Consider the following 115,343-nt stretch of genomic DNA (forward strand, 5'->3'; position numbering starts at 1 on the left):
GGCCGACGTGTCCACCTTCGTGCGTGCGAGCTGGGGCAACACCGGCGCGCCAGTGCGTGCCGAAGACGTCGCGAAGGTCCGCAAGACCATCACCGTGAGCACGCCGGAGCTGCCGCCGGGCGCCTCGCTCAAACACTAACGCTAACGCCAACGGGGTAACTCGCTGGCGCTTTCAATCGCGCTTTCGTCCAGCGCCTGCCGCGGGCCGACTCGGCCGTTCCACTTATGTAACGGTCCATTGTTAATTGTCGAGATAGCACATGATGAAAAAGCATCTGATTTCTACACCAATTCTCTTGTCGCTAGCAGGAACAGCGGCGGCGCAAAGCTCCGTCGCGCTCTACGGCATCGTCGATGCAGGTATTACCTACCGCAGCAACGAACGCACCGGCAGCACCGGCGCGGGCCAGGGCCATTCAAATGCGGCAGTGACGAGCGGGAATCTCTCAGGCAGCCGCTGGGGACTCAGGGGCAAGGAAGAACTCGGCAACGGGCTCGCCGCGATCTTCGTGCTCGAAGACGGTTTCGACATCACCAACGGCACCGAGGGTCAGGGCGGCCGCCTGTTTGGCCGTCAGGCGTTCGTTGGCCTCGCCGACACGCAGTACGGCTCGCTCACGATGGGCCGCCAGTACACCTCGCTCGACGACTTCGTCGGGCCGGTCGCTCCGGTCAGCGCGATCGGTGGCTTCGGCGCGCATCCGGGCGATATCGACGATCTCGACCAGACCACGCGCGTCGACAATTCGATCAAGTACACGAGCAAGAAGTATGCGGGCTTCACGTTCGGCGCGCTGTACGGCTTCCGCGGCCAGGCCGGCAGCCTCAAGAGCCAGAACACATGGAGCGTGGGCGGCAGCTATGCGCACGGCCCTCTGCAAGTGGGCGTGGGTTACGAGCACTCGGATAACAGCAAGACTGGCCCCAAAGATCCGACATCCGGCAAGTGGCAAGGCACCTATGACGGAACATTCAATTCGTCGATCAACGAAGGCTTCGCGAGCGCGCAGTCGCAGCAAGTCGTGGCTGCTGGCGCGACCTGGGACTTCGGCCCGGCGATCGTGGGCGCGAACTACAGCAACGTGCAATACAAGGCCGGTGCGAACTCGCTCTATTCGGGAACTGCGACGTTCAATATTGCCGGCCTTTTCGGCATGTGGAAAGTGCAACCTCACATACATCTGTTCGCAGGCTATAGCTACACGCGCGGCGGCCATGTGGACGGCATCGAAGACGAGGCGCAATACCACAACGTCTCACTGGGCGCGCTGTATGACCTCTCGAAGCGCTCGACGGTGTATCTGCTAGCCGGCTACCAGCACGCTTCGGGCATGACGCTCGATGCACTCGGTAAACCAGTAGCGGCCACGGCTTCGGTCTCGGACAAGGGCAACGGCCACTCGGCGGCGACGCAGTCGCAGGCGATTGTGAGCTTTGGATTTCGTGAACGGTTCTAGGCGTTCGCATGTCCACCATGGGTGCCGGATGGACAATGAGTACGTTTGCGAAATCTCGCCGATTATCCCTAGCCGGCATCAGCGACGCAAGACGGCGGATTCAACCGGTCAACCCCACGCCTGGGATTGCCGCGATTGCCTTAGCTGTTTGATCGTTCTTCATCCACTCCCGAAGCCGCCGCTCGATCTGACCGATCTGCTTGTCGATCGCATCCAGACCTCTCCATTGCTCTCCCAGCGTGTCGATCAACATTGCGGGGAGGCGTCCTGACAACCTTTCCAGAATCTCGACTATTGCCTTGTCGAGCGCTACCCTACCGCATCCCATCACTTCGCCATACTTGCTCAACAGCCCGCGAAGACTGTTGATCTGCATCGTGCGGAATTTCACGAGTTGCTGACGCATACGATGCAGCGCAAGCACGGCCTGCTGGGCTTCGGTTTTTACGGCAACGGCCTTGCAGTCCACATGGGTGGCCATCCAGATCGCACGCGCGTCGGTATGCGCCATGACAGATCACCTTCGATTGGCCGAGTGAACCAGTATGATCAGCCTGAATCTCAGATCGATAGCTATTTGCTGCCAGCATCAAGCCGATCACGCGAGGCCTACGGCTAGGTGTGGGCGTTCATATCATTCAAATAGGCGAGCCGCTCTCAGATTGTCCCCGACCGTTCGCTTAGCCGGAACGCTTTCGCCTGCCGATGACACCGGCGACCACGGGTCCGCTATTGATGCCAATACGCAATTGGAGGCCCTAGCCATCATCTGGACTAATCTTTGGGCACACCCAAGTGGGACAAACCCGGAAAATTCACGCTAGATCTGGTCCGGGAAACGCAAGCGGATCACTTACTTGAGGGTGTACGTCAACGTGCCGTACCCAAGTTGGTCGAAGCCGCCGCTGGTCGAGCCGTAGTCGCCACCGCCGCCTTCCGGACGCACCCGCTGCGCGTGTTCGGCAACGCCCGGCGCCTTGAGTTTCTTCAACACCACGTAGTGGTTGTAGAGCAACTCCCAGATTGGCCGCGTATTGCCTCTCGATGCAGGCGAAATCACGAGCTGTGTCGCGAGACTGTCGGAATACAGGGTGTAAGGCACTTCATGTCCCAGGTTGTATTGGGCAGCGTATTCGGCTCCCTTCAGCAGACGATCGTGGTCGTATCCGAACAGATCGTCTCCCTGATTCCAGGCCATCTGACAGAACGCGCCCGCCAATGCGATGTCGAGCATGGTGTGTCCCTGGTCGCGGCCGCTTTCCTGAACCTGACCGAGCCCGTTCGGATACAACTTCCAGACGAGGTGTTCGATGGAACCGTTGCCTGCGCCGTGCTTGAAATACTCGACCGCTTCGGAATAGATGTCCCGACGGTCGGTGAGCACGCCGATCGCCAGCATCGATGTCATGTTGGCAAGATCCCAGTTCGCCCAGTAGTGATCGACCTTCGTGCCGTTGTGACGGGTCAGGAAGTCCTGGTTCATCGGATAGAACACAGTAATCATCATCGACTGGAAGCGACGAAAATCTGCCGCTTGCCATTGCGGCGACGTGCGCAGGATTTCCGCGGCGTTAGCCAGTTCGTAGCCGTAGATCCCGGAGGCGAGGAACTTGTCCGAACTCCCCTCGATCTTCCTCAGGCTATGCGACCAGGCATTCAGGATGGCGATGGCCTTGCCGGCATAGGCATCGTCGCCCGAGACTTTCCAGCGCAGCGCGAGCGCATAGGCCGCTGCTGCATCGTTGAACAAAGACGAATAATTCTGCGCATGCTCGGGATCCTCGCCGCGATAGATCGCATCCTGGGGACTTGCCTTCCAGTCCAGCGACGCGTGACGATTGGCAATCAAGCGCTGCCAACCTTGCAGCCATGGCTGCTTTCCCTGCGCCACGTTGACTCGCATGCGCTGAAAGTCCTGTTCACTGTGCAGCAGGCCCGGATGTGCGAACGGCTTCGCCTCGATACCAGTCGTTGTTTGCACGGCCACCACAGTGTGCTTCGCGTCTCCGCTAGCGTCGTGGTTAACCGGTTGAGAGACGCAGGCCGCGAGGATGTTCATGGCGCCGATTGATGCGATGAGTATCGATTTTCTGGACATCAGCAGAAGAAGCTCAAGTCTTGAATGAATGGCTACCCCCGCTTTGTTGCGAAGGCTGAACCCGTACTAAATCAACGAGAATTCGAGAAAAGCGTTGACACTGTCGGAACACGAAGCACAAACAAGCGAGGCGTCACGACGTCCGGCCGTCGGGCAATCGATAATCCACGGGGCCGCGTGGCACGGCCTTACTGCGTTTGGATGCGCTCCAAAACGTTTGTGTTTCGCACACTGGACTGAGGTCAGTCGACGCATCGTTCCCAAGGCCTGCATGAGGTTGGAATTACAGGCAGCATTGACGGTACAGCCAGAGTCCCTCCTCTCCGATCCACATCTGAATCAGCAGAGGTAAGAGAGGTCGGCTGACGCGGTAGCATGGGAAATCGCAAAGAACGCGGCAAGCACATGCGTAACGCTGGATCGGAAAGTCAAGCCTTTGAACATACCGTTCCCCCGTCGTACGCGCCTCACCGTTTGTCCACGGCATGTTCACTGTCCTCGATGAGCCTGATTTATTCCTTCTTATTCCTTCGCCGCGCCACGTTCTCCGGCGATTCTATTGCTGTGCCAGGTCGAATATCCGGCTCATCGCCATCCACTTCTGTCCGGACGGCGTCCACGGTGTGGGCGCCTGAAACTGCCACATCAACGTCTCCCACCGCTGGACCACGGGGTTATTTTGAGCAGCAGTCGCCATCCTGGCAGCGTCATATATTGCGTCGTCTGTTTCCATCACCATGAGCAATCGGGTTCCCAGACGGTAAATCTCCATGTCCAGAACGCCTTGGTCTCGTATGTGCCGGATCACTTCAGGCCAAACCTGGCGGTGAAGTTCTTCATAACGGGTAATAAGCTCAGGATCTTCTTTCAGGTCCAGGGCGAAGCAGTAACGCACGATCACTCCTGTTTTAAGTGCCGCAGTCATTCAGCTGGGATCACGCCTTGCGTGGCTTGCTGCCGCATGGCGTTCCATGCATGCCGTCAAATGAATCGCTAACCTCATCTCTCACAGTCGCATTGCTAAGCGCTGCGCTAGCGCCGAATCGCCGTAAGAGGTGAAGTCCATCTCCGCTCCCCGCATACCATACCCGGGCATCGCCCGTTACATGATCGCTCCCCGCAGCCAGGGAACGAACTCGCGATCACCGATTCCGTTTTCCTCGCTGCGCGTTCGCCTTCCCGATGCGACCTCCAGAATGAACTGGAACAGTTGCATCCCTGCTTCCTCGACGCTCAGACGAGCGTCGACGATGTCGCCGCTGTTGAAGTCCATGTCCGGGCGCATTCGCTCGAACAGATGCGTAGTGGTTGCGATCTTGATGGTGGGAGCCGGCCTGGAACCGAAGACCGAGCCGCGTCCAGTCGTAAAGCAGATCAGGTTGGCCCCTCCCGCTATCTGCCCCGTAGCCGACACCGGGTCGTAGCCCGGCGTGTCCATGAATACGAGGCCGCTTTCAGATACCGGCTCTGCGTAGTCGTAGACCGCGTTCAGTACGGTGCCGCCTGCTTTCGAGACTGCTCCCAGTGACTTTTCAAGAATCGTTGTGATGCCACCTGCCTTGTTGCCGGGCGACGGGTTGTTGTTCATTTCGCCGCCATTTTCTGCCGCGTAGCGTTCCCACCACCGCAATTTCGCGAGCAGACGCGCGGCGACGTCATCCGACGCTGCCCGTGCCGTCAGCAGATGTTCTGCCCCGTAAATCTCCGGCGTCTCCGACAGGATTGCGGTGCCGCCATTGCGTGCGATCAGGTCGACCGCCGCGCCGAGCGCGGGATTGGCGGTGATTCCCGAGTACCCGTCCGAACCGCCGCACTGCAGCCCGATTTTTAGCCGCGCCACAGGTACTGTTGTGCGCACGGCCCGATCTGCCACTTCGAGCAGTTCGTGTACGATCGCGGCTCCCCGCGTCACCGCCTCGCGGACACCGCCTGCGTCCTGGATGACGAGCGTTCTGATCGACCCGTCATGGCCCGCTCGCAACGATGCCGCGAGATCCTCGACCTGATTGACCTCACAACCCAGTCCGACAAACAGCACGGCCGCAAAATTGGGATTGCGCGCATAACCGGCCAGTGTCCGACGCAATATCGCGATTCCGTCACCGGAGGCCGACATCCCGCATCCGCTCTGGTGCGTAATCGCGACAACACCGTCCACGTTTCTGAAGGCTTCCATGGCTGCCCCCCGGAACGCATCCGCTATCGCATGACAAACACTGGCCGAGCAGTTGACGCTCGCGATAACGCCGATGTAATTGCGCGTTCCTACCTGACCGTCCGGCCGCACGAATCCCTGAAACGTGTCGGAGCGGTCGATCTCTGCAGCCCGAAGCGCCGTTTCGTGGCCCGACTGCCCACTCCCATGACGTTCAGGCATGGCGACGTTATGTACGTGAACGTGTTCGCCCGCAGCGATGTCGCATAGCGCAACGCCAATCGTCTGCTGATACTTTGTCACGGACGCGCCGCGGGCGATGTTCCGTATCGCCACCTTGTGACCGGCTGGCACGGGCGTCAAGACCTGAACCTGCTGCCCATTCGTATCGATCTGCGTGCCTGCATCCAGCGCGCGAAGCGCAACTGCAACGTTGTCTTCACGGTGAAGCACCAGAAACGTCTCCACGTTCATGATGCGTGCCCCCCTTCTATAGCGTCCAGGCGGTTCTGCGCGGCCAGCATGCTTCGCAAGCGCGGCTGTGTAGACGTAAGCGACAACGAATCCGCGAGTTCGATCAACGGCTTTATTCGCCGTCTGACCTTTTCTCCGTGATTGGTCGCAATGTCCGCGATACGATGAGCCAACCAGGGATTGAGCAGCCGGTCGCGCACATTTTCGATGTAGCGCGCCGCGGCACTGTGCAGGCCCAATGCGTCGAACACCGGCAAGACCTCCTCGTGCCAGACTCCCTCGATACCGTCCCGAAGTCGGGGATCGCTCATCGCCACCAGCACCGTTTCATTCGACGGGCGGCGCTCGTTGATCCACCGATCGGCGAGCCAGCTGTGGCCGAGATTGAGAAAGAAGAGCTTCAGACGCTCATGGGTACGCAGGTCGTCTGTCACGACAATCTGCTCGTGCACACATGGCAACTCCATGCCTGTACGCCGCTCGATGGCCCATAGCGCATACGGTTCCGCGATCGCGCCGACCGGGTCGATCGGCTCGGACACGATCCGGTCGACCAGTGAGTTTACCCAGACGCAGCTATGCTGCAGATACCCGATAAACGTCGCCGGCATTCCCCATCGCCGTGCCACGCCGAGCACGATATCGCGAAGCGTGTTGCCATTGTTCTCGACAAGTTCGCAGGGAAAGATCGACACACCATCATCGGGACGCACCTGCCAACGTGCATGCAGGAGAACCATCAGCTTCACCGGAAAGCTGTGCGGCACCTGTTCGTCGCCAACAAGCATGTCCGCCGAATCCCGGTCGTCAAGCCGGTAACCGGCATCGCCCGTGTTCGAGACAATGACCCGCACCTCCTCGATCATGACGCGACGAATGTCTGCCCAGTCAAGATCGGCGACCCACGCCTTCTGGACGGCGTGGCAATCGACGACGCGATCGACCGCCACACTGCCTTCCCTGCCCCGAATGCGGACGGGATAACTGCGTGTATGCGCAAGTGCGGCAACTCGCGCTCGGCTCGACGGATTGCCCGTGGTCTGCACAACGGCGATTGCGCCAATCGCGTCGCCGCGCTCAAGGGCCTGCGATACGAAAAAAGCGACATGGGCCAGCAGAAACCGGCTGGTGCCAAACTGAAGAATGGGTGTGCTCATGCTGCCTGTCCTGATTGTCTCGCAGTGCAATTCAACATTCGACCAACGCCTTGACAACGGTCTGCCCGGGTTCCAGCAATCGCGGAAATGCGTCGGGCACCTCGTCAAGGCGCATGCGGTGCGTATTCAACGCCTGGTCAGGAATGCGGCCCGCACGCATCGCCTCCAGCACGGTTTCGAAGTCGGTGGCGGTAGCGTTGCGGCTTGCAAGCAACGTGGTCTCGCGCTTATGAAATTCCGGGTCGGAGAATGTCACCTGGCCCGGCACGATCGAGATGAGGGTGTATTTCCCGCCATGCGCGACGAAGGCGAAGCCGCGGTTCATCGCGTCGATGTTGCCGGTCGCGTCAAAGACCACATCAAAAAACTCGCCATGCGTGAGCGATGCGAGTTGCGCCACGTCGTCCGGCCCCACCGCGACCGTTGCATCGACGCCCAGATGCGACCTGCAGAATTCAAGGCGGTCCGCGCGCGTGTCCAGACAAACGACCGTGGCACCGCGCAGCCTGGCAAAGATCATCGCCGCCATGCCAATCGGGCCAGCCCCGACCACCAGTACCCGTTGACCGGGCGACACATCGGCACGCCGCACGGCATGTGCGCCGATGGCAAGAAATTCGAGCATGGCCGCCTGATCGAGCGACACCCCTTGCGCCTTGTGCACGAACTGCGCAGGCACGCTGAGATACTCGGTCAGTGCGCCATCGCGATGCACACCCAGCACCTGGATGTTGACGCAGCAGTTCGTCTTGCCTTGACGGCATGCGACGCAGTGTCCACACGACAGATAGGGCATGACGTAGACGCCGTCGCCAGCCGCGAACCCCGAGTCAGGTTCCGCCTCGACGACCACTGCGGACAGCTCATGACCCATTACGCGCGGGTATTGGAGGTAGGGTTGACTGCCGGTAAAAATATGCAGATCGGTACCGCAAATCCCGACACGGCTGACCCGCATCAGTACTTCGCCGTCACCCCGCGCGGGCAGATCACGCTCCTCGGCGCGCAGTACCCCGGGTGATTCGCAGATCACGCTAAGCATGTTGATATCCTCACGATCAGGTCAGGTATGGTGGCTCGGTGTGCACCGATAGATCGCATCCAGGTCGCGTGGAGGCCAGTGGCCGGCACGTGCTTTGTGCGTCGACGCGCGGCGTCATTGACGACTCCCGGGAACCGGCGCATCTGGGACGATCAGCCCTTCCTGGCCAAGCGCGCCCCAGAAGTCCGCCGGCACGGGTTGTTCGAGCCACGTGATGTTCTGCTGCAGCTGCGAAACACTACGCGCACCGATCACGCAGGAAACGACAGCGTCATGCGCGAATGGAAACTGCAGCGCCGCCGCAGGAAGTGGAACATTGAAGCGCTCACATAGAGCGGAAAGGCGACGCACCTTCCCGACGACTTCGGCTGGCGCATCCGAATAGTTGAACTTGCCGTTGCCAGCGAGTACGCCGGAATTGAATACCCCGCCCACGACGACGCCTGTGCCAACGCGGGCGCAGCGATCGAGCAGCGGCTCCAGCGCGCCCTGTTCGAGCAGGGTGTACCGGCCGGCCAGCAGAATGACGTCGAGCGGCGCTTCGTTCAAAGCATCAACGGCGACTTCCCACTCGTTGACGCCAAGGCCGACTGCGCGGACTTCGCCGCCTGCGCGTAGCTCCTCGAGCGCGCGAAACCCACCGCCGGCCGTAAGTTGGCTCCAGTAGTGCGTATGTCGATCGCCGTGAGTCAGACTGCCGATGTCATGGACATACAGGATATCGATTTGCGCGAGGCCGAGGCGTTGCTGGCTGTCTTCGTACGAGCGCATGATGCCCTCGTAGCTGTAGTCAAACACGGGACGAAACGGCAGCGGTTCGGCCCAGCCATCGTCACCGGGCTCGACACCGCCATCGGGGCGCATCAAACGGCCCACTTTCGTGCTCAATGTGAAAGCGTTGCGCTGACGCGCCGCGAGTGCCTGCCCGACGCGCCGTTCGGAGAGTGTATAGCCGTAATACGGCGCGGTATCGAAGTAGCGCAGGCCTGCGGACCAGGCGGCGTCGACCAATGCGTAGGCATCGGTGGCCGACATGGCACGGTAGAGCCCGCCAAGCTGGGAGCAACCAAGGCCAAGCCTGGTCAGTTCGAGGCCGCTGCGCGGTAAGGCGCGTTTTTCGGAAGCGTTCATAAACCGGGGAGGCAGGTGTCAGGGGAATACCGTGAAGGCTCCCTGCGACGGGCCAAATGGCTTCGTCACAGATCGGCCACCATCAGTAGAGGACGTTCTTCGCTTCCTGAGAGTCGAGGTTCGGTTTGTCGACCATGACGACACCGGTATCGACCAGCTTCGCGACAGGCTTGTGTTCGATGACGCCGACCACCGTCTGGATTCCCTTGCTCCCCATCTGCCACGACCCCTGAACGGCAATCGCCTGGATGGTGCCGTCGCGAACGAAGCCTTGCAGATCCTCATTGCCATCGAAACCGACCGCCACCAGCTTGCCCGCCTTGCCTGCCTGCTTGAGCGCGCGTCCCATGCCGACCGCGGTCGGTTCGTTCGCGCCGAAGATGCCCTTCAGATCCGGATTCGCGGACAGCACATCGGTCGTCTGGTTCAGCGCTGTCGCCATCTGCGACTGCGAGTAGTAAGGTCCGACAATCTGCAGCTTCGAATGGGCCGCGATGTATCTACGGAAGCCGCCTACCCGGCCAACTTCCGATCCGGCGCCGGGCACGTACGACATGACTGCAATTTTGCCCGTCTGTCCTACGCGAGCGATCAATGCCTGGGCACATAGTTCGCCCGCCTTCTCGTTGTCGGTCGAGAGGAACGATTGGTAATACGGTTTGCCTGAGTCCGAGATTGCCGAGTCGATCAGCACCACCGGGATATGTGCTTCCCAGGCTTTCTTGATGGCAGGCACGAGAGCGTCAGGATCGGAAGGCGCCAGCACGATACCTGCCACGTGCCGGTTGACCGCGTTCTCGACCATGTTTACCTCGTCGGCGATGTCCGACTCGGCGGCCGGCCCCTGGAAGGTCATCGTATAGCCCTTCGTTTCGGCAAGCGCCGCGTTCGCACCCTTCTGCACGTTCTGCCAGTAGTTCGAGTTGACCGTCTTGACGATCACGGCGATCTCGCCGCCTGCAGCATATGCGCCGGTACTGAACGCTGCACACAACATCGCCGATACCGTCAGCAGGGAAAGCTTTCGCATGTCTCGCTCCTCTCTTGTGGTTGAACTTCGTATGGTGGTTGAACTACGTGTGATTACCGCTTGCGATTTCGCAACTGGTCGATCCAGACAGTGCCGAGAATGACGACGCCGATGATGATCTGCTGGATGAAACTCGATACGCCGTTCATGTTGAGTCCGTTGCGCAGGACACCGATGACGAACGACCCGATTGCCGTTCCCGAGATCGTCCCCACGCCGCCCATCAGCGAAGTGCCGCCGATGACCGAACTGGCAATCGCGTCGAGCTCATACATGACACCCTCGTTGGGTTGCCCGGTGACGAGTCGGGACATCAACACACAGCCCGTCACCCCAGCCATGGCGCCGGAGAGGACGTACGTGAAAAGCGTCACGCCTTGAACGTTCACGCCGGAAAGCCGCGCTGCTTCCGCGTTCGAGCCCACCGCGTATATGTGGCGGCCAAGCGAGGTCTTTGACAGCAACACCGAGACTGCGACGAACAGGACGATCATGATGACGACTGGATAAGGGATACCCGGAAACGTTGTGTCCGGAAATCCGTCCGCGCCAATATGGGAGACGCGAAACAGCGCCCCGTTTCCGAGTGCTCCAAACGCGTCGCCCAGATCTGAAACCGGGCGCGCGCCGGTGATCTGCAGCGCCAGACCCCGCGCGACGAGCATCATGCCCAGTGTCGCAATGAACGGCGGCAACCCCATACGTGTCACGCAGATTCCGTTGACGGTCCCGCACAGCGCGCCGACCAGTACCCCGCACAGCATCGCAACCGGCACGGGCGCGCCAGCCTTTGTCAGTAGTGCTGCGGAAACTCCCGCGAGCGCAAGAACGGAGCCGACCGAGAGGTCGATGCCGCCGGTGATGATGACACACGTAGCCGCAACGCCGAGGTAGGCGATGGACGTCACCTGCAGGCAGACGGTCATCAGATTGCCGACCGAGAAGAATGCCGAACTCGTTACAGAAAATGCCGCCAGGAGCACGATCAGGCTGCCCAATGCAGCAAACTTCTGGATAAGGTCGCGGCGCCGTTGCTGGGCGGTCTGCCTCGCGGCCTGGGTCGAGTCTGATGTCATTTCAAGCATGGGTGCGCCCCGAAGCGTAGTGCATGATTTCCTCCTGACTGGTATGTGCGGTATCGAGAACCGCAGTCATGCAGCCCTCATGGAAGACGGCAATCCGATCCGTCATGCCGAGCAGTTCGGGCAACTCGGAACTGATCAGCACGACCCCGACGCCCTCTGCGGCAAGCCGGTCCATCAACCCGTAAATGGCGAACTTCGCGCCAACGTCGATACCGCGTGTCGGCTCGTCGAAAAAGAGGATCTTTGAGCCACGATAGAGCCACTTGCCGATCACGACCTTTTGCTGGTTGCCGCCGGAAAGATTGCGCACGATCTGATTGACCGATGGTGTCCGGATCGCCAGTTCCTTGACGTATCGTTCGGCGACCCGGTGCTCCTCCCGAAAGCGCAGGAAGCCCGTGCGTGACGCAATGGCGCGCACATTTGCCAGCGTGATGTTCGCGGCAACCGGCATCATCAGGGCGAGGCCCTCCCTCTTCCGGTCTTCGGACAGATAGGCGAGCCCGTGCCGGATGGCCTCTCTCGGTGAGCGGATGCTCACCGGCTGACCATGAAGCGTGATCGTTCCACTATCCAGCCTGTCAGCGCCGAAGATTGCGCGCGCAACCTCGGTGCGGCCAGCGCCCATGAGGCCGGCAAATCCGAGAATCTCGCCTCTGCGCAGCTCGAAAGAAACAGGGCCGAACACACCGTTGCGGTGCAGATCCTTCACGCTCAGCAGCACCTCTTCGGCAGGAGAAGATTGTCTGGCCGGATAGGCGTCCTCGAGCGAGCGACCGACCATGCGCGCAACGATATCGTTGACGCTCAGCGCAGCGAAGTCATCGGTCGAGATGTGGCGGCCATCGCGCAGAACCGTGACGCGATCGACAATGTGCGCCATCTCGTCGAGCCGATGCGAGATGTAGAGAATCGCCACGCCTTCGGCGCGCAGTTCCTTGATGATCCGGAAAAGCTGGACTGTTTCCGATTCCGTGAGGGACGACGTGGGCTCGTCCATGATCAGTACCTGAGCGTTGAGCGAAAGCGCCTTGGCGATTTCGACCATCTGCTGCTGCGCGATCGAGAGCGTCCCGACCAGCGTCGTGGGCGCCACATCCAGCCCGATGCGTGCAAGACAACGCGTTGCATCCGCGTTGAGCCTGCGCGTGTCGACGAAGGGCCCGCGTTTAGGCTCCCGCGCCAGATAGAGGTTTTCCGCCACGCTCAGATGCGGCACCAGGTTCAGTTCCTGATGGATGATCGCGATGCCTGCGGTCTGCGCTTCGGAAGTCGAGAGGAACTGCACGGCCTCGCCGCGATAGCGGATCAGACCGACGTCCGGTCGGTATTGCCCGCTGATGATCTTCATCAACGTGGACTTGCCCGCCCCGTTTTCGCCGCAAATGGCGTGGACCTCTCCGCAGCGCAGATCGAGGTTGATGCCATCGAGCGCGATCACACCCGGGAAGCGCTTTCCGATCCCTTCGAGGCGAAGGATCTCCTCATTCGGTGGCTTATGGAGTTCTGCATCCAGGCTGGGCAGCCCGTTGGGCGCGCTCATCTCGTCTCCTTTGACACGGCCGACCTGGCTTCGCGCTGGTCAGTCCAATTGAGACGGATTAGACGGCAAACCAAGTTATTGGTCAAGCCAATATGATTTTTATTAACTGGCCTTACCCATAAGGAAAACCCTGGGACGGGCGCAAACGCTTGTCCCACGGTACTTCAGCCGAAATGCTAGACTCTATGAGCCGTTCAACTTGTCGGCAACTGGCAGGCACCGAACCTCATCGTGAAATCAACCGAACCCAAGCGGCTTTACCAATCCATTGCTACCCAGATCCTCACATTGATTCGTCAGGGTGAATTCCCGGCGGGCGAGCGCCTGCCGCCGGAGCGGGAACTCGCCATCAAGCTTGGCGTCTCGCGGCCCTCCCTACGTGAGGCGCTTATTGCGCTGGAGATCGGTGGCAAGGTCGAGATCCGTGTCGGATCCGGCGTCTACGTGCGTGAGACAGGTATCGATGATGAGAGCGCGGTGGGATCGCTCGGCGATAGCCCGTCCGAGTTGATGCAGGCGCGCGCTGCGATCGAAGGCAGCGTATCGGTGCTCGCCGCTGCGCGCATGACCGCCGCCACGCTCGATCGCCTGCGCCGCTCAATCGAGCGGATGCGCAGACTTGCAGCAGCGGGCAAATCCCCCGTTGAAGCGGACCGGCAATTCCACATGCTGATCGCGGAGGCGGCTGGTAACTCCGTACTGAGTCGTTTCGTCGGCGAACTCTTCGATAGCCGCCACGATCCGATCGCGGCCGCCATGCGCGGTCATACGGAAAGTCCTCAAACCTGGACCGAGGCAGTATGCGAGCACGAAGAAATCCTGAGGGCCCTGCAGGCCAGCGATCCCATCGCGGCGCAGACAGCGATGCGTGCTCATCTCAAGGCTTCCGGGGAGCGATGGATCAGCGGTGCGCTGAAAAAAGTTTCCGGTACAGGGCAAGCAAGTGAAAATGCATGACTGGGCTCGGTACCCGCCAATTCGCTCGACTGCTCGACTTCACGCTGAAGATCGTCTGCATTAAGGGGAACCTGCGCAATGCCGTCGGCACCTACGGTCTCGCCATGACGCATGGCGCTGTCGAATAGCGCGGAGGTCAATGACTCTTACGATCTGACGGGCAAATGTCGGTTCGTCAACCTCTGCCCAACCACCATCGAACGTTCCCTGAAGGCGGCGCAGCCCGGTATTCGAGTAATCCGCGACCGCGTTTGGCCATCGCCACGAAGGTGCGCAGAAGTTCGAGAGCCAGATTTTTCATTGCAGCGATGTCGCGCCAGACGCGCGCGTACGTGTGAGCGGAGGAAACGGTTCTTCACCGCACCAATGTCTCCAGCCCCTCGAACAGGATCCTGCGCCATGCCGAGCGGGCCGTGTCCTCGCGCCGGCGCGGACGCGGGCCGCCCACTTCAAAAATGCGGCTGGCAGGTCGTGTCCGTGCTCCACCGGCAGGCTCCAGCAAGACGATCCGATCGGCCAGATGCAGCGCCTCGTCGATATCGTGCGTGACGACGAGCGCGGCCGTTCGATGGGCATCCACGATGGCGAGCAGCAGGTCCTGAAGGCGCATACGCGTCATTGCGTCGACGGCGCTGAATGGTTCGTCGAGCAACAGCAGCTGCGGCTGCGTGAACAGGCCGCGTGCAATCGCCACGCGCTGGGCCATGCCTCCCGAGAGATGCTTCGGCCAGAGCGCGCCGTCTTCGGGACGCAAGCCGACCTCTTCGAGCAGCGACTGCGCGCGTGCGAGCGCGTCGCCGCGAGCGCGCTGCGGAAAGCACACGTTATCGGCCACGCGCAGCCATGGCAACAAGCGCGGCTCCTGAAAGATCACGCCCGCGAGCGGCGACGGCCCGCGTTGCACTTCGCCGTTGTACGAAACGGTGCCCGCGTAGTCGCGATCCAGCCCCGCCGCAATGCGCAGCAGCGTACTCTTGCCGCAGCCGCTCGGGCCGAGCAGCGCCACGATCTCGCCGGGCGCGAGCGTGAGCCGCAGGCTGTCGAGAATCGGCCGCTCGCCGTAGCGCTTCTGGCGGATGTCGATATCGACGAGGGGCGGATACGTCTCGCGCGCCGTGCGGGTCAACGAAGCCGCCATCATGTGCGCGCTCCCTCGACACTCGTGTCGCGCCAGGCCAGGACGTGTGCCTCGAGCGCCTTCATTGCGCTGTCGGTCAACTTGCCGAGCAATCCCAGCAGGAGGATGGCGCCAAACACGATATCGGGCCGGCCCGTCTCGCGCCCGTCGCTCAGGAGGTAGCCAAGCCCGCGCGTTGCGGCGATCAGCTCGGCCGCGACGACGAACATCCACGAGACCGCCAGCCCCGTGCGCAGCCCCGTGAAAATATGCGGCAACGCAGCGGGCAACAGGATTCGCACGAATAACCGCCACGAAGACAGCCGATACACCGCGCCCAGTTCGACGAGCTTGCGATCGACGTTTCGGACTCCAGAGAGCACGCTCAGATGCACCGGAAAGAATGCGCCAATCGCGACCAGCGTAATTTTTGGCGCCTCATCGATGCCCATCCAGAGCAGCAGCACGGGCACCCACGCAAGCGAAGGAATCGCGCGCAGCGCCTGAAAACTCGGATCGAGCAATGCGTCGAGCCGGCGGCTCAAGCCCATCGCCGCGCCGACGATTACCGCGAACAGCGCGCCGCACGCGAAGCCGGCCGCCACGCGCGCCGTGCTCTGCACGATGTGCTTCAGCAGGGTTGCGCCGCCGAGCTGCCAGAGCGCCTGCGCGATCTCCGAGGGCGCGGGCACGAGATTGTCCGGCAGCACCTGGGCACGCACGAGCACTTCCACGACAAGCAGGAAGGCGACCGGCAGCAGCAAGCCCGCCATGCGCCAGGCGCGCGGCGCGCGCTCTTGCGGGGCACCCGCTTCCCGCACCGGCGCGCTGGTGCGTTGCGTGTCGCCATACGCGGGAGCCTCAGTCCTTCGCCCCGCCGTAACCTCACCGGACTGCGCCAGCGAGCGTGCTGCCGCTTCTTCCACTGCCATGTCAGCCTGCCCGGTTATTAATGTTGCGCCGATGCCAGCGCCGGCTGCGCTGCCTGCGCGTCGATCAGCGATTCGATCACCTGGTTCAGATCGGTGCCCGGCTTGACCAGTTGCTCCTGAACCAGGATCGGCGCGGCAGCTTCCAGCGCCTTGATCTGTTCCGCACCCGGCTGCGGGTGGCTGAAGTCGTTGCGGCTCAGTTGCAGCTTCGCGACCGCGAGCGACACCTTCGAGTCTTCGGAAACGATTTGCGCCGCCTCGTCGGGGTGCGCGCCAATCCATTCCCGCGCACGCTCATAGACCTTCAGCACGCGCGTGACGGTGTCCGGGTACTGTTTCAGGAACACTTCGCGCACGTTCAGGAAGCCCCACGTGTTGAAGCTGACATTGCGGTACAGCAGACGCGCGCCGTTGTCGACTTCCGCGGCGGCCATGTGGGGATCGAGCCCGGCCCACGCATCGACCTGACCGTTGATCAGCGCCGTGCGGCCATCCGGATGCTGGAGATTGACGATCTCGACGTCATCCTTCGTCAGGCCCACGGTATGCAGTGCGCGCAGCGTGAAGAGGTAGGGATCGGTGCCCTTCGTGGCGGCAATCTTCTTGCCCTTGAGGTCGGCGAGCGACTTCAGCGGCGAATCCTTGCGCACAACCAGCGCCGTCCACTCCGGGCGCGAGAAGATATACACGGTCTTGATCGGATTACCGTTCGCCTTGCCGAGCACGGCCGCGAGGCCCGCGGTCGAGCCGATATCGATGGCGCCGCTGTTCAGATACTCCAGTGCGCGGTTGCTGCCGAGGCTCAGCACCCAGCGCACCTGCGTATGATCCGGCGCGAACTCCTGCTCGAGCCAGCCATTGCGTTTGATCACCAGACTTTCCGGCGAGTAGTACGCGTAGTCGATCTTGAGTTCCGCGGGTGCGGCGGCGGCCGCCCATGCCGGCGCGGCGATCATCGCGACCAGGCCGAGCAGCCACAGCGCGGCCGGCTTGCGCCAGGCGCGCAGCGACTGGCCGATATGCCGCCGCAGCGGCATCTTCGTCTTTTGGTTCTGCATGTGCTTTCCCTTTTTTTAGCGTGTGGCGTGAGGGGCCGCGTGTGCCGCGGCATACTCATCGAACCTGCCAGCATAAAAAGCACTGCCGCGAAACGGAACCAAGAATCGGTCAGATCGAAAGAAGCGGAATGAATATCCCTGCGCGCCGCGCTGGCCTGAGAAGGTCGGTTACTGATCGGCGGGAATCCAGCGAGCGCGCGCTGCGCGTCATCCGGACTCGCAACAAGGGCCGCGTACCGGTCATGCTGCTCGACGCATTCCCACGGAGCTCTCCTCGCTGCATCCAGATATGCCGCTAAATGCCGTCGTGCCGATCGAAGTCGACTCAACGGGGCGCTGGACCGCCGATGGTCCCCGCCCGGCTTGATTCATTGCGTCGACAGAGCAACCAGGGGCGTCGCGAACAGACGCGATGAGCCGTGTTCCCCGGCGGTTCTGCGCAATGCTGGTTGCGCGTGAGCCCGGATTCCGAACCGGCTGCCCGACAGCCCGGCTGAAGTCGCCTGAACGTTCGATTTGCCACCCTGGTTGTTTCATTTCGCCGAGACCTGAATCGATGATCCCATACAGCGTGACCGAGGTAGTCGTCAGATTGGCGTGGCGCATAAACGCCTTTTTGGCCTGGCTACGGTTCGGTCCTTTAGACTCGTCCCGGCGATCTGCGCCATTCGTACTAAGCACCGCAACATCCCCCTGATAACCTTAGCGGGATTTGTTCGTTTCCAGCGTCGTGTTGTTGTTTAAAGTCGTCGGATCGCTTCACCCGCTTCGACTCCACGACGACATGAAAAAAATCCATAGCAAACTGAGGCAGTTTCTTCCGGCACTCGTCACGCTTTCTCTTCTGGGGGCCGGTATCGACGCACACGCGCAGGACGCGGCCGACAAGGACGTGCCGTCGCTGAAAGGCAAGCGGATCGGCATTACGGCAGCCGGCACGGATCACTACTGGGACCTGAAGGCCTATCAAGGTGCGGTCGACGAAGTCAAACGGCTGGGCGGTACGCCGATCGCACTCGATGCGGGCCGCAACGACAATCGGCAGATCGCGCAGATCCAGACACTGATCGCGCAGAAGCCCGACGCGATCGTCGAACAACTGGGCACGGCGAGCGTGCTGGAGCCTTGGTTGCAGAAAATCCGCCAGGCAGGCATCCCGCTCTTCACAATCGATACGGCCTCGCCGTCCAGCCTGAACGACACCACGTCGGATAATTTCTTCATCGGCGAACAGTTGGCGCTGAAACTCGTCAACGACATTCACGGCGAAGGCAACATTCTCGTGTTCAACGGTTTTTATGGCGTACCGGTGTGCGCAATCCGTTATGACCAGTTGAAAGCCGTGCTGAAGTACTACCCGAAGGTGCACATCATCCAGCCCGAACTGCGCGATGTGATTCCGAACACCGTACAAAGCGCGTACGCGCAGATCAGCCAGTTGTTGACCAAATATCCGAAGGGGCAGATCGCCGCGATCTGGGCCGCGTGGGACGTGCCGCAAGTTGGCGCGACGCAGGCTATCGACGCCGCGCACCGCACGGAAATCAAAACCTATGCGGTAGACGGCAGCCCGGACGTGGTCAACCTCGTCAAGGATCCGAATTCGAGCGCGGCCGCCGTGGTCGCGCAGCAACCCGCGCTGATCGGCAAAACCGCGGTCGACAACGTTGCGCGCTATCTCGCCGGCGAGAAGAATCTGGCGCCATACACCTACGTGCCGTCGATCCTTGTCACGAAAGATAACGCCGGCGCCATTCAGCAGACGCTCGGGCAAACGGCACCGAACGGCAGCATCGCATCGAAATGACGCAGTACATTCCCGCGCTCGCGCTGCATGACGTCGTCAAGCAGTTCAACGGTGTGCCGGCGCTGCGCGCCGCATCGCTGGAAGTGCGGCGCGGCACCGTGCATGGTCTGATCGGTCAGAACGGCGCGGGAAAATCGACGCTGATCAAGATACTCGCGGGTATTCACCATGCCGACGGCGGGACCATCGCGGTGGACGGCGTGGACCGGGGTCCGAACGGAAGCGCGTCACGTGAGCCGCTTTCGCAGATCGGCTTCATTCATCAGGAACGACTACTGCCCGCCACCTTCACGGTCGCCGAAGCCTTGCTAAGCGGCAACGAGCCGATTCTCGGCACGCGCCGCACGCGCTTCGATCGGCGCAGTTCTCCTCTGGGCATACTCGACGTCCGGCGCATGCAGCGTGAGGCGCGCGAAGCGGTCGCAACGCATTTCGGCATCGATCTCGCGCCCAACCGTCTGATCGCCGAGTTGAGCGTGGCCGAACAGCAGATCGTGCAGATCACCCGTGCGTTGATGCGCGAGCCGCGCATTCTGGTGTTCGACGAACCGACTGCCGCGCTCGTCAATCGCGAAGTCGAGCGTCTGCTTCAGACGATCGATCGCCTGCGGCAGCGCGGCCTGACGATCCTGTATGTGTCTCATCATCTGGACGAAATCGCGGCGATCTGCGATCGGGTCACGGTCTTGCGCGACGGCAAGGACGTCGCGCACGTCGACGCTCGCACAACCCCGACCGAAGCGTTGGTCAGCGCGATGATCGGCACCGATGCGACGCCCCGCACAGCGCGTGCGCCGCGAACCGCAAGCGCCCCGCTTCTGTCGGTGCACGAGCTCCACGCGGACAAGCGCTTCGAGCAGATTTCGTTCGAACTCGGGCGCGGCGAGATCGTCGGCGTGACCGGGCTGCTGGGCTCGGGCGGCAAGCAACTGGTGCGCAGCCTGTTCGGACTCGAACGCGAGGTTCGCGGCGCGATCACACTCGACGGCAAGCCCGTGCGACTGCGCCGCCCCGCCGACGCGGTGCGCGCCGGCATCGCCTTCGTGCCCGAAGACCGTCGCGCGCATGGTGTCGCGCAGTCGCTGAGCGTGCGCGAAAACCTCACGCTGTCGAGCCTCGCGCGTTTCAGCCGCTTCGGATTGCTGGCGCGACGCGACGAGCGCCAGGCCGTGCGGCAGGCGATCGACGCGTTCAGCATCCGCGCACCCGGCCCGGAAGCGCCGGTGCGTCATCTGTCGGGCGGCAATCAGCAGAAGGTCGCATTAGGCAAATGGCTGATTCGCGGCGCCGGACCGGGGTCGAGAATCTATCTGCTCGACGAACCCACTGTGGGCGTCGATATCGGTGCAAAGACCGAGATCTACCGGATGCTCGAGCGGCTCGCCAACGACGGCGCGGCCGTGCTGCTGTTTTCGAGCGACCTGATCGAACTGCTGGAAGTGACCGATCGCGTGCTGGTCATGACGCGAGGGCGCATCGTCAAGGAATTGATCTCGCGCGAAACCTCGAGTCAGGAGGTGCTTGCATGGGCCACTGGCGCTCGCACCGGATCCAACGGCGAGGCGACAGCCGCGCCGCCGCGCGCGCGCCGTACGGAGCGCGCCGCATGAGCAAGGTACTTGACGATACACGGGAGCGCCCACGCGTTGCGTTGCCGTCCGGATGGTTCGGCGCGCAGTTCTGGCTGCGCGGCTGCGCCGTGCTGGCGTTTGCGCTGGTGGCGGCGGTCTTCGCCGCGACTTCTCCGCTATTCCTGAGCATCGCGAATCTGGCGAACGTACTGCAGCAATCGGTCGTGGTAGGCATTCTCGGCTTTGGGCTGACGGCCGTTCTGATCGGCGGCGGCGCGGATCCGATCAAGGGCGGACTCGATCTGTCGATCGCGGCGAACATGGGCTGGTGCGCGGCGGTCTATGCCGTGAGTTTGCGCGACGGTCTGCCGGAAAGCGCCGCGCTGGTTCTGACGCTCGCCGCAGGTGCCGCGATCGGCGCGTTGAACGCATTCGCGGTGATCGCGCTGGGCATCTTCCCGTTGCTCGCCACGTTGACGACGATGAATATCGCCGCAGGCCTCGAACTGGTGCTGACGCAGAATACGTCTGTCCCGGTCGCCTCGCCGCTGATGACGTTCCTGCTGGATAGCGGCCCGTTCGACGTGCCGCATCTCGCGTATGCGCTCATAGGCGTCGCCGTGCTGTTCACGTTGCTGATCCACTACACCGCATTCGGCTTGCGCCTGCGCGCGACCGGCGCGCATCGCGACGCCGCGCGCGCCGCGGGAATCCGCACAGACCGGTATGTTGCTTCGAGCTATGTGGTCAGCGGTCTCTCGGCCGCGCTGGCGGCCCTTGCATCCTCTGCGCTGCTGAGCGGAAGTTCGCCAGGCGCGGGCGAGAATCTGCTGGCGGTCATCGCGGCGGCACTATTGGGCGTCGTATTCTCACGGCGGCTCGTGCCGACCATTCCGGGCACCTTGCTTGCCGTGCTGTTTGTCGGCCTCGTCAACAATGGCTTCCAGCTCGACAATCTGTCGAGTTATTGGGTCAACGGTGTCGAGGGCGCGCTGATCCTGTTCGTCGTCGCCACCACCGCTGTGATGCGCCGACGCCACACCGGGAACCATGCAAATGACTAACCGGATCGCCCGGGTGCAGCGCTACGCGTTGATCGTCGCACTCTTGGCCGTGTTTGCATTTTTCTCGGCGGTCGCGCCCGGCTTCGCGCGCGCCGACAATCTGGCGAACGTGCTCCTAAACAACTTCGCGTTGCTCGCGATCGCGTCGCTGGGGATGACGCTGGCGTTGTCAATCGGTGCGATCGATCTATCGTTGGGCACGTCGATCGACGTTGCGAGCCTCGCGTTCGTGCTGCTCAGCGCGCATCAGACGGCGCTGCCGCTCGCCATACTGGGCGGATTCGTGGCAGCGCTGGCGGTCGGCGCGCTCAACAGCGTGTTGATCGCCGGCTTCGGCATCGCGCCGTTTCTCGCCACGCTCGGCACGCTGTTCATCGGACAAACCGTGCAGCAGTTGGCGACCGACGGCGGACAGCCAGTCTATTTGCTCAATGTCCCGCTGTCGGCGCTGTTCAGCGAGCTGGCACACGGCGCAATCGCCGGAATTCCTGTGCCGCTGTGGCTGGTCGCGATACTGGCTGGCGCGGTTCACGTGGCCTCGGCGCGCTCGGTGTTTGGACGGCAGGCCGCCGCGTTGGGCGCACAACCGGGCGTCGCACGCTACTCGGGGCTGCCCGTCGGCACGATCGTGTCGTGGACGCTGATTGCCAGCGCGTTAATCTATGGCGTGGTCGGCGTGTTGCTGTCGTCGACGGTCAAGGCGTACGTCCCGCAGGCGGGCAATGGTTATCTGCTGAACGCGATCGGCGCAACCTTCATCGGCACCACGCTGTCGCCGAGCCGACGGCCAGGCGTGACCGGCACGCTGCTCGGCGTTCTGCTGATCAGCCTCGTGGCCAATGGCCTGTTGCTGATTGGCTGGAATTTCTATTGGCAGCAGGTCGCAACCGGCGTGCTGATCTTCGCTGTGCTGGCGCTGAGCTTCGCACCGCGCGGAGAGCAGCTGGCGTGATTGTTCTGGGGCTCGCCCCCGTCAACGAGGTGTGACGTCGCAACACTCCCAGCACAACCATATGCATGTAATCGCTTTCATCATAAGCATCCGATGATCGAATGGTTCACCTCACAATTGAGGCGCGCCTACACTAAATCGCCCCGATTACCGAGTGGTTCGTCATGCGCCGCAAAGCAGGAAAACCCACTTCCGCACCGCCATCCAAACATGCACCCGCGTCGTCGAATGGCCATCGCGCTCTGAAACGCCGCGCCTTCCTCCAGGGACTCGGGGCCGCCGCCGGCGCCACCGTACTGGCGTCAGCAATTGGCACGCCATCCGCCGCGTACGCGCAGCAAGTCGGCGGCAAACCATCCGGATCACCTGCGCCCAGGCGCGGCGGCCGCGTGACGCTGCTGGTCAATCCGGAACCGAACGTGCTGGTCAACTTCGCGACCACGGCAGGCGCGGAGGACAAGGCGAGTCCCAAGATAACGGAAGGTCTGCTCGCTTACGACTTCGACGTGCAACCTCAACCGCAACTGGCGACGAAGTGGGAAATCAGCAGCGATGGCCTCCAATACACGTTTCATCTTCGTGAGAACGTGCGATGGCACGATGGCAAGCCGTTCACCTCGCAGGATGTCGCGCAGTCCATCAAGCTCCTGCAGACGTATCACCCGCGTGGCCGCGCCACCTTCGCGAACGTATCGGGTGTCGATACGCCGGATGCTCATACCGCCGTGCTGAGACTCTCCCGCCCTGCGCCCTATCTGCTCTATGCGCTGGCTGCGTCCGAGTCGCCGATCGTTCCGGCTCACCTCTATGCCGAGAGCGATCCGCTTAATAATCCTAACAATACGAAGCCAATCGGCACCGGGCCGTATTTGTTCAAGGAGTGGGTGCGCGGCAGTCATGTCCGTCTGGTGCGCAACCCCGACTACTGGGATGCACCGAAGCCGTATGTCGATGAACTCTGGTTGACGTTCATTCCGGATGCCGCCGCACGCGCTGCCGCGCTCGAAACCGGAGAGCTCGATCTTGCCGGCGAAAACCCCGTGCCGTTGACGGACATCGCCAGGCTCACGAAGGAGCCGCATCTGCAACTCGAAACGCGCGGCTACAGCTACGACGCCGCATTGACTCAACTGGTTTTCAACCTCGACAACCCGTATCTGAAAGATGTACGCATCCGCCACGCCATCGGTCATGCCATTGATCGCCAGGCGATCCTGCGATCCGTCTTCTATGGTTACGGCGTGCCCTCGCCGGCGGCGATCAGCCCTTTGCTGAGCCAGTTCTACGACCCCGCCGTAAAGTCCTATCCATACGATCCGGCACTCGCGGAGAAGCTGCTGGATGACGCGGGCTATCGGCGTAAGGGAGATGGGCAGTCATTCCGTTTCCCGTTGACAATCGACTACAAACCGTACGATCCGTCGTTTCAGCTACTCGCACAGTTTCTCAGGCAATCGCTCAGACGTGTCGGTATCGACGCAACGGTTCGCTCGCAAGACTTCCCGACTTATGTAAAACGTGTGTTCACGGATCGTGCGTTCGATATCGACGCAAACTTCATGGGCAACACCTTCGACCCGACTGTGGGTGTCCAGCGCATCTACTGGTCGAAGAATTTCAAGCCCGGCGTGCCCTTCTCCAATGCCAGCCACTACGAGAACGCGGACGCGGACAGGCTTCTGGAAGCGGCCGCGGTGGCGGTCGACCGGAACAAGCGTATCGAGATCTTCAAGGAGTTTCAGCTGAAGGTGGCGGATGATCTGCCGGTCTACAACCTCATCACACTCAAGCAGGTCACGCTCTACAACAAGCGGGTGCATGGACACACGGTCACGGCGGACGGACTCTGCGGCAATCTGGCCGGGCTCTATGTAGACGCCTGATCGAGTGATCCTGCGGCGCGAACAGCGATCGGCGAATCGGTCAAAGGTTGTCAGGTCACGGCGTTCGAATGTGGCGCACGTAATCCCCCATGCCGCGCGCCCGCCATCGATCCCGACCAGCATCGCCTCGTCGTGCATGGCCTCGTGCGCAAGCCACGACTCTTCACGATGGACGGCCTCGTGCGCTTCCCGTCCGAGTCGCGCGTGCACTTTCTCGAATGCTCGGGCAACACCGGCAACGAATGGAACGGCCCGAGCGGGCTGCCCGTCCAGTTCACGCACGGCCTGCTATACATGCCCAACCGCGACGGCTTCGTGCCCGATCCGCGCCCCGGCGCGCTGTGATGCCTCGCGCCGTCCGGATCGAGACAGCGCCCTCACGGTCGATTCATTACGGCCGGGCATCCGAGGTGAAACCTGCGATGACGCTTCGCATCTACTGCGTCGAAAAACCTCCTTCCCCCTGAACCGGGCCTTGCGCCGCAGAAAAAGCTTGCCGCGCGGCCTCGACCGCGTGCCGATGCTGCTCTGCCCATTCCAGAATCGCGCGCAGATGTGGTTCGAGCGAGCGCCCCAGTTGCGAGATTTCGTAGGTCACGGCCACCGGAGCGGTACTGACGACCGTCCGCTTGATGAAGCCGTTAAATTCCAGGCGGCGCAGGCATTGCGTCAGCGACTTCTGCGTAATGCCTTCGTTCGCCCTGCGCAGCGCGTTGAATCGCATCGGGCCACTGCAGAGGCAATCGAGAACCAGCAGCGACCACTTGCTCGTGATCTCTTCAAGCACGAAGCGATTCAGTTCGAGGTCTTCATGGGATGACGCGGACATGGGATCCTCCGGGGTACCTGGTAGCGTTCAGGTGCGTAATTGCATTCAGGTTTCAAATCTATACCATGAATCACCTCTGATAACGAGGAGAGTGAACATGTCAGTCAATCCGAAAACCGGCGGCCCGGTCTCCGGGAACCGTGTCGGCGGGAACCCCGTGCTCGTGTTTGGCGCAACGGGACAACAGGGAGGCGCGGTCGCCTCTGCGCTCAGGGCGAATGGATGGGCAGTCAGGGCATTCGTCCGCGATCCTGCCAGCGCCAGAGCGAAGTCGCTGGCTTCGCTAGGCGCGGATATGGCCGTGGGCGACCTGGCGGACAGCGCGTCGATCCGACGCGCGATGAAAGGCATTTATGGCGTCTTCAGCGTGCAGCCAAGCTCAGGGCAAGGCGCAGTGTACGGGGTGTCCGACGAGGAGGAAATCCGCTACGGCAAGGCCATTGCGGACATTGCGCTGGAATCGGGTGTCGAGCACCTGGTTTATACGTCGGTCAATGCGGCCGGCGAAGAAAAGACCGGAATGGGTCATTTCGACAGCAAATCGGAGATAGAAGCGCACATCCGTCGTCTTGATCTGAACAGCACAATTGTGCGTCCCGCCGGATTCATGGAGATGCTGATGCTGCCGGGCATGGGTCTAGACAAGGACATCTTCACGTTCTTCCTTCGCGAGGAGCAACGCGGACAGATCATTGCCGTGCAAGACATCGGCAAGATCGTCGCCACGATATTCTCTGCGCCGGAACGCTACGTTGGACGGACCATCGAAATCGCGGGCGACGAACTCACCGCCGCGCGCCTGCGGGAAAGCCTTAGCCGCGCCGCAGGCACACCGATCGCCTATCACCGCTTTGCGGACAGTCTGCTGGAACAGGACCCGTTCCTTGGCCGACTGGCGAGCCTGATTGACGAAGATCGGCTCACCGGCCACGCGGATATCCGGGCACTCGACCGCGAATTCGGTCCGCTTCTTCGCTTCGACGAATGGCTGGCCGGCCCCGGCAAGCCGCTTCTTGAGGACGCGCGTCGCGCAAACGACGCGCCGATCGCGCTTCGCTGACAGTTCCCGAAGGCGCATCCGCGATGCGCCTTCTCGCCACCACGGCTTCTTCAATATGGTTGCACGAGCAACCACAAAATATATATCGGAGCCCCTCATTTACGTTCGCGCAGATCGGCGTAAAAACATCCATATCAACACGCCTGCGTCGTCGCATCGCGCAATATCGACGAATACACCAATAAGCCATAAGCGCGCTCCTGTTCGTTCTTTATTTATACAAAAAAATAATTTCCAGTTCCGATTCGCGCGAACTTACACTCGACTTTCTCCAATTACGTCGTATACCTAATCAACAAACGACGCGCCAATTCCATCGATATGACAGACATCTCGACCAACGGGTCACGGGCGGACGCCTTCACGATCGCTCCGCTCGATGCACTGCTCGGCGCGCAAGTGAACGGCTTCGACGGGGCAAGTGCCGTGAGCGCGGCGCAGATCCTTGCGCTCAAGCAGGCGCTGCGCGACCATCACATTCTCATCTTCAAGAACCAGCAACTCGATGACACGGCCTTCAGACGGCTCGCGTCGTGGTTCGGCTCCGTCTACGTGCCGCCCCGCGATGCGCCCGTTCTCGGCTCGCATGACGACGGCACCGTCCCGGACATCGTGCTCGTCTCGAATGTCGACGACGGCGTGCTCGGCAACATCGAGCTACCCGCACATTCTGATCACCACTGGACGCCGCAACCTTCGTCGGGCTCGCTGCTCTATGCGCTCGAAGTGCCGGAGAACGGCGGCGACACGACCTGGTACAACCTCGCGGCGGCGTACGACGCGTTGCCCGCCGATCTTCGCTCGCAAATCAACGGCCTGCGGCTCATCACGTACAACCCGTTCCTTCGGCGCAAACACCCGCTGCCGGAAGGCATTCCGCTTTATCGGCATCCCGGCATCGAGCCGCTGCGTCCGTTCATCGATCACCCGCTCGTACGTACGCACCCCGAAAGCGGCCGCCGCCTGATCTATCTGGGCGCGCGCACCGAAGTCGAGCTTGTCGATTACGAGCCGGGCGCAGGCGCGCAACTCATCGAGGCCTTGCGGGCCCATATCCTCTCGCCGCGATTCACCTACCGGCACCGCTGGAGCGTTGGCGATATCGTGTTCTGGGACAACCAGGCCACCCTGCACGGCCGCGACGATTTCGACTCCGGCGAACGGCGCGTCCTCAAGCGCATCAGCCTTGCGGGGAGCCGTCCGTTTTGAGCAGCCCGGCTGAACCGCGTCACCTGCTGTTGAACGCGTTCGACATGAACGCGCCGGGTCATCTGTCGCACGGACTCTGGACGCATCCCGACGACACCGCCCTGCGCTACACCGACGCCGCGTACTGGCTGCAACTTGCGCGCGTGCTCGAACAAGGCATGTTCGACGGGCTCTTTCTCGCGGATGCGCTCGGCGTGTACGACGTCTACGGCGGTGGCCCGGAAGCCGCGCTCGCACACGCCATTCAAACACCCGTGAACGATCCGGTTCCCGTCGTGAGCATGATGGCGGCCGTCACCGAGCATCTCTCGTTCGGCCTCACCGCGCAAACGGGAGTCGAGCCGCCCTACCTGCTGGCGCGGCGTTTCTCAACACTCGATCATCTGAGCCGCGGACGCGTTGGCTGGAACATCGTGACCGGCTTTCTCGACAGCGCGGCGCGCGCAAGCGGCGCCGGCGGGGCAATCGGTCATGACGAGCGCTACGAACGCGCTGACGACTACCTGGCAGGCCTCTACCAGCTCTGGGAAACCAGTTGGGCCGACGACGCCGTGCTGCGCGATCGCGCCACCGGCCGCTTCGCCGATCCCGCGAAGATTCGCACCATCCGGCACGACGGCCCCTGGCACCCGTTCGAGGCCATCCATCTGAGCGAACCGTCACCTCAGCGCTCGCCCGTGCTGTATCAGGCTGGCGCGTCGGCGCGCGGCATGGACTTCGCCGTGCGCCACGCCGAGTGCATCTTCCTGCCCAATCACGGCCTCGACGCGACGGCCGCTCATGCGCGCGCGCTTGAGGCGCACCTGATGCGCCACGGACGCTCGCGCGAGGACGTGCGGCTTTTCACGAGCGTCGTCGTCGTGGTTGCGCAAACGCGCAGCGAGGCGCTCGAGCGCTACGAGTCCTACCGCCGCCACGCGCAGCCGCTGGCCGCACTCGTGCAGCTTGCGAGCGCGACCGGTATCGACTTTTCGCGCTACGGACTCGACGAACCCATTACCGCCGCCGCCGGCAACGGCATTCAATCGGCCGTTGCCGGTCTGTCACGCGCGGGCGAGCCCGTGACCGTGCGCGGCCTGCTTGCGCAAGCGCCGCTGGGCGGCCGCTTCGAGCCCATCGTGGGCGATCCGGCCGAGGTCGCGAACCGGCTGATCGATTTCGCGGATCGCGCCGGCATCGACGGATTCAATCTGGTGCGCACCGTCACGCCACAATGCTTTGCGGACATCGCACGGCTCGTGATTCCGGAACTGCAAACGCGCGGCCGCTTCAAGACAGCCTATGCGCCCGGCACGTACCGCGAAAAACTGTTTGGGCAAGGTCGCACGCGGCTGCCTGCCAATCATCCGGGCCGCGCGCACAGCGACGCCTGACGGTACGCTCATCTCGACATGGACTTCCTGTGACAACCGAAACGATTACCCGGCACGGCATCGCTGCGCACGCAACCGAAGTCACCGTCATCGCCGGCGATACCGCCGCGCTCGAAGCGGCCCGGTGCTTTGCCGACTCGATCGCCGGCAGCGCGGCGGATCGCGACCGCGAGCGCGCGTTGCCGCACGAAGAAATCGAAGCCTTCGCGCGCACCGGCCTGTGGGGGATCACCGTGCCGCGCAGCCACGGCGGCGCGGCCGTCTCGCATGTCACGCTCGCCGAGGTGCTCGCCGTCGTGTCCGAAGCCGATCCCGCCATCGGACAGATCCCGCAAAATCACTATTGTCTCGTCGACGCGGTGCGCCTCATCGGCAACGATGCGCAGCAGGCGCTGTTCTTTCGCGAGGCCCTGGCCGGCAGGCGTTTCGGCAACGCCGTGTCCGAAACGGGCACCGCCAATTCGAAAACCATGCACACCCGCCTCGTGCGCAGCGGCGGCGCATGGCGCCTGAACGGGCGCAAGGCTTACTCCACAGGCGCGCTCTTCGCGCACTGGGTGCCTGTTGCCGCCGTCGACGACGAGGGCCATCAATGGCTCGCCTATGTGCCCAGGAACAGCCCGGGCCTGCAGGTGATCGACGACTGGGACGGCTTCGGCCAGCGCACGACGGCCAGCGGCACGGTACTTCTCGATGACGTTCACGTGGACGCGCTGCACGTGTTGCCGCGCGACCGTCTTTTTTCGCCCCCCACGATCCACGGGCCGTTCGCGCAGTTGCTGCATGCGGCCATCGATCTGGGCATCGCGCGCGCCGCGCTGCGAGACCTGCGCTTCTGGCTGCGCAACAAGGCGCGTCCGTGGGCCGATAGCGGCGCCGTACACGCGAGCGAAGATCCGCTCACGCTCAACAAGGTCGGCGCGCTGATCGTGCGCCTGCACGCGGCCGAAGGCCTGCTCACGCGCGCGGGCCAAGCCCTCGACGCCGCGCGCGACGCGCCGGCGGGCGAAGCCGCCGCCGTCTCCGCGGCCTCCATCGCCGTGGCCGAGGCCAAGATCATGACCACCGAACTCGCACTCGACGCATCGACCACCTTGATCGAGTTCGGCGGCAGTCAATCGACATTGCGCAGCTACGCGCTCGACCGGCACTGGCGCAACGCGCGCACGCATACCGTGCATGATCCGGTGCGCTGGAAATACAACGTCGTCGGCGCGCACTGGCTCAACGGCACCGAGCCCGCACGCCACGCTTCGGTCTGAGGTATCCACCGCATCACCTGCACGCTTCGCACGCGCCACGCGCGTGAAGCCCCTTCAAACGACGACAGCAAGACGAACATGACAACGCTCACCAGACGCCGCTTCCTGATCGGCACGGGCCTCGCCGCGGGCGCAGGATTCACCGGGCTCGCCGCCGCGCCCGCCAGCGCCGTGCCCACGTCCGTGCCCGCGCCGCAGCGCCGTGAAATTGTCCGCGTGCTCGCCGAGGGCATCGGCAATTCGCTCGACCCGCACGGCGACGGCGTTTCCCGCGAATCGCTCGGGCTTTTCACGAACATCTATGACCGCCTCGTCAGCTTCGATCGCAGATTGCTCGACTCCGCGAGCGCGCGCAAGCACGACGCCTGGCGCTACGACTACGACCACCTGAAGGGCGAACTGGCCGAATCGTTCCAGTCGACGCAAGACGGCCGCAGCCTCACGTTTCATTTGCGGCGTGACGCGACCTTCCACGATGGCCGCCCCGTCACCGCCGACGACGTCAAATGGTCGCTCGACCGCGCGGTGAGCCTGCCCGCGTCGAAGCGCCAGCTTGCAACCGGCTCGCTCACCGATCCCGCGCAGTTCGTCGTGGTCAACCCCCACACGCTGCGCATCGATCTGCCGCACGCAGACCGCTACGCGTTGCCCAACCTCGCGCTGACCTTCGCTTCGGTGCTGAACGCGACGGAGGTGAAGTCGCATGCCGAGACCGCCGATCCGTGGGGAACCAACTGGCTGCGCAGTCATCCGGCGGGCGGCGGTGCGTACCGGCTGGCCGCGTGGCAGAGTCAGCAGCAGGTCGCCTACGAGCGCTTCGACGGCTGGCGCAGCGGCGATTTGCCGTTCGTCCGGCGCGCCATCGTCCAGGCCGTACCCAGCGCTTCGAACCGGCTCGCCGCGCTGCAGCGTGGCGACGCGGACATCGTGCTGCAACTGCCCCCGCGTGAATTCGCCTCCCTGGAAGGCAAAGCCGGCGTCGCGACACTGTCGATTCCAGTCACCAACACGTTCCGCTTCGTCGCGTTCAATACCCGGCTGGCCCCGTTCGACTCGGTAAAGGTGCGTCAGGCCATCGCCTACGCGCTACCCTATGAATCGCTGTTCGACGGCGTCAATCACGGCAAGGGCGCACCGCTGTTCGGCGCGGCGGCGGGTACAGCGCCGTCGGCCGCGTGGCCGCAGCGCTACCCTTACGCGACGAATGTCGAACGCGCACGCGCGTTGCTCAAGGAAGCGGGCCACCCCGACGGCTTCCAGACCACGCTGAGCTACAACGCGACGGACGCCGCCATTGCCGAACCCGCTGCGCTGCTAATCCAGGACGCACTGAAGGCGATCGGCGTGCAGGTGACGCTCGACAAATCGTCGGGCGCGCAATGGGGCGAGTTGCAAACCGACAAGCGGCTCGGCTTCTTCATCGATTCGTCGTCGGCCTGGTTCAACGCCCCCGACTACTACTACCGGATCTTCTTCGAAGGCGACTGGCGCTGGAACTTTGGATCGTTCGACAGCCCGGCGCTCGTGCGCCTCACCGACGCCGCGCGATGGGAAAGCGACACGAGCCGCTACGATCAGTTGATGCGCGACGCCGCGAAGCTCGTTACCGAACAGGTACCGCTGATACCGCTGTGGCAGCCCGCATTCGACGTCGCCACGCGCGACGACCTGCGCGGCTTCACCTACTACATCCACGGTCAGGTGGATTTCCGAACGCTCTCGCGCGCGTAGCGACGCCGCACCATGTCCTTCGCTTTCTTCAAGCGCGCTTCGGTCCGCGTGGCGGCCACGGTACCGGTGGTATTGGCGGCGGCCGTCTTCACCTTCGTGCTCGTGCGCCTGCTGCCCGGCGATCCCGCCGCGCAGCTCGCCTCAGGCATGCAGTCCGACGCGCGCGGACTCGCCGAAATCCGCCGCCATCTGGGCCTCGATGCCTCGATGCCCGTGCAGCTTTGGCACTGGCTGAACGGACTCGCGCACGGCGATTGGGGGCGCTCGTTCACGACGGGCGGCGCGGTGCTCGACGAACTACTGGCGCGCCTGCCGGCAACGCTCGAATTGACCGTGAGCGGCTTCCTGCTGGCGATCTTCGCGGGCATCCCGCTTGGCGTCGCGGCGGCCTGCGCGCGCGACACGGCAATCGACCGCTTTGCCCGAGCCGTATCGAGCGCCGGTAGCTGCCTGCCGACCTTCTTCGTTGCCTTGCTGCTCGTCTATGTGTTCTATTACCGCCTCGGCTGGGCGCCCGAGCCGACGGGCCGCCTCGACGCATTGCTCGCGCCGCCGCCCGAACGCACCGGCTTCGTCTTCGTCGATGCATGGCTGAGCGGCGACATGCAAGCCGCGTTCGATGCGTTGCGCCGGCTCGTGTTGCCCGCAATCTCGATGGCCATCTTCGGCCTGCCGCCGCTCGTGCGCATCACACGCTCGGCGCTGCTCGCGGGCCTCGCCGCCGACCCGGTGCGCAGCGCGCGCAGCCTCGGTCTTTCGCGGGCAAAGGTGCTGTGGACTTACGCGCTCGCGCCGGTCGCGGCGCCGATCATCACGGCGTCCGGCATGATGTTCTCGTACATGCTCGCGGCCAACGTGATCGTCGAAAAGATCTTTGCGTGGCCGGGCATCGGCTCCTACGCGCTCGACGCGCTGAACAACGCCGACTATGCACCGCTTCAAGGCTTCGTACTGTTCGTCGCGATCGCATTCGCGGTGCTGAATCTCATCGTCGATCTGCTGATTCAGTGGATCGACCCGCGCGCGAGGGTCGCCTGATGTTCGCCACGCTCGTTCGTCGCGCACCGGCGCGCATCGCCGTCAAGCTGAGCTTCCTCGCGCAGCGATGGAGCCACGCGGGTGGACGCAAACTGCGCGCGCTCGTGCCGCCCGCGGCCTTGCTCGCCGTCGCACTCGCGGGCCCCTCGTTCGTCGCCGATCCGACCGCGCCCCATGTCGCGCATATGCTCGCGCCGCCTTCGCTCGCACACTGGTTCGGCACCGATGCGATCGGCCGGGATCTGTTCGCACGGGTCGTGGTCGCCACGCGGCTCGATCTGTCGATCGCGCTCGGCGCCGTCGGCATTGCGGCGCTCGCGGGCAGCGTGCTTGGCGCCGCGTCCGGCCTCGCGGGCGGGCGCATCGACCGGCTGCTGCAGCGTGTGGTGGACGTGTTCATGGCGTTTCCCCTGTTCGTCGTCGCGCTAGCGCTCGTTGCCGTGCTCGGCAATTCGGTGAGCAGTGTGGTGCTCGCGACGGCGCTCATCAACATTCCGTTCTACGCCCGCCTCGCGCGCGCCGAGATCGCCGCACGCCGCGAGGCAAACTTCGTGCACGCCGCCCGACTCTTCGGCTGGAGCGATACGAAGATCCTGCTGCGCGTCCTCCTGCCCGGCGCACTGCCTGCGCTATGCGCACAGATGACCGTGAACCTGGGCTGGGCGATGACCAATAGCGCGGGCCTCTCGTTTCTCGGCATGGGTGTGCGGCCGCCCGCGGCCGAATGGGGCGTGCTCGTCGGCGAAGGCGCGCCGTACATGATGACGGGTCAATGGTGGCTCGCCACGTTCCCGAGCCTCGCGCTCGCGCTGGCGGTGTTCTTGCTCAACGGCGCAGGCGACAGTTTGCGCGACGCTTTCGACCCTCGTTCACGATGACCGATCCATCAACCGTCACTGACTCTCTGCTGGAGATTCGCAACCTGCGGATTGAACTCGCCTCGCACGGTCGCACGCACGCGTTGATCGAAGGCATCGACCTGCGTATCGCGCGCGGCGAAGCCGTGGCGTTGATCGGCGAGAGCGGCTCGGGCAAGTCACTCACCGCGCTTGCCGTGATGAACCTGCTGCCGCCCGCGCTGCACGCGAGCGGTGGCGCGCTGCGATGGCATGAAATACGCGACGGTGCGCCAGCCGCAGCGATGGTGTTCCAGAATCCGCGCGCCGCGCTCAATCCCGTGCGGCGCATCGGGCAGCAATTCGACGACGTGTTGCGAACCATGCGCGTGCCCCGCCGGGCGCGCGCGCAGCGTGCGGTGCAACTGCTCGAACAGGTCGCGATGTCGCCCGCGCAACGCTATTTGCGTGCCTGGCCGCACGAGCTTTCGGGCGGCCTGTGCCAGCGCGTATCGCTTGCCCTCGCGCTCGCACGCGAGGCCGCGCTACTCGTCGCGGACGAACCGACCACCGGCCTCGACGCCGTGACGCAGTCCCAGGTGCTCACACTCATTGGCGAGTTGCGGCGCGCACGCCGCATGGCGCTGCTCCTGATCACGCACGATCTGGGTGCGGCGCTTCATCACAGCGATCGCGTCGCGGTCATGCACGCGGGTCAACTCGTTGAAGTGCTGCCGTCGCGCGACTTTTTGCGCAACGCGCGCCACCCCTACTCGCGCGCGCTCATCAGCGCAACGCCGGCGCTCGTCTCCACGCTCGGGCAATTGCGGGGCGTGCCGGGCGAGCTTCCCGAACTCGCACACATCGATCGGGCCGCCTGCCGCTTTCACGCGCGCTGCGCGAATGCCACACCACAATGCGTCGAGGCGGCGCCGCCCGTCGTCGAAACGACCAGCGGCGGACACCTTCGATGCTGGCACCCTGCGCCGGCCGACGCGCTTTCCGCCCTGCCCCTGACGGATTGCCATGCTTGAAGTTGCCGGCCTGACCAAACACTATCGATCGCAAGCGGCGGTCAAGCGCGTCTCGTTCGAGCTCGCGCGCGGCGAAACGCTCGGCCTGATCGGGCAGTCGGGCAGCGGCAAGTCCACTCTCGCGAACCTGCTCGCGCGTCTCGACGATCCCGACGAAGGCACGATCCGCTTCGAGGGCGAGGACATCGCCGCGACGCCGGCGCGACGCAGCGCGCGCGCCGCATGGCGGCGGCGCATCCAGCTCGTGTTCCAGGACGCGCGAGACAGCATCGATCCGCGAGCCAGCGCCTTCGACGCCATCGTGGCAGCGTTGCCGCCACGCTTTGGCTCCCGAGCGGAGGTAAGCGAACGCGTTCTCGCGCTCGCGCACAGCGTGGAGTTGCCGCGTTCGCGGCTCGCGTTGCGCCCGCATCAGCTTTCGGGCGGCGAAGCCGCCCGCGTGGGCATCGCGCGCGCGATTGCGAGCGAGCCGGACCTGCTCATCCTCGACGAACCGACGGCCGCGCTCGATGTGTCGGTCCAGGCCGGCATCCTGCGCACGCTCGACCAGTTGCGAGAGCGTCACGGCATGGCCATGCTCTTCATTTCGCACGATCTCGACGTCGTGCGCATCCTCTGCGCACGAGCGCTCGTCATGTACGCCGGGGAGATCGTCGAAAACGCGAGCACGGACGCGCTATTCGCCGACCCACGGCATCACCATACGCGCGCACTGCTTGGCACGCGTCTTTCGCTGCCTCTGGCGCTCAATGCGCACGCGCCAACAGCTCATAACTCGCGTCCTCGGCTGCCGTAGCCTGACGGCCGCGGCCCCATCCCACCGCGCGGCGATAGCTCCCCACCAGCGCCGGGTCCACGTTGAGTTCCGGGCACGGTGCAGGCTCCGGCGCGACGAAGAGCGCGTCTTCGGGGCAATAGAGCTCGCACATGAAACAGGTCTGGCAATCCTCCTGCCTCGCGATGCGCGGCACGCCATCCGGCACGGCATCGAACACATTGGTCGGGCACGCGCGCACGCAGATATTGCAGCCCGTGCAAAGCGACGAATCGACGATCTCGATCACGCGGCCGCCCCCACGCTGGCTACACCACACACGCGCTCGACCCACACCTCGTCGAGCCCGCCGCTCAACAGCCGGTGACGCTGCGCCGGGTCGGCGGCGGCGTACTCGTGCCGCCGGTGCATGCCGCGCGTCTCCTTGCGCTGCAACGCGCTGCGATACATCCAACGCGAATTCGCCAGCATTGCCGCGGCTTCGCGCGCACGCACGGCCGCGCGCGCGCCAGGCGCCGCGCGGGCACCGCTCACGTGGCGCCATAGCGCGTCGAGCCGCGCGAGGGAGTCTTCGAGCAGATCGGCGCGGCGCGTCCAGTTGCGCTGCGTGGGAAAGACCTCCTGCTGGACCGCGCGGATCACGGCCTCGCTGTCGAAGGTGGCCGGGCTCGCGCCATCGCGCAATGCCACGGTTCCCGCCTCATAGAGTCGGCGTGCGGTGCGCGCCGACCTTCGCTCATGGGCGTAATCAGCAGCGCCGGCCCCGGCCCAGAATCCCGACGACATTGCCCATGCCGCGTTATGACTGCCGCCGCCCGTGAAGCCGCCGCAGATCAGCTCGCGGGTGGCCGCGTCGCCTGCCGCGTAAAGACCCTCCACCGACGTCGCGCACGTTTCGTCGACGAGATGCAGGCCGCCTGTGCCGCGCACCGTGCCCTCCAGCCGCAGGGTCACGGGAAAATGCTGCGTGAAGGGGTCGATGCCGCGCCGGTCGAACGGCAGAAAGAAGTTAGGCTGGGCGTGACGCATCCATGCGCGGATATCTTCATCGGCTCGATCGAGGCACGCGTATACTGGCTGCGTTTCGAGCGTTTTCGCGATCACGCTGCGGCCATGCGAGGAGCCCGCGCCTTCGATCACGCTGCCCGCTTCGTCGTAGAACGTCGCCCACGTATAGAACAGCGATTTCGTCACCGACGCAAACGCGGGCCCCAGCCCATAGGCGTTCGAAAACTCCATGCCCGAAAACGATGCGCCCGCCTCGGCCGCCATCAACTGACCATCGCCCGTCAAGACGTTGCAGCCCAGCGCGTTGCTGAGGAACGCACAGCCGCCGGTCGCAATGATCACGCTGCCGGCTTTCACGATCCACGTTTCATCCGTTCGACGATGCACACCCTTCGCGCCCGCGACTACGCCGCGCTCGTCGATCAGCAGTTCGAGCGCGGGACTATGGTCGTGAATGCGCGCGCCGCTGGCTTTCACCCGCTTGCGCAGCAGCCGCATATATTCGGGGCCTTGCAAGGACGTGCGCTTCTCCAGCCCCGCGTTGTCGACAGGAAACGGATAGCCCCACTGCGCGAGTCGTTCACAGTTGATCCACGTCTGTTCGAGCACGCGATCCATCCACGCCTGCTCGGCGAGTTCGCCGCCCAGCTTGAATCGGCTCGCCTTCGCGAACTCACGCGCGCTCTCCTCCGGCGCGACGTGCCACACACCGGTTCCGGACGGCGCGGTGGCGCCCGAGGTGCCGCAAAAGCCCTTGTCGACGAGCACCACCTTCGCGCCGCGCGCCGACGCGCCTATGGCCGCCCACGCGCCAGCCGGACCGCCGCCGATCACGAGAACGTCAGCGTCGTACCATGCCTGCGCGGACGACGCCGTTACCGCTCCGCTTCGATTCATCATTGCCCCATCCTTAACGAATACCTTGCCACGCTGTGAGGCGCCGTTCGACGAACACCACGGCGTGATTGAACGCGAGGCCGAGTACGGCGAGCGTGACGATGCCCGCGTACATCTTCGGAATCTCGAACGTGTATTGGGAGTAGTTCACGAGATAGCCCAATCCCGCCTTCGCGCCCACCATCTCGGCCGCAATCAGCACGAGTATCGAGTACGCGCCAGCCACGCGAATGCCCGTGAATACGGCAGGCACCGATGCGGGCAGCACGACCTTCACGAACAGACGAAGCGGGCCGAGCCCCATCGATCGCGCCGAGCGGATCAGCAATGCGTCGACGTTGCGCACGCCGCTCACCGTATTGAGCACGACGGGCCAGATGCAGGAATAGACCACCATCGAAATCTTCGACGTTTCGCCCATGCCGAGCACGAGCACGAACACCGGCAGCAGCGCGAGCGGCGCCGTGTTGCGAAAAATCTCCAGCAACGGGTTGAGCAGGTCCCCGAGCGTGCGATACCAGCCGATCAGGAGGCCCAACGGCACGCCGAGCGCCACGGCGATCGCGAAACCGCTTGCTGCACGCACGGCGCTCGCCAGCAGGTTCGCGCCCAGTTCGCCCGATACGGCCATTTCGAACAACGCATGCAGCACTGTCGAGAATGGCGGCAGGAAAACGGGGTCTACCCATCCCGCCCGCGGCAGCACTTCCCAGAGCGCGAGAAACGCGACCACGGCGACGCTGCCGCGCGCGGCCCGCCAGGCTGCCAGCCAAACGGTCGACGCTGACATGCCCCGCTTCGATTCAACGGACAACGTACTCATGGTGATTCTCCTCACGCCGCCTGTGCGACCTGCCATTGCGCGTTGCCGCGACGTTGCCGGATTAGTTGCCAGATTTCATGGCGCAGGCGCACGAATTCCGGCGTCGAACGGATGTCCTCCGAAAGATCGCCGCCAGGCACATGCACGGGCAGCGTGTGGGTGACGCGCCCGGGTCCAGCTGTCATCACGAGCACGCGCTGGCCCAGATAGATCGCTTCGTCGATCGAATGCGTGATAAAGACGACGGTCGTGCCCGTGCGCTGCCAGATGCGCAACAGTTCGTCCTGCAGGCTTTCGCGCGTTTGCGCATCGAGCGCCGCGAACGGCTCGTCCATTAGCAGCACGTCGGGTTCGTAGGACAGCGCACGTGCAATCGCCACGCGCTGCTTCATGCCGCCGGAGAGTTCATGGGGATAGCGGTCGGCGAACGCGCCGAGCCCGACGAGATCGAGAAAGCGCCTCGCGCGCTCGGTGCGCTCACGCCTCGCGATCCCTTTCGCTTCCAGGCCGAATTCGATATTGCCGAGCGCAGTTTTCCAGGGAAAGAGCGCGTACTGCTGAAAGACTATGCCGCGATCGAGTCCCGGCCCGTCGATCTCGCGTCCGCCTATCAGTATCTTGCCGCGGTCGGCCTGAGTGAGTCCGCCGATCAGGTCGAGCAGCGTAGTCTTGCCACAGCCGCTCGGCCCCACCAGTGCGACGAACTCGCCAGCCGCTACCTCGAACGAAACATCGTCGAGCACGACGAAATGCCCGCGCCTGTTCAGATGAAACGCTTTAACCACGTTGCGCACGCTGATCGATGCACTCATTGCGCTTTCCTCGCGTGATGACGCCGCCTCACTGGCTCGCGACTCGCTGGTTGAACGGATTGAACTGATTCGAATAGATGTCGCCCGGCTTCACCTGCCCGGCCTTCAGCACGCCGTTGTTCACGTACCAGTCGATGTAGGTCGTGAAGTCGTCGGAGACAATCAGGCCGCCCTTGCCGCCCACGCCCGGCGACTTCCAGTAATTGACGATGGTGGCGTCTTCATTGCGATGGCGCGCCTCGATGATCTTGTGCAACCGCGCGACGACTTCCCCGCGCGGCGTGTTCCGCGTCCATTCGATGGCGCGCGCCGTGCCTTCGACGAATTTGCGCACTGTATTCGGGTTCTGCGCGATGAATCGATCCGTGAAGAGATAACTCGCATACCCGAACGAACCGAAGAGCTGGTAGTCAGTCGTGAGCAGGCGTGCCCCGCCCTGGGCGAGTTCCTTGTCCTTCAGGATATCTTCCAGAAACACGGCATCGAGCTGCTTCTGCTTGAGCAGTTGCGCGAGATTCACGGGCGGCGCCGCGACGAACACCACCTTGTCGATGTCGGCCTGCGAAACGCCGGCCTTCTGCAGATACGCGGTCACCGCATACTGCTCGTAAGCGCCGGGCGTGTTCACGCCAATGCGGCGCCCGATCAGGTCACGTGGCCCCTTGATCGGACTGTCGTCGAGCACGAACAGCCCGCCATTGGTTTCCTTGTCGGTGCCGACATACGAAATCACAGCTTTCACGGGCGCGTGCGCCGCAACCAGCTTGACGATCGAACCGTTAAACGCACCGCCGAAATCGACGTCGCCCGTCACAGCCGCCTGAATGTCCTGGGGTCCGCTCGTCGTGTTACCTACCCATTTGAGCTTGATGGGCGCGAGATAGCCGAGGTCCTCGGCCAGCTCGGGATACAGCACTTTGCTCGCCCAGCCCTGATAACGCAGCTCCTGCTTCTCCGGCGTCTGCGCGAACGATGGCGCCGACGCCGCAGCCGCCAGCATCGCTGCAATATGAAGGATGGCGAAACGTTTCATATAAGGGGAGAAACTGCGTTTCATGCGGGGGTTCCTTGTAGGCGCGGACCATGCTTCCTAGAAGACGCCGTCGTGCTCGAGCGTGACGCGATGAATGCGCCGCCGTGCCGATCCGTAGTCGCGCGCCGCGTAATGCTGCACCTGGCGGTTGTCCCAGATCGCGACATCGCCCTGCCGCCATTCGAAGCGCGCCTGGACTTCGGGCGTCTTGATGAGGTCGTACAGGTAATTCAGCAGACTCTGACTGGCCGTTTTTGAAACACCGAGCAAGTGACTCGTGTGGCCTTCGTTGACGAACACGAGCTTGCGGCCGTTCTCAGGGTGGGTCTTGATGACCGGCACTTCGATTGGCGGATACTTCTGCGCCGCGTCGCGCACGCGCGCAAGCCCCGCTTCCACGCTGTTTTCCTCGCTGCCTTCCGGAATGTCGTAGCCGCTCAGCAGTTCGGAGAGGGCGCCCTTCTTCGGCGAGGCGATAAAGGTATTCACCGCGGTCAGCTTCTCGAAGTAGCGGGCCAGATCGGCATCCAGCAAGTCGTAGACCGCCGCCGACGAGGACCAGATCGTGTCGCCGCCACCCCCTTCGGGAATTTCCTGGGCGTGGAGAACCGTGGCCTTGGGTGGCTGATGCTGCCAGGAAACATCGACGTGCCAGTTGTCCGTGCCGCCCGAACGCGTCTTTTCGCTGTGGGCGATGACCTCGATCTCGGGAAAGCCCGCCACAGCAGGCAAATAGATGTTCTTGCGGATGGGATTGCCAAAAATGCGCGCGAGCGCCACATGCTGTTCGGGCGACAGCGTCTGCTCACGAAAAAAAATCACGCCGTGTTCGACGAGTGCCTGACGCAGCGTTTGCCGATTCGCTTCGCTCAACGGCCCGGAGAGATCGACATTCTCGATCACCGCGCCGATCAACGGCTTGTAGCGACGCACGCGCAGGTCCTGATGATCTCCGGCTTGCGATTGGGGCTGCTCCAGTACCGTGCTCATTGCGTCCTCCGTGGTCAAGGGTGGAGAACATCAAACCATCGGCACCACAACGCGTGCAACGAAGGAATTGACGGACGCTCTTCAGCACGCACGTGGGTTGCATTGGCGAATCGATCATTTGGCGTGCTCGCAATCGGTTTCTATAGTCTAAAGTTCCGTTTCCGATGGGCGCGGCGTTCCATGCGACGGTGCTAAAGAATTTTGTTCCACTTGTCGACAGGAGTTCCGCCACGTACGCTATTAAACGTCAGCCGGGGGAAACTGCAGCGACGGGACTGGCAGGAAGCATCGGTGTATGGGGTATGACAAATGAAACTCTCACATAAACTACATTCGCGTACGGCGGCTCCGTTATGGGCCCTCGCCTTCGGCCTCCTGCTTTCGGTAACTGGCGTGGGCCTGTGGTGTCATGCGACGGCCGCGACGTCGGCAGGGCAGACGCGTCAGTCGCTTGCCGTCACCGCCATACTTCTGGGCGTGATTGCAGCGGTCTATGGGGTACACGAGCTTTCCCAGAGACGTCGCTAGGCAACGCCTTCGCGCGTAGAACGCCCGGTCGCTCGTCGGAAGGCGTGCCTTAGCACGCAATCGGCGAAGCAATGCGTGATCCGCCTTTGGACGAGGCGTCCAGCGTCCCTCATAATTGGAGATTTAGTCGCCACAGGGACCCTTATGGAGCCGCTATCGTCAGCGCCATTTCACGAGTTTTCCGGTGTCCAGTTTGTCTTCACCGACATGGACGAAACGCTGACATATCGTGGACGGCTGGCCGCACAAACCTATAACGCGCTCGAGCGATTGCAGTCGGCAGGCATCCGTGTGATTCCGGTCACCGCGGCGCCCGCCGGATGGTGCGATCAGATGGCCCGCATGTGGCCCGTGGATGGCGTCATTGCGGAGAACGGCGGCATCTTCATGAGGCGCGAGGCAAACGGCCATGGCGTCGAGCGCTCCTGGTGGGTTCACGCGGAGAGCGTGACGGCAATGCAATCGCAGCTCAGTTCCATCGCAAGAGGTATTGAAGCGGCCATCCCCGAGGCCCGCATCGCGGACGACCAGGCGTTCCGCGTTGCCAGCCTGGCCTGGCAACGCACGGGAACTTCGCTGGACGACCGGATCGTGGAGGCGCTGAAAGCCGCCGGCGCGGACGCAACAGTCAACAATCTATGGGTGCTGGGCTGGCTTGGCGGCTACGACAAGCTGTCGATGTCGCTGCGCGTTCTCGCCGGATCGTTCGGCACCACGCCGGAAGCCGCCACGAGGGTTGTTGCCTATTCCGGTGATTCGACAAACGACGCGCCGATGTTCGGTTTTTTCAGGCATACGGTGGGTGTCAGCACGGTGGTCGACTATCTGCCCGGGCTTCCGGTCGCGCCGCGATGGATAACACGTGGTCCCGGTGGTGCCGGGTTCGTCGAGTTCGCGGAGGCTATCCTGCGCGTGCGGTTGTGAGCTGCACAGCAGCCCGGCAGCACAAACGTCGTGCCTCGACTCCGCTACGCGCCACCGGCATATCACCGACGAGGCGGTAAATCACGGCCTTGCGGCGCGAAAATCCCCGCGACGTATCATCTAAATGTGTTGTATCGCCGCATCCACGCCATCGAGCAGTCTCTTGCGCGGCAACGCAGAATGTGCAGCACTGAATGCGGCCCCAGTTCAACAAGGTACATGGACGCATGCGGAACGCGGCCCGGACGAGCAGCAGACGTGTCCGAGCCGCGCATTCACTGATTCAGCAGACGCGACCACCCTCGCTCAAGTCATACACAAAATCCGCATTCGCATTGCTGCACGGATAAATAACAGTATAAGAAATCGTTCGATAACGACGCTGTATTAGCCTTGACCACGGCTTCGACTACTCCGGAAAATGGTCCCCGTTGCGCGCGAATTACCTGCAACAAATATCTATTAAATCGTTTCAATTTATTAGTTCGTAGTGCATAGCGAATTAATGAATTTTGCACCATTTTGAAACAGCCCTTCAGCAGCTGTCGTGTATTGAAAAACCATTTACGATGAAAAAAACACTTCTCGCCCTGACTTCAATCGCACTGTCACCCCTTGCTGCCTATGCGCAGAGCAGCGTGACCCTCTACGGTATCGTCACCGGCAACGTGACATACGTAAACAACGTTCAGACGGCCGCCACGCCGGCCGGTGGCAAGCCAACCGGCGGCAGCCAGGTCGCCTTGCTTGATAGCGGCAGCTCGGGCCCGAGTTCGAGCCGCTGGGGCCTGAAAGGCACCGAGGATCTGGGTGGCGGCCTGAAGACGCTGTTCGTGATCGAAAGCGGCTTCAGCGTCGCCAACGGCACACTCGGCCAGGGGGGGACGCTGTTCGGCCGTCAGGCCTGGATCGGGCTCAGCGCACCGAATTACGGCACCGCATCGCTCGGTCGCCAGTCCGACGCCGCGGTGGACTATGTGTCGCCGCTGCTTTACGCCTGGTACTTCGGCAATCTCGCGATCCACCCGGCCGACTACGACAACCTGAACTTCACGCACCGTATCAACAACACGGTCAAATACAGTTCGGACGCTTTCGGCGGCTTCCGGTTCGGCGCGCAGTACAGCTTCGGCGGCATCGCAGGCAACTTCACGCAGAACCAGTACTGGTCCGCAGGCTTCAGCTATACCGGACCGAGCATTGCGGTTGCCGCGTCGATTATCAACGCGCGTAATCCGAACAATTCGCTCTACGGCACGAACGCGAATGCGAGCGCCACCGGCAACAATCTCGGCTCCGCCGGTTCCGCCACCACCCCGGAATCGAACCCGGCTATTTCGGGCTTCGCCTCTGCCCGCACCCAGCAGACGGTCGCCGTGGCCTCCACCTGGACGATCGGCTCGGCCATCCTGGGTGTCGCCTGGTCCAACACGCAATACCGCGATCTTGGGGCAACCGCTTCGCTCAACACCCAAAACTACCGCGGTACGGCGTCGTTCAATACGGTCGGCGCGAGCGTTCGCTATCAGGTCACGCCGTTCCTGCGCGTCGGCACGTCATTCGATTACACGAACGGCGGCAACCTGAACGGTCTGGGCGGCGCGCGCTACGAGCAGTGGAACGTGGGCGCTGGCTACTCGCTGTCGAAGGCCACCGAACTGTATACGACGGCGGCGTACCAGCACGCCAGCGGCGTCGACTCGTGGGGCCGCCACGCCGTCGCGGACATCGGCTATCTGTCACCCTCGACGACGTCGAATCAGGTCGCGGTCTCGGCCGGTATCAAGCACCTGTTCTAAGCAGCGACACGGGCCGCTGCCCTGTCAGTTCGAAGGCGGCGGCACGATTATTTCGATGAATATGTAGCGTTGTGAATCATTCCAGTGATGGCCCATTGGTTTAACGCTGCCTGCTGCGCGTTGAGCCCCGCGCGACGGAGCGGCCTTTCATCCGGTGTCCGGGCAAGGAGAAGCGCTATCGGATCCACCGAAGCGGGTGCGGTCCGTCTGCCTGACTGAGGCCCGTACGTGTTAAGCATTCATAGAAACCGCTCATATTGATCGCACGACACATGGGTTGTGTAGTGCCTTCAGCAAATCTAGCCTCTTTGTTTTCGGACCGTCCGCCGCGCATTCCGCCAGCGCCGCACGTGCCTTCGACAACCGAGGTCGTTAACGGGCAATTGCGCACCCGTACGCAGCGACGTCTCGGCACTGCCGCCGTAGACGTCGAGCAGGCGCAGGGCATACGCGATGAACAATGTGTCTAAGCCGCCTTCGTCGAGCAACTTTGCGAGGTCGGTCCAGTGGTCGACGTGCGTGTAGCGCCCGGTCTCGTCGTCGTAGGGATGTCGCCACAGACCGTAATTCAGATGCGACGCCGTGTTCATCGTGAACGCGTTCAGGATGATCGGCTCTGCCGTGATGCTTTCCAGTGCTGATGAATCGCGTTGGCAGGCGCCGCGGTCGGCGGCAAGCGTCCGGGCGCGCGGGGATGCGGACTATGCCTGCGCGACGCTCTGCGCCGCTTCGTCCGGGACGGCTTGCCGCGCGTGCGGAAGGCTGAAACGTTCCTCGGGCGGCGCCGCGTTCAGATGGAAGTTGCCGATTGCGGCTTCGCGCTGCCCCGCCGGATTGTGCGAGGCGATCGTGCGTGCATTGCGCCAATGGCGATCGAAGCGCCGGGCTTCGCTGGTCGCCGACGCACCGCCGACTTCGAACATCAGCGTGGTCGCCTCGAGCGTCTGCTCGATGACGATCTGCTGCGCCTCATACGCTTCGATGTCGAGCGCGATGTACTCGTCAGTGGTCGCCTCACCTTCTGCGCGACGTTCGTGCAGGCGTTCGAGCCCGTGCGCCACCGCATCGACGATGGCTCGCGTCGAGTAGCCGAGGCTGGCGAGCCTGCCGACCACACGATGCACCAGCGGGTTGTCGCGCGGGCTCGATTGTCCGGCCACGCCGAAGGTCCGCGTGCGTCCATGCACGAACTCGACGCTGTCGCGCAAGACCGCCTGCACGATACCTGCCAGCGTGGCTAGATGAACGGTCTGATAGAACGCGGTGAGCGACGAGTTGCGGCGAGGCTCCGAAGCGCGATAGCGCGAAATGATCGCGTCCGGTGTAACCGGCACGCTCTCGAAACGCGTGGTGCCGCTCGCGGTGAGGCGCTGGCCGAAGCCATCCCAGTCGTCCAGCCGGCTCACGCCCGGGCTGTTCGCCGCAATGACGAGCGTGAGATCCGACTCGTCGTCGTGTGCCGCGACGCTCAGCCAGTCGGCATAAAGCGCCCCCGTGCTGTAATACTTCTCGCCATCGAGAAGCAACGCACCGGTCGAAGCGTCGCGCCGCAGCACCGCCGAGTTATGCGTCTTGTCCGTGCGCTCGGAAGTCGCCGCGCCCAGCGTCTCGCCGGCGGCGATGCGTTCGAACCAGCGCGCGCGCTGGGTTTCATCGCGATCTTCCAGGCGGTATTCGATGAAACCGAAATGCGCGCGCAGGATTTGCGGCAGATTCGAATCGGCCGCGCCCAGCTTGCTCAACTGGCGAAAGAATTGCGGCAGCGTGACACCGCCTCCGCCATAGCGGCGCGGCACGCGTAGCGCCGTGAAGCCTGCGTCCTTCAACCATCGCACGGGTTCATGGGCGAGCGCGCGTTGCTGTTCGCGTTCGATCGCGCCTTGTGCAATGCGGTCATAGATCGGCTCGAAGCGTTCGTCGAGTTGCTCGTCGGTCAAAGGTGGAGGCGTCATTGCATATTCGGTGATGAACAATCCTGACGAGGATACGGTCCATATCGTTGAGCTAGCAACGAATGAAAGCTGCTTTCTTTATCGCAGCTTACGCAATCGTGATGCATCGGAATATGCTCGCGTGTTACAGCGTCATTTCATGCGCCATAACAATTCACAGCGTGTAAGTCGCTCGCTCTCGTCGACGGCCGCGCCGTGAAGCGATCAGCGAGCCGGATCGTCACGGGTATCCGTACAGAATTGCTGATAAAGCACGGCCATGACAGCAAGCGCCTGCGCACTCGCTACCGTGTAAAAGATGTTCTTGCCATCGCGTCGTGCGCTCACGAGACCTTTCTCACGAAGCATCGCCAACTGCTGGGGCAGCGCCGGCTGACGGATGTTGAGTTGTGCCTCGAGTTCGCCAACGGCTAGCTCGCCTTGCGGGCGCGCGCTTTGATGGCGCAGCGCGTGGCGCGAGGCATCGAGTGCATGCCCGATGTACAAGTTCTCGGCTTCCTGGCGCAAATTGGGCGGCCCGAGGCGCATCGGGAAGAGCACGCCCTTGAGCGTGCCGACGATATCGGCGAGCGCCTCGAGAACCTTGGAGAATTCTCAAGCGCTGTCCAAAAACATTGCGCCGCGTGGAGCCGACGATGCAGGTTCGCATACGTTCGCGCATCGCGAGTCACGGCGCCGTAATATCACCTGCCCGTGGCGCCGAAGCGTACCTATTTGGGCTGCGCGACCGTCCGCAGCCAGGGCTTCAGCGTCTTGAAGCCCTCTGGATATTTTTTCTTTGCATCCTCATCCGAGACGGAGGTGGGAATGATCACATCATCGCCCGGCTTCCAGTTCACCGGGGTGGCGACCGTATGCTTCGCGTTGAGCTGGAGGGCGTCGAGCAGCCGCAAAACCTCGTCGAAGTTACGCCCGGCGCTCATCGGGTAGGTGAACGTCGCCTTGATCTTCTTGTCTGGTCCAACGATAAACACGGCGCGGATGGTCGCATTGTCGACCGCGGTGCGCGGGCCGCCGCTCGCGTTGGGATGGATCATGTCGTAGAGCTTTGCAACTGCGAGGTCCGCGTCGCCAATCATCGGATAGTTGACCGCGGTGCCCTGCGTCTCTTCGATATCCTTCGCCCATTTGTGGTGGTCGTCGACCGGATCGATACTGAGCCCGATCACCTTGGTCCCGCGCTTGTCGAACTCGGGCTTGAGCTTGGCCATATAGCCCAGCTCGGTTGTGCATACCGGCGTGAAATCTTTCGGGTGCGAAAACAGGATCGCCCACTGGCCTCCGATCCACTCGTGGAAGCGGATCGGTCCTTCAGTCGTTTGTGCAGTGAAATCGGGGGCTTCGTCGCCTATGCGGATGGACATGGCCTGGCTCCTTTGGGTGGGAGAATGCAAACGGCATCTTTCACTGTAGTAGTGTTTCCCCCGCCGAATTACAAAGAATGGACAGGCCAGGCTATAGAAGAAATTCCGGGATGCTTAGCACAACGAGGAATGACGAAGCGCTGGTTAGCCTTCGTTCGCTGCCCGCAGGGCGTTTCCGCCGGACCATGCCTGCAGCGGCGGCAATTCCAGATTCGAGCGGAAGTCTTCGCCCACATAGTCGGCATCGATCAGTTCGCGCCGGCGCAACTCCGGCAGCAGCCCGTTGAGCAACAGGTCCTCCTGATCCGGCTGGCCAAGACCATGCAACGAGAGCACATCGACGAAGCCGGCACGATAGCGCTCTTCGATCGCGTCGGCGAGCTGTTCGGGCGTCCCGGCAACGAACCAGTGGCCGGTTTCCTGCGCGCGGATGATCAGCTCGCGCAAGCTGAGCCGCTGCCGCGCGTAAGCCAGGAAGATCGCAACCCGCCCTCGCCGCCGATGCACGCTGTCGATCGTCGGCAGCAAGGACTCCGGCAGCGGCTCGTCGAGCGGCAGATTGCGGAGATCGATGCCGCCGCCCAGCATGTCGGCGAGCTTGAGCCGTCCCTGCTCGTAGTCGATGCGCTCGTGCTTGTCGCGCAGCCGTCGCGCGACGTCCGCATCCGATTCGCCGATCACCGAATGAAATGAGTTCATCACGAACGGCAGCCGGTTCGCACGCCCAAAACCAATCGCCTGACGGCGCAGTTCGGTGACGAAAGCACGCGCATCGTCGAGCGTCGGTTGCGACGTGTAGACCACCTCGGCATAGCGCGCGCCGAGCGTGACGCCGCTCGCCGACTGACCCGCCTGAAACTGGACCGGAATGCGCTGGGGCGGAGGCGGAACGTTGAGCGGCCCCTCCACCTGGAAGTATTCTCCGCGATAGTGGATCGGACCCAGCCTGGCAGGATCGACAGCCACGCCACCACTTGCCCAACGCCGCGTCGCCCCAGGATGGTTCGCACCGAACAGACCCTGAACCACTTCGACGAATTCGGTGGCGCGCGCATAGCGGCGCTCGGGGTCGGGCAGGGCGCCGTCGCCGAAATTTTCTTCGCCCACCGACGACGTCACGGCATTCCACGCCGCACGGCCACCGCTCACGTGATCGAGTGTACCGATCAGCCGCGCGAGGTTGTACGGATGATGGTAGGTCGTCGAGACCGTTGCGACGAGGCCGATCCGCGAGGTGGCCTGGCTCAATGCCGCGAGCGCGACGATCGGTTCCTGGCTGCCGGTGATGCCGGCAAGACCGGCCGCATCCGCCTGCAAGAGATCAGCCGTAAAGAGGCCTGTGACCTTGTGCGCTTCCGCCTTGCGTGCAAGCGCCGCCGCACGGCGTATGCCCTGTGCCGCGTCGGTATCGCCGCTCGCATACAGCACGCTCGCCGCGCCCACCAATGTCTTCAGCCGTCTACGCGCGCCGCTCATGATGCCGTCCTGTCTATCCGATCAATTGATGTTTTGCGCCGGCGTGACGACACCGATGTCCGTCACGCGGCAATCGGACATAGTGTGCAATCACCCCCCTCCAATCGAACAAATATTTTCGGCTTTCCATATTCCTCTTCATTGTTTGACCGTTCGGTTTGCGAAGAAAAATAATTTTGTGCACCGAAATTGACTGGGCGGCTGCGATCGATGCCCGCTCTCCCTCAGCATGACACTACCCACGAGCCACTCCGATCCTGCACAGCGCGAACCCGCTTTCCGCCTGAGCGTTCTCGACAAGAGCCCGATTGCGGCCGGCGAAACCGCCGCCGACGCGCTCGCGCGCAGCGTCTTTCTGGCACAAGCCGCCGAGGCGTGGGGCTATCACCGTTACTGGCTCGCCGAGCATCACAACTCCGCGGGACTTGCGTGCCCGTCGCCCGAAATCCTCGTGGCTTATGTGCTTGCGCAGACGCGCCGCATCCGCGTTGGATCGGGCGGCGTGATGCTGCAGCATTACAGCCCGTACAAGATCGCGGAAAATTTCAACCTGCTGGCTTCGCTTGCACCAGGCCGTGTCGACCTCGGCGTTGGCAAGGCGCCCGGTGGACTGCCCTTGTCGACGCGCGCACTGCAACACGCCTTCGATGCAGGCCGCCGCCCGGATTTCGCCGAACTTGCTTTCGAACTCAAGCGGTATCTGTTCGATGCCAAGGCACCGGCTTCGGGCGAAGCCGATGAGGCGAATGGCGAGAGCGACGAGAAAGCGCTGCGCGCGACGCCATTGCCGCCCGCTCCCGTGCAACCCTTCTTGCTCGGCGCGAGCGCCGAAAGCGCGACGCTCGCGGCTCGCCTTGGCTGGGACTTTGTCTACGCTGCGCATATCAACGCGGCGACCAGCGATCTCGAGCGCGCATTCGACGCTTACCGCTCGCTATCGGGCGGCCGTGCGCCGCTGCTCGCGATTTCGATCGTCGTGGCCGAAACGGCGGCCGACGCCGCGCAGCTCGCAAGCGGCTTCCAGCGCTTTCGTGTGCAGGTTGGCGAGGGTGCCGCGGTCAACGTCGCGAGCCTCGAGCAGGCGCACGCATTCGTGCGCCAATCGGGCGGCGGTGCGCACCGCATTGAACAACGCGAAACGCGCATCGTGCACGGCACGCGCGAGGACGTGCTGCGCGAACTCGACGCACTGCATCGCCGCCATGGCATTGACGAATTCGTCGTGGACACGCCGATCATCGACGCTACACGCCGCATAGCGTCGCTCGGACTGCTTGCAGACGGCAACATTCCTCTTCCACACGCGAGCCCATCCTCCGCCCCCGGCATTCACCCTTCGCTCGCCGTGACAGAACAATGACCGACAAGATCCGCATTGCGGGCCAGGACGATGTGCCGGCCCTCTACGACCTGCTACAGCAGGCCTACGCACCGCTTGCGCGCGAAGGCGTTCACTTCACGATCACGCGCTCACCGGTCGGGCGCGTGGCGCAGGCGGTCGCAAGCCAGACGACGTTCGTGCTCGAGCGCGAAGTGGTCGGCGGCGGCACAGCGCTTGCCGCGACGCTGACCGTGCGCTTTCCCTGGTCGCCCGAAGGCAACCGGCTCGCACCCTGGCCGTTCCTGCACTGGTTTGCCGTCGCGCCCGCGTTCAAGCGCCAGGGCCTTGGCAACGTGCTGCTCGATCATGTCGAAACGCAGTTTCTGCGCGCGCAGGTCAAGGCGCCCGCAACGTGGCTCGCGACCGCCGTCAATCACCCCTGGCTCGCCCCGTTTTACGAGCGTCACGGCTATGAACCTTTTCATCGCTCGACCAACGCGCTCGGCACGCCGCTGGTCTGGCTGCGCAAGATCCTTATTCCCGAGCTTTACAGCGAGCCGGTTGCAGCCGGCGCACGCGATCCCCAAGCCGCATGATAGCCCGCGCGCAACCGCCTTCCCCTGATCGACCGACCCACTGCTCAAGGTACTCACCGATGACGTTTTCATTCCCGGCGCAAGCCTCTTGCACCTCGCGCCGAACCGCGGCGGCGGCGGTCCTGCTCGCCCTCGCGCTGCCGCATCCGACGCTCGCGGCAGGCCAGCCGGTCACCGGCGGCACGCTGACGTGGGGCGTGGAAACCGAGCCGCGCACGCTCAATCCGCAACTGAACGGCCAGGACAAGGTCGTGCTGCTGCTGCGCAACGCTTACGAAAGCCTGCTGGCGCAAAAGCCCGACGGCAGCTTCGTGCCGTGGCTCGCCGCCGGCTACAAAGTCTCGCCCGACGGCAAGACTTATACCTTCACGCTGCGCGACGGTGTCAAGTTCACGGACGGCGCACCGTTCGACTCGAAGGCCGTGGCCCGCAACTTCCTCTATGCTCGCGACCTCTCCTACTCCGGCGGCAGCAACCTCGCGCGCCTGATTTCGCACGTTGCCGACGTCAAGACACCCGACGCGCACACGGTCGAGATCACGCTCGACGCGCCGTACGCGCCGTTCCTGACCTTTGCCGGCTCCCTCCCGCTCCTCTCGCCGAACGCGTTCGACAAGTCGAGCCTCAAGTCGGGCGGCACCGACATCGCAGGAACGGGCCCATTCATCCTGCGCCGCTACGTGAAGGGGCAGGAGATCGAGTTCGACAGGAATCCAGATTATCGATGGGCGCCGACAACCAGCGGCCATCAGGGGCCGGCGTATCTTGACCGCGTGGTTTATCGCTTCCTGCCTGAATCGTCGGTTCGAACGGGCGCGCTGCTGTCCGGGCAGGTCGACGTGATCGAAGGCGTGTCGGGCAACGACGCGGGGCTGATCCGCAGCAATCCCGACCTCACGTATCAGCATGCGCTGAACACCGGGACGCCCTACTCGCTGTTCCTGAACGTCACCTACGGCGCGGCGCAGGACGCCAATGTGCGCCGCGCGTTGCTCGAAGGACTCGACGTAAGCGGCATCGTCCAGTCGGTCTACCGCGGCGAACGCACGCGCGCATGGGGCATCACCTCGCCGATCGATCCGCTCTACGACCACAGCATCGAAAAGAGCTACGGCAACAATCCGAAGCTCGCCAATGCGCTGCTGGACGCAGCGGGCTGGACCGCGCGCGACAGCGCCGGCTACCGCGCGAAAAACGGCGAGCGTCTCACCATCGCGGTAATCCAGGCACAGGCGACCGTGCGCGACCAGCGCGACGTGCTGCTGCAGGCGTTGCAGGCGCAGGCGCGTCAGCGGCTCGGCGTCGATCTGAAGGTGCAGTACGTCGACGACGGCACCTATGCGGATGCGCGCAAGAGCGGCAAGTTCGGCTCGATCGCGAACTCGAACACACCGCCGGACGGGATCGATATCGAAGGCCACTACCTGCCCGTCGATCACGGCGGCGCGCTCAATTACAGCCGCGCGTCGGCACCGGAACTGAGCCGCTGGCTGCAGGCCGCTGCGCAGACGCAGAACGCCGGCGAGCGCAAGGCGCTGTACGGCCAGTTGCAGCACTTCGCGATCGACCAGCAGGCGTTCGCCGTGCCGCTCTACGAGCCGGAAGACCAGATCGCCGCCGCGAAGACGGTCCAGGGCCTCGGCTTCCGCTCGTATGCGCAGATGCCCGAAAACCCCTATGACGTGTGGATCAAACGCTAACCATGACGATGTCGATGTCAACGCCTCTCGCCATGGCCAGGTCCGCGCGCTGGCGGCGCAGGGTCGCCGCCGGGGGAATCGCGCTTGCGGCAACGGCCACTGGCGGCGTCAGCGCCGCGCCCGCTTCGTGCGGCACGCTGACGTGGGGCATCGAGACCGAGCCGACGACCCTCAATCCGCAACTGAACGGACAGGCGAAAGCGGAACTGATCCTGCGCGCGAGCTTCGAGTCGCTGCTCGCGCGCAAGCCCGATGGCACCTATGTCCCATGGCTCGCGACTGGCTACACGGTCTCGCCGGACGGCAAGACGCTGACGTTTGCACTGCGCGACGGCGTGAAGTTCACCGACGGCCAGCCGCTCGACGCCGCAGCGGTCGCGAAGAACTTTCTCGAGGTGCGCGACCCGTCTTACTGCGCCGGTTCGAGCTATTGCGGAATCGCGTCGCGCCTCGCCGGCGCGCGTTCCGTCGATGCGCGCACCGTTCAGCTCACGTTGAACGAGCCCTACGTGCCGTTCCTCTCATTCGCCGCTGGGCTCAAGCTCATCTCGCCCGCCGCCTATGCCTCGCCGCAACTGAAATCGGGCGGACGCGAAGTCGCGGGCACCGGACCGTTTATTCTCACGGCCTGGCGCAAGGGACAGGAAGCCGATTTCGTTCGGAATCCAGATTATAAATGGCCGCCGGCTACGACGACCCATCAGGGCACGGCATACCTCGACCGAGTGGTCTACCGCTTCCTGCCCGAGTCGTCGGTGCGCACCGGCGCGCTGCTGTCCGGCCAGGCCGACGTGATCGAGGGCATTTCGGGCAACGACGCCACATTGCTCGAAAAGCAGCCGGACCTGCGCTACCTCCATGCGCTGAACACGGGCTCGCCGTACTCGCTCTATCTGAACGTGGCCTACGGCCCCACCCAGGACGTGCGGGTGCGCCGTGCGCTGTTGCAGGCGTTCGATCTCGACACTCTCGTCGCCGCGATCTATCGCGGCAAGCGCACACGCGCCTGGGGCATCACCTCGCCGGTCGATCCGCTGTATGACCGCAGCATCGAGCACAGCTACGGCAACAATCCGAAGCTTGCCAACGCGCTGCTCGACGAAGCGGGCTGGACCGGGCGCGACACCGGCGGCTACCGCACGAAGGACGGACGGCGGCTGTCGATCGACGTCGTGCAGGCGATCGCCACCGTGCGCGACCAGCGCGATGTGCTGTTGCAGGGACTCCAGGCGCAGGCGCGCCAGCGGCTCGGCGTCGAGCTGAAAATCCGCTATGTCGACGCGGGCACCTATGCCGACGTGCGCAAGACCGGCAAGTTCGGCGCCATACCCAACTCGAACACCGATACCGACGGAATCGATACAGAAAACCACTACCTGCCCATCGACCGCGGCGGCGTGATCAATTACAGCCGCACGGCGGACCCGCGCCTGCTCGCGTGGCTGAACGAAGCCGCGCAGACGCGCGACGACGCGGCGCGCGAGCGCATCTACGCGCGACTGCAACACACGGTGATCGTCGACGAGGCCTACGCAATTCCGCTCTATCAACCCGAGGACGAGATCGCCGCCAGCACGCGCGTGCGCGGCCTGGCGTTCCGCAGCTTCAAGCAGATGCCGGAAGCGCCTTACGACGTCTGCCTCGATTCGCGCTGACGCGAGACGTGCGGCGCGCACCGGCTTCGCCAGCAGGAGAACTTTCGACCATGACCCACCCGACTCCCTTACCGCTGCCCGACGAGAGCGTACCCCGCCCGACGGCGCCGCTTACGCGCGTGCGCCGCACGTGGTTGCGCTCGCCGGTCGCGACGCGGCTCGTGACCGGCGTGCTGGTGTTGTGGGCCGCGATCACGCTGTCGTTCGTCGCCGTGCATCTCGCGCCCGGCGATATCGTCAGCATCCTGATCGGCGAGCAACTGAACACGCCCGAGATTGAAGCCGCGATCCGCAAGGAATGGGGCCTCGACGAGCCCGTATCCCTGCAATACCTGCACTACCTGTGGCGTGTGTTGCACGGCGACTTCGGCCGCTCGTACGTCCTGAACACGGACGTCGCCCCGCTCGTGATCGGCCAGCTCTGGCCCACGCTCAAGCTCACCAGCGCCGCGCTGGTCGTCGCGGTCGTGTTCGCCGTGGGGCTCGCGGTGCTGACTGCGGGGCGCCGCTTCGGCGCCCGCGCCGCCTCAGGCGTGGAGCTGCTGCTCGCTTCGACGCCCTCATTCTGGCTCGGCATCATGCTGCTTTTCGTGTTCAGTTTCACGCTCAAGCTCTTCCCCGTGGCCGGCGACCGCGGCTTCTCCTCGCTCGTGCTGCCGGCGCTCTCGCTGGGGCTCGCGCAAGGCGCGGTGATTGGCCGCATATTGCGCAAGGGCATCGAGCGCGCGCTCGACGAGCCGTACGCGCTGACCGTGCGCGCGTGGGGCATTGGCGGCTTCGCGCTGCGCCTGCGCCATGCGCTGCGGCACGCCGCGTTGCCGGCAGTCACGCTCGCCGGCTGGCTCGTGGGCGGCTTGTTGAGCGGCGCGGTCATCACCGAGCAGGTGTTCGGGCGCCCAGGGCTCGGCAAGGTGACCGTCGATGCCGTGCTCGCGAAGGACATGCCCGTGATCCTCGCGATCGCGATCCTCTCCGCAGCGATCTACGTCGTCCTGAGCACCGCCGTCGACCTGCTCTATCTCTTGATCGATCCGCGCCTGCGCGACCCGCGCGCGCGGCGCTGAACCGGAGGCTTCACGATGTCAGTTCCTCTCGACCTGCCATTGCGGGCGCGCGCGGGTTGGCGTGCCGCCAGCTGGATATGGCGTCATCCCGGCCTTGCGCTTGCGGCGCTCTGGCTCCTTCTCAACGTCATCGCCGTCGCCGCGCCCGAATGGCTGACCCGCTATGATCCGCTCGTGGCGGACCCAGTCTCCGCGCAGCTCAGCGCCAGCGCCGAGCATTGGCTAGGCACCGACCAGCTGGGCCGCGACATCTTTGCGCGCGTCGTCTACGGCGCACGCTACTCGCTCTCGATCAGCGCGGCGGCGATCGCCATCGCGACGCTCGCAGGCACCGTGCTTGGGCTGATCGCCGGCCTCGCGCGCGGCTGGCTCGACGAGCTGATCACGCGCTTTCTCGACGTGGTGTCCGCCTTTCCGGACCTCCTGCTTGCGCTCATGCTGATCTCGTTCACGGGCCCCGGCGCCGTCAATCTCGTCTTCGCGCTTGGCGTCGCCTCGATTCCGCGCTTTGCGCGCGTTGTGCGCGCGCAGACCTTCGTCGTCGCCGAATCGGGGTATGTGGAGCAGGCGCGCACGTTCGGTCTCGCGCCGGCCGTGCTGGTCTGGCGGCACGTGTTGCCGCACGCCATTGCCCAGGTGCCCGTACTTGCCACGATCGGCCTCGGCACCGCGATCATCGGCACATCGGGCCTGAGCTTTCTCGGCATGGGGCCGCAGCCGCCCACGGCCGAGTGGGGACTGATGCTCGCCGAGGGCCGCAACTATCTGTACAACGCATGGTGGATCGCGGTCTGGCCCGGCGTGGCGATCACGGCCGCCGTCATTGCTGTGAACGCGCTCGGCGGCTACTGGCAGGCGCGTTTCGAACGCCGGGAGGTCGCATGACAGCCGCTGCCACTGCCAATCTCGCCGCCCGCGTGCGCGTTGGGTCTGCCACGGAAGGCAGCCTCTCAGCGCCGGTCCCGCTACCCGCCGTGATTCATCCGTTCACCGCGCCGCCGGGCGAACCGCTCGTGCGTATCAAAAACCTTAGCATCGCGTTTCATGAGCGGCACGCCGCGCGCGCCGCCGTCGAATCACTGAGCCTGAGCGTGCATGCGGGCGAGTGCGTCGCGCTCGTCGGCGAATCGGGCTCCGGCAAATCCGTCACCGCACGCAGCCTCGTCGGACTGAACGGCCCGAAGGCGCAAACACAGGCCGAGCGCTTCGAGATCGCGGGCGAGGACGCAAGCCGCTACCGCGAGCGCGACTGGCGCGGCATACGCGGCCGCCGCATCGGCTACGTGCTCCAGGACGCACTGGTCTCGCTCGATCCGCTATGGCGCGTGCGCAACCTCGTAGCCGAATCGCTGCATAGTGTGCGCTCGCGCGACATCCACCACCGCAGCGTCGAGATCCTGCGGGCGGTGGGCATCGACGAACCCGAGCGCCGGCTGCCGCAATACCCGCATCAACTGTCGGGCGGCTTGCGGCAGCGCGTACTGATCGGCACGGCCATCGCGGGCGGCGCTTCGCTGCTGATCGCCGACGAGCCCACCACAGCGCTCGACATGACCGTCCAGCGTCAAATCCTATCGCTGCTGCGCGCCCGCCGCGACGCCGGCGACGCGCTGCTCCTCATCAGCCACGACCTCGCCGTGGTCGCGGAACTGGCAGACCGCGTGCTCGTCATGCGTGCGGGCCGCATCGTCGAAGAAGGGCCGACGCGCGACGTGCTGGGGCGCCCAGCGCATCCTTATACGCGGCAGCTGCTCGCCGCGATTCCCGTGCCCGCGTCGCGCGGCTACCGGCTCTCGGGCGACGCGGGACCTGGCGCCGCCACGGCCGAGGCACGGGTTGCGCTGCCGGCGAAGCAGATTGTCGACGATGCCCGTGTGCTTTCAGTCGAAGCGATCACGAAGCGCTACGGCGGCGACGACAGCGCGCCCCCCGCCGTCGACGACGTGTCGTTTTCGCTCGCCAAAGGCGAAACGCTCGGCATCGTCGGCGAATCCGGCTCGGGCAAGTCGACGGTCGCGCGCATCGTGCTGGGCCTGACCACTCCCGACAGCGGCCGCGTGACGCTCGACGGCCAGCCCTGGAGCGGCGTGCCCGAATCCGCTCGGCGACATCGGCGGGCCGGCCTGCAGCTCATTGCGCAGGACCCCTATAGCTCCTTCGACCCGCGTTATACGGTCGGCCAGCTCATCGGCGAGAGCCTCGACGCGGTCGGCATTCGCGGCGACGCGCGGCGACGCCGTGTGCTGCAACTGCTCGACGAGGTGCGGCTCGGGGCGGGCTGCTACGACCGCTACCCGCGCGAACTCTCCGGCGGCCAGCGCCAACGCGTGGCGATTGCGCGCGCATTCGCGCCGAACCCGGCGCTGCTCGTTGCCGACGAACCGGTGAGCGCGCTCGACGTATCGATCCAGGCGCAGGTGCTCGACCTGCTTGCCGACATGCAGTCCGAGCACGGCACGGCCATGCTGTTCATTTCGCACGACCTCGGCGTGGTTCATCACGTTGCCGACCGCGTGCTCGTGATGCGGCGCGGCCGCCTGGTCGAGAGCGGACCTGTCGGGCAGGTATTCACTGCGCCAACGCATGCCTATACCGCCTCGCTGCTCGATGCGCTGCCAAAGCTGCCCAAGTCGGCTCAGCAGGGCGAACCGCCCACTTCCGCGTGACGTCCCACACGCCCTCTATCTTGCACACCATGAGCCAATCGACCACAAATCCCCAACGTCAGATTCACCTCGGCGCGATCATCCAGGGCGCTTCGGGCAACATGTCCGCATGGCGGCATCCCGATGCGATCGCCGATGCCAGCATCAACGTGAACTTCGTTCGCGAGCTGGCGCGCGAGGCCGAGAACGCGAAATTCGATCTGCTGTTCGTCGCCGACGGGCTGCACATTAACGCGAAGTCGATCCCCCACTTCCTGAACCGCTTCGAGCCGCTCACGCTACTTTCGGCGCTCGCGTTCGCGACCACGCGCATCGGCCTCGTTGGCACGCTCTCGACTTCGTACAGCGATCCGTTCACCGTCGCGCGCCAGTTTTCGAGCCTCGATCACCTGAGCGACGGCCGCGCGGGCTGGAATGTGGTGACCTCCCCGCTGGAAGGCTCCGCGAAGAATTTCTCGCGTGACAAACACCCAGAACATGCACTGCGCTACCGGATCGCCTCCGAGTTTCTGGACGTGACGAAGGGGTTGTGGGATTCGTGGGAGGACGACGCCTTCGTTCGCGACAAGGCGAGCGGCGTGTTCTTCGATCCGGACAAGCTGCATGCGCTCGATCACGCGGGCGAGTTCTTTTCGGTTGCCGGCCCGCTCAATATCGGCCGCTCGCGCCAGGGCCGCCCGATCCTGTTCCAGGCGGGCGCTTCCGACGAAGGAAAGGCGGTTGCGGCGAGCCATGCGGACGCGATCTACACGCGCCAGGAAACGATCGGGCTTGCACAGGCCTTCTATGGCGACGTCCAGAAGCGGCTCGCCGCCCACGGCCGCGCAGCCGGCAGCCTGAAGATCTTCCAGGGCATCAGCGTGATCGTGGCGGATTCGGCCGTGCAGGCCGAGGACCAGTATCGCGAAACCGCACGGCTCGTGACGATCGAGAATGCGCTCGACTACCTTGGCCGCTACTTCGATCACCACGATTTCTCGCAGTACCCGCTCGACGCTCCATTTCCCGACATCGGCGAACTGGGCAGCAACCAGTTCCGCAGCACGACCGACGCGATCAAGCGCAACGCGGCCGAGCGCCGGTTGACGCTGCGCGAGGTCGCGTTGGAAGCCGCAACGCCCAGGCCCAGCTTTCTCGGTACGCCCGAACAGGTCGCCGATGGCTTGCAGGCCTGGGTCGAAGCGCGCGCGACCGATGGCTTCATCGTGCGCGGCGGTACACCGCTCGCGTTCACCGAATTCGCGCGTAAGGTGGTGCCGATCCTGCAGGAGCGTGGTGCCTACCGGCGCGACTATGCAGGCACGACGCTGCGCGAGCATCTTGGGCTCGACTATCCCGTGAACCGCTATGCGCTGACCGCATGAATAACCATATGAAGTTTCATTCTTTTCCAAAAGCGCGCGTGGTGACTAGCGTGAAAGAATCATGAGCGACGTTTCCTCTTCTCTTCCTGCTTCGGTCGCATGGATTGCCGGGGTGGGCGCGAGCGCCGGCCTGGGCGCGGCGCTCGGGCGCCACTTCGCCCGAGCAGGTTACACGGTCGTGCTGACCGGACGCACGGCGCCGCGTGTGGAAGCGCTCGCCGCGGAAATACGCGCGCAAGGCGGCCGCGCCCACGCAGCACCCGGCGACGTGGCAAACGAGCAGGATCTCGCGCGCATCGCGCAACTTCTGACGAGTCACGGAATTCTGCGCAGCGCGATTTTCAACGCGGGCAACGCCGTACGCGCGCCAACGCTCGAACTCGAAGTCGCGCAGTTCGAGTCCGCGTGGCGCACAAACGTGCTAGGTGGCTTCGTGTTTGCCCGCGCCGCCTTGCCCCTTCTGCTGGACGCCCCGGACGCCGCGACGAACCCCTCGGGCGCCGGCAGCCTCATCTTTACCGGCGCGACCGCGTCGCTGCGCGGGCGGCCGCCGTTCGCCGCGTTCGCAGCGGCGAAAGCGGGCCTGCGCTCGCTGGCCCAAAGTCTCGCGCGCGAATTCGGACCGCGAGGCGTGCACGTGGCGCACGTCGTCATCGACGGCGGGATCGACGGCGAACGGCTGCGAAGCGCCGCGCCCCAGCGCGCTCAAGACGCAGGGCCGGACGGTCTGCTGCAACCCGAAGCTATCGCCGAAAGCTATTGGCAGTTGCACCGCCAGGCCCGCAGCGCCTGGACACAAGAGCTGGATCTGCGCCCGTGGCGCGAACCGTTTTGATCAGGATGACTTATGAGCACAGTGCTATCGGTCCCCTCGCCTCTTTCGCGAACGTCTGCCGTCGAGGCGGAACTCAACTATCTCGCGCCGGGCAACGCCCGGCCGGTCAATTACACGTTCGAGCCGCCGGAGGGAACGGCATGGAGTTCGGGCACGCTCGACCCACGCCGCGTGACGATACGTAACGCGCGTCCGCTTGCAGAGGCCGGCGAAATCTCGCTCGACCGCAATGGCTTTCAGCTCGTTTCGCATCGGAGCGCAGTGAGCGACTACAGCGACGAAAGCCTGATCCGCCTCGTGTATCGCCCCGAGGCCGAGGCGTTGCTGCGCGACATCACGGGAGCCGAAAAGGTCGTCATCTTCGACCACACGCTGCGTGACAGCGCGAGCGGCTCACGCGGCAACGCCACACTTCGCGAGCCTGTGCGGCGCGTGCATAACGATCAGACTTTCGTGTCCGGACCGCGCCGGGTGCGCGATCATCTCGATGCCGAAGAAGCGCAACGGCGGCTGGGGCATCGCTTTGCGATCGTCAACCTGTGGCGGCCGCTCAGCGTGGTGGAACAACTGCCGCTCGCGCTGTGCGACGCGCGCTCGATCGCGGCCGGCGATCTCGTGCCGACCGACCTTCTCTACCGCGACAAGACCGGCGAGACCTATTCGTTTCTCGCGAACCCGCAGCATCGCTGGTACTTCTTTCCCCGTCTGCGCCCCGACGAAGTACTACTGCTGAAAATCTACGATTCTCTGGAGGACGGCACGGCGCGGCTCACCGCTCACACCGCTTTCGAGGACCCCACCAGTCGTGCGGACGCGGCGGCGCGGCGCAGTATCGAATTGCGCGCGCTTCTGTTCTGGCCCGCGGGCTCAGACACGCATTGACGAATGGCGCTGCGAGTCGCGCCATTCGTCTGTGGCCACCGAAGACACGCGGCCGACTCGCCACCCTCACTAGTACCTATTGCAACGACACGCCGTCGAAACGGTGGCTGCCCAACGGCGAGAACACGAGCCCGTCAACGCGCTTCGAAGCTGGCAGCGAGACGATCGAGTGCGCGATCGGCGTAAATGGCACCTGTTCCTTGAAGACGACCTGGGCGCGCTCATAAAGCGCCGCACGCTCGCTCACATTCGCATCCGCACGCGCCTTTTCGATGAGCGAGTTGAACGACGGGTCGCACCACTTCGAGACGTTGCTGCCATGCACCGCATCGCAGCCGAGCAGCGCGCCTAGCCAATTGTCCGGGTCGCCGTTGTCGCCCGACCAGCCGTAGAGCAACGCGTCGTGTTCGCCGTCCTGCTTGGCGCGGCGGTTGTACTCGCCCCACTCATAGCTCACGATCCGCGCGTGAACGCCGATCTTCTCCCAGTCCTGCTGGATGAGCTGCGCCATCAGTTGTGCGTTCGGGTTATAGGGGCGCTGCACCGGCATGGCCCAAAGCGTAATCTCGAAGCCATTCGCCAGCCCTGCCTGCGCAAGCAGTGCGCGTGCCTTCGCAGGATCATACGGCGCGTCCTTGAGCGCATTGTTGTAGGACCATTGGGCAGGCGGCATCGGGTTCGTCGCAATCTTCGCGTTGCCTGCGAACACGGCCTGAATAATGGCGGGCTTGTCGATCGCCATGTCGAGCGCCCTGCGCACTTCCACGCGATCCAGTGGCGGATGCTGCGTGTTGTACGCCACAAAGCCCACGTTGAAGCCGACGCCGGAAACGACCTTGAGCGTCGGATTGCGCTTGACGACCTCCAGATCAGCCGGACGCGGAAACACCGATACGTGGCACTCGCCGCTCGCGAGCTTCTGGATGCGGACCGCCGGATCGGGCGTGATTGCGAATACGAGGTGTGCGAGCTTGACGTCCTGCGTTCGCCAATAGTCGGGATTGGCGTCGTAGCGGATCAGTGCGTCCTTCTGGTACGAACGGAACGCGAACGGACCGGTCCCCACGGGCAACTGGTTGATATCGGCCTCGCGGTGCTGCGTACTCAGCTGCGCGGCGTACTCGGCTGAGAGGATCGACGCGAAGCTCATGGCAAGGTTGCGCACGAAGATCACGTCGGGCGTCTTGAGGTCGAAGCGCACTGTGTAATCATCGACTTTTTCGATGCGCGCGATATTCTTGTCGAACCCGAGATCGCTGAAATAGGGAAAACTCGTCGGATACGCCTTGCGAAACGGCATCTGCGGATCGAGCATGCGCGTGAAGGTGAAAATCACATCATCCGCGTTGAAGTCCCGCGTGGGATGAAACCACGAGGTCGTCTGAAATTTCACACCGTGGCGCAAATGAAACGTGTAGGTGCGTTGATCCGCTGAACTCTCCCAGCTTGTTGCGAGCGCGGGCTCGAGATCGAGTGTGCCGTTGCGGAACTGCACCAGCTCGTTGTAGACCGTATTCGTGCTCGCATCGAAATCGGTGCTGGTGGTGTGCTGCCCCGGGTCGAATCCCGCCGGGCTGCCTTCGCTGCAGAAAACCAGTGTTCCTTTGGGCGTGGCTTGCGCCGCATGAGGCAAAAGGAGCAGCGCCGCGGCGTTGCAAAGCGATATGGCGAGAGCCAGCGCGTGGCGCCGCGTGCGCGAGGGGATGGCGGCAAAAAGACGAAGTGGCATGGTGTTGTGTTGTACGAACGCTGCTCAATGCACCCTGGGAAAGCCGTGCCGTTCGGCAAGCAGCGCGAGAATCCGGTTCGTGTCGGTCACGAAGTGACGGCCGTTCACCGTTTGCACGTCTTCGGGAACCGCATGCTCGTCGCCGAGCACGAGCACGGGCAGCCCCTGATGTGCCTCGTCGAGCACCTCGATCACCACCGCACGCGGTCGCGTGAACGGCAGCCGCTTTACGTCGATGCGCGCGACGCGCTCGGGGTCGCTCGCAAGCAATCCTTCTATTGGCGCGCCGTGCGGACAGATGAAACGCTCGCCGGGACGGGCAGGGTCGGTAAAGCCAGGTTGCAGCAACAGCAGCAAGTCTCGACTCATGGTGTACTTACGCTCCGCTTTTGAAAGGGAAAATGTCCAAGGGTTGTCGTGTTCGTCCGCGCGCGGCTGCCATCCATGAATCGAGCCAGCCGCGCCGTTGAGTCAGCGCGTCGAGGCGAGCGCGTAACGGCTAATCCGTCGCGGCAAGCCAAGGTGGTCTCGCAGCGTCTCCCCGCTCAGGCGCCGGCTGTATCGGCCACGTGCTTCGAGCACCGGAATCACGTGTCTGACAAAGTCGTCGAGGCCCTCCGCCTGCACCGGAAAACCGAGGATGAAGCCATCGGCGGCGCCGGCGTCCATCCATCGGATCAGTTCGTCGGCAACCTGCTCGCCTGTGCCGAGGAAATGCGTCTTTGGCGTGGCGACGGCCAGCGCGACTTCGCGCAGCGTCGAGCCGTTGCGGCGCGCGTCGGCCTTGATGCGGTCCGTGGTCGAGCGAAAGCTGTTCTTGCCGAGGTCGCCAAGCTCCGGAAACGGCGCATCGAGCGGGTATTGCGTGAAGTCGTGATGATCGAAGTAGCGGCCAAGGTAGGCGAGCGCCTCGTCGACGCTCAGCAAGTCGCGGATCAGGCGGTACTTCTCTTCGGCTTCGTCGTGCGTCGTGGCGACGATCGGGCCGATACCGGGAAAGATCTTCACCTCGCTCGGGGCGCGCCCGTGGGCCACGGCGCTGCGGCGCACGCGCCCGGCGAACTCGCGAGTCTCTTCGAGCGAGGGCGAATGTGTGAACACGGCGTCGGCGTATTTGCCGGCGAGATCGATGCCGGCGTCCGACGAGCCGGCCTGAAAAATCACGGGCTGGCCCTGGGGCGAGCGCTGAATGTTGAGCGGCCCGGCCACTTCGAAGAAGCGGCCCTTGTGGTCGAGCGTATGAAGTTTCTCGCGATCGAAAAAGCGCCCGGTTTCGCGCTCGCGCACGAATGCGTCGTCGTCCCAACTATCCCAGAGCCCCTGCACGACTTCCAGGTATTCGTCGGCAATCTCGTAGCGCAGCGCGTGATTGGGGTGATCGCCGCCGTAGTTCTTCGCCGAGCCCTCCAGCGGGGACGTCACCACATTCCAGCCCGCGCGGCCGCCGCTGATGAGGTCGAGCGAGGCGAGTTGCCGCGCCACCGTGAACGGATGGCTGTATGAAGTCGAGATCGTGCCTGCGAGCCCGATCTTCGAGGTCGCAGTCGCCAGCGCCGAAAGCACGGAGATCGGCTCGAAGCGGTTCAGAAAATGGGGGATCGACTTTTCGTTGATGTAGAGGCCATCTGCCACGAAGGCGAACGCCAGGCCGTTGGCCTCGGCCTTCTGGGCAATTCCGGTAATGAAGTCGAGGTTGACACTGGCATCCACCGGATTACTTGGGTGCTTCCATGCGTTCATGTGGCCGCCGGGGCCATGCAGCATGATGCCGAAGGTGAGATTACGCTGGGTCATAGTCGTGTCCGATCATCAGAGTGGCATGAAGCAGTCAGCACACGCGGCGTCGAACGAAGCGTGGCCGCCACCCGCCGCGCAATCAACGATGCTCGCCTGGCGGTTCACGCGGGCGCAGGTCGTCGAGCGCATCCGTGGAAAACGGCTTCCGCAGGTCCTTGGCGAAGGGCAGACGCACGTGGACTTCTGGCGCAATCGAGCGATCGAACAAGGGGACGTAGCCTGAATCAATGTACAAGCCCCAGGCTTCCGGCTGCTTGAAGCCGGTGGTGAGATAAACACGGCGATACCCCTGGCTCAACGCGCGCGCCTCGAGTTCTTCGACGATGCGGCGTGCAAGACCCTGGCGGCGCTGGTCGGCGCGTGTCCAGACACGCTTGAACTCCGCTGTCCGAGCGTCGTAGCGCTTGAAGGCCCCGCCGCCAACGGTCTCGCCGTCGCGCACGAGCACGATGAAGGCACCCTCGGGCGGCGCGAACAACGCGGCCGGATAACGCGCCAACTCCTGCGCGGCCGAAGCCTCGCTGTCGGCGCGGTGATCGCGGTAGCGTGTTGCATATTCCCATTGCAGGCCGTCGATCAGCGGCTTTGCAACGGCTTCGAGCGGCGAGGTATCGATAATGCGGTAGGTCATCGTTGCGGCGTTCTCGTGGGACGGCAGATCCGGCTGCCAGATTACCCCCACCCGCATGCGCCATATAACCAAGCAATTCGAATATCGTTATCCAGATGAATTGCGTCTCTGAGGCATTTTCGTGCATCCAGCACAGACCCGTGCGTCTCGCTTCTCCGCTTCACGGCTCGTCGGGCTCGGCCAGATGAAAGAGGCAATCGCCGCGCTGCACCGAGGCAACCGCCCGTTGACACACCACCTCGCCCGAGGCCGCGAACGCCACCGTCAGCGGCTCGCGCAGAGGCGTTTCGGGAAAGTGAATACGCGCCGCAGGCTGCCCCGCGTGCACGTGTTCGCCGAGGTCCGCGAGCGGCTCGTACACGCCGCGTTCATACGCGTAGACGTAGTGCTGGGCAGACACGCGATAAAACCGCGTTTGGCCTGGCGGTTGCGGCGGCACGAGCGGCCCGGCCAGCACGCCAATCGCGCCAAGCAGGTGCAGCAGCCCTTGCCGCGCTTCGTGCAGGAGGCCCCGCTGAACGACGCCGGCACCGCCAAGCTCGGTGACGATCGACATGGCACCCTGACGGCGTGCAGCCGTCGCCGAATGGACCGGATTGGGCGCGTGAAGAAAGGCGCGCGGCAAGCCAAATGCGCCAAGGAGTGCCCGCAACTGCCGGCCTTCTTCTTCGTCGCGCGGCTCGATCGCGAGCATATTCGCACCGTGATAGAGCAACGAACTACCGCCTGAATGCAGATCCACGAGATATTGCGCACGCGCGAGCAAGGTGTTCTCGATGTAGTCGGCGATCATCTCGGTCGGCGTACCTAGTGGATTGCCCGGGAACGTGCGGTTCAGGTTGCCGCCGTCTAGCGGCGACGTGCGTGTTCCAGCCTCGGCTGCTGGAAAGTTGGCCATCGGCAGGAAAATGAGTTGTCCATGTATCCATTGTGGGTCGATTTCGCGCAGCAATTGCGAAACGAGCACCTGTCCCTCGTACTCGTCCCCGTGATTGCCGGCCATGAGCAGCACGACGGGCCCTTCGCCGTTGCGCACGGAACCGATTGGTATCGGAATCCAGCCGTACGCCGAGCGATGAACAGAATGTGGCAGTCGCAGATAGCCAACATGAAGGCCTTGCGCCTCGAGATCGATTTCGCTGCGAATTGGATTGACCATGCGTAATGCTCCGTGGCGCGTGGGCGAATGGACGTTATGGCGGAGACGACTTCACTCCGCGGAGGGCGGCAGATCCCGTCTCCCGTCAGGAAGCACCCTTACACACGGTCGCGCTGGGGTCGCGCTTTCGTGAAAGATGTCGTCGAGATATTGCAGCAATTCATCCGCAGCGATGAAGGCTGGGATCTGGATGTCGGCTCGGCGACGTTTGCCTTCCTCGCCAATATCGAAGACCGTCCATACCTCGGCTTTGCGTGCGACGGCTATAGCCCGGCCAAAGACATCGAAGCGATATTCCTCCGGCATGGTGAAATCCACCTCCAAAAGCAACTGCGTTCGCCGGATTCCCGCGGCCAGCTAACGGCACTTATCTGGCGATCAAGCAGCACACGGCGCAGGCGAGTCCGGCGGGGTCCTCGCGGCGGCGAGCGCGTGTGCAGGACACATCAGACTCGTCGAGTCTGCCAGCATAGGAAACACAACCGCGATACGGAACCAAGAATCGCTCAGAACGTAAGAAGCGGAATAAATATTCTCGCGTTGCTCATTGGACGTTATCTGCACAGTCGTCAAGCTGATTCGCGAGCCCGTTCAGACATGACCGACAGCTCGCCGCCCCGGACGCAGCGCAGCGACCTGTCGTAGTCCTCGCATGAATCGCATAGGGTCGTTGGGAAACGACTTCTGCGATTGTCCCTAATAGCGAATCCCCCGGATTGAAGGACGGTTACGTCGAGCGCGACGCACCGGTTCGATGCACGGTCGGTAGCCCTCATCGGCTCACCTGCCCCGCGAGTCAGATAGGCCTCTCCGACCGCATCGCCGCGTCGCTCGACGGACGCTGAGCCCGCACATGCCTTCACCGCGACTGATCCCACGCATCGCCGACCCGGTGCCCGTGATCCACCATCTCATGGCTTGCGATTAACCGCAAGCGAACAAAGCGCTTTTCCATGGCGCCACTCTTTCAGCATTCCTCCATAATCGGAAACGAGAATCGAAAGGGTGCTTGAAATGACGGATTCTTTTTAGCACGTTGCAGAACAGTGGTACGCTGCGGCTTTCATGCTATCGTTTATGAGCCGCAGACGGCGCGCCACGGCAACGGCGCTTCCGTCAACTGGCGTCAAGGCATGATCGCCGACGTACGCAGGGGGAATTCGAATTGCAATCCCGGCGGTAATCGGCATATTCCATTACTTGTCGGCCGGTTTGTCTCTGAAATCGCGGGATATAGACCGTGCCGGAGCAATGGAAATGAATGGAGACCCAAAGTGCACGACAAGATCGGGCTTTCGCCCAGTCCGGTTTTCGGATTAAAACATATTCAACAGACAACAATATTCCGTCATGGTTTCGAAACCAATTGAATCACTGAGCGTAGTTTCCGTAGGCAGCAAGATTCGCGGACTGCGCCAGAGACAGGGCCGTACGCTCGATGACATCGCCAGCGCTGCGCAGCTCTCAAAGCCGTTTCTCTCTCAGGTTGAACGCGATCGCGCCACCCCCTCGATCACCTCGCTCGTGAGCATCGCGAAGGCGCTGGGCGTGCCGGTAAGCTATTTCGTCGACGCGCCCACCGAAGCGGGCTGCGTGTGCCGTGGGCAGGATCTGAAATTTTTCGGCTTTGCCAATTCTGCCGACCTTTACGCACGCCTGACCAATCCGTCCGGCGGTCGCCAGCTCGAAGCCATTCTCGTGCGCATGCCGCCCGGCGAGCGCTCCAGCGAAGTCACCACGCACGCGGGTGAAGAATTCCTGCATGTGCTCTCCGGTGAAATGACCCTCACGCTGGAAGGACAGACATTCGTGGTCCGCGCGGGCGACAGCGCGCACTACGAATCGACAGTGCCGCACGCCTGGAGCAATACGTCTGATCAGGAAACCGTACTGCTCTGGGTGGGCACGCCGCGTCTGTTCTGATTTCCGCCCGCCCGCGCATTGGACCATCCGCCTGCTGCGCGGCGGCCAATCAGCCATAGGGGCATGGGGAGGTCAGGGCGCCTCCGTTTCGGCCTCTTTAGCCTGCGCTGTGTGCTCGCTTCGGCGCCGCGGTACCCGATGCACAGGTTTCGCCGCCACCCGCGATACCACCGCGTAGTAGAGCAATGGTGTGAACACGATTCCAAGCAGCGTCGCCGCAATCACGCCGCCCAGGACTCCCGTACCGATGGCGTGCCGGCCTTGCGCGCCGCCGCCCCGCGAGAACGCGAGCGGCAGCACGCCGAGCACGAACGCCGCAGAAGTCATCACGATAGGCCGCAGCCGTTCGACGCTCGCGCCCACAACCGCGGCGCGCAGCGGCAACCCGCCCGTGCGGCGCACGCTCGCGGCCTGCACGATCAGGATGGCGTTCTTCGCCGCAAGGCCGATTACGGTCACCATTCCGACCTTGAAGTAAATGTCGTTGGGCAGCCCGCGCAGGAGCATCGCGCTCACTGCGCCGAGCGCACCGAGCGGAACGACCAGCAGCACGGAAAGCGGCGTGATCCAACTCTCGTAGAGCGCCGCCAGCACCATGAACACCGCTAGCAGCGAGAGGCCGATGAGGAGCGGAGTCTGGCGAGCCGCCTGGACTTCTTCGAACGCGGCGTCGGTCCATTCGCCATACACGCCTTCGGGCAGAGCGAGCGCGAGCCGCGCCATTTCGGCCATCGCTTCACCCGAGCTATGGCCCGGCGCCGCGCGCCCCGTCACGTCGAGCGACGGATAACCGTTGTAGCGGCTCAGCATCACGGGGCCGAGCGTCCAGTGCGTGGCCGCGATCGACGACATCGCCACGGACCCGCCGAATGTATTTTGCACAGGCAGGTCGAGCAGCTGGCTGGCGTTCATGCGCGTGGGTGCGTCGGCGGCGACGATGACGCGGCGCATGCGCCCCCCTGCTGGAAAGTCGTCGACATAACTGGAGCCGAACGTGCTGCCCAGCACGTCCGCGATGCGGTCGAACGATACGCCATATGCGTAGGCCTTCTCGCGGTCGACTTCGAGCTCCACGCGCGGCCCGTCAGGCAGGTCCTCCGAGTGGACCTGCGCCACCATGCGGCTCTTGCCGGCCGCGTCGATCAGTTGGTCACGCGCGGCCTTCAATCCGTCCATGCCGACGCCCCCGCGATCCTCCAGCCGGTACGTAAAGCCCTCGGAGTGGCCGATGCCCGGCACCGCGGAAGGCAGCATAGCCTGTACGTCGCCGTCGAGGATGGTGCCGAATTGCTCGTTTAGCGTGTCGCGCACAGCCTGCGCGTCTATCTCGTCCTTGCCGCGCCGACCCCACGGCTTGAGTTCGACGAACGCCATCGCCACGTTCTGCCCGCTGCCTGCGAAGCTCCAGCCCACCACGCTCGTTACGTTGCCGACGGCCTGCTGCTTGCCGAGGATCGATTCCACGCGCTTTACCACATCGAGCGTGCGGGCCTGCGTGGCGCCCGCGGGCAACTGAATCATCACCTGCAACTGCCCCTCGTCCTCACTCGGCAGGAAGCCCTGCGGCAGCTTCCAGTACAACAGCGCCCCAACCGCGCACAGCACCACGTAGATCGCTAGCAGACGCGGGCCGCGCCGCAGTAGCGCAGCCACGACCGCCCGGTAGCCGCGCGAGGCCCGCGCCGCTTGCGCCGTCAAACCGCGCTCGGGCTTCGGCGTTCGCTTCGGCACCGTTAGCAGACTTGCACAAAGGGCCGGCGTTAGCGTGAGCGCCATGAACGACGAACACAGCATCGACGCGATCATCGTCACTGCGAACTGCCGGTAGATGCCGCCTACGTTGCCGTTGAAGAACAGCATCGGCACGAATACGGCGGTGAGCACCGCCGTCACACCGACGATCGCACCGCCAATGCGCTTCATCGCGGCGCGCGTGGCTTCGCGCGGTGCAAGCCCGCGCTCGTGCATCATGCGTTGCACGCTCTCCACGACAACGATCGCATCGTCCACGAGTATGCCGATAGCGAGCACGAGGCCGAACATGGTGAACACGTTGATCGACATCCCGGCCCAATACAGCGCCACGAATGCGCCCATTAGCGTAACGGGGATCACCACCGTGGGCACGAGCGTGGAGCGCAGGTCCCGCAGGAACAGCCACATCACCGCAAATACCAGCACTACGGCTTCGATGAGCGTGATCACCACTTCGTGAATCGCCACGCGCACGAAGTATGCGGTATCGAATGGAATTTCGATCGCTACGCCCGGAGGAAGACGTCTGGACAGCTCCGCGAGACGCGCACGAATCCTGTTCGAAGTTTCCAGCGCGTTGCCGCGTGGGCCGAGATGGATGCCCACGGTCGCCGCCGATCTGCCGTTCAGGCGCGAGTAGAACGAGTAGTCGGCGCGGCCCAGTTCCACGCGCGCGATGTCGCGCAAGCGCACGAGCGAGCCATCCGGCTTCGCCTTCAGCACGATTTGTCCGAACTCGTCGGGCGTTTCGAGTTGCCCCTTCACGCTCACCGACTCGGTGATTTGCTGCCCGTTCACGAACGGCGCGTTCCCGAGCGTGCCCGCTGTCACCGGCGAGTTCTGCGCGGCAATGGCCGCGTTGACCTCGGCCGCCGTGAGGCCGTATTCGCGCAGCTTCACCGGATCGAGCCAGATGCGCATGGCCTCGTCGGCGTCCCAGAGCTCCGCCGCGCCAACGCCCGGTGCACGCTTGAGATCGCGAAGGATGAAGCGGTTCAGGTAGTCACTGAGTTGCGCGGAATCGCGCGTGCCGTCGGTGGACGTGAGCGCGACGAGCATCAGGAACGTATTCGACGCCTTCTCCACGTCGATGCCCTGCTGCACCACTTGCTGCGGCAACCGCGCCTCGACCTGCTTCAGACGGTTCTGCACGTCCACGAGCGCGATGTCGGGATTGGTATCCGACGTGAAGGTCACGTCGATTTCCAGGTCCCCCAGCGCATCGCTCGTCGTTTCGTAATACTGCAGGCCTTCGGCGCCATCGAGGCTCTCCTCGATCACGCTCGCGACGTTGTTGCCCACCTCCTCCGCCGACGCACCCGGATATTCCGCGCTGATGACGATGCGCGGCGGCGAGAGCTGCGGATACTGTGCGACCGGCAACATGGGAATCGCGAGCACGCCCGCGACCATTATCGCGAGCGCGATGACCCATGCGAAGACCGGCCTGTCGATAAAAAAGAAGGGCACGCGCTCGCCGGTACGGTTAGGGGAACAAGGGGGAAGCGAACGGTGGTGCTTCCGCGTAGCGCGCCATATGAAGCGTATCGGCAAGTACGCCGGCGCGCATTGCGGCACCGCGCGAGCGGCCCTCTACGACGAAGCCGAACTTGCGATAGAGCGCGATCGCGGCTTCATTGTCGGCGAACACTTCGAGTTCGAGCCTGCGCAGGCCCAGCGAATGGTCGGCACAGGCGACGATCGCCGCCATCAGCGCGCTGCCCACGCCACGACGCTGCCAGGCGTCGTGCACGCCGAAGCCCACGCAAGCGCAGTGTGCGCGGCGCGCCTTCGCGACATCGAGCTGCGATTGTCCCACCACGCGTCCGTCGATATCGGCGCAAATCGTGATGCAGCCGGGCGCCCGGCTCTCATACCACGCACGCAAGGATTCGGGGGTGCGCCACCCGCTCAATAGCGTGCCGTGGCGCACACCTGGCTGATTCATCAAGTCGGCGATCGCATCGAAATCGGCGGGCTCGCAGGTGCGCACGCGGATAGTACCGGGTGACGCGAACGCGGGCGATGGTGTCGGGACGTGCATGGGGATCACTCCGGGGTGAGGGGCAGCGGATCGTGCAGGCGCGCCATCAAGAAGAAGTCGGCGAGTATTCCTTCGCGCAATACTGCGCCGCGCAAACGCGCCTCGACTTCGAAACCGCACTTTCGGTAGAGCGCGATCGCGGCAGCATTGTCGGTGTAGACGTGAAGTTGGAGCCGCCGTAGGCCCAGCCAGTTGTCGGCGAAGTCGAGGATTTGCTCCATGAGGAACGTTCCGACGCCCCGACGCTGCCAATCGTCGTGTACGTTTATGCCGATCTCGCCGACGTGCGCGCGGCGCAACTTCTGCGGATGCAGTTCAGCTTCGCCCACGATAGTCTCGCCCACCAACGCGCCGATGATGACGGCCGGCGATACCACGTTCGCGATCCACTCACGGGTCTGTGCGACCGAACTATACGGTGGCTCTGCATTGCCCCGCACTATTGAAGGGCTGTGCCCCAGCGCATGCAACGCTTCGGCATCACCGGGGCGCAATGCGCGCACGACGAGCCCCTCGGGTAAGCGCGACTGCATTGTTGTTTCCTTCTTGTTTGAGACGTCAGGGACGGTCAGGCAGGCTACAGCGTCAGTTCAAACGACTTCACCAGCACCCCGGGAAGCTGCATGCCGCCTGTCGCGCGTTGACCCCACGTGTCTTCGGACAGGCGCAGTTCGGGCTGCGCACCGAGACGCTCGAGGCGCTCGCCCAGCAGGCCGTAGAGACTGTCGTCGAAGCGCATCGCGTCTACCGGCGCAACGACACGCCCCTCCTCCACCCAGAACGTCGCAAAACGCGTCATGCCGGTCAGGCGGCAGCCCATGCGATCCGAGAAGTTCACGTACCAGAGGTTGCCGACGTACAGACCCGTGCCCAGCGCCGCGAGCACATCCGCGTCCGCGAGGTCGCCGCCCGGCATCGAAAGCGACGACGGCGCCTCGCTCGCCAGTGCACCGTTAGGGAGCAGGCCGTACTCGCGCGCCGTCCGGGCGTTTGTCAATTGCGCGACGCTCCTCCCCTCACGCACGAGCGGCACGCTTTCGCGCAAATAGCCGTCGTCGTTGAAGGCAGGTGTAATACCAAGTCCGAGCTCTTCAGTGATCGAGACGCGCGCGTCGAGCGAAAGCTCGCCGCCATGCAGCCGGTAAAGCGGGCTCTGCGACGTCGCCTGCGCGCGCGCCGAAAAGCCGCCCCACGCAGCAACGCCCAGCAGCTCTTCGAGCGCCGCTGGCGCGAGCCATGCACGGTACCGGCCCGGCCCGAGCGCTCGCGGCGCGAGCGCCAGCACGGGCAGGCGTGCCGCCGCCTCCTGTACCTTGCTGGCAAACTTCGCGTCGTCCCAGTTCTCGCCCGCATAGGTCGTCTTGATGGCGCGGCCGCCCGGATGATAGAGCGACCAGCTGAAGCAGAAGTTTTCGACTTCGTGCCAGCCACGGCTGCCGCAACTGGAGGCGAACCCGCGCGCGAGCATGCCGCCCGCGTAGAAGCCAACGAAGTCGAGCCCGCGCGCGCATTCGGCCACCACATGGATGAGGGCATGCGGATCCCGCAGCCGTCCCGTGCGCCGCGTCGAACGGTGCCACGCTGTCGTGTCGTAGAGCAGATGGGGATCATCAGGTGCATCACGCAGGTCCGAGCGAAGCGTTTGCAACGTCGCGCCCACATCGCGCAGATCCTGATCAGCGTTGCCGCAGATGTCGAGCGTGGAATACGCCTGGCGCGCGCCATCGATCATCCGCAGCGTGAGCTTGCCTTGGGAGACGAGTCCCATTTGCCGGACTTTGCCGCCGTTGAAACGAATGAAATCCGATTGCTCTCCGGCAAAGGAAGTGAGCGCCGTTTCACCAGCCAGCAACAACCCGTCGATCGCATCGGCGAGCATCATGAAATGCGAGTGCCAATCTACCGCCACACGCTCGCTTGCAAAGAGTACGTCGCTCATCAGGCGCCTCCAAAAACGTCTACGTTGCTGAAGACGCACGCCGGTGACGCGTGCCCCACACGAATGACCTGCGCGGGCTCTCCCTTGCCGCAATAAGGCGTGCCGTAGACCTCTCGGGTGCTCGCGTCGCCTACGGCGACGAGACTGCGCCAGAAGCTCGCCGAAATGCCGCGATAATTAGGCCGCTTGACGACCTGCGTGAGCTTGCCGTTCTCGATGAGCCGGCCATATTCGCAACCGAACTGGAACTTGTTGCGATGGTCGTCAATCGACCAGGACGTATTCGAAGTCATCAGAATGCCGTTGTCGATGCTTGCGATCATCGCGGCGAGTGTTTCGGTACCGGGCTCGATGTTCAGGTTCGCCATGCGGTCGATAGGCGGGCGATTCCAGTTGGCCGCGCGCGAGTTCGCGACCCCCGGCAGCCCGGCGCGCTGCTGCGAGAGTGCCCCACCGAGCGGCCGCTCCAGCACCCCGTTGCGGATCAGGTATTGCTTGCTCGCCGAACTGCCTTCGTCGTCGAACGCGTAGGTAGCGGCTTCTTCGCGCAGCTCCGGATCGAACGTCACATTCAGCAACGGGGAGCCGTACTGATAGCTGCCGAACATCTCCGGCTTCACGAAGCTCCAGCCAGCGAAGTTGCGCTCGTCGCCGAGAATCCGGTCCAGTTCGAGTGGATGACCGATCGATTCGTGAATCTGCAACATCATCTGGTCCGGCATCAGCAGCAGGTCGCGCGTGCCCGACGGGCAATTCGGCGCCGCGAGCAGTTGCAGCGCCTCGTTCGCCACACGGGCGCCAGCGCCATTGAAGCCGTGCCGTGCGAGTATCTCCAGACCTCCCTGCCCGAGCGCGCCGTGGTCGCCGGCAAGTGTTCGCACCTGCGTGTCGCCGTTCGCATGCGCGGCCACGCTCAGCCCTGGCATGAGGTAGCGAAAGCGCTGCTCGATGCTCACACCGTCGCTCGTGAGATAGAGTTGATCCGTGTGCGCGACGTGCATGCTCGCCACCCGCTCGACGATGCGCGAGTCGAGGTTCGCCGACGCGCATTCGTGCGCGAGTTGGCTGAGCCACTCACGGCGGGTGGGGAGCGGCGTGTCGATGTTCGGCGAAGCATAGCTGCCGCTCGCAACGGGCCGGGCAATGCGGCGGTAATCGATCAACGAGACTTGCGCACATGCGAACGCCCGCGCCGTGGCGATGTCGAGCGCACGCTGGAGCCCCTCTGCACTGAGGTCGGCCGTCGCCGCATAGCCGGCACCGGCGCCGGTCCAGGCCGTCAGCATTGCGCCCCGCTCGCGCACCACACGCAGCGGCTGCGCGACGTCGTTGCGCACCACGTGGTCCTCGACAACTTCGCCCGTCATGCGCAGCGACCAGAAATCGGCGCCGCTCTTCAGCGTGCGCGCGCCCTGCAGCCAACGCTCTTCGATCATGCGAACTTCTCCTGTAGCACCGCCGGCTCGTCCAGCATCGACGACGCCAGCAGCGATTGCGTGTAAGGATGAGACGGCGCGTGCAGCACGTCGAGCGTGTCACCCTGCTCGACGATGCGGCCCGCTTTCATCACGATCACACGATGCGCCATCGCGCGCATGACGGCCAGATCATGCGTGATGAACAAATAACTCAGCTTGTACTTCTTCTGCAAGTTCGTCAGCAGCGCGAGCACCTGTTTTTGAATCGAGACGTCGAGCGCGCTGGTTGGCTCATCGAGAACGATCAGTTCCGGTTCCACCGCCAGTGCACGCGCAATGGCGATGCGCTGGCGCTGTCCGCCAGAAAATTCGTGGGGGTACCGCTGCATCGAATCGGCGGGCAGGCCCACTTCCTCGAGCAGCGATGCGATACGCATACGTCGCGCCGGTCCGTCAACCTCCGGTCTGTGCACGGCCAGCCCCTCTCCGACTATCTGCTCGATCGTCATGCGCGGAGAAAGCGAGCCGAATGGATCCTGAAACACCACCTGCATGCGCGAGTACAGTGCGCGGCGGGCCCTCGCCTTGCGTTGCGCCGAGAGCGCGACCCCGTCGATGCGGATCTCGCCCGCTGCCGCGCTTTTCAGGCCGAGCACGGTGGCCGCGAGCGTCGATTTGCCCGAGCCAGACTCGCCGACGATACCGAGCGTTTCGCCGCGCCGCAGCGTCAGGTTCGCTTCGTGCAAGGCACGGAAAGTCGAACTGCCGAACACCGAGCGCCAGCCTTTGACCGCCGTGCGGTAATCCACGGCGAGGCCTTTCACGTCGAGGATGGGCGGCGCATCCACCGCGACCGGCGCCACCTCGCGACGCGGCTCGCTATCGAGAAGGCGCTGCGTGTAGGGATGCTGCGGGTTCGAGAAAAGCGCCGCGGTCGTGTTCGTTTCGACGAGGACGCCCTTTTCCATTACCGCCACGCGCTGCGCAAAGCGCCGCACGAGGTTCAGGTCATGCGTGATGAGCAATATGGCCATGCCACGCGCTGCCGCCTCCTGCTCCTGCAGGTCGATCAGCAGATCGACGATCTGCTGGCGGACGGTCACGTCCAGCGCCGTGGTGGGCTCGTCGGCGAGCAAGAGGCGCGGGCGGCACGCGAGCGCCATCGCGATCATCGCACGCTGGCGCTGTCCGCCGGACAGCTGATGCGGAAAGCTGTCGATGCGGCGCTCCGGTTCGGGAATGCCGGTCCGCCGCAGCAACTCGACACCGCGCTCGCGCGCCGCGCCGGCGCTGAGCCCCTCGTGCAGACGCAGGCTTTCGGCAATTTGCTTGCCGATCGTGTACAGCGGATTCAGGGCGGTCATCGGCTCCTGAAAGATCATGGCGATATCGGCTCCGCGAATGCCGCGCATCTCCTGCTCGGTTTTCTGCAGCAGATCCTCGCCGTCGAACTGCATGCGCCCAGTGAATCTTGCATGCTCGACGAGGCCGAGGATCGACAGCGCCGTCACGCTCTTGCCCGAGCCCGATTCGCCGACGAGCGCCACGCGTTCGCCGCGCTCGATCGAGAGACTCAGTTCGCGCACCGCCTGTTTCTCGCCGAAGCGCACGCTGAAGCGCTCGATTTCCAGCAAAGGACGATTCATTATTTACCTCCGCCGAACGCCGAGCCACGCCTGCGCGTATCGAGTGCGTTACGCAGTGCATCGCCCATGAACGTGAGCAGCAGCAGCGTAATGACGAGCGCCGCAAAAGCCGAGAGCGAGATCCACCATGCCTCGAGATTGTTCTTGCCCTCCTGGAGTAGCTCGCCAAGGCTTGGCGTGGGCGGCGGCACACCGAGCCCGAGGAAGTCCAGACTGGTGAGCGAGAGAATGGCCGCACTCATGCGAAAAGGCAGGAACGTGATGACCGGCGTCAGGCTGTTGGGCAGCACGTGGCGCCACATGATCTGCCAGTTCGATAGACCCATCGTGCGCGCCGCCTTCACGTAGTCGAGCGAGCGGTTGCGCAGGAACTCAGCGCGCACGTAATCGGAAAGCACCAGCCATCCAAACATGGAGAGCAGGATAAACAGCAGCCAAAGCGTAGGCTCGAAGATCGAGGCGAAGATGATGAGCAGGTAGAGGTCCGGCATCGAACTCCAGATTTCGATGAGCCGCTGCCCGATGAGATCGGTGCGTCCTCCATAGAAGCCCTGCACCGCACCCGTCAACACGCCCAATGCGACGCCGGATACCGTTAGCGCCAGGGCCATCAGCACGGAAAGCCGGAAGCCGTAGAGCAACCGCGAAAGCACGTCGCGACCGAACTGATCGGTGCCGAGCCAATTCGTGGCCGAGGGCGCGGACGGATACGGTCGCGCCGCGAAGTAGTCGATCGTATCGTAATGAAAATGATTGGGCGGATAGATCGCGAAATTGCCGTTCGATTCGAGGCGCTGCCGGATATACGGGTCGAGGTAGTTGGTCCTCGCCGGAAAGTCGCCACCGAAGATCGTCTCCGGATAATCCTTCACGATCGGGAAATGGTACTGACCGTCGTAACGCACGACGAGCGGCCGGTCATTTGCGAGCACCTCGCCGAGCATGCTGATCGCAAACAGCGTGACGAAGATGACAAGGCTCCAATAGCCGAGCGGCTGCGCGCGAAAGCGCTGCCACGTGCGGCGCCAGGGCGAGACCGACGGCGCGTGGGCAACGGCGGCGGTTTCAGCCGTCCAGGCGTTGGAACTGGATGCGGGGGTCGACGAGGACATAGCAGACGTCAGCAATGAGTTTGGTTACGAGGCCAATCAGCGTGAATAGAAACAGCGAGCCAAGCACGACGGGGTAATCGCGGCGGATAACCGAGTCGTAAGAGAGCTGGCCCATGCCGTCCAGTGAGAACAGCGTTTCGATCAGCAGATTGCCGTTGAGAAAAGCGCCAATGAACGCGGCGGGCAAGCCCGTGACGAGCGGAATGGCCGCGTTGCGCAATACGTGCTTCCACAGCACATCGCGCTCGGGCGCGCCTTTTGCCCGCGCGGTCAGCACATACTGGCGGCCGATCTCTTCGAGGAACGTGTTCTTCGTGAGAATCGTGACGATCGCGAAGTTGCCGACCACGGAGGCCGTTACCGGCAGGACGATGTGCCACAGGTAGTCGAGCACCTTGCCCGCGAGGCTCAGGTCAGCGAAGTCATCGGACGTGAGACCCCGCATGGGGAACACCTGCCAGAACGAGCCGCCACCGAACAGCATCAGCAGCAGCACGCCGAGCACGAAACCCGGCACCGCATAGCCGGAGAGCACGAGTACGCTGGTTACGGTGTCGAATCGCGACCCGTTGCGCACCGCCTTTGCGATGCCGAGTGGCACGGATATCACGTAAGTTAGCAGTACTGTCCACAGGCCAAGCGTGATCGAAACGGGCAACTTCGAGCGGATCACGTTCCAGACGCTGTCGTGCTGGTAGTACGACTGGCCAAGATCCAACGTGGCGTAGTCCTTGAGCATGAGGAAATAGCGCGTGAGCGGAGGCTTGTCGAAGCCGAACTCCTTCTTGATCTGCTCGATCTGTTGCGGATCCACGCCCTGGCTGCCGTGATAGCCGCCTCCTCCAGCGCCGGTCTCGCCGCCGCGCGTCGCATTGCCATGGCGCAGTTGCGCCATGATCTGCTCGACCGGGCCGCCGGGCACGAACTGCGTGACGACGAACGTGAGCGTGACGACGCCGATCAGCGTCGGCACCATCAGCAATAGACGTCGAAAAATGTAGGCGAACATGGTGGTCCTCAGTGGGCGGCCGCTTGCGCGGTCCGGGCGACCTGCGCGTTTTGCGGCTTGCGATACCAGTAGTCGATGATCCAGTCCTGGGACCCGAACGATACGGGCACGACTGACGGATAACCGAGCGACGTCTTGTATGCGATGCGCGCGTTAGGTGGGTAGTACTCCGTCACGAGGTAGTACTCGTTCAGCAACACACGATCGAGGGCACGCGTTGCCGCTTCGAGATCGTCGAGCGTGTTCGCGGCTTGCACCGCCTTCACGAGCGCGTCGACGGCCGGCGAGCGCACGCCCGGATAGTTTTCCGAGCCCACCTGCGAGGCAGCCGCGCTGCCAAAGCGGCGTTCAAGCTCCGCGCCGGGAATCGTCACCGGGCTGTAGAGCCAGGTTGTCATGTCGTAGTCGAAATTGTCCAGGCGCTTCTGGTACAGCGCACTGTCGATTTCGCGCAGATGCGCACTGATGCCGAGCGTCGCGAGGGCCTGCGTGTAGGGGAGGATCACGCGGTCCATGCCCGGCTGGTCGTCCAGGATTTCGATGTTCATGGGCTCGCCCGCGGCATTGCGCAGCGCGCCGTCACGATAATGCCAACCCGCCTGCGCAAGGAGATCGCGCGCCTCACGCAGATTGCCGCGCAGCGAATCGGGCGGCAGCGTCGTTGGCTGCTTGATCATCGGCCCGAACACTTCCGGCGGCAGGCTCGCGCGCCACGGTTCGAGCAGCTTCAACTCCTTCTCGCCCGGCGTGCCGGTCGCGCCGAACGGGCTCGCCTCGAAATAGCTGTGCAGGCGCAGGTACTGACCGTAGAACATCATGCGGTTCATCCAGTCGTAGTCGAACGCGAGAGAAAGCGCATGGCGCACGCGTACGTCCTGGAACATCGGCTTGCGCAGATTGAATAGCATGCCCTGCATCTGTGCGGGACCGTCCGGGAAATTGGTCTGCTTGAGCGTGCCGTTACGGAAGTTCTTGCCCACGTACTTGCGCGCCCATTGGGTCGCGCTGTCTTCCACGTGCACATCGGCATCGCCGGCCTTGAACGCCTCGAGTTGCGTGTACAGGTCGAGGTAGAGTTTGAACGTGATGCGCTCGAAGTGGTGCATGCCGCGGCGCGTGGGCAGATTGACCGCCCAATACGCGGGATTGCGGCGATACGCAATCTGCTTGTCGTTCTTGCGTTCGGCGATCAGATACGCGCCGCTCGCAATGGGCGGTTCGTTCGACAACTGGTCGAACGGAACGCGCGTGCCGTCCGGTTTCATCCCCCACTTGGGCGAGAAGATAGGCAAGTCGCCTGCAATGAGCGGCGCGTCACGCTCCGCTCGACGGAACTCGAAACGGATTGTCGAGGCGTTCACCACGACCGCCTTCTTGATCACCGAAAACTGCGCATTGGAGAGCGGCGAAGCTTGACGGCTCGTGAGCGTATCGAACGAGTATTTGACATCGGTGGCCGTTATTGGATCGCCGTTCGAGAAGCGCGCAGCCGGGTTGATATGGAACGTCGCCGAAGCCAGGTCGGCCGCGACGTCAACGCGATCGGCGATCAGCGGATATTCGGACGCCAGTTCGTCCCAACTGCGCTGCATCAGCGTGTCGAACATCAGATTCTGGATGTCCGGCGCGGGTGCGCCTCGCACGAGGAAAGGATTCAGCGAATCGTAACTTTGGTACTCGTTGTAGTTTTCGAAACTCAGGACGCCGTTCGACGGCGCATCGGGGTCCGCGTAGTCAAAATGGGTGAAGCCGGCGGGATACTTCGGCTGATCGTACTGCGCGAGCGCCGTAGCCGCTCGTGCCGGCACCCCGGCAAGCGCACCCACTCCCACTGCCATGACCAGTGCGCAAACCGCACCTGACCAATGCGGCGACAATCGTGACAAGCTCAACTTCTTCAATCTCATCGTCTGTCTGCATGAGGACGCACACCGGCGTCTGGCCGATGCACGGTTCGTCTGTCCGACGTGGCAGGGGTTTGCCGCCGTCGCTCGCCACTACAGGAAACATTCGAGGCCGGCGGCCTTGGCCGCCGGCCTCATCGACTACTCACTCCGTTGCACCGATCGCTCAGAACTTGTACGTCGCTCCGATCTGCGCGAAACGGCCGATATAGTTGTACAGCGACGTGTCGTAGCCCGTCTGGTCGAGCGCGCTGCTGGCAAAGATCGGATCGAACGGAGGCGTGCGGTTGAAGATGTTGTTGATGCCGCCGTAAATCGTCCAGTGCTTGATGCCCGTGTAGGTGACCATCAGGTTGAACTGGCTATACGAACCTACCTTGTCGGCAACCGGCGTGGGCGCAGCCACCGAAAGCGTCTGCGCGTACGGTCCCGTGTACATCCACGTGAGCGCCGCATTCCAGCCGTGATAGGCCCAGTCGAGCGTCGTATTGCCCTTCCAGCGCGGGAAGCTGCCGCCGAACGGCTGCGTGATCGTGAAGTTGTTGCCCGCACCGTTGATGGGACCCGTGGACTGCCCGAGCGTGAAGTCCTTCACGTACGCCCAGTCGGCCGTCAGCGTGAACGTGCCCGCCTTCGTCGGCAACGCCTGGCGGAAGGTGCCTTCGAAGCCGTTCGTGTCGAGGTAGCCGAGGTTCTCGTACGGGAACACTTCATAAACCACCTGGCCTTGCGCATTCGTCACGACCTGCGACGGCGAAGCCGCCTCGCCGATGACGTGATCGACGCGGATCTTGTACCAGTCGAAGCCGAAATCGGTCGTGCGCGTGGGCGAAGTCTGGAAGCCGAGGTTGATGTTGCGCGTGCGTTCAGGCTGCAGGTTCGGATTGCCCTCGGTGATCGTGGTGACCGTGCCGGTGGCCGACTGCTGGATACCGAGCGTCTGCGAAGTGCTGTTTTCGACGAATGTCGGCGCGCGGAAGCCGCGGTTATAGGAGCCGTACATCGTCAGCTCCTTGACGGGCTGATAGCGCAGGGCGAAGCGCGGCGAGAACGCGCCCCCGAAGTCGCTGTAGTGGTCGTAGCGGCCCGACTGACTGAACGTCAGGTTGTGGACGATGGGCACGTCGACCTGGTAGTACACCGCCGCGACATTGCGCTGGCCGTTGACGGTCTGCAGCATCGGGTTCGCCACGAGGCCCTGGGAAAACTCCGCGCCCGGGTTGATGACTTCGCTCTGGTGCAGGAACTGGGCGCCGAAGCCGACACCGATATCGCCCGTTGGCAGATGGTACAGATTCGGCGTGGCGAGCGTTGCGTCAACCGTATCGAGCTTCGATATGCCCTGGTTGTTCGCATCCATGTACAGGCCGTTCAGGCCGTTCGGCGTCGACGACGGATTGGCAAAGTTGAATGTGCCGTTCTGGTAGATGTTATTGAGCGTCGCAGCGTTGAGCTGATTCGTGTAGGTGTTCGAAACGTTGCTCTGCGAGTGGCTATAAGCAGTCGACCAGTCCCAGTCCCCATACTTCGGCACCGAGAACGAACCGCGAATGCCCGTGGACGCACGCCAGAAGTTCGCGTACGTCTCTTCTGCCACGGTACGCGGGAACGAATAGGTGAGCGGCGTGTCCACGCCATACGGGTTGTACGGGTTGCTTGCGGGAACGACGTTGTTGAACGGCGTCAGACCGACGCCCGGAGTATAGGTGAGTGTCGGGGTTTGGGGGCTGCCGACGATGTTGTTCCAGAGACCGTCGTTCGTGGTCGTCTGGGTGTAGCTTTCCCACAGATCGGCAAAGGCGGTGGTCGTGTCGTCGACCTTGAAGTCGGCGTGGACCTTTGCGCTCGCGCGCGTCGTCTCCGGCGCGATCGACATGCCGTTGGCGGTGTTGAACGCGCACACCGTGCCGCCAAGCCCAGCAGCCGCGCCCAGGAAATTGCTGCCGGCAGGATGGACGGAGCCGCCGTATGGGCACCCGCTTAACGCCTGTGCGGTGTTGGGCCCCGTTTGCCAATAGGACGGCGCGAGCAGCGAGAGGCCGCCCGGCTTGTTCGTGAAGTCCTGCGCCGACGTGGAATCGCGGTCGGCCAGCGTCGAGCCCGCCGAGTGATAGACGCTCGCCGATGCGGTGACGTTGAAGCGGTCCGCATTGAGGTCGCCGAAGCCCGCCAGAACGCCGAACTTCGTCGTGCCGTTGCCGCCACCGTCGCTCACCGAACTGCCGTAGCTGCCGTCGAGTTGAAGGCCGCGGAAATCGTGCTTCGTGATGATGTTGACCACGCCCGCAATGGCGTCCGAGCCGTACTGCGACACAGCGCCGGTTTTCACGATCTCGATGCGATCGATGGCGTTGAGCGGGATGGTATTGAGGTCGAAGAAATTGTCGGTGCTGTTCGAATAGAAGGCGAACGGCGCAACGCGCTGGCCGTCGACGAGCACGAGGGTGTACTTCTCGCTCAAGCCGCGCAGCGCGATACCCGCCGCGCCGGCCGCGAAGTTGCCCGCCTGGCCTTCGCTCCAGCTATTGGCCGAGTTGGCCGAAACCGAGCGCAGATAGTCGGCCACGGTCGTCGCGCCGCTATTCTGAATGTCCTTCGTGGTGATCGTTTGCACCTGCTGGAAGCCCGTCTTGTCCGATTGCCGGATCAGCGAACCGGTCACTTCGAACTTCTTCAGCTGCTTGACGGTGGCTTTGTCACCAGTCGTGGCGGCTGCGCCGCCCGTGCTGTCGGCACCCGTCTGCGCGCTCGCGCCCGACTGCTGCGCGGACGCTGGCGCGGTTGCATTATCCGCCGCGATCGCCGCGCCGCCGTTGGTCACGGGCTGGCTCTGCGCGAACGCCGGTATCGCAAACGCCGCTGAAAACGCCAATTCCGCCCAGATTATTCTTCGAATGGCAACAGCCAATGCTCTTTGTTTCACAGTTTCCCCCTTCTCTCTCGTCGGTCACGTCTACTTCGTTATGCGAAGCAAGGTCTCGTGAACCCCCGCATTAGATTTGACGACGCTGTCGCATCGCGCCACTTTTTACCTGGATTCGCCCTCCCCAGGGCTCTTCCATTTACAGCCGACCACTTGCCCCCAAAACCTCGTGCTGCTTCACTTCTGTCACATCCACCCCTGCCGAGCCAAACCGGGCCACGCCACCCCTTCTTTCTTACGTATACCTAATTAACTACCGAACTTTGATGCGTTGTTGCGGTTCGCTCAACCACTCACGGCTTCGATGCCACCAGCACCCAGAGCTGCGCCAGATCGGCGCTGCCATCGTTTCCCCGTACTGCATTGAAAGCCTGGATGGCTCGCGCTTTCTGCCCCGAGGCAAAATAAGCCTCGCCGAGGCGCAGTCGCGCTAGATCCTGGTGATCAAGGCCGCCCTTCACAATGAGCGATTCCATGGTCGCGAGACCCTGCTTCGCCTGCCCCGCATACACCTGATTGAATGCCGCATCGAACGGTGCGACGGGATTGGCCGGGTCGGGCGCAGCATTGGCGCGCTTTGCCGCTAGTGCCTGCAGGCGACGTTCGCGATCGGCTCCAGCATCGTGACCCAGCACGCCAGACGCGAAGCCCTGATCGATGATCTGCTTGCCTTCGGCCGCAGACCCGGCAACGATCGCCAGTTGCGTCATCTCCATGTAGTCATCGGCGCTGGAAAGCGAGCCCGTCGCGCGGCGCAGGCGATACGTGTCCAGATCCAGTGCGCCGAGATAGCCGGGCTTGCTGCGAATCGCGTGCAGCAGGTCGTCCCAATATGACTGCTTTGGGTGATAAGCCACGAGCTTTTCGAGCGCACTGCGATAAGCTTCCTGGTCGTTCGCATGCTGAGCGCAGGTACCGAGCAACTGCAGTTGCGCCTCCTCCGGCGTATGACCGCCGCGCACCTGGGCTTCGACGCTCGCATTCAGCAGACGCGTCGCGCTGGCGTAGTCGCCGGAGAGGTAGTACGACTCGACCAGCAGCGTGGCCATCTGGGGATCGCCGCCGCCAGCCTTCTGGTAGCGCTGCGCGACCTTGATCGCCTGGGCATAGTTCTTCTGCTGGAAGTAGATGCCCGCAAGCGCCGCCGTCGTGCGCTGGGCGTCCTCGCCCTTGAGCTGCCCGCTCGCGAGCAGCGATTCATACGCCTGCGCGGCAACGCCGTTCTGGCCCGCCGCCATGGCGGCGGCGCCGCGCATCTCCTCGACCATGTACGTTTCGTACGGCGTCTTGTTCGATACGGCCGCGGCCTGCGCGATCTTGTTGAGAGCGTCCTCGTAGTGGTGCGCGCGGTACAGGTTCTGCGCATCGTTCAGCGGCTTCGCCACGTCGGGACGTAGCGTGTCCGCCGCCCGCGCCGCTGTCGGCACCATGGCCAGCGTCGACAATGCGCTCACCGCGAGCGCAAGCGCCGTCCTCTTGAATCGATAAGAAATGCTCATCGCTTTCGAATGCCTCACTGCATGTACTGTTCGTTGCCGATCAAGCCGATCTTCGTTGCGCCTTCGCGCTGGGCCGCGGCCATCACTTCGGCCACGTCCTTGTATGGCGCGAGCCGGTTCGGACGCAAATGAATTTCTGCCTGTTCCGGTTCGGCCGCGACCTGCGCGAACCTGCGCTCCAGCGTCTCCTGATCGGGCACCGGTGTGCCGTTCCAGGTCATGGCGCCGTCGAAGTCGATGTCGATTTGCACCACCTCCGGCTGCACGGCCGGCGGCGGCGGATTGCCGACCGGCAAGTTCATCTTCACCGCGTGCATCTGGATCGGAATGGTGATAATCAGCATGATCAGCAACACCAGCATCACGTCGATCAGCGGTGTCGTGTTGATGTCCACCATCACTTCGGGTTCGCTTGCTCCACCGCCCGACGATACGTTCATGCCCATAACCGCTCCTTAACCGCCGCGCGCCGGCGGCTCCGTAATGAATGACACCTTGGCGATTCCCGCCCGCTCGCACGACGTGATCACGCGCCCGATGGCCTCATAGCGCGTCGCCTGGTCGCCGCGGATATGCACTTCCGGCTGCGGCGTCTGCACGGACACTGTCTTCAGCCGTGCCAGCAGCGTCGGCGCATCGACGTGCTGCTCGTACCAGAAGAAGTCGCCATCGCGATTGACCGCGATCTCGACGCTCTTCGGCTGCGTCTGCAGCGGCGTCACCGTCTGCTTCGGTAGCTGGAGCTGCACTGTATGCGTCACCACGGGAATCGTGATCAGAAAGATGATCAGCAATACCAGCATCACATCGACGAGCGGCGTCGTGTTAATGGACGAGATGACCTCGTCGTCATCGCCCTCGCCTCCAACGCTCATGGCCATGGCGTACTCCTCGCTCAGTCGGCCATGACGGCGGCGCGCGGCGCGGAGCGCGCGACGCGCTTGCCGCCAGCCAGCAGAACCGTATGCAGTTGCGCGCCGAAGCCGCGGACACGCTCCATCACAGCCTTGTTGCGTCGCACGAGGAAGTTGTAGCCGAGCACCGCCGGCACGGCCACGCCCAGACCGATAGCGGTCATGATGAGCGCCTCACCGACCGGACCCGCGACCTTGTCGATCGAAGCTTGACCTGCAATACCGATGGCCGTCAGCGCGTGATAGATGCCCCACACCGTACCGAACAGGCCGACGAACGGCGCGGTCGAGCCCACTGTGCCGAGGAATGCCAGGCCGTCCTGCAGGCGATTCGACACGCTGGTGATGGCGCGCTCGACCGAAACGTCGATCCACGTGTTTCGATCGACGGCCTCGAGCAGCGCTTCGTCGTGATGCTCGCCGGCCTCGATCGCGGTTTCCGCGATGAACCGGAACGGCGACGACTCCTCGAGCTGCTTTGCGCCTTCTGCTAGCGACGGCGCGCTCCAGAGCTGCTCGTCAGCGCTCTTCGCACGACGGTTTGCGCGGAACTGCTCGAAGAACTTGGTGATCATGATGTACCAGCTGCCCATCGACATCACCACGAGCAGCAACAGGACGAAGCGCGCGACGAAATCGCCGTTCTTCCAGAGCGCGCCGAGACCGTATGGGTTCGTGACCGTCTCCGAGGTGGCCGGTGCGGGGGGCGGCGCCGGCTGGTCCGCGCTCGCGGCGGGTGACGGTGCGGCGACGGCTGCGGTGGCGGGCGCCGACGCGACTGCCGCAGGGACGCTAGCCTGCGCGTTGGCAAGCTGCGGCGCGACAAAGGTATCGACCGTGGCTACCGCGATCAACATGCTTGCCGCGAGTGCGGCGTAGGAACGCTTTTTCATGCCTGCTCCAATTCATCCGTTGAACATCTAAAAATCCGGGTAATGAGTCGCCACCCGATACATGCAGCCCGAGCGTCAGTTGAGACTGAACGAGAACGGAACCTGCACGCGTACCGGCTGGCCTTGCGAAATGCAGTTGAACTTCTTGACTGCGTTGAATGCAGCGGCATCCAGACTGTCGTCATTGGCCGACTGCGCCACTCGCTCATTCGTAACATGACCTTGCGGATCCACCACGAATTCGATGAGCACGTCGCCGGTCACACCGTTGTCCTGTGCCTCTTTCGGATAGCGGATCGACGAACGGATCTCATCCGAGTTTGGGCACACGACGCCCACTTCGTGGCTCACCGGCTTCTGCACCGGTGCAGGCGGCGCGGGTGGTGCAGGCGGTGCGGTGACAGGCGCGCTGACCACGGGCGCAGCCTGATGCACGATCGACTGCTGCGGTGGCGCCTGCACCGGCACTTCGGGAGGCGGCACGAAAGGCGGCGGCGGCGGCGCGAACTTCGGCGGCGGCAGCTGCACGGTAGGCAGCGGGGGCGGCGGCGGCGGTGCTACGGGCTGGATGATCTTCGTTTCAATCGGATGCTGAATCACCTGCACGACCTTGTTTGCAAGACCATTGACCAACGCGTAGATGAGCACAATGTGCAATACGACTACCGCGCCAATTCCGCCGTAGCGGCGCACAGGGTTCTGCTGCCTACGCCCGAATTCGCGTGGGCGGCCTGGTCCGCCCGAGCGCACGCCTTCGGCTGGCGCTCCCATTTGCACTTTCATCACCACCTTCGCTCCCTCGGCGCAGTACGCCCCAATCCTGCCGCAGAAAACCCTCGTCACGCCATGACCACAAGTCGCGCGTGACAGAAACCGACTTGATGCGAAATTACATTCGCACTACGAATTAGCCAATGCAGCCCACGCGGCAATTTCCTGGCCGCTCATGAACCCGCAATGCTTCTTGTGCTTATCGACAATCGATAGTTGTACTAACCCAATACATTTCGCTTCGGCACCAACGCGGCCGACTATCCGTCATTTGCCCTCCGCCTGGACGCCATCAGGGGTCTCGGACCGCCAGATCTATGTGTCAGTTTTGTTGAAGCGAATCGAAGATAGCAAAAAAAAATGCCAGTGAGAAAACTTTTTTTGATGGAGCAATATCATGTTTAAGTATTTGCTCTCTAATTGCGAATTCCGGCACCAACGTGGTTCAAGCGCTTTCTGTCGATCATCGCAATGGTGCAAATATCCATTAATTACAAAATCATTATTTAATCATTTCACGTTTACAGCGTTAATTCAGGCGGCTCTGATCGCGGCACATGCGAGCGTTTCGTGAGAGTGTGCCGATGTTGTCGCTCGCAATTTCCGTTAGCGGCGTCCACGGGAGCGCACGAGATCGTGGGGAGTCGACCGCAACGACTACACTGGAGTTCTTGAGCCGCTGGGGAGAGACGGTCATGGAACTGCATTGGAAAATCTATCTGGAGCGGCAAGGAACGGGAGAAAGGGTCACTGTTGGCGCTGTGCGACGACCGGTTGAAGGCGCGACGATTGCGGATTTCGGCTTATCCCTGGCGGAAGGCCGTCGACTTCCGAGGGCCCTGCAACAGCTCGCTGCACAAGATCAGATCCGCGCTTTAGTCCCGAGAGTGATTTCCTGCTTGTGCACACCCGAGCCGTTGGACGACAACGATGGCTCCACCGACGTTGAGCGATGCCGACGCGCTACTTGCATTCGAGGTCGAAAACCGGGCCTACTTCGAGCAATGGATTAACGCTCGCCCTTGCGACTACTACAGCGCTTCCGCGGTTCGCGAAGCGATAAGAGCAGCAACTAGCGATAGAGACGGAGATCGAGCCTATCAGTACCTCGTTTGGCTCGACGATACGATCGTCGGTAGAGTCAATCTTGTCAGCGTAACTCGCCCATCCATGGCGAGTGGCATCACCTCCTCTATTTCGAATGCCATCTCGACGAGCCGGAAGCGCCGCCTGCAACAGGTCCAGCGAACGTTGCATTGACTTCCAAATCGAACTAGTCGTTTTGGGAGGGGTGGTAAGCAAAAGCACCCATTTCGCCGCAGCTGAATGGCTCTCGCGCGAGGACGCGACAATCCTCTCTACGTTTCTATAGGACCGCTCCGGGTCGACTATGCCTGTTGCATCAGGCGCGTCCCAGACGACTGGTGCACTCGGTCGTTCAATTCCGGCATCAGTATCCCTCTCTTATTTCCGATTGCGGCGATCAAGGTTTCATCCAGAAAACTGAATATCCTCAATCGCCCAGCGAGCGTTTTGGAATAGAGTCTGCAGGTTGATTTTGAGAACGATTGGTTCTAATATCTACTCCATGACTACCTTCGACAGTTCCCGAACTCGCGCTCGCTCCCGTCCCGGACGTTCTGCGGAACGCGGCCGACCGCGGGAATTCGATGTCGACCAGGCGATCGACGCCGCTGCCCGAATATTTTGGGCGCATGGTTATCACGCGACGCCTGTCGAGGCGCTGTGCGACGCTACAGGCGTGTTCCGCGGCAGTCTTTACCGGACCTTCGGCGACAAGCACGGTTTGCTTGTCGCGGCGTTCGATCGCTATGCGGAAGGTGCAGTCGCGCGGCTGAAGGAGCGGCTGGCCGCCGACATGCCGCCGGCTGACGCGTTGCGCGCGGCGCTGCTGCATTACACGTTGGTCAGCGCGAATCTGCTCGATCGGCACGGCTGCTTGATCACCAATGCGGCGATCGAGTTGCTACCGGACGACCAGGACATGCGTTCCCACATCGAATCGACGCTGCACCGCATCGCGACGCAGTTCAGTCTTGCGATCGCGCGCGGCCAGCAGGCTGGCCAATTCGATAAACGCTTGGACGCAGAGGAGGTTGGTCGGTTTCTGCTCTGCATCGTTCAGGGGATGCGAGTGCTCGGCAAGACCGACTTGGACAAATCCGCGCTCACGTCGATTGTGGACATGACGATGCGAGCGCTGGTCTGAGATGAACGTTTCCATCGGCACGAGTCGGTGATTGTTGGGATGTCGGTGGCCGCTGGCATTTTTTTAACCCATTTTGAGAACGATCAGTCATGAAATCAATCTCAGCTTCATCTGCATCTTCGATACGTTACTGGAAGGGCGTTGCACTGTGCCTGGTGGGTACGGTGCTGATGGGCGCGATGTTTCCCATAATGACTGACGCGTTGACACACGTCGATCCATTCACGTTTACGTCCCTGCGCTATCTGATAGCCGGGGTCGCTTTCGCTATGCTGCTACGGTATCGCGAAGGTGCTGGCGCGTTTGCCGCCCACGGCCACTCGCTCGGGACTGCGTGGTTGCTCGGCTCTGTCGGCTTTTGCGGCTTCGGCTCGTTCGTTTTTCTCGGGCAGCAACTTGCCGGGCCGGACGGCGCGCTCGATGCGTCGATCATGATGGCAACGCAACCGATGATGGGCTTGCTTCTTAGCTCGTGGCTACGACGCAGCGCACCACCAGTGCTCTCGCTTCTGTTCGTCGCGGCATCGTTCTCAGGCGTGTCGCTGGTGATTACGAACGGCGATTTGCTGGCCGCCATTCACGGACCCCAGCACTACGCTGCCAGCGGGCTGATCGTGATCGGAGCGTTTTGTTGGGTGGTATACACGTTCGGCTCGGCGCGGTTCGCACGCTGGTCAGCACTGAAGTACACAACGATGACGACCTGGCTAGGTCTTACCACGATCGTTACCGTCAACGCGATCTTGATTGCACTGCACGCGGTGCCCGCGCCGACGTTGTCGATGCTGCGTTCCATTGCGCCGCATCTGCTCTACATGGGGCCTGTCGCTGGGTTCGGCGCGATCTTGTTCTGGGTCTCCGGAAACCGGATCCTGGGTCCGATGAACGGCGTGCTGTTCATGGACGTCGTACCGATTACCGCATTCGTCGTGTCCGCGCTGACCGGAGTAGTGCCGATGTCGGCCCAGATCGGGGGCGCAACATTGACTGCCGTCGCGCTAATCATGAACAACGTTTATTTGCGTCACCGCTCGTTGAGGATGACGGCGTCGGCTGCAGCATGAGCGAATACTCCACGATGCACATGGCGACGGCAGAACGGATCAATGGCGTATTTATCTGGTACTGCGTCTGGAACAGCCTCGGCGGCCCTGTCGGGCATGAGTGGCTGCAAGTGAAGGTGCGATAGCGTGACTGAACAGGTCAAAATGGATAGCTACGCCTGGTCCTGACCGCTCTCAGGAGCCCGCCACTTTGAGATCTGGTCATCTACGGCCCGCTGGAAGGGCGTTGGTGAATCGCCGCTAGCGGCCGGGCCATCCGATCCGCTGTGCCCGGTCGAGCGAGGCTCGCACGACGAGGCGGTGGAAAGGAGCGATAAGGCCGAGATAGGCCCGACCCAGCAAACGATTGTAGAAGACAAGCGTAGTGACTATCAGCCGCTGGGGCCGGCCCTCAGATGCAGGCTGCACGAGCACCGACACACGGAAATCAAGATGCATGTCGTTCTCGCCCAGAATGATCTCGTCTTTGTGCCGTTCGAACACGCGGAAAATACTAAGCCGGTCTCCCTTCGCGATTTTCAGATCGACCGTTCTTTTAAGTCCGAATGGCCATACGGCAATGTCGCGAACTCCCTGCAGCGTCGCGATCCACTCGGGTTGCTTGGCAAAGATGTGTCGAGCGAGAGACTCTGCGTCGTTGCAGGCAGTCCCTGGCAAGTCCACCGAAAATGCGTCGGCAAAATCAGCCTTGCCGTACGACCGGCTCAGCCGTGAGGTCGCCGGGAGGCCGACCTGTTCGGCCTTCTTCGAATTCGTCTGCATGGCCATTCTCCAGGCGTTCAAACTGCCCCAGTTGCCGCTGCACGTCCCAAGCGAACACAGTCGAGAGAATTGGCACGGCATATGCCTGCTTAAGCCGAAGCCAAACCGGTTGTGCGGTCCGGCAATGGACAATGCCAAGACGTTCCTGCGGTGGCTGCTCGTCTGCGAACGGACATTGGCGAAAGACCGACGGTCTTCACAGGATGCTCGGTGCCGATTTCGTCCGACCGAGAACACTGGACCGGATCACCCCTCCGGCCCAGCCCACCTTTGGGCACTGACCTCTGCCAGCGCCTCGAATATAGCCGGCGTGCGTTCAAGGCGGGCGATCGTCCGCGCGCCTTCGAGGGCTGCAACCAATGCGGCTGCCGTAGCGGACGCGCTCTCGGGAGCGAAGCCGCATCCCCTGAAATGCTCCGCAATAAGCCCAGTCGACTCAGCAAATCCGCGCGCTACCCGTTTGGTTAGCTCAGCGTCGAGCGCGGGCAGCTCATTCGCCAGATTTTGCATTAGACATCCGTACTGGAAATCAGAGGCGACCATTTCGGCCGCAAAGGTCCTGAAAATCTGATGAACAAAATTCAGGGCATCACCCGTCGTATTCGCCGAGATGTCCCGTAATACAGCAATTCGATTCGCAACGTACTCATCGATTGCTTCTTCCGCGAGTTGTGCCTTGCCGCGTGGAAAGTGAAAGTAGAACGATCCTTTAGGCGCACCGCTTTCTTCAAGGAGCTGGGTCAATCCCGTCGCAGTGTAGCCCTGGATGCGAAACAGTCGTTGGGCCGTGGCAATCGCACGGGCGCGGGCGTCAGTCTTACGTGGCATGCCGAGAACATAGCACGTTTCGCTTGCTGATTCTATGGTGATTGCCATACTATGGCGATCACCATACCAGGAGTTGCCGATGCCTCCCGACCCAATCGCAAATCAAGAAGGCTCGTTCAATCATGCGCCGCCTGCCCAGATTGCGGCGGCGCGCTCGCTGGAACTGAACCCAGCGCTTGCATGCGGACGGGGCGTTCCGTCATGAGTCATCCACGTGGCTTTATGCCTTCCCGACGAGCTGTCCTGGCAATGGGCGCGGTCAGCCTGGCGGCCTCTTTAATTCGACCCGCCCGCGCAAACCCCATTGGAGGAATTGACTTGTCCACATCGACATATGCCGAGGGAACGCTCCCGAAGACGGTCCGCTCGCGCATGATCCACGGGGTAAATGGCCTCGATGTCCATATTCTCGAGGCCGGTTACGACAAACCCGGCCGGCCGCTCGCACTGCTTCTGCACGGTTTTCCTGATCTGGCTTACGGCTGGCGACACCTGATTCCAATTCTGGCTGACGCCGGCTACCACGTCGTAGCGCCTGACCAGCGGGGCTTTGGCCGCACCACCGGTTGGGTGAACGAGTACGACGCCCAGCTAGCGCCCTTCAGCCTTCTGAATATGACGCGCGACGCCCTCGGACTGGTTTTGGCATTGGGATATCGGCGTACGGCAATGCTTGTCGGGCACGACCTCGGCTCGCCCGTGGCGGCCTATTGTGCGCTAGCCAGACCTGATGTTTTTCCCTCGGTGGCGCTGATGAGCGCACCGTTCCCCGGCCCGCCGGCTCTTCCGTTCGACATTGCGGAAAGCGAGGTATCGCCGGTTCAACCGAACACGGCCAATCAAAAGTTAGCAGCCGCGCTGGCGGCACTCGACCCGCCGAGAGAGCATTACCAGCAATACCTGAGTTCACGAGAGGCGAACCATGACATGTGGCACCCCCCTCAGGGCTTACACGCGTTTCTTCGAGCATTTTTCTACGTCAAAAGCGCCGACTGGCCGGGAAACAAGCCGCATCCGTTGAAGGCGCTAACCGCCACAGAACTTGCACAGTTGCCCACCTATTACGTCATGGATCTCGGCAAGACGATGCCCGAGACCGTCGCTCCATTCCAACCTTCCTCCGCCGATGTCATGGCCTGCAAATGGCTCACCGAGCCGGAACTTGGGGTGTACACGGAGGAGTATGGCCGCACGGGATTTCAAGGCGCCCTGCAGGCCTATCGCGTCTTCTCCGACCCTGACCTGAACGCTGAGTTGCGCCTGTTCTCGGGCAAGACGATCGATGTCCCGTCGGTTTTCATTGGCGGGAAGAGCGATTGGGGCACCTATTCAGCGCCTGGCGCGCTCGATCTCATGAGGACGAAGGCGGCGACGAGAATGGGGGGCATCGAGTTGATCGACGGCGCCGGTCACTGGATCCAACAGGAGCAGCCGGTTCGGCTCAGCGAGCTCCTCCTTGCCTTCATCAAGGAAGTGGTCGAGCCAGGTCACATCAGCGATTAGGTTGGGGAATGGCTACCGCCTGGGCCCTTTGCGCACCGCGGTCGCGGGTCGCCCATTTGCTTGCCGACAGTCGGTCGGCGAACTGCCGCAGCCGAGAACGGCAGTTCGCCATCAACCTATAGATCGTTGACGGTCAATGAGATCGTCATTGCAACAGCCCGTCGCGAGCGTCTGCTCTAATTGGAAGGTTGATCAAAAACGCGGACAATCGCTTTGCTGCCTAGTCGGCACGCGCGCCGCCCGCTGGGCCTGAAAACACCTGTCTTCCCTCTATGCCGCTACCGCTGATTTTTCTCCCCGCGATGCCGTGCGACGGGCGTATGTACGCCGAACAGGTCCACGGACTAAAGGATCTTGTATCAGCGTCTGTTTGCGTACTCACGCAATCGACTTTTGCCGAAAGTGCGGAGAGCCTTTTGGCTTCCACAAAAGGCCCATTCATCCTAGCTGGCACAGCCTATGGTGGGTGCCTTGCAATGGAGGTGCTGGCACGGTGTCCAGATCGTGTCCACGGAATCTGGCTAATGAACTGCCAACCAGGCGTTCACCCGAATCCGGATGTGGCTCGTGCAACAAGCCAGAGAATTCGTTCCGGCGAACATGAGCGCGTAATCGCGGAGTTCGCCGAGCATGCGATTCCTTCTCAGGACGTTGTTTCGAGGGCTGCGTTCGTTCAGATGGCCCGCGACACGGGGGCCGAAGTATTCGCACGCCAGTAGCCCTCGGCTGAATTCCAACTTGCTCAGGCAGCCGGGCGTCGCCCAGCGTGCTTCGGTAGGTCATCGGCCAAATGAATCCACGGCACCGCTTCTCTCTCCGCGCTGCGTGAGCGGTTGAAGTTTTCTCGAAGAAATCGAAGCGGAATCGATCTATGTGGTAAGTATTCCTATTAAAACCGTGTGTGCTCTTTTGGGGTCGTCCTTGCGCCACGTTCCAATTTATCGAGATGATCGGCCCAAGCCTGCATCATTTTCCGACGTGCGGGCAGGTATTCAGCAAAGTTGTAAGCGCTCCGAACCTCGTCGCGTTCACCGTGTGACCCCCACCAACCAGCGGAAGTCAACGGACCAAGCCAGCAAACAGCGGAACAGCCGACGGCCTGAGAAGCCCACCCAGTAAGGGTTTCGGCTACTCCATCGGAATATGTTGGAGTTCTATGGAATAGCGAATGGTGGGCCGGGTGGGATTCGAACCCACGATGTCCTTTCGGAGGCGGATTATGAGTCCGCTGCCTGCAACCAACACGGCGTCCGGCCCACGAAGCTACGAAGCGTAGCGACAAACGAAACAACGATGACGTGTCAACAAAAAAGCCCGGTCTACCCAAAGGCCGGGCTTTTCGACGACAGGCCGACATACTACACGAAAGCGGGTCGGCCTGGCCATCTTGCACATGACTTCTGTGCATTAAAACCAACCAATCTCAATTCCCTTCAAGGAACGACTTGAGCTTGTCCGAACGGCTCGGGTGGCGCAGCTTGCGCAGCGCCTTCGCTTCGATCTGGCGAATGCGCTCGCGCGTCACGTCGAACTGCTTGCCCACTTCTTCGAGCGTGTGATCGGTGCTCATTTCGATGCCGAAGCGCATGCGCAGCACCTTCGCCTCGCGCGGCGTAAGCGAGTCGAGCACGTCCTTCACCACATCGCGCATCGAGGCATGCAGCGCGGCGTCGGCAGGCGCCACCGTGTTGTTGTCCTCGATGAAGTCGCCCAGATGCGAATCGTCGTCGTCGCCGATCGGCGTTTCCATGGAGATCGGCTCCTTCGCGATCTTCATGATCTTGCGGATCTTGTCCTCCGGCATTTCCATCTTCTCGGCGAGCGTTGCCGGATCCGGCTCGAGACCGGTTTCCTGCAGGATCTGCCGCGAAATGCGGTTCATCTTGTTGATCGTTTCGATCATGTGAACCGGAATGCGGATCGTGCGCGCCTGGTCCGCGATTGAGCGCGTGATGGCCTGACGGATCCACCACGTCGCGTAGGTCGAGAACTTGTAGCCGCGCCGATATTCGAACTTGTCCACCGCCTTCATCAGGCCGATGTTGCCTTCCTGGATCAGGTCGAGGAACTGCAGGCCACGGTTCGTGTACTTCTTCGCAATCGAGATCACGAGACGCAGGTTCGCCTCGGTCATCTCGCGCTTCGCCTGGCGCGCCTTGAGTTCGCCGGCCGCCATCTGGCGGTTGGTTTCCTTCAGGTCCTTGAGCGGCAGCACCACGCGCGCCTGCAGATCGAGCAGGCGCTGCTGCTGTTCGCGGATGGCCGGAATGTTGCGCGAAAGGATGCCGCTATACGCATGGCTCTCGCCGACGATCTTCTCCGACCACTCGAGGTCGGTTTCATTGCCCGGGAAACGCGCGATGAACTCCGAGCGCGGCATGCCGCACTTGTCCACGACCGTGTGAAGAATCTGGCGTTCGACCTGGCGCACTTCGTCCACCTGCGCACGCAGCGTGTCGCACAGACGCTCGACGGTACGCGCCGTGAAGCGGATCGACATCAGCTCGTTCTGGATGGTTTCCTGCGCCTTGAGGTAGGACTTCGACTTGTAGCCTTCCTTCTCGAACGCGCGACGCATCTTGTCGAACCATTCGCTGATGAGCGCGAACTTTTCGAGCGAGGCACGCTTGAGGGCTTCGAGCTGCGCCGCGTTGGCCGTCGCCTGCGCCGCGCCGTCGTCCTCTTCCTCCTCCTCTTCTTCTTCCTCTTCGGCTTCTTCCTCTTCGTCCTCGTTTTCGATCTCTTCCGCTTCCTTCGCGTTGAAGCCGTCGGTGTCTTCGGCGTTCGGATCGATCAGGCCGTCGACGAGCTCGTCCACGCGAATCTCGTCGTTCGCCACGCGCTCGGCCATGGCGAGGATGTCGGCAATGGTGGTCGGGCAGGCGGAGATCGCCATGACCATGTGCTTGAGGCCGTCTTCAATGCGCTTGGCGATCTCGATTTCGCCCTCGCGCGTGAGGAGTTCGACCGTGCCCATTTCGCGCATGTACATACGCACCGGATCGGTCGTGCGGCCAAATTCGGAGTCGACGGTGGAAAGCGCGACTTCCGCTTCCTCTTCCACTTCGTCGTCCGAAGAAGCGTTGGGCGCGTTGTCGTTGAGCAGCAGCGTTTCGGCGTCGGGGGCCTGCTCGTAGACGGCCACGCCCATGTCGTTGAACGTGCTGATGATGCCTTCGATCGCCTCGGTTTCCGTGAAGTTGTCCGGGAGGTGATCGTTGATTTCCGCATAGGTGAGGAAGCCGCGTTCCTTGCCGAGCTTGATGAGCGCACGCAGCTTCGTGCGGCGCTCCTCGAGCTCCTCGACGGTGCCGGGCTGCGACGACGCGAACGCGTCTTTCAGCAGCGCCTTCTCCTTCGCTCGCCGGTCGCGCGCACGGGTGGTCTTTTCGACCTTGCCCGCGGCGGGGGTGCTGTCTTCGCTCTGGTTTGCGTCGTCATCGACGGGTACTTCATTCAGCTTTTTCGTCATGGAGTTCGCCGTACCGGCTAGTGTCTCGACTCGCGGCTGCTGGACAACAGCCTCTTGAACCGTGGATGCTTGAGCCTCGCGCTCTGCCGCATCGTCCTCGACGGCAGGCACTTCCCTTGCACTTCTCGAACCGGACCGCTTCGTTGCCGGCTGCGTAGCGGCTTTCGCCGCACGGACAGGCGCTGCTCGCGCAGCCGAAACAGTCATCGACCTCTTCCGGGTAGCCGGTTCAGAACGGTTGGTGGACCCACTGCCCGACGACCGGGCGGAAGAACTGGCAACTGTGGCCGTTGTGACCTTGCTGGTCGGCTCCGTCGAGCCCTTGCCTGTTGCCTTTTTTCCGCCTGTAGTCTTTGCCATTGCCATTCCGCCCCTTGCTGGAAAACTGGACATTCACGGATTACCCCAACCCATTATGCCCACCCGGAAAAAACAAAAACAAACCGCTGAAAACCTGTTATTTTAGCACGCAGGGCAATAATCCCCCTGCGCGGTCCTTCCCCTACAAACCGAGCTGACGTTTCATGTCAGCCCGCGTCTGATTCAGTGACATCAATTCGGCAAGTTCCTCAGGCGTATGTCGCGACTGCCGCGAAAGCGCGTCCAGGCGATCGCAACAGGCGTCGTACCGCATTTTCAGGATTGCCGCCGTCAATTCTTCGCTCACGAGCCGCTCCTGCTCGCGGCGCTCCTCCACTGCAGCGCCATCTTCCGGATTTTTCATCAGCAAATCCCGAACGTTTTCATCATAGTCCAGAATTTCGCGAAAAATCTCCTCGAAGGTTGGAGCATTGGCCCCATTTCTCAGCAGGTCCGAAAGGAGCTGAAATTCCGCCGACTCGCCCAGCGCCCGCGCGTGAGTGGTTACTTCCTCGAACAGCTCGCCGTGGCGCGTCAGTCCGATCAACGCCTTTTCGGCCTCTTCCTCCAGTTGCAGCACGATGCGCGGGTGCATCACGAGGTTGCGCAGCGCCTTGCGCTCGATCCCGGTCACGAGGTGCCGGTCCTTGCGTGCGGGCGCCTGGCGCGCCGCCTGGGCAATGCGCGCGTCGACTTCGCACAGCGCCGCCACTTCTTCGAACGGCACGTCGAGGCGGTCCGCGAACATGTGCATGATCTGCGCCCGCAGGGCGTTCGCCGGCAGCTGCTGCAGCAGCGGCTTCGCGTCGAACAGCGCCCGGGCGCGCCCTTCCGGCTGGTCCAGTTCCTTGTCCGCCAGCACCTCGTTGAGCATGAACTGGGACAGCGGCATGGCCCGCTCGACCTGCTCCGAGAACGCCTCGGTGCCGAATTCGCGTACGTAGCTGTCCGGGTCGTGCTCCTGGGGCAGGAACAAGAAGCGGATCGTGCGATTGTCGGCCGCGTGCGGCAGGCAAGCGTCGAGCGCACGGCGCGCCGCGCGGCGGCCCGCCGAGTCGCCGTCGAAGCTGAAAATCACCGTGTCGGTCTGACGCATGAGCTTCTGCACGTGGATCGGCGTGCACGCGGTGCCAAGCGTCGCCACGGCATTCTGGAAACCCAGCTGAGCGAGCGCGACGACATCCATATACCCCTCGACCACCAGAACGTAGCGCTGTTCCCGGATCGCGAGGCGGCCCTCGAACAACCCGTACAGTTCGCTGCCCTTGTTAAATAGCGGCGTTTCCGGGGAATTCAAATATTTGGGCTCGCCGCCATCCAGCACACGGCCACCAAAGCCGATGACCTGACCCTTCACGTTGCGGATCGGGAACATCACGCGGTCGCGGAAACGGTCGTAGCGGCGCGACTGGCCTTGCGCGTCCTGCTTTTCGCTGACGATGACGAGACCCGCCTCGACCAGCGCATCGTCGCGATAGTTGGTAAACGCAGATTCGAGGTTCTGCCATCCATCGGGCGCGTAGCCGAGGCCGAAGCGCGCGGCGATTTCGCCGGTGAGGCCGCGCTTCTTGAGGTACTGGATGGCGTTGGTCGCGCTGCGCAGCTGCTTGCGGTAGTAGTCACAGGCAGTCTGCATGACGTCGGAAAGCGCGGTGGTGACGGCCTTCGAGGCTGCCGGAGCATAGCCGCCCGCCGCGCCAGCCCCACCGCCGCCGCCACGCATGGGCGAAGGCTCTTGCGGCACGGTCAGGCCGACCGACTGGGCGAGTTGCTCGACGGCTTCAGGGAACGTCAGTCCCGCGTGCTCCATGAGGAAGCCGATGGCGGTGCCGTGCGCGCCACAGCCGAAGCAGTGATAAAACTGCTTGGTTGGACTAACCGTGAACGAAGGGCTCTTCTCGTTGTGGAACGGACACAAGCCCATGAAGTTCGCGCCGCCCTTCTTGAGCTGCACGTAGCGACCCACCACGTCGACGATATCGACGCGGTTCAGCAGGTCTTGCAGGAACGAATGCGGAATCATCGAAGCGAGCGCGCTTGGGCAGCCGGGGCTCGCGCGGCCCTATACGTGACATACGCGCGGCATACGCGTGACGTACGGGCCTCGCGGCGTCCGCCCTTGGGCCGGGCCGGCGCCGCGTGCGAGCCGGTTGCGCTTACTTCGAGAGCGCGGCTTTGACGAGCCCGGAAACGGCCGTCATGTCGGCGCGCCCGGCCAGCTTCGGCTTGAGCACACCCATCACCTTGCCCATGTCCTGCGGGCCGGCTGCGCCCACCTGGGCGACGGCGGCCTGCACTTCGGCGGCGATCTCGGCGTCCGAGAGCTGCGCGGGCATGTAGGCGGTCAGGACGACCAGCTCGGCGGCTTCCTTCTCGACGAGATCGGTGCGGCCCGCGGCCTCGAACTGGCTGATCGAGTCCTTGCGCTGCTTGATCATCTTGTCGATGACGGCCGTGATGCCCGCGTCGTCGAGCGTCACGCGATCGTCGACTTCACGTTGCTTGATAGCGGCGAGCAGCAGACGAATCGTGGCGAGGCGCTCGCTTTCGCGCGCGCGCATCGCGGTTTTCATGTCGTCGTTGATCTGGTCTTTGAGACTCATCACTCACCTGAAATACGTTGGGGTTGCTGGAATGCAAAAACCCGCCTGGAAACGCTTCCAGGCGGGTTGGCGCAAATTCGACATGGTTGCGACCACACCAGAGGACAGCGGCGGCCGCGTTGCGCGATGAAACCAGAGACCGCGGACCGGCTGTCCACGTCGCCGTGACATTGATGCGAGGCCCACGCTGGAACTGCGCGGGCACGCGTCACGGCTACGCCGGAATCAGTACAGCTTCTTCGGCAACATCTGGCTGCGCAGACGCTTGAAGTGGCGCTTCACCGCCGCCGCCTTCTTGCGCTTGCGTTCAGCCGTAGGCTTCTCGTAGAACTCGCGCGCGCGAAGCTCGGTCAAGAGACCGTTCTTCTCGATCGTGCGCTTGAAGCGGCGCATGGCAACTTCAAAGGGTTCGTTTTCTTTTACGCGGATGGTCGTCATTTTCCAATAACGGATCGGGGGTAAAGAAAATTGAGTATAGCAGTTCCGGGTTGGGGCATCGCGTGCCGGTTCGGGGGGAAACCCCAATTCCGGCAGCCGCCCCGATCGCCCCCGGAGCCTTCCCCGGCGGGGCTGCGCAGCATCATCAGGCAGCGCCCGGCCCGACCAGCAGCAACGGCACATGCGTGATCTCGATGGCGCGCTGGGCGACGCTGCCGAGCAGCCAGCGCGCGACGCCACGCCGGCCCTGCGTGCCGAGCGCGACGAGTTCGGCCTGCCAATCCTGCGCGTCGCGCAAAACGGTGTGGGCGATGTCATCGCGCATGCGCCCGGTGGCGACCAGCGCCGTTTCATAAGCACGTCCTGACACGTCGAGCTGCGTGTGTGCGCTGGCCAGCGCCTTGCGCCCGAGGTCGGCAAGCGCATCTTCCAGCACCGAGCCCGGCACCGGGTCGCCGGCCACGCTGCTGCGGTCCACGACATAAACCGCGCGCAAGGTGGTTTGCGGTTCGGCCAGCCGCAGCGCCGCGTCGATCGCCTGCGCCGAGGCCGGACTGCCGTCCGTCGCCAGCAGGATGCGGGCGAGTGGGGCGTGACCGTTCGCTTCCTCGTACTCCACGGGCACGACCAGCAGCGGACAGGGCGCGCAAACCGCGAGCGCGCCCGAAACCGAACCGTCGACCCAGCGCTTCACGCGCCCCTGGTGCCGCGTGCCGACCACCAGCATGTCGGTCTCCCAGTCACGCGCCGCGTCGGCGAGCGCAGGCACGACAGTGCCTGCTTCGCCGGAAAGACCGACCACCTGCCCTTCGACCAGCGCGACCTGGCCGTTGAACGCCGACATCGCGTGCTCGAGCGTACGCTCGGCGGCGTGGAGAGAATCGTCGCGCGCCGCGTTGAGCGCGCCCGTCATCCACGCATCGCCCGCGCTGTACGCGCCGCCCGCGTTCCACGCGCCCGGCTGTTCGGCTGCGCAGACGATACGCACCTGGGCGTCGCGCGGCACCACGCGCGACGCGAAACGCAGTGCCTGCGTCGATGCCTTCGAATCGTCCACGGCAATCATGATTCGCCGCAGTGGCCCGCGCATTTGCCCGCTGTGATGCTGTTCCTCTCGATTCACGTTTCGTACCTTTTCCTCGTGGTCAGGCATTCAAGCGTGAACCTCGGGCGCCCAGCCAACAATGACAGGGGTCAACCGCGAGAGATTCGGCAGTGCGTATCGGTCAGGAAATCAGCCCGCGCCCAGTGAATATTCGGCGGCAGCCTCGCCGGCCGCGACGCCCGAGGCCCACGCCCACTGGAAGTTGTAGCCGCCAAGCCAGCCCGTCACGTCCACGGCTTCGCCTATGAAATAGAGGCCAGGCACGCGCTGGCTCATCATCGTCGCCGAGGAAAGCTCGCGTGTGTCCACGCCGCCGCGCGTGACTTCGGCCTTCTTGTAGCCTTCGGTGCCCGTGGGAGTAAGCGTCCACTGGGCCAGCCCGTCGCCGATCTTGCGCAGCGTTTTATCGGGCAGATCGGCAATACGCGCGTCGGCCTTCACCTGATGCGCCTCCAGCCATACATGCGCGAGGCGTGCCGGCACCCACTCGGCGAGCAGGTTGCCGATCTGACGTTTCGTCGCGCCCTTGGCGTCGATCAGCGCCGCCGCCGGATCGTGCTCGGGCAGCAGGTTCACGCGGATCGGCTGGCCGGGCTGCCAGAAGCTCGAAATCTGCAGGACGCCGGGGCCGGAAAGGCCGCGATGCGTGAAGAGCAGGTCTTCGTCGAACGCGCCGCCGGTCTTGCGCTCGCCGGTCGCCACGTGGACTTCGAGCGATACGCCCGCGAGCGGCACATAGGGCGCCCACTCGTCCTGCGCGAACGTGAGCGGCACGAGCGCCGGGCGCGTGTCGACGAGCTTGTGGCCGAACTGCTTCGCGACGCGATAGGCGAAGTCGGTTGCGCCGATCTTCGGGATCGACAGGCCGCCCGTCGCGATCACGAGCGCTTTCGCCCGAATCTCGCCCTGCGGCGTGCCGAGCGTGAAGCCGGCGCCGTCGGCGTGGCTCACCGCTTCGACGGGCAGCGGCCGGCGCCACGTCACGTGGCCCGCGTCGCACTCGGCGCGCAGGACGTCGATGATCGCGTCGCTCGACTGGTCGCAAAAAAGCTGGCCCTTGTGCTTTTCGTGCCAGGTCACGCGATGCTGGCGCAGCAGCGCGAGGAAGTCGCGCGGCGTGTAACGCGCCAGCGCCGAACGGCAGAAATGCGGGTTGTGCGAGAGATAGTTGGCCGGGCTCGCGTGCAGGTTCGTGAAGTTGCAGCGCCCCCCGCCCGAGATGCGGATTTTTTCCGCGAGGCGCGGCGCGTGGTCGATCAGCGCCACGCGGCGGCCCTGCTGGCCCGCCACCGCCGCGCACATCATGCCGGCCGCCCCTGCGCCGATCACGGCGATGTCGAAAGATTCCATGGCGCGCATTCTACCTGCGCGGCGGCGGGGCTTGTCCGGGAGGGACACCGCTTGCCGCGCTCAACCGGCTTCGACGCGCGCTGCTATACTTTTATGTTCTGTTAATTCTTGATTTAGCGGCGGTTTTTGGCGGCTCGTGCCGCCCAATGCCGCCGCCCTGCCTCCCACCATGCTCGTTCTCGGCATCGAAAGCTCCTGCGACGAAACCGGCCTCGCGCTCTACGACAGCGAGCGCGGCCTGCTCGCGCACGCGCTGCATTCGCAGATCGCCATGCACCGCGAGTACGGCGGCGTCGTGCCGGAGCTTGCCTCGCGCGACCATATCCGCCGTGCGCTGCCGCTGCTCGAAGAAGTGCTCGCGAAGAGCGGCGCCGCGAAAAGCGACATCGACGCCATCGCCTTCACGCAGGGCCCCGGCCTCGCGGGCGCGCTGCTCGTGGGCGCGAGCATCGCCAATGCGCTCGCCATGGCCTGGAATCGGCCGACCGTGGGGATTCACCACCTCGAAGGGCACCTGCTTTCGCCGCTGCTGGTCGATGCGCCGCCGCCGTTTCCGTTCGTCGCTCTGCTCGTGTCGGGCGGCCATACGCAACTCATGCGCGTGACCGACGTGGGCGTCTACGAAACCCTCGGCGAGACGCTCGACGACGCCGCCGGCGAAGCCTTCGACAAAACGGCCAAGCTGCTCGGCCTCGGCTATCCGGGCGGCCCGGAAGTCTCGCGCCTCGCGGAGTTCGGCACGCCAGGCGCGGTCGAACTGCCGCGTCCGATGCTTCATTCGGGCGATCTCGACTTCAGCTTCAGCGGCCTCAAGACGGCCGTGCTCACGCAGGTGAAGAAGCTCGGCACGAATATCTGCGAGCAGGGCAAGGCCGACATCGCACGCGGTTTCGTCGACGCAGCCGTCGAGGTGCTGGCCGCGAAATCGCTCGCCGCGCTCAAGCGCACGAAGATGAAGCGCCTTGTGGTGGCTGGCGGCGTGGGGGCCAACAAGCAGTTGCGCGAGACGCTTTCGGCGGCGGCGCAAAAGCGCGGCTTCGAGGTGCATTACCCGGACCTGTCGCTGTGCACCGACAACGGCGCGATGATCGCGCTCGCGGGGGCGCTGCGCCTCGCGCGCTGGCCCGAGCAGGCCACGCGCGATTATGCGTTCACGGTAAAGCCGCGCTGGGATCTGACGTCGCTCGCGCAGCACTAATCCGTTCGCCACTGCAGAAGCCGCCCAAGGGCCACGCCCTTCGGCGGCTTTTTTATTGACGGTGCAACCAGGCGGCCGGCGTTACGCCGCGCGCTTGTCGTGCTCGATCACGGCGTAGGCGCTGTGATTGTGGATCGACTCGAAGTTTTCGGCTTCGAGCGTATAGGCGATCACGCGCGCATCGGCATTCAGTCGCACGGCCACGTCGCGCACGAGGTCTTCGACGAACTTGGGGTTCTCATACGCGCGCTCGGTCACGAACTTCTCATCCGGACGCTTGAGCAGGCCCCACAGCTCGCACGACGCCTCTTCTTCTGCGATGCGAACGAGGTCTTCCACCGGCAGATCGCCTTCGAACTCGACATTCATCGTCACGTGCGAGCGCTGGTTGTGCGCGCCGTATTGCGAGATCTTCTTCGAGCACGGGCACAGGCTCGTCACGGGCACGAGCACCTTGAGGAACAGGCGCGTTTGCCCGTTGCGCACGTCGCCCGTGAGCGTCACTTCGTAGTCCAGCAGACTTTCCACGCCCGACACCGGCGCCACTTTCTTCACGAAGTACGGGAACGTCACTTCGATACGTCCCGCCTGCGATTCGAGCTTCGCGAGCATCGCGGCCAGCATGGCGCGGAACGTGGCGGGTTCGAGCGGCGCCTTGTTCTCTTCGAGCAGCGCGACGAAGCGCGACATGTGCGTGCCCTTCTGGTCGGCCGGCAGATGAACGTCGAGATTCCACATGCCGACGCTCGGCTGGACGTCGCCCGCGCCCGTCTTCACCGTGAGCGGATGGCGCACGGCCTTCACGCCGACGCGCTGGATCACGATCTGACGGGTATCGACGGAGCTTTGGACGTCCGGCATCACGAAGGCCGGGTTCATCTGATTCATGTTCTTATCCTCAAGCCGCGCCATACGCGGCGCGCAAATAACAAACGCCGGCATGAGCCGGCGTTTGCTGGCGGAAAGCCGGGTAGGAACCCGCCCGCCAGTTCAAATGTGAATTGGGCTGCCGCGAGGGCGACGCACCAATCAAACTATCGCGATCTCAATCGACCTCAGGCAACGCGCATCACCGACTTGCCGGACACTGCCTTGTCGAGAAAGCGCTCGCGAATCGACTTCGCGATCCCTGCTGCGTCGAGCCCACAGCCCGCCAGCAGCTTCGCCGGGTCGCCGTGGTCGATGAAGCGGTCGGGGAGGCCCAATTGTAGTACGGGCTTGATAACCCCACTTTCAAGGAGGGCTTCCACGCAGGCCGAACCGGCGCCGCCCATGATGCAGCCTTCCTCGACGGTCACGAGGTAGTCGTGCGTTTCGGCGAGCTGCTTCACGAGGTCCGCGTCGAGCGGCTTCACGAAGCGCATGTTCGCCACGGTGGCGTCCAGTTCCTCGGCGGCCTTGAGCGACGGCGCAACCATCGTACCGAACGCAAGGATCGCGATGCGGCTGCCTGCCGGCGCGTTGCTCTCGCGGCGGACTTCGCCCTTGCCCACCGGCAGCGCGGCCATCTGCTTCACGGTCGCCACGCCCGTGCCCGCACCGCGCGGGTAGCGCACGGCCGTCGGGCAGTCCTGCTGGAGCGCCGTGTAAAGCATCTGGCGGCATTCGTTTTCGTCCGACGCCGCCATGATCATCATGTTCGGAATGCAGCGCATGAACGCGAGATCGTACGCGCCCGCGTGCGTTGCGCCGTCCGCGCCGACGAGGCCCGCGCGGTCGATCGCGAACACGACGGGCAGGTTCTGCAGGGCCACGTCGTGGATCAGCTGGTCGTACGCGCGCTGCAGGAAGGTCGAGTAGATCGCGACCACGGGCTTCAGGCCTTCTGCCGCGATGCCGCCCGCGAACGTGACTGCGTGCTGCTCGGCGATGCCGACGTCGTAGTAGCGGTCCGGGAAGCGCTTTTCGAACTCGACGAGGCCCGAGCCTTCGCGCATTGCAGGCGTAATGCCGATCACGCGCGAATCGAGTTCAGCCGCGTCGCACAGCCATTCGCCGAACACTTGCGTGTAGGTCTTCTTGGCGGGCGTTGTCGACGGCTTGATGCCTTCGGCCGGGTTGAACTTGCCGGGACCGTGGTACAGGACCGGGTCGGCTTCGGCGAGCTTGTAGCCCTGGCCTTTCTTCGTCACGACGTGCAGGAATTGCGGGCCGCGCAGTTCCTTGATGTTCTGCAGCGTCGGGATCAGCGAATCCAGATCGTGGCCGTCGATCGGCCCGATGTAGTTGAAGCCGAATTCCTCGAACAGCGTAGCCGGCACGATCATGCCCTTCGCGTGCTCTTCGAGCTTGCGCGCGAGGTCGAGCACCGGCGGCGCATGGCGCAGCACGCGCTCCACGCCCGCGCGTGCGGCGGCGTAGAAGCGGCCCGACATGAGGCGCGCGAGATGGCGATTGAGCGCGCCAACCGGCGGCGAAATCGACATGTCGTTGTCGTTGAGGATGACGAGCAGCGGCACGTCGTCTTCCACGCCGCCGTTGTTCAGTGCCTCGAAGGCCATGCCGGCCGTCATCGCGCCATCGCCGATCACGGCGATGCCCATGGCATTGTCGCCCTTGAGCTTGCTCGCCACGGCCATGCCGAGCGCCGCCGAAATCGACGTGCTCGAGTGCGCGGTGCCGAACGTGTCGTACGGCGACTCGTCGCGTTTCGGGAAACCCGAAATGCCGCCGAGTTGACGCAGCGTCGACATCTGATCGCGGCGGCCCGTCAGGATCTTGTGCGGATAGGTCTGATGGCCCACGTCCCAGACGATGCGGTCGCGCGGCGTGTCGAACACGTAGTGCAGCGCGATCGTCAGTTCGACCGTACCGAGGTTGGACGACAGGTGGCCGCCCGTCTGCGAGACGCTCTCGAGAACGAAGGCACGCAGTTCGTCGGCAAGCGGTTGCAACTGGCGGCGATCAAGGCGGCGCAAATCCGCCGGGTCGTCAATGGTTTTCAGCAAGTCGTACATCGTCGTTCCATTGTAGGAAAACTGGCGCTCCCGCACTTTTTCTGCGCATTACTTCCATTTCATGCGCGTGGGCGGGTTGCGCGGTCAGCTCACCCGGTTCACCACCAGGTCAGCGAGTTCGGCGAGGCGCTGAGCGCGCGCGCCGAACGGTTCGAGCGCCGCGTGCGCGTCGGCGCGCAACTGCTGCGCGAGCGCACGCGAGGCATCAAGACCGATAATCGACACGTAGGTCGGCTTGCCGTCCTTCGCGTCCTTGCCAGCGGTCTTGCCGAGCGTTGCGGAGTCGGCGGTGACGTCGAGAATATCGTCCACCACCTGGAACGCGAGGCCCACGGCCGCCGCGTATTTGTCGAGTGCGGCGAGGTTTTCCGCCGAAGGCGTCTCGCCCGCCAGCGCGCCCATGCGGACCGCGGCGCGCAAGAGCGCGCCGGTCTTCAGGCGGTGCATCGTTTCGAGCTGCTCGCGGGTGAGCGAATGGCCCACGCTCGCGAGGTCGATGGCCTGGCCGCCGGCCATGCCGATCGAGCCGCTGGCCAGCGCGAGTTCGCGCACGAGCGATGCCTGGTGCTGGGCACCGAGCACATCGGAGGTCAGCGTGACGAAGGCTTGCGACTGCAGCGCATCGCCCACCAGCAGCGCCGTCGGTTCGTCATATTTGACGTGTACGGTGGGTTTGCCGCGACGCATGTCGTCGTCGTCCATGCACGGCATGTCGTCGTGCACGAGCGAGTAGACGTGGATCATTTCGAGCGCGCAGGCCGCCGCGTCGAGCGCTTGCGGCGTGGCGTTGGTGAGTTCGCCCGCCGCGTGGCACAGGAGCGGACGCACCCGCTTGCCGCCGCCCATTACGGCATAACGCATGGCGTCATGCAGCGGCGCCGGCAATACGTCGGCAGCCGGCAAATAGTGATCGAGCGCGCTTTCGACCCGGTCGAGTACGTGCCGGGTCCATTGGTCAAATGTCATAGATCGTCGTCTCCGCCCGCTGCGGAGTCTGTCGTATTGAGGGGCACGGGCCGCAGCGTCTCGCCGTCGAGCACGCGCACCTGTTGTTCAACCTTTTCGAGCTGCTGCTGGCAGAAGCGCACGAGCGCCGCGCCACGGCGGTAGGCTGCAAGCGATTCTTCCAGACTCAGGCTGCCGCCTTCCATGCGTGCAACGAGCCCGTCGAGCTCCGCAAGCGCCACCTCGTAGCTCTCGGGCAGGGCTTCGCCCTCGGCCAGCCCGGCTTCGCTTTCGCCCGCGCCAGCGCGGTCTTTCGTTGCGGATTTCGCCATGAGTCGTCGCCAGAATGAAACAAGGCGGACATTCTACGGCAAAAGGTCCCGTTCGACCCGCTCCCCGGCTTGTGTACCCTCTCGACCACATGTTCGGGGCCAGTACAAATCGGTTCCAGAAGGCCCGATTACCCGTGCATTTGTCTCATACTTCCTGAATTCCTGCCGTCTTTCCGGTGTAATTTTGGCAAAAATCAGTCACTTAGCTACCCCACGAGGGGGTAACCGGGTATAATCGCCGGCTCCCTAAATCGAATCTTCGATGGTTGGGTTGTTCACTGCTTTCACGTCTTCATCGGGAGTGGGAATGTCCAATCTGAGCAATGCATTGCAGCTGAAGTCTATCCACAGCCAGCTGCCAGTCACCGCTTATTTTGACGAAGCGCTACTCAAGCGCGAAATCGACACGCTTTTCCAGAAGGGTCCTCGCTACGTCGGGCACGAACTCATGGTGCCCGAGGCGGGAAACTATTTTGCGCTGCCCGGCGAAAAAGAAGGCCGCGTGCTCGTTCGCAACAAGAGCAACGAAATCGAGCTGCTCTCGAACGTGTGCCGGCATCGCCAGGCCATCATGCTAAACGGTCGCGGCACGGCAGACAACATTGTATGTCCGCTGCATCGCTGGACCTATGACCTCAAGGGCGAATTGCTCGGCGCGCCGCACTTCGCGGACAAGCCGTGTCTGAATCTGAACAGCTCGCCGCTCCAGAAGTGGAACGGGCTGCTGTTCGAATCCGCGGGCCGCGACGTCGCGCGCGATCTCGCACGCCTTGGGCCGGCGAAACACCTCGACTTTACGGACTACATGTTCGATCACGTCGAGGTTCACGAGTGCAACTACAACTGGAAGACCTTCATCGAGGTCTATCTGGAAGACTATCACGTCGTGCCGTTCCACCCGGGACTCGGCAACTTCGTCTCGTGCGACGATCTCCAGTGGGAGTTCGGCGAGTGGTATAGCGTGCAGACGGTCGGCGTGCACAAGCACCTCGGCAAGCCGGGCAGCCCGACGTACCGCAAGTGGCACGACGAAGTCCTGCGCTTCCGTAACGGTGAGCCACCGGAGTTCGGCGCGATCTGGATGGTGTACTACCCGAATCTTATGATCGAGTGGTATCCGCACGTGCTCGTGGTCTCGTGGCTGATCCCCGAAGGCACGCAGAAGACGAAGAACATCGTCGAGTTCTATTACCCCGAGGAAATCACGCTCTTCGAGCGCGAGTTCGTCGAGGCCGAGCGCGCCGCCTATATGGAAACCGCCGTCGAAGACGACGAGATTGCCGAGCGCATGGACGCCGGCCGCAGGGCGCTGTTCGAGCGTGGCGTTTCCGAGGTCGGCCCGTACCAGAGCCCGATGGAAGACGGCATGCAGCACTTCCACGAGTTTCTGCGCCGCGAGTTGGGACCGATCTGACGCACGGCCTGGCGCGGGCGTCGGGCAACTCGAACGCATCACGGAAAGACGGGCTTCGCCCCGTCTTTTTGTTTAGACTGACGGCACCGGGCCGTCGCATCGCGAGAGAGGGCGGCCTTGCACGATTCAAGGAGCCGTCATGCCCCACACGCACTACACCACGCTAATCTCGGCCGCCAATCTGCACGAACGCCTGACCGCCGCGCCGGGCAGCGTGCTGGTTTTCGACTGCCGCTTCGATCTCGCCAATCCCGCCGCGGGTGAGAACGCCTATGCGCTCGGCCATCTGCCCGGCGCCCAATACCTGCATCTGGACCGCGACCTCTCGGGCCCGAAAACCGGCAAGAACGGCCGCCATCCGCTGCCCGACCGCTCGGCGCTCGTTGCCACACTCCTGCTGCGCGGGCTCAACGAAGGCCAGCAGGTCGTGGCCTACGACGCGCAAGGCGGCGCCTACGCCGCCCGCCTGTGGTGGCTCCTGCGCTGGCTCGGCCACGACTCGGTGGCCGTGCTCGACGGCGGCCTCAAGGCGTGGGAAGCCGCGGGCTTCCCGCTCGTGCGCGACGTGCCGACACCCGCGCGCGGCACCTTCAAGGCCGGCGCGCCGCTGCAGGTGACGGTGGACGCGCAGGCCATCGTCCGCAATCTCGCCACGCACGAACTCACGGTCGTCGACGCGCGCGCCGCCGACCGCTATCGCGGCGAGAACGAAACGATCGACCCGGTGGGCGGCCATATTCCTGGCGCGCGCAATCGGTTTTATCAGGACAATCTCACGCCGGACGGCCGCTTCAAGTCGGCGCATGCGCTGCGCGAAGATTTTACGGCGGTGCTGCCTGGCATCACGCCCGAACACGTGGTCCTGCAATGCGGCTCGGGAGTGACCGCCTGCCACAATGCGCTCGCGATGGAGATTGCCGGCCTGCACGGCGCGGCGCTCTATCCCGGTTCGTGGAGCGAATGGAGCGCCGACGCGTCGCGGCCGGTCGCGACTGGCCCCAACCCCTAAGCCGGGTATCCGGAGCCGGGCACGGCGTCACACCACGCCGTGCTCCTTGAACCAGGCAATCGCGCGCTTCCAGCCATCCTCCGCATCGGCCTTGCGATAGCTCGGCCGGTAGTCCGCGAAGAACGCGTGGCCCGCATCGTTGTACACGACGATTTGCGAGCCGCGCCCATCCTGCGGACCCTGCGCGATGGCGGCCTTCATCTGCTCGAGCGTGTTCTGCGGAATGCTGTTGTCCTGCAAGCCATACATGCCGAGTACCGGCACCTGCAGATTGCCCGCGAGATCGAGCGGATTTTGCGGCGAATTTTCCGTGTGTGCGCCCGCTACGCGGCCATACCAGGAAACCGCCGCCTTGATGCGCGGATTGTGCTCGGCATAGAGCCACGTGTAGACCCCGCCCCAACAGAAGCCATTGACGCCCACGCGCTTCAGATCGCCACCGTTCTCGCCAGCCCAGACAAGCGCCGCATCGATGTCGCCGAGCACCTGTGCATCGGGCACCTTGCTCGCGATGTTCTCGCTGATTTGCTGCACTGTCGGGTACGCCGAGGCATCCCCCTGACGCACGAAGAAGTCCGGCGCGATGGCCAGATAGCCGAGCTTCGCAAAGCGGCGGCACACATCGGCGATATGCTCGTGCACGCCGAAGATCTCGTGGATCACGATGATCACCGGCAAGTGCGTCTTGCCGCGCGGCTGCGCGCGATACGCCGGGATGAGCGTGCCGCCGGACTGGAAGCCGATCTCGCCGGCTTCGAGGCCTTCGCTGTCGGTGTGAATGGTTTGCGCCGAGACGGGCAGCACGGCAGCGGCGAATCCGCTGCCGAGCGCCGCCTTGATGAAGGTGCGCCGATCGAACGGCACGTGCGGGACGAGGCTATCGACTTCGGGTTTCAGCATGCAGCGCTCCTTGAAGATAGATCAAACAGCGGAAACAGGCAGAATAGCGCCGCGCCCCGGACACAAGCGCCGCCCGGCGCAGCCGCTCAGTGCAGCTTCACGCGCGGCAACGTCGTGCGGCGCAGCCAGTGCGCGAAGGTGTCGAGCACCATGCGCGCGTAGCCGTGCAGCGCCGCGATGTGCAGCCGGTACAGCGACATGTACATGAAACGGGCAAACAACCCTTCGATCAACATATTCCCGCCGATCAGCCCGCCCATCAGATTGCCGACCGCGCTGAAGTGCCCGAGCGACACCAGCGAGCCGAAGTCGCGATAGGTGAACTCTTCCAGCGGCTTGCCGGCGAGCAGATTGCCCAGCGACTTGAACAGGAAAGTGGCCTGCTGGTGTGCGGCTTGCGCGCGCGGCGGCACACCGCGTTCGTGGCCCGGCCATTCGCAGGCCGCGCAGTCGCCGAGCGCGAAGATGTTGTCGTCGAGTTCCGTTTGCAGCGTACGGCGCACGATCAGTTGGCCGAGCTTGTTGACGGTGAGACCGTCGAGCCGCGAGAGCACAGCCGGCGCGGTAATGCCAGCGGCCCAGACCGTGAGGTCCGCGCGCAGGTTCTTGCCGCTCGCGGTGCGCACGACGCCAGGCGCCACTTCGATCACGCGTTCGCTCGTCAGCAGCTTCACGCCGAGCTTGTTCAGCAGCTCGCCTGTCGCCGAAGAAACGCGCTCCGGCAGCGCGGGCAGGATGCGCGGGCCGGCCTCGATCAGCACGATGCCCACGTCGTTGCGCGGATCGAGCTTGTGCAGTCCATAGGCCGACAGCACCTGCGCGGTGTTGCGCAGCTCGGCGGAAAGCTCGACGCCCGTCGCGCCCGCGCCGATGATCGCCACCTGCACGCGCGGCTCGGCGCCGGCGTCCATGGCCGGCGCGAGGTCGTCCGCCGTCACCTCCACCGCGACTTTTTCGGGCGCTTGATGTTCGGCGCGCATGCACGCGGCGATCAAACGCTTGCGAAACCGCTCGGCCTGCTCGACGGTGTCGAGCGCGATGGAATTCTCGGCCGCGCCCGGCACGCCGAAAAAATGCGTCGTGCTGCCGATTGCGAGCACGAGCGTGTCGTATTCGAGCACGCGCTCGGGCAGCATTTCCGCGCCGTCTTCGTCGAGCACGCGCCCGAGCGTGATGCGCTTTGCCGCGCGGTCGAGCCCGGTCAGCTCGCCCTGCTGGAACTCGAAGCCATGCCAGCGCGCCTGCGCCGGATATTCGAGCTGATGCGTGAATGGGTCCATGCTGCCCGCCGCGACTTCGTGCAGGAGCGGTTTCCAGATATGCGTTGGATTGCGGTCGACCAGCGTGATCGATGCCGCTTGCGGCTTGCCCCGCTTCGCGCGCGCCTCGCCATAACGATCGCCGAGCCGTGTTGCCAGCTCCAGCCCGCCTGCGCCTCCTCCCACAACGATAAAGCGATGCATAGACTCTCCGTGCATGTCGAAAGGCGATAGAAAGGCCGATGCGTCGACAACGTGACGTGCGAGGCACCGGCCTTCAATCAAATCATTGTCGGCCGACGGAGCGCGCGGCGGCAACCCTTGCGGCGCGCATTCGCGACATCACGCACGCGAGGCTTGCCTTATCGCGCGCGGGCAGTTACGTCCCGGTTACGGCTTTTGCGGCGGCACTTCGCATTCAGTATGTACTTAGTAGAGCTTCACTAAGCACTACAACGCCTTCAGTGCGCCTCTTCCCAGTTCTCGCCCACGCCCACTTCGGCGACGAGCGGCACCTTGAGCTGCGCCACCGAGCACATCAGCTCGGGCAAGCGCTTGCGCACTTCGGCGAGTTCGTCGCCCGGCACTTCGAGCACGAGTTCATCGTGCACCTGCATGATCATCTTCGTGCCGATCTTGCGTTCGTCGAGCCACTTCTGCACCGCGACCATGGAAAGCTTGATGAGGTCGGCGGCCGTGCCTTGCATGGGCGCGTTGATGGCGGCGCGCTCGGCGGCCTGGCGGCGCGGGCCGTTGCCGCCGTTGATCTCGGGCAGCCACAGGCGGCGCCCGAAGACGGTCTCGACATAGCCGCGCGACTTCGCGTCCATGCGCGTTTCGTCCATATAGCGCGCCACGCCCGGATAGCGCGCGAAATAACGGTCGATATAAAGCTTCGCCGCGTCGCGCGTAATGCCGAGATTCGATGCGAGGCCGAACGCGCTCATGCCGTAAATCAGGCCGAAATTGATGACCTTGGCGATGCGCCGCTGGTCCGCGCTCACTTCGAGCGGCGTGACGCTGAACACCTCGGAAGCCGTGGCGCGGTGAATGTCGTCGCCGCGTGCGAACGCCGCGAGCAGCGACTCGTCGCCCGAGATATGCGCCATGATGCGCAGTTCGATCTGCGAATAGTCGGCGGAAACGATCTTGTGCCCCGGCGGCGCGATGAACGCCTCGCGAATGCGCCGGCCTTCGCC

At 63.5% G+C, this 115,343-nt stretch carries 97 protein-coding genes, 1 tRNA gene and 4 pseudogenes (1 of these 102 running past the window's edge); 38 read left to right on the forward strand and 64 right to left on the reverse strand.

All coding sequences use genetic code 11. From position 1 onward, the window contains the following. Window positions 1-263 precede the first annotated feature (263 nt). On the forward strand, window positions 264-1,457 hold the full coding sequence (locus ACOJB8_RS22675; RefSeq protein WP_475014586.1) for a porin: 1,194 nt from the start codon (window positions 264-266) through the stop codon (window positions 1,455-1,457). Window positions 1,458-1,566: 109 nt separating this feature from the next. On the opposite strand, the pseudogene ACOJB8_RS22680 reads toward ACOJB8_RS22675, so the two are convergent. The 11 genes and pseudogenes from ACOJB8_RS22680 to ACOJB8_RS22730 form a co-directional block, all read right to left on the reverse strand. Further along, window positions 1,567-1,956, reverse strand: a pseudogene (locus tag ACOJB8_RS22680) (transposase); the annotation flags it as partial. A 181-nt stretch (window positions 1,957-2,137) separates the two neighbouring features. Continuing rightward, a pseudogene (locus ACOJB8_RS22685) lies at window positions 2,138-2,209 on the reverse strand (adenylate/guanylate cyclase domain-containing protein); the annotation flags it as partial. Window positions 2,210-2,310: 101 nt separating this feature from the next. Next, on the reverse strand, window positions 2,311-3,516 hold the full coding sequence (locus ACOJB8_RS22690) for an alginate lyase family protein (RefSeq protein WP_475014351.1): 1,206 nt from the start codon (window positions 3,514-3,516) through the stop codon (window positions 2,311-2,313). Window positions 3,517-4,111: 595 nt separating this feature from the next. Beyond that, complete coding sequence (locus tag ACOJB8_RS22695) at window positions 4,112-4,450, reverse strand: L-rhamnose mutarotase (RefSeq protein ID WP_342947182.1); 339 nt, start codon at window positions 4,448-4,450, stop codon at window positions 4,112-4,114. Between the two features lie 207 nt (window positions 4,451-4,657). Next, window positions 4,658-6,184 carry a UxaA family hydrolase gene (locus ACOJB8_RS22700; RefSeq protein ID WP_475014353.1) on the reverse strand — a complete coding sequence of 509 codons (1,527 nt, stop codon included), beginning with the start codon at window positions 6,182-6,184 and terminating at the stop codon, window positions 4,658-4,660. Continuing rightward, on the reverse strand, window positions 6,181-7,341 hold the full coding sequence (locus tag ACOJB8_RS22705; protein WP_475014356.1) for a mannitol dehydrogenase family protein: 1,161 nt from the start codon (window positions 7,339-7,341) through the stop codon (window positions 6,181-6,183). The genes ACOJB8_RS22700 and ACOJB8_RS22705 overlap by 4 nt, the downstream gene beginning before the upstream one ends. 31 nt (window positions 7,342-7,372) lie before the next feature. Next, complete coding sequence (locus ACOJB8_RS22710; protein WP_342947059.1) at window positions 7,373-8,383, reverse strand: zinc-binding alcohol dehydrogenase family protein; 1,011 nt, start codon at window positions 8,381-8,383, stop codon at window positions 7,373-7,375. 114 nt (window positions 8,384-8,497) lie between these two features. Next, window positions 8,498-9,514, reverse strand: a complete 1,017-nt coding sequence (locus tag ACOJB8_RS22715; RefSeq protein ID WP_368616376.1) for an aldo/keto reductase — start codon at window positions 9,512-9,514, stop codon at window positions 8,498-8,500. An 82-nt stretch (window positions 9,515-9,596) separates the two neighbouring features. Then, the gene (locus tag ACOJB8_RS22720; protein ID WP_342947057.1) at window positions 9,597-10,544 is read right to left on the reverse strand and encodes an ABC transporter substrate-binding protein; all 948 of its coding nucleotides are present in this window, start codon (window positions 10,542-10,544) and stop codon (window positions 9,597-9,599) included. A gap of 53 nt (window positions 10,545-10,597) precedes the next feature. Further along, window positions 10,598-11,629: an ABC transporter permease gene (locus tag ACOJB8_RS22725; RefSeq protein ID WP_342922409.1), complete on the reverse strand. Its 1,032-nt coding sequence runs from the start codon at window positions 11,627-11,629 to the stop codon at window positions 10,598-10,600. Continuing rightward, complete coding sequence (locus tag ACOJB8_RS22730; RefSeq protein ID WP_475014362.1) at window positions 11,622-13,172, reverse strand: sugar ABC transporter ATP-binding protein; 1,551 nt, start codon at window positions 13,170-13,172, stop codon at window positions 11,622-11,624. Before ACOJB8_RS22730 ends, ACOJB8_RS22725 begins: the two co-directional genes overlap by 8 nt. 231 nt (window positions 13,173-13,403) lie before the next feature. Between ACOJB8_RS22730 and ACOJB8_RS22735 the strand changes: the two genes are divergently transcribed. Beyond that, window positions 13,404-14,129 carry a FadR/GntR family transcriptional regulator gene (locus tag ACOJB8_RS22735; protein ID WP_342947055.1) on the forward strand — a complete coding sequence of 242 codons (726 nt, stop codon included), beginning with the start codon at window positions 13,404-13,406 and terminating at the stop codon, window positions 14,127-14,129. Beyond that, a complete protein-coding gene (locus ACOJB8_RS22740; RefSeq protein ID WP_342947054.1) occupies window positions 14,126-14,257 on the forward strand; it encodes a hypothetical protein in 132 nt (43 codons plus the stop codon). Before ACOJB8_RS22735 ends, ACOJB8_RS22740 begins: the two co-directional genes overlap by 4 nt. Before the next feature lie 227 nt (window positions 14,258-14,484). On the opposite strand, the gene ACOJB8_RS22745 is transcribed toward ACOJB8_RS22740, so the two are convergent. Genes ACOJB8_RS22745 through ACOJB8_RS22755 form a run of 3 tightly spaced genes read right to left on the reverse strand, consistent with a single transcriptional unit; the run spans window position 14,485 to window position 17,134 of the window. Beyond that, entirely contained in the window at window positions 14,485-15,270 is a 786-nt protein-coding gene (locus ACOJB8_RS22745) for an ABC transporter ATP-binding protein (protein ID WP_342947053.1), read from the reverse strand. Then, complete coding sequence (locus ACOJB8_RS22750) at window positions 15,267-16,178, reverse strand: ABC transporter permease (RefSeq protein ID WP_342947052.1); 912 nt, start codon at window positions 16,176-16,178, stop codon at window positions 15,267-15,269. Before ACOJB8_RS22750 ends, ACOJB8_RS22745 begins: the two co-directional genes overlap by 4 nt. 17 nt (window positions 16,179-16,195) lie before the next feature. After that, entirely contained in the window at window positions 16,196-17,134 is a 939-nt protein-coding gene (locus ACOJB8_RS22755) for an aliphatic sulfonate ABC transporter substrate-binding protein (RefSeq protein WP_342920198.1), read from the reverse strand. Window positions 17,135-18,020: 886 nt separating this feature from the next. Here ACOJB8_RS22755 and ACOJB8_RS22760 point away from each other — a divergent pair. The 6 genes and pseudogenes from ACOJB8_RS22760 to ACOJB8_RS22785 form a co-directional block, all read left to right on the forward strand. Then, window positions 18,021-19,043 carry a sugar ABC transporter substrate-binding protein gene (locus ACOJB8_RS22760; RefSeq protein ID WP_342947051.1) on the forward strand — a complete coding sequence of 341 codons (1,023 nt, stop codon included), beginning with the start codon at window positions 18,021-18,023 and terminating at the stop codon, window positions 19,041-19,043. Continuing rightward, window positions 19,040-20,653: a sugar ABC transporter ATP-binding protein gene (locus ACOJB8_RS22765; protein WP_342947050.1), complete on the forward strand. Its 1,614-nt coding sequence runs from the start codon at window positions 19,040-19,042 to the stop codon at window positions 20,651-20,653. The genes ACOJB8_RS22760 and ACOJB8_RS22765 overlap by 4 nt, the downstream gene beginning before the upstream one ends. Continuing rightward, the gene (locus tag ACOJB8_RS22770) at window positions 20,650-21,678 is read left to right on the forward strand and encodes an ABC transporter permease (protein ID WP_342947049.1); all 1,029 of its coding nucleotides are present in this window, start codon (window positions 20,650-20,652) and stop codon (window positions 21,676-21,678) included. Before ACOJB8_RS22765 ends, ACOJB8_RS22770 begins: the two co-directional genes overlap by 4 nt. Further along, a complete protein-coding gene (locus ACOJB8_RS22775; protein ID WP_475014367.1) occupies window positions 21,671-22,630 on the forward strand; it encodes an ABC transporter permease in 960 nt (319 codons plus the stop codon). The genes ACOJB8_RS22770 and ACOJB8_RS22775 overlap by 8 nt, the downstream gene beginning before the upstream one ends. A gap of 389 nt (window positions 22,631-23,019) precedes the next feature. Beyond that, a complete protein-coding gene (locus ACOJB8_RS22780) occupies window positions 23,020-24,513 on the forward strand; it encodes an ABC transporter substrate-binding protein (RefSeq protein ID WP_475014369.1) in 1,494 nt (497 codons plus the stop codon). A gap of 99 nt (window positions 24,514-24,612) precedes the next feature. Beyond that, window positions 24,613-24,804, forward strand: a pseudogene (locus tag ACOJB8_RS22785) (molybdopterin-dependent oxidoreductase); the annotation flags it as partial. A gap of 145 nt (window positions 24,805-24,949) precedes the next feature. On the opposite strand, the gene ACOJB8_RS22790 reads toward ACOJB8_RS22785, so the two are convergent. Continuing rightward, window positions 24,950-25,300, reverse strand: a complete 351-nt coding sequence (locus ACOJB8_RS22790; RefSeq protein WP_256094432.1) for a winged helix-turn-helix transcriptional regulator — start codon at window positions 25,298-25,300, stop codon at window positions 24,950-24,952. Window positions 25,301-25,439: 139 nt separating this feature from the next. On the opposite strand from ACOJB8_RS22790, the gene ACOJB8_RS22795 reads away from it, so the two are divergent. The 9 genes from ACOJB8_RS22795 (at window position 25,440) to ACOJB8_RS22835 (ending at window position 35,681) form a co-directional block, all read left to right on the forward strand. Continuing rightward, the gene (locus ACOJB8_RS22795) at window positions 25,440-26,402 is read left to right on the forward strand and encodes an NmrA/HSCARG family protein (RefSeq protein WP_475014373.1); all 963 of its coding nucleotides are present in this window, start codon (window positions 25,440-25,442) and stop codon (window positions 26,400-26,402) included. Window positions 26,403-26,723: 321 nt separating this feature from the next. Beyond that, entirely contained in the window at window positions 26,724-27,611 is an 888-nt protein-coding gene (locus tag ACOJB8_RS22800; RefSeq protein ID WP_475014375.1) for a TauD/TfdA dioxygenase family protein, read from the forward strand. Then, window positions 27,608-28,984, forward strand: a complete 1,377-nt coding sequence (locus tag ACOJB8_RS22805; RefSeq protein ID WP_406954224.1) for an NtaA/DmoA family FMN-dependent monooxygenase — start codon at window positions 27,608-27,610, stop codon at window positions 28,982-28,984. The genes ACOJB8_RS22800 and ACOJB8_RS22805 overlap by 4 nt, the downstream gene beginning before the upstream one ends. Window positions 28,985-29,013: 29 nt before the next feature. After that, window positions 29,014-30,246 carry an SfnB family sulfur acquisition oxidoreductase gene (locus tag ACOJB8_RS22810; protein WP_406954225.1) on the forward strand — a complete coding sequence of 411 codons (1,233 nt, stop codon included), beginning with the start codon at window positions 29,014-29,016 and terminating at the stop codon, window positions 30,244-30,246. A gap of 78 nt (window positions 30,247-30,324) precedes the next feature. Beyond that, window positions 30,325-31,977, forward strand: coding sequence for an ABC transporter substrate-binding protein (locus ACOJB8_RS22815; RefSeq protein WP_475014380.1), 1,653 nt, complete (start codon window positions 30,325-30,327; stop codon window positions 31,975-31,977). Between the two features lie 12 nt (window positions 31,978-31,989). Beyond that, window positions 31,990-33,015, forward strand: a complete 1,026-nt coding sequence (locus tag ACOJB8_RS22820; protein ID WP_342947043.1) for an ABC transporter permease — start codon at window positions 31,990-31,992, stop codon at window positions 33,013-33,015. After that, window positions 33,015-33,893 (forward strand): ABC transporter permease, encoded by an 879-nt coding sequence (locus ACOJB8_RS22825; protein ID WP_342947042.1) that lies wholly within the window; start codon window positions 33,015-33,017, stop codon window positions 33,891-33,893. The genes ACOJB8_RS22820 and ACOJB8_RS22825 overlap by 1 nt, the downstream gene beginning before the upstream one ends. Beyond that, window positions 33,890-34,885 (forward strand): ABC transporter ATP-binding protein, encoded by a 996-nt coding sequence (locus ACOJB8_RS22830; RefSeq protein ID WP_342947041.1) that lies wholly within the window; start codon window positions 33,890-33,892, stop codon window positions 34,883-34,885. Before ACOJB8_RS22825 ends, ACOJB8_RS22830 begins: the two co-directional genes overlap by 4 nt. Beyond that, window positions 34,878-35,681: an ABC transporter ATP-binding protein gene (locus ACOJB8_RS22835; protein WP_342947040.1), complete on the forward strand. Its 804-nt coding sequence runs from the start codon at window positions 34,878-34,880 to the stop codon at window positions 35,679-35,681. Before ACOJB8_RS22830 ends, ACOJB8_RS22835 begins: the two co-directional genes overlap by 8 nt. Here the strand turns inward: ACOJB8_RS22835 and ACOJB8_RS22840 are convergent. The 6 genes from ACOJB8_RS22840 to ACOJB8_RS22865 are packed head-to-tail and all read right to left on the reverse strand — an operon-like array spanning window position 35,632 to window position 41,223. Continuing rightward, window positions 35,632-35,949, reverse strand: coding sequence for a 4Fe-4S dicluster domain-containing protein (locus ACOJB8_RS22840; RefSeq protein WP_069261287.1), 318 nt, complete (start codon window positions 35,947-35,949; stop codon window positions 35,632-35,634). The genes ACOJB8_RS22835 and ACOJB8_RS22840 overlap by 50 nt on opposite strands. Then, window positions 35,946-37,565 carry an FAD-dependent oxidoreductase gene (locus ACOJB8_RS22845; protein WP_475014589.1) on the reverse strand — a complete coding sequence of 540 codons (1,620 nt, stop codon included), beginning with the start codon at window positions 37,563-37,565 and terminating at the stop codon, window positions 35,946-35,948. The genes ACOJB8_RS22840 and ACOJB8_RS22845 overlap by 4 nt, the downstream gene beginning before the upstream one ends. Before the next feature lie 13 nt (window positions 37,566-37,578). Next, entirely contained in the window at window positions 37,579-38,388 is an 810-nt protein-coding gene (locus tag ACOJB8_RS22850) for an ABC transporter permease subunit (RefSeq protein ID WP_069261289.1), read from the reverse strand. 11 nt (window positions 38,389-38,399) lie between these two features. After that, window positions 38,400-39,200 carry an ABC transporter ATP-binding protein gene (locus ACOJB8_RS22855; protein ID WP_342947039.1) on the reverse strand — a complete coding sequence of 267 codons (801 nt, stop codon included), beginning with the start codon at window positions 39,198-39,200 and terminating at the stop codon, window positions 38,400-38,402. Between the two features lie 28 nt (window positions 39,201-39,228). After that, window positions 39,229-40,257 carry an ABC transporter substrate-binding protein gene (locus ACOJB8_RS22860; protein ID WP_342947038.1) on the reverse strand — a complete coding sequence of 343 codons (1,029 nt, stop codon included), beginning with the start codon at window positions 40,255-40,257 and terminating at the stop codon, window positions 39,229-39,231. A 33-nt stretch (window positions 40,258-40,290) separates the two neighbouring features. Further along, on the reverse strand, window positions 40,291-41,223 hold the full coding sequence (locus ACOJB8_RS22865) for a TauD/TfdA dioxygenase family protein (RefSeq protein ID WP_069261292.1): 933 nt from the start codon (window positions 41,221-41,223) through the stop codon (window positions 40,291-40,293). Between the two features lie 672 nt (window positions 41,224-41,895). Here ACOJB8_RS22865 and ACOJB8_RS22870 point away from each other — a divergent pair. Further along, a complete protein-coding gene (locus ACOJB8_RS22870; protein WP_475014391.1) occupies window positions 41,896-42,675 on the forward strand; it encodes an HAD-IIB family hydrolase in 780 nt (259 codons plus the stop codon). Window positions 42,676-43,244: 569 nt separating this feature from the next. Next, a complete protein-coding gene (locus tag ACOJB8_RS22875; protein WP_342947036.1) occupies window positions 43,245-44,474 on the forward strand; it encodes a porin in 1,230 nt (409 codons plus the stop codon). Window positions 44,475-44,773: 299 nt separating this feature from the next. On the opposite strand, the gene ACOJB8_RS22880 is transcribed toward ACOJB8_RS22875, so the two are convergent. The 5 genes from ACOJB8_RS22880 to ACOJB8_RS22900 form a co-directional block, all read right to left on the reverse strand. After that, entirely contained in the window at window positions 44,774-45,064 is a 291-nt protein-coding gene (locus tag ACOJB8_RS22880; RefSeq protein ID WP_342947035.1) for an LLM class flavin-dependent oxidoreductase, read from the reverse strand. Window positions 45,065-45,175: 111 nt separating this feature from the next. Next, window positions 45,176-46,426, reverse strand: coding sequence for an acyl-CoA dehydrogenase family protein (locus tag ACOJB8_RS22885; protein WP_342947034.1), 1,251 nt, complete (start codon window positions 46,424-46,426; stop codon window positions 45,176-45,178). 204 nt (window positions 46,427-46,630) lie between these two features. Continuing rightward, on the reverse strand, window positions 46,631-46,906 hold the full coding sequence (locus ACOJB8_RS22890) for an ArsR/SmtB family transcription factor (RefSeq protein WP_475014591.1): 276 nt from the start codon (window positions 46,904-46,906) through the stop codon (window positions 46,631-46,633). A gap of 230 nt (window positions 46,907-47,136) precedes the next feature. After that, window positions 47,137-47,790, reverse strand: a complete 654-nt coding sequence (locus ACOJB8_RS22895; protein WP_069261297.1) for a peroxiredoxin — start codon at window positions 47,788-47,790, stop codon at window positions 47,137-47,139. A gap of 144 nt (window positions 47,791-47,934) precedes the next feature. Further along, window positions 47,935-49,266, reverse strand: coding sequence for an NtaA/DmoA family FMN-dependent monooxygenase (locus ACOJB8_RS22900; RefSeq protein ID WP_342947032.1), 1,332 nt, complete (start codon window positions 49,264-49,266; stop codon window positions 47,935-47,937). Window positions 49,267-49,495: 229 nt separating this feature from the next. On the opposite strand from ACOJB8_RS22900, the gene ACOJB8_RS22905 reads away from it, so the two are divergent. The 10 genes from ACOJB8_RS22905 to ACOJB8_RS22950 all read left to right on the forward strand — a co-directional run bounded on the left by ACOJB8_RS22905 (window position 49,496) and on the right by ACOJB8_RS22950 (window position 61,349). Next, window positions 49,496-50,626 carry an LLM class flavin-dependent oxidoreductase gene (locus ACOJB8_RS22905; RefSeq protein WP_342947031.1) on the forward strand — a complete coding sequence of 377 codons (1,131 nt, stop codon included), beginning with the start codon at window positions 49,496-49,498 and terminating at the stop codon, window positions 50,624-50,626. Beyond that, complete coding sequence (locus ACOJB8_RS22910; protein ID WP_069261299.1) at window positions 50,623-51,183, forward strand: GNAT family N-acetyltransferase; 561 nt, start codon at window positions 50,623-50,625, stop codon at window positions 51,181-51,183. The genes ACOJB8_RS22905 and ACOJB8_RS22910 overlap by 4 nt, the downstream gene beginning before the upstream one ends. A gap of 59 nt (window positions 51,184-51,242) precedes the next feature. After that, complete coding sequence (locus ACOJB8_RS22915) at window positions 51,243-52,883, forward strand: ABC transporter substrate-binding protein (protein WP_342947030.1); 1,641 nt, start codon at window positions 51,243-51,245, stop codon at window positions 52,881-52,883. A gap of 14 nt (window positions 52,884-52,897) precedes the next feature. Beyond that, window positions 52,898-54,538 (forward strand): ABC transporter substrate-binding protein, encoded by a 1,641-nt coding sequence (locus ACOJB8_RS22920; RefSeq protein ID WP_342947029.1) that lies wholly within the window; start codon window positions 52,898-52,900, stop codon window positions 54,536-54,538. 50 nt (window positions 54,539-54,588) lie between these two features. Next, window positions 54,589-55,602 (forward strand): ABC transporter permease, encoded by a 1,014-nt coding sequence (locus ACOJB8_RS22925; RefSeq protein ID WP_069261301.1) that lies wholly within the window; start codon window positions 54,589-54,591, stop codon window positions 55,600-55,602. Window positions 55,603-55,617: 15 nt separating this feature from the next. Then, window positions 55,618-56,487, forward strand: coding sequence for an ABC transporter permease (locus ACOJB8_RS22930; RefSeq protein WP_368619269.1), 870 nt, complete (start codon window positions 55,618-55,620; stop codon window positions 56,485-56,487). Further along, complete coding sequence (locus ACOJB8_RS22935; RefSeq protein ID WP_475014420.1) at window positions 56,484-58,268, forward strand: dipeptide ABC transporter ATP-binding protein; 1,785 nt, start codon at window positions 56,484-56,486, stop codon at window positions 58,266-58,268. Before ACOJB8_RS22930 ends, ACOJB8_RS22935 begins: the two co-directional genes overlap by 4 nt. A gap of 29 nt (window positions 58,269-58,297) precedes the next feature. Next, window positions 58,298-59,632 carry an LLM class flavin-dependent oxidoreductase gene (locus ACOJB8_RS22940; RefSeq protein ID WP_475014423.1) on the forward strand — a complete coding sequence of 445 codons (1,335 nt, stop codon included), beginning with the start codon at window positions 58,298-58,300 and terminating at the stop codon, window positions 59,630-59,632. A gap of 61 nt (window positions 59,633-59,693) precedes the next feature. Beyond that, on the forward strand, window positions 59,694-60,467 hold the full coding sequence (locus ACOJB8_RS22945; RefSeq protein ID WP_342947024.1) for an SDR family NAD(P)-dependent oxidoreductase: 774 nt from the start codon (window positions 59,694-59,696) through the stop codon (window positions 60,465-60,467). 12 nt (window positions 60,468-60,479) lie between these two features. Further along, on the forward strand, window positions 60,480-61,349 hold the full coding sequence (locus tag ACOJB8_RS22950) for a CmcJ/NvfI family oxidoreductase (protein WP_342947023.1): 870 nt from the start codon (window positions 60,480-60,482) through the stop codon (window positions 61,347-61,349). A 76-nt stretch (window positions 61,350-61,425) separates the two neighbouring features. Here the strand turns inward: ACOJB8_RS22950 and ACOJB8_RS22955 are convergent, their stop codons facing one another. The 6 genes from ACOJB8_RS22955 to ACOJB8_RS22980 all read right to left on the reverse strand — a co-directional run bounded on the left by ACOJB8_RS22955 (window position 61,426) and on the right by ACOJB8_RS22980 (window position 66,971). Then, window positions 61,426-63,078 carry an ABC transporter substrate-binding protein gene (locus ACOJB8_RS22955; protein ID WP_342947022.1) on the reverse strand — a complete coding sequence of 551 codons (1,653 nt, stop codon included), beginning with the start codon at window positions 63,076-63,078 and terminating at the stop codon, window positions 61,426-61,428. A 24-nt stretch (window positions 63,079-63,102) separates the two neighbouring features. Beyond that, window positions 63,103-63,447 (reverse strand): DUF3088 domain-containing protein, encoded by a 345-nt coding sequence (locus ACOJB8_RS22960; RefSeq protein ID WP_342947021.1) that lies wholly within the window; start codon window positions 63,445-63,447, stop codon window positions 63,103-63,105. A 102-nt stretch (window positions 63,448-63,549) separates the two neighbouring features. After that, on the reverse strand, window positions 63,550-64,872 hold the full coding sequence (locus ACOJB8_RS22965; RefSeq protein ID WP_342947020.1) for an LLM class flavin-dependent oxidoreductase: 1,323 nt from the start codon (window positions 64,870-64,872) through the stop codon (window positions 63,550-63,552). Window positions 64,873-64,954: 82 nt separating this feature from the next. After that, window positions 64,955-65,506 (reverse strand): GNAT family N-acetyltransferase, encoded by a 552-nt coding sequence (locus tag ACOJB8_RS22970; protein WP_342947019.1) that lies wholly within the window; start codon window positions 65,504-65,506, stop codon window positions 64,955-64,957. 160 nt (window positions 65,507-65,666) lie between these two features. Next, window positions 65,667-66,665, reverse strand: a complete 999-nt coding sequence (locus tag ACOJB8_RS22975) for a succinylglutamate desuccinylase/aspartoacylase family protein (RefSeq protein WP_342947018.1) — start codon at window positions 66,663-66,665, stop codon at window positions 65,667-65,669. A gap of 51 nt (window positions 66,666-66,716) precedes the next feature. Next, window positions 66,717-66,971 (reverse strand): DUF7661 family protein, encoded by a 255-nt coding sequence (locus ACOJB8_RS22980; protein ID WP_069261832.1) that lies wholly within the window; start codon window positions 66,969-66,971, stop codon window positions 66,717-66,719. 1,044 nt (window positions 66,972-68,015) lie between these two features. Here ACOJB8_RS22980 and ACOJB8_RS22985 point away from each other — a divergent pair. Next, window positions 68,016-68,588: a cupin domain-containing protein gene (locus ACOJB8_RS22985; RefSeq protein WP_342947017.1), complete on the forward strand. Its 573-nt coding sequence runs from the start codon at window positions 68,016-68,018 to the stop codon at window positions 68,586-68,588. Between the two features lie 72 nt (window positions 68,589-68,660). On the opposite strand, the gene ACOJB8_RS22990 is transcribed toward ACOJB8_RS22985, so the two are convergent. From ACOJB8_RS22990 to ACOJB8_RS23060, 15 genes are all read right to left on the reverse strand, one after another. Further along, window positions 68,661-71,813, reverse strand: coding sequence for a multidrug efflux RND transporter permease subunit (locus tag ACOJB8_RS22990; protein WP_475014446.1), 3,153 nt, complete (start codon window positions 71,811-71,813; stop codon window positions 68,661-68,663). Between the two features lie 16 nt (window positions 71,814-71,829). Further along, window positions 71,830-72,387: a GNAT family N-acetyltransferase gene (locus ACOJB8_RS22995; protein ID WP_342947015.1), complete on the reverse strand. Its 558-nt coding sequence runs from the start codon at window positions 72,385-72,387 to the stop codon at window positions 71,830-71,832. A 5-nt stretch (window positions 72,388-72,392) separates the two neighbouring features. Continuing rightward, the gene (locus ACOJB8_RS23000; RefSeq protein ID WP_069261311.1) at window positions 72,393-72,920 is read right to left on the reverse strand and encodes a GNAT family N-acetyltransferase; all 528 of its coding nucleotides are present in this window, start codon (window positions 72,918-72,920) and stop codon (window positions 72,393-72,395) included. Window positions 72,921-72,964: 44 nt separating this feature from the next. Continuing rightward, window positions 72,965-74,326 carry a metallopeptidase TldD-related protein gene (locus ACOJB8_RS23005; protein WP_475014450.1) on the reverse strand — a complete coding sequence of 454 codons (1,362 nt, stop codon included), beginning with the start codon at window positions 74,324-74,326 and terminating at the stop codon, window positions 72,965-72,967. Continuing rightward, window positions 74,326-75,762, reverse strand: coding sequence for a TldD/PmbA family protein (locus ACOJB8_RS23010; RefSeq protein ID WP_475014452.1), 1,437 nt, complete (start codon window positions 75,760-75,762; stop codon window positions 74,326-74,328). Before ACOJB8_RS23010 ends, ACOJB8_RS23005 begins: the two co-directional genes overlap by 1 nt. Then, window positions 75,759-77,390, reverse strand: a complete 1,632-nt coding sequence (locus ACOJB8_RS23015; RefSeq protein WP_368728191.1) for an ABC transporter ATP-binding protein — start codon at window positions 77,388-77,390, stop codon at window positions 75,759-75,761. Before ACOJB8_RS23015 ends, ACOJB8_RS23010 begins: the two co-directional genes overlap by 4 nt. Beyond that, on the reverse strand, window positions 77,390-78,502 hold the full coding sequence (locus ACOJB8_RS23020) for an ABC transporter permease (protein ID WP_475014456.1): 1,113 nt from the start codon (window positions 78,500-78,502) through the stop codon (window positions 77,390-77,392). The genes ACOJB8_RS23015 and ACOJB8_RS23020 overlap by 1 nt, the downstream gene beginning before the upstream one ends. Beyond that, complete coding sequence (locus tag ACOJB8_RS23025) at window positions 78,456-79,511, reverse strand: microcin C ABC transporter permease YejB (protein ID WP_368616390.1); 1,056 nt, start codon at window positions 79,509-79,511, stop codon at window positions 78,456-78,458. The genes ACOJB8_RS23020 and ACOJB8_RS23025 overlap by 47 nt, the downstream gene beginning before the upstream one ends. An 8-nt stretch (window positions 79,512-79,519) precedes the next feature. Beyond that, window positions 79,520-81,349 (reverse strand): extracellular solute-binding protein, encoded by a 1,830-nt coding sequence (locus tag ACOJB8_RS23030; RefSeq protein ID WP_475014462.1) that lies wholly within the window; start codon window positions 81,347-81,349, stop codon window positions 79,520-79,522. Between the two features lie 232 nt (window positions 81,350-81,581). Further along, on the reverse strand, window positions 81,582-84,338 hold the full coding sequence (locus ACOJB8_RS23035) for a TonB-dependent receptor plug domain-containing protein (protein WP_475014466.1): 2,757 nt from the start codon (window positions 84,336-84,338) through the stop codon (window positions 81,582-81,584). A gap of 293 nt (window positions 84,339-84,631) precedes the next feature. Further along, entirely contained in the window at window positions 84,632-85,837 is a 1,206-nt protein-coding gene (locus ACOJB8_RS23040) for a tetratricopeptide repeat protein (RefSeq protein WP_475014470.1), read from the reverse strand. Window positions 85,838-85,851: 14 nt separating this feature from the next. After that, window positions 85,852-86,283, reverse strand: a complete 432-nt coding sequence (locus ACOJB8_RS23045; protein WP_069261320.1) for an ExbD/TolR family protein — start codon at window positions 86,281-86,283, stop codon at window positions 85,852-85,854. Between the two features lie 9 nt (window positions 86,284-86,292). Continuing rightward, window positions 86,293-86,718 (reverse strand): ExbD/TolR family protein, encoded by a 426-nt coding sequence (locus ACOJB8_RS23050; RefSeq protein WP_069261321.1) that lies wholly within the window; start codon window positions 86,716-86,718, stop codon window positions 86,293-86,295. Between the two features lie 14 nt (window positions 86,719-86,732). Beyond that, window positions 86,733-87,644, reverse strand: a complete 912-nt coding sequence (locus ACOJB8_RS23055) for a MotA/TolQ/ExbB proton channel family protein (protein ID WP_069261322.1) — start codon at window positions 87,642-87,644, stop codon at window positions 86,733-86,735. A gap of 75 nt (window positions 87,645-87,719) precedes the next feature. Continuing rightward, window positions 87,720-88,427: an energy transducer TonB gene (locus ACOJB8_RS23060; protein WP_428995945.1), complete on the reverse strand. Its 708-nt coding sequence runs from the start codon at window positions 88,425-88,427 to the stop codon at window positions 87,720-87,722. A gap of 1,576 nt (window positions 88,428-90,003) precedes the next feature. Here ACOJB8_RS23060 and ACOJB8_RS23065 point away from each other — a divergent pair. Further along, on the forward strand, window positions 90,004-90,645 hold the full coding sequence (locus tag ACOJB8_RS23065; RefSeq protein ID WP_069261324.1) for a TetR/AcrR family transcriptional regulator: 642 nt from the start codon (window positions 90,004-90,006) through the stop codon (window positions 90,643-90,645). Between the two features lie 89 nt (window positions 90,646-90,734). Beyond that, window positions 90,735-91,709 (forward strand): DMT family transporter, encoded by a 975-nt coding sequence (locus ACOJB8_RS23070; RefSeq protein ID WP_342947006.1) that lies wholly within the window; start codon window positions 90,735-90,737, stop codon window positions 91,707-91,709. Between the two features lie 240 nt (window positions 91,710-91,949). Here ACOJB8_RS23070 and ACOJB8_RS23075 read toward each other — a convergent pair whose 3' ends face one another. Both ACOJB8_RS23075 and ACOJB8_RS23080 read right to left on the reverse strand, forming a co-directional pair. Beyond that, on the reverse strand, window positions 91,950-92,471 hold the full coding sequence (locus tag ACOJB8_RS23075; protein ID WP_342947005.1) for a DUF2867 domain-containing protein: 522 nt from the start codon (window positions 92,469-92,471) through the stop codon (window positions 91,950-91,952). Between the two features lie 246 nt (window positions 92,472-92,717). Next, window positions 92,718-93,347, reverse strand: coding sequence for a TetR/AcrR family transcriptional regulator (locus ACOJB8_RS23080; protein ID WP_342947004.1), 630 nt, complete (start codon window positions 93,345-93,347; stop codon window positions 92,718-92,720). A 324-nt stretch (window positions 93,348-93,671) separates the two neighbouring features. Between ACOJB8_RS23080 and ACOJB8_RS23085 the strand changes: the two genes are divergently transcribed. After that, complete coding sequence (locus tag ACOJB8_RS23085) at window positions 93,672-94,802, forward strand: alpha/beta fold hydrolase (RefSeq protein ID WP_342947179.1); 1,131 nt, start codon at window positions 93,672-93,674, stop codon at window positions 94,800-94,802. A gap of 889 nt (window positions 94,803-95,691) precedes the next feature. Here the strand turns inward: ACOJB8_RS23085 and ACOJB8_RS23090 are convergent. The 3 genes and pseudogenes from ACOJB8_RS23090 to rpoD all read right to left on the reverse strand — a co-directional run. Then, window positions 95,692-95,841, reverse strand: a pseudogene (locus tag ACOJB8_RS23090) (integrase); the annotation flags it as partial. 130 nt (window positions 95,842-95,971) lie between these two features. Continuing rightward, window positions 95,972-96,059: transfer RNA gene (locus ACOJB8_RS23095), tRNA-Ile, on the reverse strand. Between the two features lie 166 nt (window positions 96,060-96,225). Next, entirely contained in the window at window positions 96,226-98,481 is a 2,256-nt protein-coding gene (gene rpoD, locus ACOJB8_RS23100) for an RNA polymerase sigma factor RpoD (protein WP_256094438.1), read from the reverse strand. A gap of 34 nt (window positions 98,482-98,515) precedes the next feature. Here rpoD and ACOJB8_RS23105 point away from each other — a divergent pair, with 34 nt between their 5' ends. After that, window positions 98,516-98,740, forward strand: coding sequence for a hypothetical protein (locus ACOJB8_RS23105; protein WP_256094439.1), 225 nt, complete (start codon window positions 98,516-98,518; stop codon window positions 98,738-98,740). A 36-nt stretch (window positions 98,741-98,776) separates the two neighbouring features. Here ACOJB8_RS23105 and dnaG read toward each other — a convergent pair whose 3' ends face one another. The 5 genes from dnaG to ACOJB8_RS23130 form a co-directional block, all read right to left on the reverse strand. Beyond that, window positions 98,777-100,657, reverse strand: coding sequence for a DNA primase (gene dnaG / locus ACOJB8_RS23110; protein WP_475014483.1), 1,881 nt, complete (start codon window positions 100,655-100,657; stop codon window positions 98,777-98,779). A 133-nt stretch (window positions 100,658-100,790) separates the two neighbouring features. Continuing rightward, a complete protein-coding gene (locus ACOJB8_RS23115) occupies window positions 100,791-101,237 on the reverse strand; it encodes a GatB/YqeY domain-containing protein (RefSeq protein ID WP_069261329.1) in 447 nt (148 codons plus the stop codon). A 225-nt stretch (window positions 101,238-101,462) separates the two neighbouring features. Further along, a complete protein-coding gene (rpsU, locus tag ACOJB8_RS23120) occupies window positions 101,463-101,675 on the reverse strand; it encodes a 30S ribosomal protein S21 (protein ID WP_013434742.1) in 213 nt (70 codons plus the stop codon). Window positions 101,676-101,820: 145 nt separating this feature from the next. Further along, a complete protein-coding gene (locus ACOJB8_RS23125; protein WP_475014488.1) occupies window positions 101,821-102,741 on the reverse strand; it encodes a universal stress protein in 921 nt (306 codons plus the stop codon). 168 nt (window positions 102,742-102,909) lie between these two features. Further along, on the reverse strand, window positions 102,910-104,130 hold the full coding sequence (locus tag ACOJB8_RS23130) for a BaiN/RdsA family NAD(P)/FAD-dependent oxidoreductase (RefSeq protein WP_475014490.1): 1,221 nt from the start codon (window positions 104,128-104,130) through the stop codon (window positions 102,910-102,912). Window positions 104,131-104,299: 169 nt separating this feature from the next. Here ACOJB8_RS23130 and tsaD point away from each other — a divergent pair, with 169 nt between their 5' ends. Beyond that, window positions 104,300-105,328 carry a tRNA (adenosine(37)-N6)-threonylcarbamoyltransferase complex transferase subunit TsaD gene (gene tsaD, locus ACOJB8_RS23135; RefSeq protein ID WP_342947178.1) on the forward strand — a complete coding sequence of 343 codons (1,029 nt, stop codon included), beginning with the start codon at window positions 104,300-104,302 and terminating at the stop codon, window positions 105,326-105,328. Window positions 105,329-105,409: 81 nt separating this feature from the next. Here tsaD and folE2 read toward each other — a convergent pair whose 3' ends face one another. The 4 genes from folE2 to ACOJB8_RS23155 all read right to left on the reverse strand — a co-directional run bounded on the left by folE2 (window position 105,410) and on the right by ACOJB8_RS23155 (window position 109,562). Further along, entirely contained in the window at window positions 105,410-106,216 is an 807-nt protein-coding gene (gene folE2, locus ACOJB8_RS23140; protein ID WP_342947000.1) for a GTP cyclohydrolase FolE2, read from the reverse strand. A gap of 167 nt (window positions 106,217-106,383) precedes the next feature. Beyond that, the gene (gene dxs, locus ACOJB8_RS23145; protein WP_069261333.1) at window positions 106,384-108,285 is read right to left on the reverse strand and encodes a 1-deoxy-D-xylulose-5-phosphate synthase; all 1,902 of its coding nucleotides are present in this window, start codon (window positions 108,283-108,285) and stop codon (window positions 106,384-106,386) included. Window positions 108,286-108,369: 84 nt separating this feature from the next. Then, window positions 108,370-109,251: a polyprenyl synthetase family protein gene (locus ACOJB8_RS23150; protein WP_069261334.1), complete on the reverse strand. Its 882-nt coding sequence runs from the start codon at window positions 109,249-109,251 to the stop codon at window positions 108,370-108,372. Then, entirely contained in the window at window positions 109,248-109,562 is a 315-nt protein-coding gene (locus tag ACOJB8_RS23155; protein WP_342946998.1) for an exodeoxyribonuclease VII small subunit, read from the reverse strand. The genes ACOJB8_RS23150 and ACOJB8_RS23155 overlap by 4 nt, the downstream gene beginning before the upstream one ends. Before the next feature lie 307 nt (window positions 109,563-109,869). Here ACOJB8_RS23155 and ACOJB8_RS23160 point away from each other — a divergent pair, with 307 nt between their 5' ends. Both ACOJB8_RS23160 and ACOJB8_RS23165 read left to right on the forward strand, forming a co-directional pair. Next, on the forward strand, window positions 109,870-110,976 hold the full coding sequence (locus ACOJB8_RS23160; RefSeq protein ID WP_069261336.1) for an aromatic ring-hydroxylating oxygenase subunit alpha: 1,107 nt from the start codon (window positions 109,870-109,872) through the stop codon (window positions 110,974-110,976). A 139-nt stretch (window positions 110,977-111,115) separates the two neighbouring features. Continuing rightward, window positions 111,116-111,985 (forward strand): sulfurtransferase, encoded by an 870-nt coding sequence (locus ACOJB8_RS23165; RefSeq protein WP_069261337.1) that lies wholly within the window; start codon window positions 111,116-111,118, stop codon window positions 111,983-111,985. 27 nt (window positions 111,986-112,012) lie between these two features. On the opposite strand, the gene ACOJB8_RS23170 is transcribed toward ACOJB8_RS23165, so the two are convergent. The 3 genes from ACOJB8_RS23170 to polA form a co-directional block, all read right to left on the reverse strand. Then, window positions 112,013-112,885 carry a dienelactone hydrolase family protein gene (locus tag ACOJB8_RS23170; protein WP_069261338.1) on the reverse strand — a complete coding sequence of 291 codons (873 nt, stop codon included), beginning with the start codon at window positions 112,883-112,885 and terminating at the stop codon, window positions 112,013-112,015. Window positions 112,886-112,971: 86 nt separating this feature from the next. Then, window positions 112,972-114,348, reverse strand: coding sequence for an NAD(P)/FAD-dependent oxidoreductase (locus ACOJB8_RS23175; RefSeq protein ID WP_069261339.1), 1,377 nt, complete (start codon window positions 114,346-114,348; stop codon window positions 112,972-112,974). Between the two features lie 257 nt (window positions 114,349-114,605). Beyond that, on the reverse strand, window positions 114,606-115,343 hold the 3' end of the coding sequence (gene polA / locus ACOJB8_RS23180) for a DNA polymerase I (protein WP_368616721.1). The gene runs 2,070 nt beyond the window's last position; only the last 738 of its 2,808 coding nucleotides appear in the window; its start codon lies off the right edge, out of view; it ends in the stop codon at window positions 114,606-114,608.

The sequence above is a fragment of the Paraburkholderia sp. BR10141 genome (assembly GCF_056155635.1).

Excerpts from the sequence above, each read along its gene's own strand:
- ACOJB8_RS22675 (WP_475014586.1), top strand. The coding sequence starts at position 264 with ATGAAAAAGCATCTGATTTCTACACCAATTCTCTTGTCGCTAGCAGGA.
- ACOJB8_RS22690 (WP_475014351.1), bottom strand. The coding sequence starts at position 3,516 with ATGAACATCCTCGCGGCCTGCGTCTCTCAACCGGTTAACCACGACGCT.
- ACOJB8_RS22700 (WP_475014353.1), bottom strand. The coding sequence starts at position 6,184 with ATGAACGTGGAGACGTTTCTGGTGCTTCACCGTGAAGACAACGTTGCA.
- ACOJB8_RS22705 (WP_475014356.1), bottom strand. The coding sequence starts at position 7,341 with ATGAGCACACCCATTCTTCAGTTTGGCACCAGCCGGTTTCTGCTGGCC.
- ACOJB8_RS22710 (WP_342947059.1), bottom strand. The coding sequence starts at position 8,383 with ATGCTTAGCGTGATCTGCGAATCACCCGGGGTACTGCGCGCCGAGGAG.
- ACOJB8_RS22715 (WP_368616376.1), bottom strand. The coding sequence starts at position 9,514 with ATGAACGCTTCCGAAAAACGCGCCTTACCGCGCAGCGGCCTCGAACTG.
- ACOJB8_RS22720 (WP_342947057.1), bottom strand. The coding sequence starts at position 10,544 with ATGCGAAAGCTTTCCCTGCTGACGGTATCGGCGATGTTGTGTGCAGCG.
- ACOJB8_RS22725 (WP_342922409.1), bottom strand. The coding sequence starts at position 11,629 with ATGCTTGAAATGACATCAGACTCGACCCAGGCCGCGAGGCAGACCGCC.
- ACOJB8_RS22730 (WP_475014362.1), bottom strand. The coding sequence starts at position 13,172 with ATGAGCGCGCCCAACGGGCTGCCCAGCCTGGATGCAGAACTCCATAAG.
- ACOJB8_RS22740 (WP_342947054.1), top strand. The coding sequence starts at position 14,126 with ATGACTGGGCTCGGTACCCGCCAATTCGCTCGACTGCTCGACTTCACG.
- ACOJB8_RS22745 (WP_342947053.1), bottom strand. The coding sequence starts at position 15,270 with ATGATGGCGGCTTCGTTGACCCGCACGGCGCGCGAGACGTATCCGCCC.
- ACOJB8_RS22750 (WP_342947052.1), bottom strand. The coding sequence starts at position 16,178 with ATGGCAGTGGAAGAAGCGGCAGCACGCTCGCTGGCGCAGTCCGGTGAG.
- ACOJB8_RS22755 (WP_342920198.1), bottom strand. The coding sequence starts at position 17,134 with ATGATCGCCGCGCCGGCATGGGCGGCCGCCGCCGCACCCGCGGAACTC.
- ACOJB8_RS22760 (WP_342947051.1), top strand. The coding sequence starts at position 18,021 with ATGAAAAAAATCCATAGCAAACTGAGGCAGTTTCTTCCGGCACTCGTC.
- ACOJB8_RS22765 (WP_342947050.1), top strand. The coding sequence starts at position 19,040 with ATGACGCAGTACATTCCCGCGCTCGCGCTGCATGACGTCGTCAAGCAG.
- ACOJB8_RS22770 (WP_342947049.1), top strand. The coding sequence starts at position 20,650 with ATGAGCAAGGTACTTGACGATACACGGGAGCGCCCACGCGTTGCGTTG.
- ACOJB8_RS22775 (WP_475014367.1), top strand. The coding sequence starts at position 21,671 with ATGACTAACCGGATCGCCCGGGTGCAGCGCTACGCGTTGATCGTCGCA.
- ACOJB8_RS22795 (WP_475014373.1), top strand. The coding sequence starts at position 25,440 with ATGTCAGTCAATCCGAAAACCGGCGGCCCGGTCTCCGGGAACCGTGTC.
- ACOJB8_RS22800 (WP_475014375.1), top strand. The coding sequence starts at position 26,724 with ATGACAGACATCTCGACCAACGGGTCACGGGCGGACGCCTTCACGATC.
- ACOJB8_RS22815 (WP_475014380.1), top strand. The coding sequence starts at position 30,325 with ATGACAACGCTCACCAGACGCCGCTTCCTGATCGGCACGGGCCTCGCC.
- ACOJB8_RS22820 (WP_342947043.1), top strand. The coding sequence starts at position 31,990 with ATGTCCTTCGCTTTCTTCAAGCGCGCTTCGGTCCGCGTGGCGGCCACG.
- ACOJB8_RS22825 (WP_342947042.1), top strand. The coding sequence starts at position 33,015 with ATGTTCGCCACGCTCGTTCGTCGCGCACCGGCGCGCATCGCCGTCAAG.
- ACOJB8_RS22830 (WP_342947041.1), top strand. The coding sequence starts at position 33,890 with ATGACCGATCCATCAACCGTCACTGACTCTCTGCTGGAGATTCGCAAC.
- ACOJB8_RS22835 (WP_342947040.1), top strand. The coding sequence starts at position 34,878 with ATGCTTGAAGTTGCCGGCCTGACCAAACACTATCGATCGCAAGCGGCG.
- ACOJB8_RS22845 (WP_475014589.1), bottom strand. The coding sequence starts at position 37,565 with ATGAATCGAAGCGGAGCGGTAACGGCGTCGTCCGCGCAGGCATGGTAC.
- ACOJB8_RS22850 (WP_069261289.1), bottom strand. The coding sequence starts at position 38,388 with ATGAGTACGTTGTCCGTTGAATCGAAGCGGGGCATGTCAGCGTCGACC.
- ACOJB8_RS22855 (WP_342947039.1), bottom strand. The coding sequence starts at position 39,200 with ATGAGTGCATCGATCAGCGTGCGCAACGTGGTTAAAGCGTTTCATCTG.
- ACOJB8_RS22860 (WP_342947038.1), bottom strand. The coding sequence starts at position 40,257 with ATGAAACGCAGTTTCTCCCCTTATATGAAACGTTTCGCCATCCTTCAT.
- ACOJB8_RS22865 (WP_069261292.1), bottom strand. The coding sequence starts at position 41,223 with ATGAGCACGGTACTGGAGCAGCCCCAATCGCAAGCCGGAGATCATCAG.
- ACOJB8_RS22870 (WP_475014391.1), top strand. The coding sequence starts at position 41,896 with ATGGAGCCGCTATCGTCAGCGCCATTTCACGAGTTTTCCGGTGTCCAG.
- ACOJB8_RS22875 (WP_342947036.1), top strand. The coding sequence starts at position 43,245 with ATGAAAAAAACACTTCTCGCCCTGACTTCAATCGCACTGTCACCCCTT.
- ACOJB8_RS22880 (WP_342947035.1), bottom strand. The coding sequence starts at position 45,064 with ATGAACACGGCGTCGCATCTGAATTACGGTCTGTGGCGACATCCCTAC.
- ACOJB8_RS22885 (WP_342947034.1), bottom strand. The coding sequence starts at position 46,426 with ATGACGCCTCCACCTTTGACCGACGAGCAACTCGACGAACGCTTCGAG.
- ACOJB8_RS22895 (WP_069261297.1), bottom strand. The coding sequence starts at position 47,790 with ATGTCCATCCGCATAGGCGACGAAGCCCCCGATTTCACTGCACAAACG.
- ACOJB8_RS22900 (WP_342947032.1), bottom strand. The coding sequence starts at position 49,266 with ATGAGCGGCGCGCGTAGACGGCTGAAGACATTGGTGGGCGCGGCGAGC.
- ACOJB8_RS22905 (WP_342947031.1), top strand. The coding sequence starts at position 49,496 with ATGACACTACCCACGAGCCACTCCGATCCTGCACAGCGCGAACCCGCT.
- ACOJB8_RS22910 (WP_069261299.1), top strand. The coding sequence starts at position 50,623 with ATGACCGACAAGATCCGCATTGCGGGCCAGGACGATGTGCCGGCCCTC.
- ACOJB8_RS22915 (WP_342947030.1), top strand. The coding sequence starts at position 51,243 with ATGACGTTTTCATTCCCGGCGCAAGCCTCTTGCACCTCGCGCCGAACC.
- ACOJB8_RS22920 (WP_342947029.1), top strand. The coding sequence starts at position 52,898 with ATGTCAACGCCTCTCGCCATGGCCAGGTCCGCGCGCTGGCGGCGCAGG.
- ACOJB8_RS22925 (WP_069261301.1), top strand. The coding sequence starts at position 54,589 with ATGACCCACCCGACTCCCTTACCGCTGCCCGACGAGAGCGTACCCCGC.
- ACOJB8_RS22930 (WP_368619269.1), top strand. The coding sequence starts at position 55,618 with ATGTCAGTTCCTCTCGACCTGCCATTGCGGGCGCGCGCGGGTTGGCGT.
- ACOJB8_RS22935 (WP_475014420.1), top strand. The coding sequence starts at position 56,484 with ATGACAGCCGCTGCCACTGCCAATCTCGCCGCCCGCGTGCGCGTTGGG.
- ACOJB8_RS22940 (WP_475014423.1), top strand. The coding sequence starts at position 58,298 with ATGAGCCAATCGACCACAAATCCCCAACGTCAGATTCACCTCGGCGCG.
- ACOJB8_RS22945 (WP_342947024.1), top strand. The coding sequence starts at position 59,694 with ATGAGCGACGTTTCCTCTTCTCTTCCTGCTTCGGTCGCATGGATTGCC.
- ACOJB8_RS22950 (WP_342947023.1), top strand. The coding sequence starts at position 60,480 with ATGAGCACAGTGCTATCGGTCCCCTCGCCTCTTTCGCGAACGTCTGCC.
- ACOJB8_RS22955 (WP_342947022.1), bottom strand. The coding sequence starts at position 63,078 with ATGCCACTTCGTCTTTTTGCCGCCATCCCCTCGCGCACGCGGCGCCAC.
- ACOJB8_RS22960 (WP_342947021.1), bottom strand. The coding sequence starts at position 63,447 with ATGAGTCGAGACTTGCTGCTGTTGCTGCAACCTGGCTTTACCGACCCT.
- ACOJB8_RS22965 (WP_342947020.1), bottom strand. The coding sequence starts at position 64,872 with ATGACCCAGCGTAATCTCACCTTCGGCATCATGCTGCATGGCCCCGGC.
- ACOJB8_RS22970 (WP_342947019.1), bottom strand. The coding sequence starts at position 65,506 with ATGACCTACCGCATTATCGATACCTCGCCGCTCGAAGCCGTTGCAAAG.
- ACOJB8_RS22975 (WP_342947018.1), bottom strand. The coding sequence starts at position 66,665 with ATGGTCAATCCAATTCGCAGCGAAATCGATCTCGAGGCGCAAGGCCTT.
- ACOJB8_RS22980 (WP_069261832.1), bottom strand. The coding sequence starts at position 66,971 with ATGCCGGAGGAATATCGCTTCGATGTCTTTGGCCGGGCTATAGCCGTC.
- ACOJB8_RS22985 (WP_342947017.1), top strand. The coding sequence starts at position 68,016 with ATGGTTTCGAAACCAATTGAATCACTGAGCGTAGTTTCCGTAGGCAGC.
- ACOJB8_RS22995 (WP_342947015.1), bottom strand. The coding sequence starts at position 72,387 with ATGCACGTCCCGACACCATCGCCCGCGTTCGCGTCACCCGGTACTATC.
- ACOJB8_RS23000 (WP_069261311.1), bottom strand. The coding sequence starts at position 72,920 with ATGCAGTCGCGCTTACCCGAGGGGCTCGTCGTGCGCGCATTGCGCCCC.
- ACOJB8_RS23005 (WP_475014450.1), bottom strand. The coding sequence starts at position 74,326 with ATGAGCGACGTACTCTTTGCAAGCGAGCGTGTGGCGGTAGATTGGCAC.
- ACOJB8_RS23010 (WP_475014452.1), bottom strand. The coding sequence starts at position 75,762 with ATGATCGAAGAGCGTTGGCTGCAGGGCGCGCGCACGCTGAAGAGCGGC.
- ACOJB8_RS23015 (WP_368728191.1), bottom strand. The coding sequence starts at position 77,390 with ATGAATCGTCCTTTGCTGGAAATCGAGCGCTTCAGCGTGCGCTTCGGC.
- ACOJB8_RS23020 (WP_475014456.1), bottom strand. The coding sequence starts at position 78,502 with ATGTCCTCGTCGACCCCCGCATCCAGTTCCAACGCCTGGACGGCTGAA.
- ACOJB8_RS23025 (WP_368616390.1), bottom strand. The coding sequence starts at position 79,511 with ATGTTCGCCTACATTTTTCGACGTCTATTGCTGATGGTGCCGACGCTG.
- ACOJB8_RS23030 (WP_475014462.1), bottom strand. The coding sequence starts at position 81,349 with ATGGCAGTGGGAGTGGGTGCGCTTGCCGGGGTGCCGGCACGAGCGGCT.
- ACOJB8_RS23040 (WP_475014470.1), bottom strand. The coding sequence starts at position 85,837 with ATGAGCATTTCTTATCGATTCAAGAGGACGGCGCTTGCGCTCGCGGTG.
- ACOJB8_RS23045 (WP_069261320.1), bottom strand. The coding sequence starts at position 86,283 with ATGGGCATGAACGTATCGTCGGGCGGTGGAGCAAGCGAACCCGAAGTG.
- ACOJB8_RS23050 (WP_069261321.1), bottom strand. The coding sequence starts at position 86,718 with ATGGCCATGAGCGTTGGAGGCGAGGGCGATGACGACGAGGTCATCTCG.
- ACOJB8_RS23055 (WP_069261322.1), bottom strand. The coding sequence starts at position 87,644 with ATGAAAAAGCGTTCCTACGCCGCACTCGCGGCAAGCATGTTGATCGCG.
- ACOJB8_RS23060 (WP_428995945.1), bottom strand. The coding sequence starts at position 88,427 with ATGAAAGTGCAAATGGGAGCGCCAGCCGAAGGCGTGCGCTCGGGCGGA.
- ACOJB8_RS23065 (WP_069261324.1), top strand. The coding sequence starts at position 90,004 with ATGACTACCTTCGACAGTTCCCGAACTCGCGCTCGCTCCCGTCCCGGA.
- ACOJB8_RS23070 (WP_342947006.1), top strand. The coding sequence starts at position 90,735 with ATGAAATCAATCTCAGCTTCATCTGCATCTTCGATACGTTACTGGAAG.
- ACOJB8_RS23075 (WP_342947005.1), bottom strand. The coding sequence starts at position 92,471 with ATGCAGACGAATTCGAAGAAGGCCGAACAGGTCGGCCTCCCGGCGACC.
- ACOJB8_RS23080 (WP_342947004.1), bottom strand. The coding sequence starts at position 93,347 with ATGGCAATCACCATAGAATCAGCAAGCGAAACGTGCTATGTTCTCGGC.
- ACOJB8_RS23085 (WP_342947179.1), top strand. The coding sequence starts at position 93,672 with ATGATCCACGGGGTAAATGGCCTCGATGTCCATATTCTCGAGGCCGGT.
- rpoD (WP_256094438.1), bottom strand. The coding sequence starts at position 98,481 with ATGACTGTTTCGGCTGCGCGAGCAGCGCCTGTCCGTGCGGCGAAAGCC.
- dnaG (WP_475014483.1), bottom strand. The coding sequence starts at position 100,657 with ATGATTCCGCATTCGTTCCTGCAAGACCTGCTGAACCGCGTCGATATC.
- ACOJB8_RS23115 (WP_069261329.1), bottom strand. The coding sequence starts at position 101,237 with ATGAGTCTCAAAGACCAGATCAACGACGACATGAAAACCGCGATGCGC.
- rpsU (WP_013434742.1), bottom strand. The coding sequence starts at position 101,675 with ATGACGACCATCCGCGTAAAAGAAAACGAACCCTTTGAAGTTGCCATG.
- ACOJB8_RS23125 (WP_475014488.1), bottom strand. The coding sequence starts at position 102,741 with ATGATTGCCGTGGACGATTCGAAGGCATCGACGCAGGCACTGCGTTTC.
- ACOJB8_RS23130 (WP_475014490.1), bottom strand. The coding sequence starts at position 104,130 with ATGGAATCTTTCGACATCGCCGTGATCGGCGCAGGGGCGGCCGGCATG.
- tsaD (WP_342947178.1), top strand. The coding sequence starts at position 104,300 with ATGCTCGTTCTCGGCATCGAAAGCTCCTGCGACGAAACCGGCCTCGCG.
- folE2 (WP_342947000.1), bottom strand. The coding sequence starts at position 106,216 with ATGAATCAGATGAACCCGGCCTTCGTGATGCCGGACGTCCAAAGCTCC.
- dxs (WP_069261333.1), bottom strand. The coding sequence starts at position 108,285 with ATGTACGACTTGCTGAAAACCATTGACGACCCGGCGGATTTGCGCCGC.
- ACOJB8_RS23150 (WP_069261334.1), bottom strand. The coding sequence starts at position 109,251 with ATGACATTTGACCAATGGACCCGGCACGTACTCGACCGGGTCGAAAGC.
- ACOJB8_RS23155 (WP_342946998.1), bottom strand. The coding sequence starts at position 109,562 with ATGGCGAAATCCGCAACGAAAGACCGCGCTGGCGCGGGCGAAAGCGAA.
- ACOJB8_RS23160 (WP_069261336.1), top strand. The coding sequence starts at position 109,870 with ATGTCCAATCTGAGCAATGCATTGCAGCTGAAGTCTATCCACAGCCAG.
- ACOJB8_RS23165 (WP_069261337.1), top strand. The coding sequence starts at position 111,116 with ATGCCCCACACGCACTACACCACGCTAATCTCGGCCGCCAATCTGCAC.
- ACOJB8_RS23170 (WP_069261338.1), bottom strand. The coding sequence starts at position 112,885 with ATGCTGAAACCCGAAGTCGATAGCCTCGTCCCGCACGTGCCGTTCGAT.
- ACOJB8_RS23175 (WP_069261339.1), bottom strand. The coding sequence starts at position 114,348 with ATGCATCGCTTTATCGTTGTGGGAGGAGGCGCAGGCGGGCTGGAGCTG.